This is a genomic window from Photobacterium carnosum (genome assembly GCF_002849605.1).
In the GTDB taxonomy this organism is placed as follows: domain Bacteria; phylum Pseudomonadota; class Gammaproteobacteria; order Enterobacterales; family Vibrionaceae; genus Photobacterium; species Photobacterium carnosum.
Window position 1 is genome coordinate 1 of record NZ_NPIB01000005.1, and the last position, 115,343, is coordinate 115,343.

At 41.1% G+C, this 115,343-nt stretch carries 127 protein-coding genes and 1 rRNA gene (1 of these 128 running past the window's edge); 42 read left to right on the top strand and 86 right to left on the bottom strand.

The window, feature by feature from the left end:
- The 38 genes from CIK00_RS06045 to fkpA form a co-directional block, all read right to left on the bottom strand.
- Positions 1 to 190, bottom strand: a 16S ribosomal RNA gene (locus tag CIK00_RS06045); the annotation flags it as partial.
- 593 nt (positions 191 to 783) lie between these two features.
- The gene (rplQ, locus tag CIK00_RS06050) at positions 784 to 1,167 is read right to left on the bottom strand and encodes a 50S ribosomal protein L17 (RefSeq protein ID WP_101768024.1); all 384 of its coding nucleotides are present in this window, start codon (positions 1,165 to 1,167) and stop codon (positions 784 to 786) included.
- 34 nt (positions 1,168 to 1,201) lie between these two features.
- Positions 1,202 to 2,191, bottom strand: coding sequence for a DNA-directed RNA polymerase subunit alpha (locus CIK00_RS06055; protein WP_036789646.1), 990 nt, complete (start codon positions 2,189 to 2,191; stop codon positions 1,202 to 1,204).
- 23 nt (positions 2,192 to 2,214) lie between these two features.
- Positions 2,215 to 2,835 carry a 30S ribosomal protein S4 gene (gene rpsD / locus CIK00_RS06060; protein WP_101768025.1) on the bottom strand — a complete coding sequence of 207 codons (621 nt, stop codon included), beginning with the start codon at positions 2,833 to 2,835 and terminating at the stop codon, positions 2,215 to 2,217.
- 32 nt (positions 2,836 to 2,867) lie between these two features.
- A complete protein-coding gene (gene rpsK / locus CIK00_RS06065; protein WP_005370963.1) occupies positions 2,868 to 3,257 on the bottom strand; it encodes a 30S ribosomal protein S11 in 390 nt (129 codons plus the stop codon).
- A 19-nt stretch (positions 3,258 to 3,276) separates the two neighbouring features.
- Positions 3,277 to 3,633: a 30S ribosomal protein S13 gene (gene rpsM, locus CIK00_RS06070; RefSeq protein ID WP_005370966.1), complete on the bottom strand. Its 357-nt coding sequence runs from the start codon at positions 3,631 to 3,633 to the stop codon at positions 3,277 to 3,279.
- 145 nt (positions 3,634 to 3,778) lie between these two features.
- The gene (rpmJ, locus tag CIK00_RS06075; RefSeq protein WP_101768026.1) at positions 3,779 to 3,892 is read right to left on the bottom strand and encodes a 50S ribosomal protein L36; all 114 of its coding nucleotides are present in this window, start codon (positions 3,890 to 3,892) and stop codon (positions 3,779 to 3,781) included.
- Between the two features lie 31 nt (positions 3,893 to 3,923).
- Positions 3,924 to 5,249 carry a preprotein translocase subunit SecY gene (secY, locus tag CIK00_RS06080; RefSeq protein WP_101768027.1) on the bottom strand — a complete coding sequence of 442 codons (1,326 nt, stop codon included), beginning with the start codon at positions 5,247 to 5,249 and terminating at the stop codon, positions 3,924 to 3,926.
- A gap of 22 nt (positions 5,250 to 5,271) precedes the next feature.
- Entirely contained in the window at positions 5,272 to 5,706 is a 435-nt protein-coding gene (gene rplO, locus CIK00_RS06085; protein WP_101768028.1) for a 50S ribosomal protein L15, read from the bottom strand.
- Positions 5,707 to 5,711: 5 nt separating this feature from the next.
- On the bottom strand, positions 5,712 to 5,891 hold the full coding sequence (gene rpmD, locus CIK00_RS06090) for a 50S ribosomal protein L30 (RefSeq protein ID WP_045032680.1): 180 nt from the start codon (positions 5,889 to 5,891) through the stop codon (positions 5,712 to 5,714).
- 5 nt (positions 5,892 to 5,896) lie between these two features.
- Positions 5,897 to 6,394 carry a 30S ribosomal protein S5 gene (gene rpsE, locus CIK00_RS06095; RefSeq protein ID WP_101768029.1) on the bottom strand — a complete coding sequence of 166 codons (498 nt, stop codon included), beginning with the start codon at positions 6,392 to 6,394 and terminating at the stop codon, positions 5,897 to 5,899.
- A gap of 12 nt (positions 6,395 to 6,406) precedes the next feature.
- Entirely contained in the window at positions 6,407 to 6,760 is a 354-nt protein-coding gene (rplR, locus tag CIK00_RS06100) for a 50S ribosomal protein L18 (protein WP_045038823.1), read from the bottom strand.
- 9 nt (positions 6,761 to 6,769) lie between these two features.
- Entirely contained in the window at positions 6,770 to 7,303 is a 534-nt protein-coding gene (gene rplF, locus CIK00_RS06105) for a 50S ribosomal protein L6 (RefSeq protein ID WP_101768030.1), read from the bottom strand.
- A gap of 12 nt (positions 7,304 to 7,315) precedes the next feature.
- Positions 7,316 to 7,708, bottom strand: coding sequence for a 30S ribosomal protein S8 (gene rpsH, locus CIK00_RS06110; RefSeq protein WP_101768031.1), 393 nt, complete (start codon positions 7,706 to 7,708; stop codon positions 7,316 to 7,318).
- A 37-nt stretch (positions 7,709 to 7,745) separates the two neighbouring features.
- Entirely contained in the window at positions 7,746 to 8,051 is a 306-nt protein-coding gene (gene rpsN, locus CIK00_RS06115) for a 30S ribosomal protein S14 (protein ID WP_005370985.1), read from the bottom strand.
- A 15-nt stretch (positions 8,052 to 8,066) separates the two neighbouring features.
- Positions 8,067 to 8,606, bottom strand: a complete 540-nt coding sequence (gene rplE, locus CIK00_RS06120) for a 50S ribosomal protein L5 (RefSeq protein WP_101768032.1) — start codon at positions 8,604 to 8,606, stop codon at positions 8,067 to 8,069.
- 15 nt (positions 8,607 to 8,621) lie between these two features.
- On the bottom strand, positions 8,622 to 8,933 hold the full coding sequence (gene rplX / locus CIK00_RS06125; RefSeq protein ID WP_101768033.1) for a 50S ribosomal protein L24: 312 nt from the start codon (positions 8,931 to 8,933) through the stop codon (positions 8,622 to 8,624).
- 12 nt (positions 8,934 to 8,945) lie between these two features.
- Positions 8,946 to 9,317 (bottom strand): 50S ribosomal protein L14, encoded by a 372-nt coding sequence (rplN, locus tag CIK00_RS06130; protein ID WP_045032667.1) that lies wholly within the window; start codon positions 9,315 to 9,317, stop codon positions 8,946 to 8,948.
- 164 nt (positions 9,318 to 9,481) lie between these two features.
- Positions 9,482 to 9,736 (bottom strand): 30S ribosomal protein S17, encoded by a 255-nt coding sequence (gene rpsQ / locus CIK00_RS06135; protein ID WP_101768034.1) that lies wholly within the window; start codon positions 9,734 to 9,736, stop codon positions 9,482 to 9,484.
- A complete protein-coding gene (gene rpmC / locus CIK00_RS06140; protein WP_036789604.1) occupies positions 9,736 to 9,927 on the bottom strand; it encodes a 50S ribosomal protein L29 in 192 nt (63 codons plus the stop codon). The genes rpsQ and rpmC overlap by 1 nt, the downstream gene beginning before the upstream one ends.
- Entirely contained in the window at positions 9,924 to 10,337 is a 414-nt protein-coding gene (rplP, locus tag CIK00_RS06145; RefSeq protein ID WP_101768035.1) for a 50S ribosomal protein L16, read from the bottom strand. The genes rpmC and rplP overlap by 4 nt, the downstream gene beginning before the upstream one ends.
- Before the next feature lie 11 nt (positions 10,338 to 10,348).
- Positions 10,349 to 11,038: a 30S ribosomal protein S3 gene (gene rpsC / locus CIK00_RS06150; RefSeq protein WP_101768036.1), complete on the bottom strand. Its 690-nt coding sequence runs from the start codon at positions 11,036 to 11,038 to the stop codon at positions 10,349 to 10,351.
- Between the two features lie 19 nt (positions 11,039 to 11,057).
- The gene (gene rplV, locus CIK00_RS06155) at positions 11,058 to 11,390 is read right to left on the bottom strand and encodes a 50S ribosomal protein L22 (protein WP_101768037.1); all 333 of its coding nucleotides are present in this window, start codon (positions 11,388 to 11,390) and stop codon (positions 11,058 to 11,060) included.
- Positions 11,391 to 11,400: 10 nt separating this feature from the next.
- Entirely contained in the window at positions 11,401 to 11,679 is a 279-nt protein-coding gene (rpsS, locus tag CIK00_RS06160; RefSeq protein ID WP_080176518.1) for a 30S ribosomal protein S19, read from the bottom strand.
- Positions 11,680 to 11,697: 18 nt separating this feature from the next.
- Positions 11,698 to 12,522: a 50S ribosomal protein L2 gene (gene rplB / locus CIK00_RS06165; RefSeq protein ID WP_101768038.1), complete on the bottom strand. Its 825-nt coding sequence runs from the start codon at positions 12,520 to 12,522 to the stop codon at positions 11,698 to 11,700.
- A gap of 17 nt (positions 12,523 to 12,539) precedes the next feature.
- Positions 12,540 to 12,842, bottom strand: coding sequence for a 50S ribosomal protein L23 (rplW, locus tag CIK00_RS06170; RefSeq protein ID WP_036789589.1), 303 nt, complete (start codon positions 12,840 to 12,842; stop codon positions 12,540 to 12,542).
- Entirely contained in the window at positions 12,839 to 13,441 is a 603-nt protein-coding gene (gene rplD / locus CIK00_RS06175; protein ID WP_036789587.1) for a 50S ribosomal protein L4, read from the bottom strand. Before rplD ends, rplW begins: the two co-directional genes overlap by 4 nt.
- A 16-nt stretch (positions 13,442 to 13,457) precedes the next feature.
- Complete coding sequence (gene rplC, locus CIK00_RS06180; protein ID WP_101768039.1) at positions 13,458 to 14,087, bottom strand: 50S ribosomal protein L3; 630 nt, start codon at positions 14,085 to 14,087, stop codon at positions 13,458 to 13,460.
- A gap of 14 nt (positions 14,088 to 14,101) precedes the next feature.
- A complete protein-coding gene (gene rpsJ / locus CIK00_RS06185) occupies positions 14,102 to 14,413 on the bottom strand; it encodes a 30S ribosomal protein S10 (protein ID WP_006232338.1) in 312 nt (103 codons plus the stop codon).
- A 443-nt stretch (positions 14,414 to 14,856) separates the two neighbouring features.
- Complete coding sequence (gene tuf, locus CIK00_RS06190; protein WP_101768040.1) at positions 14,857 to 16,041, bottom strand: elongation factor Tu; 1,185 nt, start codon at positions 16,039 to 16,041, stop codon at positions 14,857 to 14,859.
- A gap of 100 nt (positions 16,042 to 16,141) precedes the next feature.
- Positions 16,142 to 18,247, bottom strand: coding sequence for an elongation factor G (fusA, locus tag CIK00_RS06195; protein ID WP_101768041.1), 2,106 nt, complete (start codon positions 18,245 to 18,247; stop codon positions 16,142 to 16,144).
- A gap of 89 nt (positions 18,248 to 18,336) precedes the next feature.
- On the bottom strand, positions 18,337 to 18,807 hold the full coding sequence (gene rpsG, locus CIK00_RS06200) for a 30S ribosomal protein S7 (protein ID WP_101768042.1): 471 nt from the start codon (positions 18,805 to 18,807) through the stop codon (positions 18,337 to 18,339).
- Positions 18,808 to 18,902: 95 nt separating this feature from the next.
- Positions 18,903 to 19,277, bottom strand: coding sequence for a 30S ribosomal protein S12 (gene rpsL / locus CIK00_RS06205; protein WP_004399892.1), 375 nt, complete (start codon positions 19,275 to 19,277; stop codon positions 18,903 to 18,905).
- Positions 19,278 to 19,453: 176 nt separating this feature from the next.
- Positions 19,454 to 19,747 (bottom strand): sulfurtransferase complex subunit TusB, encoded by a 294-nt coding sequence (gene tusB / locus CIK00_RS06210; protein ID WP_101768043.1) that lies wholly within the window; start codon positions 19,745 to 19,747, stop codon positions 19,454 to 19,456.
- Between the two features lie 7 nt (positions 19,748 to 19,754).
- Positions 19,755 to 20,111 (bottom strand): sulfurtransferase complex subunit TusC, encoded by a 357-nt coding sequence (tusC, locus tag CIK00_RS06215; RefSeq protein ID WP_101768044.1) that lies wholly within the window; start codon positions 20,109 to 20,111, stop codon positions 19,755 to 19,757.
- A 9-nt stretch (positions 20,112 to 20,120) separates the two neighbouring features.
- Positions 20,121 to 20,513 carry a sulfurtransferase complex subunit TusD gene (gene tusD / locus CIK00_RS06220; protein ID WP_101768045.1) on the bottom strand — a complete coding sequence of 131 codons (393 nt, stop codon included), beginning with the start codon at positions 20,511 to 20,513 and terminating at the stop codon, positions 20,121 to 20,123.
- A complete protein-coding gene (locus tag CIK00_RS06225; RefSeq protein ID WP_101768187.1) occupies positions 20,510 to 21,232 on the bottom strand; it encodes a helix-turn-helix transcriptional regulator in 723 nt (240 codons plus the stop codon). Before CIK00_RS06225 ends, tusD begins: the two co-directional genes overlap by 4 nt.
- Positions 21,233 to 21,422: 190 nt before the next feature.
- Positions 21,423 to 22,286, bottom strand: a complete 864-nt coding sequence (fkpA, locus tag CIK00_RS06230; protein WP_101768046.1) for an FKBP-type peptidyl-prolyl cis-trans isomerase — start codon at positions 22,284 to 22,286, stop codon at positions 21,423 to 21,425.
- 192 nt (positions 22,287 to 22,478) lie between these two features.
- On the opposite strand from fkpA, the gene CIK00_RS06235 reads away from it, so the two are divergent.
- Positions 22,479 to 23,456, top strand: a complete 978-nt coding sequence (locus tag CIK00_RS06235; protein ID WP_101768047.1) for a WD40 repeat domain-containing protein — start codon at positions 22,479 to 22,481, stop codon at positions 23,454 to 23,456.
- Between the two features lie 10 nt (positions 23,457 to 23,466).
- Positions 23,467 to 23,688: a SlyX family protein gene (locus CIK00_RS06240; RefSeq protein WP_101768048.1), complete on the top strand. Its 222-nt coding sequence runs from the start codon at positions 23,467 to 23,469 to the stop codon at positions 23,686 to 23,688.
- Between the two features lie 79 nt (positions 23,689 to 23,767).
- Here CIK00_RS06240 and slyD read toward each other — a convergent pair whose 3' ends face one another.
- From slyD to kefG, 4 genes are all read right to left on the bottom strand, one after another.
- The gene (slyD, locus tag CIK00_RS06245) at positions 23,768 to 24,367 is read right to left on the bottom strand and encodes a peptidylprolyl isomerase (protein WP_101768049.1); all 600 of its coding nucleotides are present in this window, start codon (positions 24,365 to 24,367) and stop codon (positions 23,768 to 23,770) included.
- 83 nt (positions 24,368 to 24,450) lie between these two features.
- A complete protein-coding gene (locus CIK00_RS06250; protein WP_101768050.1) occupies positions 24,451 to 24,660 on the bottom strand; it encodes a YheV family putative zinc ribbon protein in 210 nt (69 codons plus the stop codon).
- Between the two features lie 16 nt (positions 24,661 to 24,676).
- Positions 24,677 to 26,482 carry a glutathione-regulated potassium-efflux system protein KefB gene (gene kefB, locus CIK00_RS06255; RefSeq protein WP_101768051.1) on the bottom strand — a complete coding sequence of 602 codons (1,806 nt, stop codon included), beginning with the start codon at positions 26,480 to 26,482 and terminating at the stop codon, positions 24,677 to 24,679.
- Complete coding sequence (gene kefG / locus CIK00_RS06260; RefSeq protein WP_101768052.1) at positions 26,475 to 27,053, bottom strand: glutathione-regulated potassium-efflux system ancillary protein KefG; 579 nt, start codon at positions 27,051 to 27,053, stop codon at positions 26,475 to 26,477. The genes kefB and kefG overlap by 8 nt, the downstream gene beginning before the upstream one ends.
- 259 nt (positions 27,054 to 27,312) lie before the next feature.
- On the opposite strand from kefG, the gene CIK00_RS06265 reads away from it, so the two are divergent.
- The 4 genes from CIK00_RS06265 (at position 27,313) to CIK00_RS06280 (ending at position 31,601) form a co-directional block, all read left to right on the top strand.
- Complete coding sequence (locus CIK00_RS06265) at positions 27,313 to 29,235, top strand: ABC transporter ATP-binding protein (RefSeq protein WP_101768053.1); 1,923 nt, start codon at positions 27,313 to 27,315, stop codon at positions 29,233 to 29,235.
- 67 nt (positions 29,236 to 29,302) lie between these two features.
- Positions 29,303 to 30,271: a hydrolase gene (locus tag CIK00_RS06270; protein WP_101768188.1), complete on the top strand. Its 969-nt coding sequence runs from the start codon at positions 29,303 to 29,305 to the stop codon at positions 30,269 to 30,271.
- A 97-nt stretch (positions 30,272 to 30,368) separates the two neighbouring features.
- On the top strand, positions 30,369 to 30,581 hold the full coding sequence (locus CIK00_RS06275; RefSeq protein WP_101768054.1) for a YheU family protein: 213 nt from the start codon (positions 30,369 to 30,371) through the stop codon (positions 30,579 to 30,581).
- Positions 30,582 to 30,731: 150 nt separating this feature from the next.
- Positions 30,732 to 31,601, top strand: a complete 870-nt coding sequence (locus CIK00_RS06280; RefSeq protein ID WP_101768055.1) for a phosphoribulokinase — start codon at positions 30,732 to 30,734, stop codon at positions 31,599 to 31,601.
- Between the two features lie 76 nt (positions 31,602 to 31,677).
- Here CIK00_RS06280 and CIK00_RS06285 read toward each other — a convergent pair whose 3' ends face one another.
- Positions 31,678 to 32,082 (bottom strand): OsmC family protein, encoded by a 405-nt coding sequence (locus CIK00_RS06285; RefSeq protein WP_101768056.1) that lies wholly within the window; start codon positions 32,080 to 32,082, stop codon positions 31,678 to 31,680.
- 391 nt (positions 32,083 to 32,473) lie between these two features.
- On the opposite strand from CIK00_RS06285, the gene crp reads away from it, so the two are divergent.
- The gene (gene crp, locus CIK00_RS06290) at positions 32,474 to 33,106 is read left to right on the top strand and encodes a cAMP-activated global transcriptional regulator CRP (RefSeq protein WP_101768057.1); all 633 of its coding nucleotides are present in this window, start codon (positions 32,474 to 32,476) and stop codon (positions 33,104 to 33,106) included.
- 186 nt (positions 33,107 to 33,292) lie between these two features.
- On the top strand, positions 33,293 to 33,484 hold the full coding sequence (locus tag CIK00_RS06295) for a hypothetical protein (protein WP_233426541.1): 192 nt from the start codon (positions 33,293 to 33,295) through the stop codon (positions 33,482 to 33,484).
- Between the two features lie 79 nt (positions 33,485 to 33,563).
- On the opposite strand, the gene CIK00_RS06300 is transcribed toward CIK00_RS06295, so the two are convergent.
- The 8 genes from CIK00_RS06300 to rpe all read right to left on the bottom strand — a co-directional run bounded on the left by CIK00_RS06300 (position 33,564) and on the right by rpe (position 41,727).
- Positions 33,564 to 34,361 carry a DUF1338 domain-containing protein gene (locus CIK00_RS06300; protein WP_101768058.1) on the bottom strand — a complete coding sequence of 266 codons (798 nt, stop codon included), beginning with the start codon at positions 34,359 to 34,361 and terminating at the stop codon, positions 33,564 to 33,566.
- Between the two features lie 40 nt (positions 34,362 to 34,401).
- The gene (astD, locus tag CIK00_RS06305) at positions 34,402 to 35,862 is read right to left on the bottom strand and encodes a succinylglutamate-semialdehyde dehydrogenase (protein ID WP_101768059.1); all 1,461 of its coding nucleotides are present in this window, start codon (positions 35,860 to 35,862) and stop codon (positions 34,402 to 34,404) included.
- Between the two features lie 13 nt (positions 35,863 to 35,875).
- The gene (astA, locus tag CIK00_RS06310; RefSeq protein WP_101768060.1) at positions 35,876 to 36,892 is read right to left on the bottom strand and encodes an arginine N-succinyltransferase; all 1,017 of its coding nucleotides are present in this window, start codon (positions 36,890 to 36,892) and stop codon (positions 35,876 to 35,878) included.
- A 104-nt stretch (positions 36,893 to 36,996) separates the two neighbouring features.
- Complete coding sequence (locus tag CIK00_RS06315; protein ID WP_101768061.1) at positions 36,997 to 38,226, bottom strand: aspartate aminotransferase family protein; 1,230 nt, start codon at positions 38,224 to 38,226, stop codon at positions 36,997 to 36,999.
- Positions 38,227 to 38,549: 323 nt separating this feature from the next.
- A complete protein-coding gene (locus CIK00_RS06320; RefSeq protein ID WP_101768062.1) occupies positions 38,550 to 39,125 on the bottom strand; it encodes an aminodeoxychorismate/anthranilate synthase component II in 576 nt (191 codons plus the stop codon).
- Positions 39,126 to 39,229: 104 nt separating this feature from the next.
- Positions 39,230 to 40,249 (bottom strand): tryptophan--tRNA ligase, encoded by a 1,020-nt coding sequence (trpS, locus tag CIK00_RS06325; protein WP_101768063.1) that lies wholly within the window; start codon positions 40,247 to 40,249, stop codon positions 39,230 to 39,232.
- Positions 40,250 to 40,354: 105 nt separating this feature from the next.
- Complete coding sequence (locus CIK00_RS06330; RefSeq protein WP_101768190.1) at positions 40,355 to 41,038, bottom strand: phosphoglycolate phosphatase; 684 nt, start codon at positions 41,036 to 41,038, stop codon at positions 40,355 to 40,357.
- Between the two features lie 14 nt (positions 41,039 to 41,052).
- On the bottom strand, positions 41,053 to 41,727 hold the full coding sequence (gene rpe / locus CIK00_RS06335; RefSeq protein ID WP_101768064.1) for a ribulose-phosphate 3-epimerase: 675 nt from the start codon (positions 41,725 to 41,727) through the stop codon (positions 41,053 to 41,055).
- 202 nt (positions 41,728 to 41,929) lie between these two features.
- On the opposite strand from rpe, the gene CIK00_RS06340 reads away from it, so the two are divergent.
- A complete protein-coding gene (locus CIK00_RS06340) occupies positions 41,930 to 42,127 on the top strand; it encodes a DUF2970 domain-containing protein (protein WP_101768065.1) in 198 nt (65 codons plus the stop codon).
- A 9-nt stretch (positions 42,128 to 42,136) separates the two neighbouring features.
- Here the strand turns inward: CIK00_RS06340 and dam are convergent, their stop codons facing one another.
- The 9 genes from dam to pilM all read right to left on the bottom strand — a co-directional run bounded on the left by dam (position 42,137) and on the right by pilM (position 50,986).
- Complete coding sequence (dam, locus tag CIK00_RS06345; RefSeq protein ID WP_101768066.1) at positions 42,137 to 42,973, bottom strand: adenine-specific DNA-methyltransferase; 837 nt, start codon at positions 42,971 to 42,973, stop codon at positions 42,137 to 42,139.
- Positions 42,974 to 43,081: 108 nt separating this feature from the next.
- Positions 43,082 to 44,527, bottom strand: coding sequence for an AAA family ATPase (locus CIK00_RS06350; RefSeq protein WP_167388527.1), 1,446 nt, complete (start codon positions 44,525 to 44,527; stop codon positions 43,082 to 43,084).
- A gap of 23 nt (positions 44,528 to 44,550) precedes the next feature.
- Positions 44,551 to 45,630, bottom strand: coding sequence for a 3-dehydroquinate synthase (gene aroB, locus CIK00_RS06355; protein ID WP_101768068.1), 1,080 nt, complete (start codon positions 45,628 to 45,630; stop codon positions 44,551 to 44,553).
- A gap of 23 nt (positions 45,631 to 45,653) precedes the next feature.
- Entirely contained in the window at positions 45,654 to 46,172 is a 519-nt protein-coding gene (aroK, locus tag CIK00_RS06360) for a shikimate kinase AroK (RefSeq protein WP_045035958.1), read from the bottom strand.
- Positions 46,173 to 46,559: 387 nt separating this feature from the next.
- A complete protein-coding gene (locus CIK00_RS06365) occupies positions 46,560 to 48,281 on the bottom strand; it encodes a type IV pilus secretin PilQ (RefSeq protein ID WP_101768069.1) in 1,722 nt (573 codons plus the stop codon).
- Positions 48,282 to 48,294: 13 nt separating this feature from the next.
- A complete protein-coding gene (locus CIK00_RS06370; RefSeq protein WP_101768070.1) occupies positions 48,295 to 48,810 on the bottom strand; it encodes a pilus assembly protein PilP in 516 nt (171 codons plus the stop codon).
- Positions 48,811 to 48,820: 10 nt separating this feature from the next.
- Positions 48,821 to 49,405 (bottom strand): type IV pilus inner membrane component PilO, encoded by a 585-nt coding sequence (locus tag CIK00_RS06375; protein WP_101768071.1) that lies wholly within the window; start codon positions 49,403 to 49,405, stop codon positions 48,821 to 48,823.
- Positions 49,398 to 50,009, bottom strand: coding sequence for a PilN domain-containing protein (locus tag CIK00_RS06380; protein ID WP_101768072.1), 612 nt, complete (start codon positions 50,007 to 50,009; stop codon positions 49,398 to 49,400). The genes CIK00_RS06375 and CIK00_RS06380 overlap by 8 nt, the downstream gene beginning before the upstream one ends.
- The gene (gene pilM / locus CIK00_RS06385; protein ID WP_101768073.1) at positions 50,006 to 50,986 is read right to left on the bottom strand and encodes a type IV pilus biogenesis protein PilM; all 981 of its coding nucleotides are present in this window, start codon (positions 50,984 to 50,986) and stop codon (positions 50,006 to 50,008) included. The genes CIK00_RS06380 and pilM overlap by 4 nt, the downstream gene beginning before the upstream one ends.
- 148 nt (positions 50,987 to 51,134) lie before the next feature.
- Between pilM and CIK00_RS06390 the strand changes: the two genes are divergently transcribed.
- Positions 51,135 to 53,735 (top strand): penicillin-binding protein 1A, encoded by a 2,601-nt coding sequence (locus CIK00_RS06390; protein ID WP_101768074.1) that lies wholly within the window; start codon positions 51,135 to 51,137, stop codon positions 53,733 to 53,735.
- Between the two features lie 83 nt (positions 53,736 to 53,818).
- Here CIK00_RS06390 and oxyR read toward each other — a convergent pair whose 3' ends face one another.
- The gene (gene oxyR, locus CIK00_RS06395) at positions 53,819 to 54,730 is read right to left on the bottom strand and encodes a DNA-binding transcriptional regulator OxyR (RefSeq protein ID WP_101768075.1); all 912 of its coding nucleotides are present in this window, start codon (positions 54,728 to 54,730) and stop codon (positions 53,819 to 53,821) included.
- A 159-nt stretch (positions 54,731 to 54,889) separates the two neighbouring features.
- Here oxyR and CIK00_RS06400 point away from each other — a divergent pair, with 159 nt between their 5' ends.
- On the top strand, positions 54,890 to 55,618 hold the full coding sequence (locus CIK00_RS06400) for a glutathione peroxidase (RefSeq protein WP_101768076.1): 729 nt from the start codon (positions 54,890 to 54,892) through the stop codon (positions 55,616 to 55,618).
- Positions 55,619 to 55,708: 90 nt separating this feature from the next.
- Here the strand turns inward: CIK00_RS06400 and argH are convergent, their stop codons facing one another.
- The 4 genes from argH to argC form a co-directional block, all read right to left on the bottom strand.
- Positions 55,709 to 57,586, bottom strand: a complete 1,878-nt coding sequence (gene argH / locus CIK00_RS06405; RefSeq protein ID WP_101768077.1) for an argininosuccinate lyase — start codon at positions 57,584 to 57,586, stop codon at positions 55,709 to 55,711.
- A 98-nt stretch (positions 57,587 to 57,684) separates the two neighbouring features.
- Positions 57,685 to 58,890, bottom strand: coding sequence for an argininosuccinate synthase (locus CIK00_RS06410; RefSeq protein WP_101768078.1), 1,206 nt, complete (start codon positions 58,888 to 58,890; stop codon positions 57,685 to 57,687).
- Between the two features lie 118 nt (positions 58,891 to 59,008).
- Positions 59,009 to 59,803 carry an acetylglutamate kinase gene (gene argB / locus CIK00_RS06415; protein WP_101768079.1) on the bottom strand — a complete coding sequence of 265 codons (795 nt, stop codon included), beginning with the start codon at positions 59,801 to 59,803 and terminating at the stop codon, positions 59,009 to 59,011.
- A gap of 10 nt (positions 59,804 to 59,813) precedes the next feature.
- Positions 59,814 to 60,827, bottom strand: coding sequence for an N-acetyl-gamma-glutamyl-phosphate reductase (gene argC / locus CIK00_RS06420; protein WP_101768080.1), 1,014 nt, complete (start codon positions 60,825 to 60,827; stop codon positions 59,814 to 59,816).
- A gap of 627 nt (positions 60,828 to 61,454) precedes the next feature.
- Between argC and ppc the strand changes: the two genes are divergently transcribed.
- Positions 61,455 to 64,085 (top strand): phosphoenolpyruvate carboxylase, encoded by a 2,631-nt coding sequence (gene ppc / locus CIK00_RS06425; protein WP_101768081.1) that lies wholly within the window; start codon positions 61,455 to 61,457, stop codon positions 64,083 to 64,085.
- A gap of 411 nt (positions 64,086 to 64,496) precedes the next feature.
- Positions 64,497 to 65,063: a PadR family transcriptional regulator gene (locus CIK00_RS06430; protein WP_101768082.1), complete on the top strand. Its 567-nt coding sequence runs from the start codon at positions 64,497 to 64,499 to the stop codon at positions 65,061 to 65,063.
- Between the two features lie 242 nt (positions 65,064 to 65,305).
- On the opposite strand, the gene CIK00_RS06435 is transcribed toward CIK00_RS06430, so the two are convergent.
- Positions 65,306 to 66,472, bottom strand: coding sequence for an O-succinylhomoserine (thiol)-lyase (locus CIK00_RS06435; protein WP_101768083.1), 1,167 nt, complete (start codon positions 66,470 to 66,472; stop codon positions 65,306 to 65,308).
- A 306-nt stretch (positions 66,473 to 66,778) separates the two neighbouring features.
- Here CIK00_RS06435 and metJ point away from each other — a divergent pair, with 306 nt between their 5' ends.
- On the top strand, positions 66,779 to 67,096 hold the full coding sequence (gene metJ, locus CIK00_RS06440) for a met regulon transcriptional regulator MetJ (RefSeq protein ID WP_101768084.1): 318 nt from the start codon (positions 66,779 to 66,781) through the stop codon (positions 67,094 to 67,096).
- Between the two features lie 120 nt (positions 67,097 to 67,216).
- On the opposite strand, the gene rpmE is transcribed toward metJ, so the two are convergent.
- A complete protein-coding gene (gene rpmE, locus CIK00_RS06445; protein ID WP_101768085.1) occupies positions 67,217 to 67,429 on the bottom strand; it encodes a 50S ribosomal protein L31 in 213 nt (70 codons plus the stop codon).
- A 268-nt stretch (positions 67,430 to 67,697) separates the two neighbouring features.
- Here rpmE and priA point away from each other — a divergent pair, with 268 nt between their 5' ends.
- From priA to CIK00_RS06475, 6 genes are all read left to right on the top strand, one after another.
- Positions 67,698 to 69,899 (top strand): primosomal protein N', encoded by a 2,202-nt coding sequence (gene priA, locus CIK00_RS06450; protein ID WP_101768086.1) that lies wholly within the window; start codon positions 67,698 to 67,700, stop codon positions 69,897 to 69,899.
- A gap of 181 nt (positions 69,900 to 70,080) precedes the next feature.
- Positions 70,081 to 71,106 (top strand): DNA-binding transcriptional regulator CytR, encoded by a 1,026-nt coding sequence (cytR, locus tag CIK00_RS06455; RefSeq protein ID WP_265576736.1) that lies wholly within the window; start codon positions 70,081 to 70,083, stop codon positions 71,104 to 71,106.
- Positions 71,107 to 71,274: 168 nt separating this feature from the next.
- Entirely contained in the window at positions 71,275 to 71,874 is a 600-nt protein-coding gene (locus CIK00_RS06460; protein ID WP_101768088.1) for an SPOR domain-containing protein, read from the top strand.
- A 183-nt stretch (positions 71,875 to 72,057) separates the two neighbouring features.
- Positions 72,058 to 72,585, top strand: a complete 528-nt coding sequence (hslV, locus tag CIK00_RS06465; RefSeq protein WP_101768089.1) for an ATP-dependent protease subunit HslV — start codon at positions 72,058 to 72,060, stop codon at positions 72,583 to 72,585.
- 10 nt (positions 72,586 to 72,595) lie between these two features.
- The gene (gene hslU, locus CIK00_RS06470) at positions 72,596 to 73,927 is read left to right on the top strand and encodes an HslU--HslV peptidase ATPase subunit (RefSeq protein ID WP_101768090.1); all 1,332 of its coding nucleotides are present in this window, start codon (positions 72,596 to 72,598) and stop codon (positions 73,925 to 73,927) included.
- A gap of 147 nt (positions 73,928 to 74,074) precedes the next feature.
- On the top strand, positions 74,075 to 74,983 hold the full coding sequence (locus tag CIK00_RS06475; RefSeq protein ID WP_101768091.1) for a 1,4-dihydroxy-2-naphthoate polyprenyltransferase: 909 nt from the start codon (positions 74,075 to 74,077) through the stop codon (positions 74,981 to 74,983).
- Between the two features lie 146 nt (positions 74,984 to 75,129).
- On the opposite strand, the gene zapB is transcribed toward CIK00_RS06475, so the two are convergent.
- Complete coding sequence (zapB, locus tag CIK00_RS06480) at positions 75,130 to 75,372, bottom strand: cell division protein ZapB (RefSeq protein WP_045028996.1); 243 nt, start codon at positions 75,370 to 75,372, stop codon at positions 75,130 to 75,132.
- A gap of 597 nt (positions 75,373 to 75,969) precedes the next feature.
- Between zapB and CIK00_RS06485 the strand changes: the two genes are divergently transcribed.
- From CIK00_RS06485 to tpiA, 6 genes are all read left to right on the top strand, one after another.
- On the top strand, positions 75,970 to 76,821 hold the full coding sequence (locus CIK00_RS06485) for an MIP/aquaporin family protein (RefSeq protein ID WP_101768092.1): 852 nt from the start codon (positions 75,970 to 75,972) through the stop codon (positions 76,819 to 76,821).
- Positions 76,822 to 76,910: 89 nt separating this feature from the next.
- The gene (glpK, locus tag CIK00_RS06490) at positions 76,911 to 78,434 is read left to right on the top strand and encodes a glycerol kinase GlpK (RefSeq protein WP_101768093.1); all 1,524 of its coding nucleotides are present in this window, start codon (positions 76,911 to 76,913) and stop codon (positions 78,432 to 78,434) included.
- 207 nt (positions 78,435 to 78,641) lie between these two features.
- The gene (glpX, locus tag CIK00_RS06495) at positions 78,642 to 79,649 is read left to right on the top strand and encodes a class II fructose-bisphosphatase (RefSeq protein ID WP_101768094.1); all 1,008 of its coding nucleotides are present in this window, start codon (positions 78,642 to 78,644) and stop codon (positions 79,647 to 79,649) included.
- Positions 79,650 to 79,853: 204 nt separating this feature from the next.
- Positions 79,854 to 80,471 (top strand): helix-turn-helix transcriptional regulator, encoded by a 618-nt coding sequence (locus CIK00_RS06500; RefSeq protein ID WP_101768095.1) that lies wholly within the window; start codon positions 79,854 to 79,856, stop codon positions 80,469 to 80,471.
- Positions 80,472 to 80,484: 13 nt separating this feature from the next.
- Positions 80,485 to 81,228 carry a ferredoxin--NADP reductase gene (locus CIK00_RS06505; protein WP_101768096.1) on the top strand — a complete coding sequence of 248 codons (744 nt, stop codon included), beginning with the start codon at positions 80,485 to 80,487 and terminating at the stop codon, positions 81,226 to 81,228.
- Positions 81,229 to 81,747: 519 nt separating this feature from the next.
- Positions 81,748 to 82,518, top strand: a complete 771-nt coding sequence (tpiA, locus tag CIK00_RS06510) for a triose-phosphate isomerase (protein WP_101768097.1) — start codon at positions 81,748 to 81,750, stop codon at positions 82,516 to 82,518.
- A gap of 147 nt (positions 82,519 to 82,665) precedes the next feature.
- On the opposite strand, the gene pfkA is transcribed toward tpiA, so the two are convergent.
- Together pfkA and CIK00_RS06520 are read right to left on the bottom strand one after the other, a co-directional pair.
- Complete coding sequence (gene pfkA / locus CIK00_RS06515) at positions 82,666 to 83,628, bottom strand: 6-phosphofructokinase (RefSeq protein WP_101768098.1); 963 nt, start codon at positions 83,626 to 83,628, stop codon at positions 82,666 to 82,668.
- A gap of 501 nt (positions 83,629 to 84,129) precedes the next feature.
- Entirely contained in the window at positions 84,130 to 84,612 is a 483-nt protein-coding gene (locus CIK00_RS06520; protein WP_101768099.1) for a Spy/CpxP family protein refolding chaperone, read from the bottom strand.
- A 201-nt stretch (positions 84,613 to 84,813) separates the two neighbouring features.
- On the opposite strand from CIK00_RS06520, the gene CIK00_RS06525 reads away from it, so the two are divergent.
- The 3 genes from CIK00_RS06525 (at position 84,814) to CIK00_RS06535 (ending at position 87,441) form a co-directional block, all read left to right on the top strand.
- Positions 84,814 to 85,506: a response regulator gene (locus CIK00_RS06525; RefSeq protein WP_101768100.1), complete on the top strand. Its 693-nt coding sequence runs from the start codon at positions 84,814 to 84,816 to the stop codon at positions 85,504 to 85,506.
- Positions 85,506 to 86,879, top strand: coding sequence for an envelope stress sensor histidine kinase CpxA (cpxA, locus tag CIK00_RS06530; RefSeq protein ID WP_101768101.1), 1,374 nt, complete (start codon positions 85,506 to 85,508; stop codon positions 86,877 to 86,879). The genes CIK00_RS06525 and cpxA overlap by 1 nt, the downstream gene beginning before the upstream one ends.
- A gap of 97 nt (positions 86,880 to 86,976) precedes the next feature.
- On the top strand, positions 86,977 to 87,441 hold the full coding sequence (locus CIK00_RS06535) for a tRNA (cytidine(34)-2'-O)-methyltransferase (protein WP_101768102.1): 465 nt from the start codon (positions 86,977 to 86,979) through the stop codon (positions 87,439 to 87,441).
- A gap of 99 nt (positions 87,442 to 87,540) precedes the next feature.
- On the opposite strand, the gene cysE is transcribed toward CIK00_RS06535, so the two are convergent.
- The 4 genes from cysE to CIK00_RS06555 form a co-directional block, all read right to left on the bottom strand.
- Positions 87,541 to 88,362: a serine O-acetyltransferase gene (gene cysE / locus CIK00_RS06540; RefSeq protein ID WP_101768103.1), complete on the bottom strand. Its 822-nt coding sequence runs from the start codon at positions 88,360 to 88,362 to the stop codon at positions 87,541 to 87,543.
- Positions 88,363 to 88,563: 201 nt separating this feature from the next.
- Positions 88,564 to 89,577 carry an NAD(P)H-dependent glycerol-3-phosphate dehydrogenase gene (gene gpsA, locus CIK00_RS06545; RefSeq protein WP_101768104.1) on the bottom strand — a complete coding sequence of 338 codons (1,014 nt, stop codon included), beginning with the start codon at positions 89,575 to 89,577 and terminating at the stop codon, positions 88,564 to 88,566.
- 18 nt (positions 89,578 to 89,595) lie between these two features.
- Positions 89,596 to 90,066 carry a protein-export chaperone SecB gene (gene secB, locus CIK00_RS06550; protein WP_101768105.1) on the bottom strand — a complete coding sequence of 157 codons (471 nt, stop codon included), beginning with the start codon at positions 90,064 to 90,066 and terminating at the stop codon, positions 89,596 to 89,598.
- 130 nt (positions 90,067 to 90,196) lie between these two features.
- A complete protein-coding gene (locus CIK00_RS06555; protein ID WP_101768106.1) occupies positions 90,197 to 90,634 on the bottom strand; it encodes a rhodanese-like domain-containing protein in 438 nt (145 codons plus the stop codon).
- Between the two features lie 373 nt (positions 90,635 to 91,007).
- On the opposite strand from CIK00_RS06555, the gene gpmM reads away from it, so the two are divergent.
- Both gpmM and envC read left to right on the top strand, forming a co-directional pair.
- The gene (gene gpmM, locus CIK00_RS06560) at positions 91,008 to 92,549 is read left to right on the top strand and encodes a 2,3-bisphosphoglycerate-independent phosphoglycerate mutase (RefSeq protein WP_101768107.1); all 1,542 of its coding nucleotides are present in this window, start codon (positions 91,008 to 91,010) and stop codon (positions 92,547 to 92,549) included.
- Positions 92,550 to 92,556: 7 nt separating this feature from the next.
- Positions 92,557 to 93,849 carry a murein hydrolase activator EnvC gene (gene envC / locus CIK00_RS06565; protein ID WP_101768108.1) on the top strand — a complete coding sequence of 431 codons (1,293 nt, stop codon included), beginning with the start codon at positions 92,557 to 92,559 and terminating at the stop codon, positions 93,847 to 93,849.
- A 62-nt stretch (positions 93,850 to 93,911) separates the two neighbouring features.
- Here envC and CIK00_RS06570 read toward each other — a convergent pair whose 3' ends face one another.
- Entirely contained in the window at positions 93,912 to 94,571 is a 660-nt protein-coding gene (locus CIK00_RS06570) for a TetR/AcrR family transcriptional regulator (protein WP_101768109.1), read from the bottom strand.
- Between the two features lie 225 nt (positions 94,572 to 94,796).
- Here CIK00_RS06570 and lpxM point away from each other — a divergent pair, with 225 nt between their 5' ends.
- Entirely contained in the window at positions 94,797 to 95,750 is a 954-nt protein-coding gene (lpxM, locus tag CIK00_RS06575) for a lauroyl-Kdo(2)-lipid IV(A) myristoyltransferase (RefSeq protein WP_101768110.1), read from the top strand.
- A complete protein-coding gene (locus CIK00_RS06580; protein ID WP_167388528.1) occupies positions 95,737 to 96,918 on the top strand; it encodes an O-antigen ligase family protein in 1,182 nt (393 codons plus the stop codon). Before lpxM ends, CIK00_RS06580 begins: the two co-directional genes overlap by 14 nt.
- Positions 96,919 to 96,963: 45 nt before the next feature.
- Here CIK00_RS06580 and CIK00_RS06585 read toward each other — a convergent pair whose 3' ends face one another.
- Together CIK00_RS06585 and CIK00_RS06590 are read right to left on the bottom strand one after the other, a co-directional pair.
- The gene (locus tag CIK00_RS06585) at positions 96,964 to 98,055 is read right to left on the bottom strand and encodes a glycosyltransferase (RefSeq protein ID WP_101768112.1); all 1,092 of its coding nucleotides are present in this window, start codon (positions 98,053 to 98,055) and stop codon (positions 96,964 to 96,966) included.
- Positions 98,052 to 99,167: a glycosyltransferase family 9 protein gene (locus CIK00_RS06590; protein WP_101768113.1), complete on the bottom strand. Its 1,116-nt coding sequence runs from the start codon at positions 99,165 to 99,167 to the stop codon at positions 98,052 to 98,054. Before CIK00_RS06590 ends, CIK00_RS06585 begins: the two co-directional genes overlap by 4 nt.
- A 659-nt stretch (positions 99,168 to 99,826) precedes the next feature.
- Between CIK00_RS06590 and CIK00_RS06595 the strand changes: the two genes are divergently transcribed.
- Entirely contained in the window at positions 99,827 to 100,918 is a 1,092-nt protein-coding gene (locus CIK00_RS06595; protein WP_101768114.1) for a glycosyltransferase family 4 protein, read from the top strand.
- 49 nt (positions 100,919 to 100,967) lie between these two features.
- Here CIK00_RS06595 and CIK00_RS06600 read toward each other — a convergent pair whose 3' ends face one another.
- Positions 100,968 to 101,987, bottom strand: coding sequence for a WavE lipopolysaccharide synthesis family protein (locus CIK00_RS06600; RefSeq protein WP_167388529.1), 1,020 nt, complete (start codon positions 101,985 to 101,987; stop codon positions 100,968 to 100,970).
- Between the two features lie 263 nt (positions 101,988 to 102,250).
- Between CIK00_RS06600 and CIK00_RS06605 the strand changes: the two genes are divergently transcribed.
- From CIK00_RS06605 to waaA, 5 genes are read left to right on the top strand one after another with little or no spacing between them, the layout of a single operon-like run.
- Positions 102,251 to 102,634, top strand: coding sequence for an HAD hydrolase family protein (locus CIK00_RS06605; RefSeq protein ID WP_101768115.1), 384 nt, complete (start codon positions 102,251 to 102,253; stop codon positions 102,632 to 102,634).
- The gene (locus CIK00_RS06610) at positions 102,625 to 104,211 is read left to right on the top strand and encodes a capsular biosynthesis protein (RefSeq protein WP_101768116.1); all 1,587 of its coding nucleotides are present in this window, start codon (positions 102,625 to 102,627) and stop codon (positions 104,209 to 104,211) included. Before CIK00_RS06605 ends, CIK00_RS06610 begins: the two co-directional genes overlap by 10 nt.
- A complete protein-coding gene (locus tag CIK00_RS06615; protein ID WP_101768117.1) occupies positions 104,208 to 104,927 on the top strand; it encodes a glycosyltransferase family 2 protein in 720 nt (239 codons plus the stop codon). The genes CIK00_RS06610 and CIK00_RS06615 overlap by 4 nt, the downstream gene beginning before the upstream one ends.
- A 51-nt stretch (positions 104,928 to 104,978) precedes the next feature.
- Positions 104,979 to 106,013 (top strand): lipopolysaccharide heptosyltransferase II, encoded by a 1,035-nt coding sequence (waaF, locus tag CIK00_RS06620; RefSeq protein ID WP_101768118.1) that lies wholly within the window; start codon positions 104,979 to 104,981, stop codon positions 106,011 to 106,013.
- Positions 106,007 to 107,287, top strand: coding sequence for a lipid IV(A) 3-deoxy-D-manno-octulosonic acid transferase (waaA, locus tag CIK00_RS06625; protein ID WP_101768119.1), 1,281 nt, complete (start codon positions 106,007 to 106,009; stop codon positions 107,285 to 107,287). Before waaF ends, waaA begins: the two co-directional genes overlap by 7 nt.
- 17 nt (positions 107,288 to 107,304) lie before the next feature.
- Here waaA and CIK00_RS06630 read toward each other — a convergent pair whose 3' ends face one another.
- On the bottom strand, positions 107,305 to 108,033 hold the full coding sequence (locus tag CIK00_RS06630; RefSeq protein ID WP_101768192.1) for a 3-deoxy-D-manno-octulosonic acid kinase: 729 nt from the start codon (positions 108,031 to 108,033) through the stop codon (positions 107,305 to 107,307).
- 89 nt (positions 108,034 to 108,122) lie between these two features.
- Here CIK00_RS06630 and CIK00_RS06635 point away from each other — a divergent pair, with 89 nt between their 5' ends.
- Genes CIK00_RS06635 through coaD form a run of 3 tightly spaced genes read left to right on the top strand, consistent with a single transcriptional unit; the run spans position 108,123 to position 110,451 of the window.
- Positions 108,123 to 109,190 carry a glycosyltransferase family 9 protein gene (locus CIK00_RS06635; protein ID WP_101768120.1) on the top strand — a complete coding sequence of 356 codons (1,068 nt, stop codon included), beginning with the start codon at positions 108,123 to 108,125 and terminating at the stop codon, positions 109,188 to 109,190.
- Positions 109,187 to 109,963 (top strand): glycosyltransferase family 2 protein, encoded by a 777-nt coding sequence (locus CIK00_RS06640; protein WP_101768121.1) that lies wholly within the window; start codon positions 109,187 to 109,189, stop codon positions 109,961 to 109,963. Before CIK00_RS06635 ends, CIK00_RS06640 begins: the two co-directional genes overlap by 4 nt.
- A 5-nt stretch (positions 109,964 to 109,968) precedes the next feature.
- Entirely contained in the window at positions 109,969 to 110,451 is a 483-nt protein-coding gene (coaD, locus tag CIK00_RS06645) for a pantetheine-phosphate adenylyltransferase (protein WP_101768122.1), read from the top strand.
- Between the two features lie 34 nt (positions 110,452 to 110,485).
- Here the strand turns inward: coaD and CIK00_RS06650 are convergent, their stop codons facing one another.
- The 7 genes from CIK00_RS06650 to radC all read right to left on the bottom strand — a co-directional run.
- The gene (locus CIK00_RS06650) at positions 110,486 to 111,424 is read right to left on the bottom strand and encodes a glycosyltransferase (protein WP_101768123.1); all 939 of its coding nucleotides are present in this window, start codon (positions 111,422 to 111,424) and stop codon (positions 110,486 to 110,488) included.
- 548 nt (positions 111,425 to 111,972) lie between these two features.
- The gene (locus CIK00_RS06655; protein WP_101768124.1) at positions 111,973 to 112,977 is read right to left on the bottom strand and encodes an NAD-dependent epimerase; all 1,005 of its coding nucleotides are present in this window, start codon (positions 112,975 to 112,977) and stop codon (positions 111,973 to 111,975) included.
- A gap of 113 nt (positions 112,978 to 113,090) precedes the next feature.
- Positions 113,091 to 113,900, bottom strand: a complete 810-nt coding sequence (mutM, locus tag CIK00_RS06660; protein WP_101768125.1) for a bifunctional DNA-formamidopyrimidine glycosylase/DNA-(apurinic or apyrimidinic site) lyase — start codon at positions 113,898 to 113,900, stop codon at positions 113,091 to 113,093.
- A gap of 22 nt (positions 113,901 to 113,922) precedes the next feature.
- Entirely contained in the window at positions 113,923 to 114,417 is a 495-nt protein-coding gene (locus CIK00_RS06665; protein ID WP_101768126.1) for a hypothetical protein, read from the bottom strand.
- 229 nt (positions 114,418 to 114,646) lie between these two features.
- Positions 114,647 to 114,814, bottom strand: a complete 168-nt coding sequence (gene rpmG / locus CIK00_RS06670; RefSeq protein ID WP_005371942.1) for a 50S ribosomal protein L33 — start codon at positions 114,812 to 114,814, stop codon at positions 114,647 to 114,649.
- 13 nt (positions 114,815 to 114,827) lie between these two features.
- Positions 114,828 to 115,064 carry a 50S ribosomal protein L28 gene (gene rpmB, locus CIK00_RS06675; protein WP_045031821.1) on the bottom strand — a complete coding sequence of 79 codons (237 nt, stop codon included), beginning with the start codon at positions 115,062 to 115,064 and terminating at the stop codon, positions 114,828 to 114,830.
- Positions 115,065 to 115,235: 171 nt separating this feature from the next.
- On the bottom strand, positions 115,236 to 115,343 hold the 3' portion of the coding sequence (gene radC / locus CIK00_RS06680) for a RadC family protein (RefSeq protein ID WP_101768127.1). Its footprint extends 567 nt past the window's final position; the window shows 108 of its 675 coding nt (coding positions 568-675); its start codon lies beyond the right edge, outside the window; its stop codon occupies positions 115,236 to 115,238.

The following is a 115,343-nucleotide window of genomic DNA, read 5'->3' on the forward strand; positions in this document are numbered from 1 at the left end:
AAGAGATTATGCGGTATTAGCTATCGTTTCCAATAGTTATCCCCCACATCAGGGTATATTCCCAAGCATTACTCACCCGTCCGCCGCTCGTCAGCAAAGAAAGCAAGCTTTCTTTCTGTTACCGCTCGACTTGCATGTGTTAGGCCTGCCGCCAGCGTTCAATCTGAGCCATGATCAAACTCTTCAATTAAAGTTTTGTTGGTCTTTCGACCGGCTCAATAAATACTGACTTTAAATACCGTAGTAAATTAAAGCTTTTTATCATTTAAAAAATGATAATTAAATAACTGTGCCAAAATAATCGCCTCTATAAATAGATTGGGTCATTTTGTATTGGTCACTCAGTTTATTGATAAATCTTTCGACTTAACTATTCAGTGAGTGCCCACACAGATTGCATGGTCAAATTGTTAAAGAACGTTACTGACTAACGGTAACCGATTGCGCCGTTGTCCGTATCAGTGAGGTCGTATTATAGGTAGTTTTCAGACACTGACAAGCACAATTTAAACAAATAAAATCGTTTGCTCATATTAAAAGCAAAATTGTTATTAATTGTTATTTTTATAACCTTACACTCATTATATATAGATTATGAGTGATGATAATGAATCAATAAAAAATGATTATTGATTTAGTGACAATAATGAACACTAACAATGGTGTTATCGATCTAATGAAAGCAGAGATAATAAATACACAACTAAAAGCAGAAGCTAAAAATAAAGCAAAAAAAAAGCCGAGTCCAAGGACTCAGCTTTCTTCTTATTTAACGGCTAGTGCTTATTCAGCAGTAGCTTCTTCCTTTGCAGGACGGTCTAATAACTCGATGTAAGCCATAGGAGCTTTATCACCAGTACGGAAACCGCACTTCATGATACGAGTATAACCACCAGGACGCGCTGCGAAGCGTGGACCTAGTTCGTTAAATAATTTCGCAACAACTTCGTTATCACGAGTACGAGCGAATGCAAGACGACGGTTAGCAACACTGTCGGTCTTAGCTAGGGTAATCAAAGGCTCAATTACGCGACGTAGCTCTTTTGCTTTAGGCAAGGTAGTCTTGATTAATTCGTGACATACCAGAGAGCTAGCCATGTTGCTGAACATCGCTTTACGATGACTGCTGTTGCGGTTGAGTTGACGACCACTCTTACGATGGCGCATGACCTAATCCTTCTAACTAGATATCAGTAAACTATTAATCTTCAGCGATTGATGCAGGTGGCCAATTTTCTAGGCGCATACCTAGAGATAGACCACGAGAAGCCAATACATCTTTGATTTCTGTCAAAGACTTTTTACCAAGGTTTGGCGTTTTAAGAAGCTCAACCTCAGTACGCTGAACAAGATCACCGATGTAATGGATCGCTTCTGCTTTCAGACAGTTAGCAGAGCGAACAGTTAGTTCAAGATCGTCTACAGGACGCAGTAGGATCGGATCGAACTCCGGCTTCTCTTCTTTCTCTTCAGGAACTCGTACATCGCGAAGATCTACAAATGCATCCAATTGTTCAGCAAGAATTGTTGCTGCACGGCGGATAGCTTCCTCAGGATCAAGTGTACCGTTAGTCTCCATATCGATTACAAGCTTGTCTAGGTCAGTACGTTGTTCTACACGTGCTGCCTCTACTGCGTAAGCGATACGGTCCACTGGGCTGTAAGTAGCATCTACTAACAAACGACCAATTGGACGCTCATCTTCTTCAGTGTGAATACGAGCTGATGCTGGTACGTAGCCACGACCACGTTCTACCTTGATGCGCATGCTTAATTCAGCATTATCATCAGTTAGATGGCAGATTACGTGTTCTGGGTTCGCAATCTCAACATCACCATCATGGGTGATGTCACCTGCAACAACAGGGCCTGCACCAGATTTGTTCAGAGTAAGAATAACTTCATCTTTACCCTCAACCTTAACGGCTAGACCTTTAAGGTTAAGAAGAATTTCAAGGATATCCTCCTGAACGCCTTCTTTGGTGCTGTACTCATGTAACACACCGTCGATTTCCACTTCAGTTACAGCACAACCTGGCATTGAAGATAGCAAAATACGACGAAGAGCGTTTCCTAGAGTGTGGCCGAAACCACGCTCCAACGGCTCTAGAGTTACTTTTGCGTGCGTAGAGCTAACTTGTTCGATGTCAACTAGACGCGGCTTAAGAAATTCTGTTACAGAACCCTGCATTGTGTCCTCTCTTAACTGTAGCTTTACTTAGAGTAAAGCTCGACGATCAGGTGTTCGTTGATGTCGGCAGACAAATCAGAACGTTCTGGAAGACGTTTAAACGTACCTTCCAACTTGCTGCTGTCTACTTCGACCCAAGTCGGTAGTTCACGCTGTGTAGCAACTTCAAGAGCTGCTTGAATGCGTGCTTGGTTCTTAGCTTTCTCACGAATGCTAACAACGTCGTTTGCCGCTACCTTGAAAGAAGGAACGTTTACGACTTGACCATTAACTAGAATCGCTTTGTGGCTTACCAATTGACGTGATTCAGCGCGAGTTGCACCAAAGCCCATACGGTAAACTACGTTATCTAAACGACCTTCAAGAAGCTGAAGCAAGTTTTCACCTGTGTTACCCTTAATACGGGCAGCTGTCTTGTAGTAGTTACGGAATTGTTTTTCTAGTACGCCATATGTACGACGAACTTTTTGCTTCTCACGAAGCTGAACGCCGTAATCAGATAGACGACCGCGACGAGCACCATGTTGGCCCGGAGCGTTATCGATCTTACACTTGGTATCAATCGCACGTACACCAGACTTAAGGAATAAGTCGGTGCCTTCGCGACGGCTAAGCTTTAGCTTAGGACCCAAATATCTTGCCATTTTTCTTTCTCCAATTTCCTAGAAACGAAACGTTATACGCGACGTTTCTTAGGTGGACGACAACCGTTATGAGGGATCGGAGTCGCATCAACAATGTTAGTGATACGGAAACCCGCTGCGTTTAGAGCGCGGATTGTAGACTCACGACCAGGACCAGGGCCCTTAACCATAACTTCTAGGTTCTTAACGCCATATTCTTTGGCCATTTCACCACAACGTTCAGCAGCAACCTGTGCAGCGAACGGAGTAGATTTACGAGAACCACGGAAACCTGAACCACCTGCAGTTGCCCATGAAAGAGCATTACCTTGACGGTCAGTAATGGTTACGATTGTGTTGTTGAAAGAAGCATGGATGTGCGCAACGCCATCGGCTACTTGCTTGCGTACGCGCTTACGAGCGCGAGTTGGTTGTTTTGCCATTGTACTCTACCTTATCCGACTATTTTTTGATCGGCTTGCGCGGACCCTTGCGGGTACGTGCGTTGGTTTTAGTACGCTGTCCACGAAGAGGTAGACTGCGACGGTGACGAAGACCACGGTAACAACCAAGGTCCATAAGACGCTTGATGTTCATGGAAATTTCACGACGAAGATCACCTTCTACAGTGTACTTAGCTACACCATCACGCAGTAGATCGATCTGTTCTTCAGTTAGTTCACTGATCTTAACATCTTCAGCAATACCCGTCTCAGCTAAGATAGCTTGAGAACGAGTCTTACCGATGCCGTAAATCGCAGTTAATGCGATTACAGCGTGTTTCTGATCAGGAATGTTAATGCCTGCAATACGGGCCACTATTCACTCCTAGTACTTTACAAGAATAACCGCTGCAGAGCCCGTTCAGGATACGCAGCGGTGGTACAATTCTTTTGCACATAACAAAAGATGGTTGACTAATTTAGCCAACCTCTCTTCAATTTGCAAGAAATATTTCTGCTAATTAACCTTGGCGTTGTTTATGCTTTGGTTCACTGCAAATTATACGCACAACACCGTTGCGCTTAACAACTTTACAGTTACGGCAGATTTTCTTAACGGAAGCACGAACTTTCATTGCTAAACTCCGTAAATATGGAAAACTAAACTTAACGGCCATAGCCTTTTAGATTAGCTTTTTTCAAAACTGACTCATACTGTTGAGACATTAAATGTGTCTGAACTTGAGCCATGAAATCCATGATAACAACAACTACGATTAGTAGGGAAGTTCCGCCAAAATAAAAACGGACGTTCCATGCAATCATCATGAACTCGGGGATCAGACAGATAAAGGTAATATACAACGCACCCACAAGGGTTAGTCGAGTCATTACTTTATCAATGTACATTGCGGTCTGTTCACCCGGGCGAATACCAGGTATGAATGCTCCAGACTTCTTCAAGTTATCAGCTGTCTCACGAGGGTTAAACACCAACGCGGTATAGAAGAAACAGAAGAATATAATTGCAGCAGCGTAAAGCATTACATAAAGTGGCTGTCCTGGACTAAGGGCAAGTGAAATATCACTTAACCAACCAAGACCTTCACTTTGTCCAAACCACTGAGCCAGTGTGCCTGGAAACAAAATAATACTCGATGCGAAAATTGCTGGGATTACACCTGCCATGTTGATTTTCAACGGAAGGTGTGTGCTCTGCGCTGCAAAGACACGACGGCCTTGTTGACGCTTGGCATAGTTAACGACAATACGACGTTGACCACGCTCCATGAACACTACAAAGTAAATCACAGCAAAAGATATAACCACAATTAATAGTAGAAGAAGTACGTGCAATTCACCTTGACGCGCTTGCTCTACGGTCTGTCCAATAGCTGGCGGTAGACCAGCAACGATACCAGTAAAAATAATTACAGATATACCGTTACCAATACCACGCTCGGTAACTTGTTCACCTAACCACATTAAAAACATGGTACCGGTAACCAAACTAACTACAGCAATAAAGTAGAAACTAGGACCTGGATTATGTACCAAGCCTGGAATCATACTCGGTAACCCCGTTGCAATACCAATTGCTTGGAAGGTTGCCAATACAAGCGTACCGTATCGGGTGTACTGACTAATCTTACGACGACCAGCTTCACCTTCTTTCTTCAACTCAGCCAAAGCTGGATGAACTACAGTTAACAACTGGACAATAATGGACGCAGAAATATACGGCATTATGCCCAGAGCTAAAATAGAAGCACGCGAGAGTGCACCACCAGAGAACATGTTAAACATCTCAATGATGGTACCCTTTTGCTGTTCGAACAGACTGGCAAGTACAGTAGCGTCAATACCAGGAATAGGCACAAAGGATCCAGCTCGGAATATTAATATCGCACCTAATACAAAGAGAAGGCGTGACTTAAGCTCTGCTAGGCCACCTTGTCCGCTACGAAAATCTTGTCCTGGTTGTTTAGCCATCTGTACCTCATCCTCGAGTTAATTATTCCTCGATTTTACCGCCAGCAGCTTCGATAGCAACTAAAGCGCCTTTAGTAATGCGTAGGCCTTTCACTGTTACTGAACGAGCGATATCACCAGAAAGTACAACTTTCACGAACTTAATGTCCTTAGTGATAACATTCGCAGCTTTTAGTGTTTCAAGGCTTACAACATCACCTTCAACTTTCGCTAGCTCAGCTAGACGAACTTCAGCAGTTACTAGGCTCTTACGAGATGTAAAACCGAACTTTGGTAGACGCTGTTTCAAAGGCATTTGACCGCCTTCAAAACCGGGGCGAACAGAACCACCTGAACGTGATTTCTGACCTTTAACACCACGGCCACAAGTTTTACCTAGACCTGAACCGATACCACGGCCTACGCGCTTCGCAGAAGGCTTAGAACCAGCAGCAGGTGATAGAGTATTCAAACGCATAGTGATTACTCCTCAACTTTAACCATATAGTGAACTTTATTGATCATGCCGCGTACGCAAGCAGTATCTTCAAGTTCCACAGTATGGTTGATGCGACGAAGGCCTAGGCCGCGCAAAGTAGCTTTATGCTTCGGTAAACGACCGATAGAGCTCTTTGTTTGGGTTACTTTAATAGTCTTAGCCATGTCGATTACTCCAGAATTTCTTTAACAGAAAGACCACGTTTTGCCGCGATCATTTCTGGAGAGTTCATTCCACTTAGACCCAAAATTGTTGCGCGAACAACGTTAATTGGATTAGTAGAACCATATGTTTTAGCTAGTACGTTACGGATACCCGCAACTTCTAGCACTGCACGCATTGCGCCGCCAGCGATGATACCAGTACCTTCTGATGCAGGCTGCATGTACACTTGAGAACCAGTGTGACGGCCTTTAACAGCGTGGTGTAGAGTACCTTTGTTGATTGCGATCGTAACCATGTTACGACGTGCTTTTTCCATCGCTTTCTGGATTGCAGCAGGCACTTCACGTGCTTTACCGTAACCAAAACCGATGCGACCGTTACCATCACCAACTACTGTTAGTGCAGTAAAGCTGAAAATACGACCACCTTTAACCGTTTTTGAAACACGGTTAACAGCGATCAGTTTTTCATTCAAATCTGATTGTGTCTTTTCGTTAGCCATCTTCCGCCTACCTTAGAATTTCAGACCAGCTTCACGAGCAGCTTCTGCTAGTGTCGCGATACGGCCGTGGTATTGGAAACCAGAGCGATCAAATGCAACGTTAGAGATGCCTTTTTCAATCGCGCGCTCAGCAATAGTTTTACCTACAACTGCAGCAGCGTCTTTGTTTCCGGTGCTCTTAACTTGCTCACGGATCGCTTTTTCTAAAGTAGAAGCGGCTGCAATAACCTCAGAGCCGTTTGGTGCAATTACCTGAGCGTACACGTGACGTGGAGTACGGTGTACAACTAGGCGAGTTGCACCCAGTTCAGAAATCTTACGACGTGCTCGGGTCGCACGACGGATACGAGATGTTTTCTTATCCATAGTGTTACCTTACTTCTTCTTAGCTTCTTTAGTACGCACAACTTCATCTGCGTAACGAACGCCTTTACCTTTATAAGGTTCAGGGCTACGGTAAGCGCGAATATCAGCGGCTACCTGACCAACTACCTGCTTATCAATACCTGTAAGTACGATTTCAGTTTGTGATGGACACTCAGCTTTGATACCAACAGGAAGTTCGTGCTCAACTGGATGAGAGAAACCTAGAGTTAAGCCTACAGCATTGCCTTTAATAGCAGCACGGTAACCTACACCCTTCAAAGTCAGCTTCTTAGTGAAGCCTTCGGTAACACCAACAACCATGTTGTTAACTAGTGCACGAGCAGTACCTGCTTGAGCCCAAGCTTTATCGAACCCTTCACGAGGACCGAAAGTAACTTTGTTTTCTTCCAAAGTTAGAACTACTGCTGGATTCATAACGCGAACTAATTCGCCTTTTGGACCTTTAACAGTAATTTCCTGACAGTTAAGATTAACTTCTACGCCGGCAGGGAAAACTACTGGTGCTTTTGCAACACGAGACATGTTCTACTCCTATTATGCTACGTAGCAGATAATCTCACCGCCAAGGCCCGCTTTGCGTGCAGCGCGGTCGGTCATAAGACCCTTGGAAGTGGAAACGATAGCAATACCAAGGCCACCCATCACTGATGGTAGCGCACCTTTTTTCTTGTAGATGCGTAGACCAGGACGTGATACACGTTGGATTTGCTCAATAACTGGGTTAGCTTCGAAGTACTTAAGTGTAACTTCTAGCTCTGGCTTAACTTCACCTGTAACAGTGTAGTCTGCCACAAAACCTTCTTCTTGTAATAAAACTGCAATTGCAACTTTAAGTTTAGAAGATGGCATTTTTACAGCAACTTTTTTCGCTGCCTGACCGTTACGAAGACGGGTCAGCATATCCGAAATCGGATCTTGCATGCTCATAAGTTAATACTCCGTGATTCTGAATTGCTTACTGGCATTACCAGCTTGCTTTACGTAGACCCGGAATCTCGCCTTTCATGCAAGCTTCACGAACCTTGATACGGCTAAGACCGAACTTACGTAGGTAGCCGTGTGGACGTCCAGTCTGGTTACAGCGATTACGCTGACGAGACTTCGCAGAATCACGTGGTAATGACTGAAGTTTAAGCACTGCATTCCAGCGATCTTCTTCAGACGCATTCACGTCGCTAATTAGAGCTTTTAGCGCAGCACGCTTTTCAGCGAACTTAGCTACTAGCTTGGCACGTTTAGCTTCACGTGCCTTCATTGATTCTTTAGCCATTAGTAACCCTTACTTTTACTTACGGAATGGGAAGTTAAAAGCAGACAGTAGAGCTAGAGCTTCTTCATCAGATTTAGCAGAAGTTGTGATTGTGATATCTAAACCACGCACACGATCCACTTTATCGAAATCGATTTCTGGGAAGATGATCTGCTCACGAACGCCCATGCTGTAGTTACCACGACCATCGAATGATTTCGGGTTTAAACCACGGAAATCTCGAATACGAGGTACAGCAATTGAAATTAGACGCTCGAAAAAGTCCCACATACGCTCGCCACGTAAGGTTACTTTACAGCCAATAGGGTAGCCCTCACGGATCTTAAAGCCTGCAACTGACTTGCGTGCTACTGTGATTAGCGGCTTCTGACCTGCAATTGCAGTCATGTCAGCAGCAGCGTTTTCTAGCAGCTTCTTGTCGTTGATAGCTTCGCCCACACCCATATTAAGTGTGATCTTTTCGATCCTTGGGACTTGCATGATACTCTTGTATTCGAACTTGCTAGCAAGGTCTTTTACAACAGTCTCTTTGTAGTAATCATGCAGTTTCGCCATAGTACTACTCCAAACTTACTTGATAGTTTCGCCAGTCGACTTGAAGAAACGAACTTTTTTCTCGTCTTCAAATCGGAAGCCTACACGGTCCGCTTTACCTTGACCGTTAACGATAGCAACATTAGACGCATCGATCGCAGCTTCCTGCTCAACAATACCGCCTTGAACACCCATTGCCGGAACCGGCTTCTGGTGTTTCTTAACCATGTTAATACCTTCAACGATAACTTTACCGGTTGCTAGAACCTTAGTTACTTTACCAGTCTTACTTTTATCTTTACCAGCAAGAATGATAACTTCGTCGTTACGACGGATTTTAGCTGCCATTATAGTCGCTCCTTAAAGTACTTCTGGCGCTAGTGATACAATCTTCATGAATTTCGTATTACGAAGTTCACGAGTCACAGGGCCGAAAATACGAGTACCGATAGGTTGCTCAGTGTTGTCGTTCAACAATACGCAAGCATTACGGTCAAAGCGAATGACAGAGCCATCTTGACGACGAACGCCTTTACGGGTGCGTACAACCACCGCTTTCAGGACATCACCTTTTTTAACTTTACCGCGTGGAATTGCTTCCTTTACAGTAATCTTGATGATGTCACCGATATGTGCATAGCGACGGTGAGAACCACCCAGAACCTTAATACACATTACGCTACGTGCGCCGGAGTTATCCGCAGCATCAAGCATACTTTGCATTTGGATCATGTTAGTGCTCCGCTAATTTAAAATATCTAGACCCAAATCGAGTCGACATACCTTTTCTTCAAAGGCGGCGAATAATAACACCATTTTCGACCGATGGGTAGATAAAAAAATGAACGGCCCTAAGTTTTTCAGGGCCGCTTACTTAAGTAGTTGTTAAGTACGTATTAAATACGAGCTTTTTCAACTACACGTACAAATGTCCAAGATTTAGTCTTTGACATTGGACGGCACTCACGAACTTCAACCATATCACCTAGGTGACATTCGTTGTTTTCGTCATGTGCATGAAGCTTAGTCGTGCGTGTGATGTACTTACCGTAAATCGGGTGCTTCACTTTACGCTCGATAGCAACAACAATAGACTTATCGCCTTTATCGCTAACTACTCGACCAAGCTGAGTACGGATTTGATCGCTCATTATGCGCCAGCCTTCTCAGTCAGTACAGTTTTAACACGTGCGATATCACGACGTACAGTTTTAAGATTATGAGTCTGCTGTAGTTGACCAGTTGCAGCTTGCATACGCAAGTTAAACTGTTCGCGAAGCAAATTCACAAGCTCTGCATTAAGCTCTTCAACGCTTTTCGCGCGTAGATCTAGTGCATTCATAACATCACCGCCTTAATTACGAATGTTGTCTTGATTGGTAGCTTACGTGCAGCAAGATTAAATGCCTCACGAGCTATTGTTTCAGGAACACCACCCATTTCGTATAGAACTTTACCTGGTTGAATCTGTGCAACCCAGTACTCCACACTACCTTTACCTTTACCTTGACGAACTTCAAGAGGCTTAGAAGTGATTGGTTTGTCTGGGAATACACGAATCCAGATTTGGCCCTGACGTTTTACATGACGAGTCATAGCACGACGTGCAGCTTCGATCTGACGAGCAGTTAGACGACCACGGCCAACTGCTTTAAGACCAAATGTACCAAAGCTTACATCAGTACCGTTCGCTAAACCGCGGTTACGGCCTTTAAAGGCCTTGCGGAATTTAGTGCGTTTAGGTTGCAGCATCAATAAACTCCTTATTTACGGCTTTTGCGCTGCTTCTTAGGCTTGTCAGCCTTTGGCTCTTCAACCGGCATGCCGCCTAGAACTTCACCTTTGAAGATCCAAACTTTAACGCCGATAACACCGTATTGGGTGTGAGCCGAAGAAGTTGCGTAGTCAATGTCAGCACGAAGAGTGTGTAGAGGCACACGGCCTTCACGGTACCACTCTGAACGTGCTATTTCAGCGCCACCTAAACGGCCACCTACTTGAACTTTGATACCCTGAGCGCCAAGACGCATGGCGTTTTGAACTGCACGCTTCATCGCGCGACGGAACATTACACGACGCTCTAGCTGAGACGAAATACTGTCTGCTACTAGTTGACCATCTAGTTCTGGTTTACGTACTTCAGCGATGTTGATCTGAGCTGGAACGCCCGCGATCTTCGCTACTGCTGCACGTAGTTTCTCTACGTCTTCGCCTTTCTTACCGATTACTACGCCTGGACGAGCAGTGTGAATAGTCACACGGATGCTCTTCGCAGGACGCTCGATAACGATGCGTGATAGAGATGCTTTTGCTAGTTCCTTAGTAAGGAACTTGCGTACCTTGAAATCGCCGTCTAGGTTGTCAGCGAATTCTTGGCTGTTAGCAAACCAAGTGGTATTCCAAGGCTTACAGATGCCTAAACGAATACCATTAGGATGTACTTTCTGACCCATTGCTTTCTCTCCTAGTCTCTTAGCGGTCTGCTACAACAACAGTGATGTGGCTAGAACGCTTCAAGATGCGATCGGCACGGCCTTTAGCACGAGGCATAATACGCTTCATGGTAGGGCCTTCGTCAACGAAGATTTTAGTGACATTAAGATCATCAATGTCTGCACCTTCGTTGTGTTCTGCGTTAGCGATAGCTGAATCTAGAACTTTCTTGATTAACTCAGCAGCTTTTTTATTACTGAAGTTAAGAATTTCTAGAGCTTGAGCAACTGGCTTACCGCGCAGTTGATCTGCAACCAAACGAGCTTTTTGCGGCGAAATGCGAGCAAAGCGATGTTTAGCGATAGCTTCCATTACCTACTCCTTAGCGCTTTTTAGCTTTCTTATCCGCAGTATGACCGCGGTAAGTACGTGTTGGTGCAAATTCGCCTAGCTTGTGACCGATCATTTCTTCAGAAACGAAAACAGGAACGTGCTGACGACCATTATGGACAGCGATGGTCAAACCAATCATCTGAGGGATGATCATTGAGCGACGGGACCAAGTCTTAACAGGCTTTTTGTCTCCGCTTTCCAACGCTTTCTCTACCTTCTTCAGCAAGTGTAGGTCAATGAATGGACCTTTCTTGAGAGAACGTGGCATGGCGTATCCTCTTTATAATTACTTATTACGACGACGTACGATGTACTTGTCGGTGCGCTTATTGCTACGAGTCTTATAACCCTTAGTTGGAACGCCCCAAGGTGTTACTGGATGACGACCGCCTGATGTACGACCTTCACCACCACCATGTGGGTGATCCACTGGGTTCATTACAACACCACGTACAGTTGGACGAACACCGCGCCAGCGTGAAGCACCTGCTTTACCAAGTTCACGTAGCATGTGTTCTGCGTTACCAACTTCACCTAGAGTCGCACGACTGTCAGCAAGAACTTTACGCATTTCACCAGAACGTAGACGTAGAGTCACATAAGTGCCTGCACGTGCAATGATCTGAGCGTATGCACCAGCTGAACGAGCCAGCTGTGCGCCTTTACCAGGCTTAATCTCAACACAGTGTACTGTTGAACCTACAGGGATGTTGCGCATTGGTAATGTATTACCAACTTTGATAGCAGCATCTTCGCCAGACTGGATCATATCACCAGCTTGCATACCTTTAGGTGCAATAATGTAGCGGCGCTCACCGTCTGCGTACAGAACTAGAGCAATGTTTGCGCTACGGTTTGGATCGTATTCTAGACGTTCAACTTTCGCTGGAATGCCATCTTTAGTACGTTTAAAGTCAATTAGGCGGTAATGTTGTTTATGACCACCACCAATGTGACGTACTGTGATACGACCGTTATTGTTACGACCACCGCTCTTAGAGTTTTTCTCTAAAAGAGGTGCGTACGGCTTACCCTTATGCAGGTCAGAGTTAACCACTTTAACTACGTGGCGACGACCTGGGGAAGTCGGCTTACATTTTACAATAGCCATTCTTCTTTGCTCCTAGCCTACTCTGCACTACCAGCGAAGTCGATGTCTTGACCTTCTTTCAAGATAACATACGCTTTCTTCACGTCTGAACGACGGCCTTGGCGCATACCTTGACGTTTGGTCTTACCCTTAGTGATAAGAGTATTTACAGACTTAACTTCAACCTCAAACAGTTTTTCAACTGCTGCTTTGATCTCTCTCTTTGTCGCAGTAATAGCAACTTTAAACACGATAGTATTCGCGTTTTCAGCAGCCATTGATGCTTTTTCAGAGATGTGCGGAGCACGTAGAACTTTTAAAATACGCTCTTCAGTGATCATGCTAACATCTCCTCGATTGCTTTAACTGCAGCTGCAGTCATTACAATTTTATCGAAAGCGATTAAGCTAACTGGATCGATTGCCGCTGCATCACGTACGTCTACTTTATATAGGTTACGTGCTGCAAGGAATAGATTCTCATCTAATTCGCCAGTTACGATAAGTGCATCAGTCAGCTCAAGCTCTTTAAGCTTAGCTACTAGTGCTTTTGTCTTTGGTGCTTCTAGAGTAAAGTTTTCAACAACGATTAAACGCTCTTGACGAACTAACTCAGAAAGAATGCTCTTCATAGCACCGCGGTACATTTTCTTGTTTACTTTTTGGCTGTGATCCTGAGGACGAGCAGCGAAAGTAACACCACCAGAACGCCATAGCGGACTGCGGATTGTACCTGCACGAGCGCGACCAGTACCTTTCTGGCGCCATGGCTTAGCGCCACCACCAGAAACGTCTGAACGAGTCTTCTGAGCACGTGTACCCTGACGAGCACCTGCTGCAAATGCAACAACTACTTGGTGTACAAGCGCTTCATTGAAATCACGCCCAAAAGTAGTTTCGGAGACAGTTAGCGCGTTAGCGCCTTTGACTACCAATTCCATTACTAACTCCTCGACGTTACGCTTTAACAGCTGGTTTAACGATCACGTTGCCGCCTGTAGCACCAGGGACTGCACCTTTAATAAGAAGCAGATTGCGCTCAGCGTCAACACGTACGATCTCTAGGTTTTGAGTCGTTACACGCTCAGAACCCATATGACCAGCCATTTTCTTGCCTTTAAATACGCGACCTGGAGTTTGACATTGGCCAATTGAACCCGGAGCGCGGTGAGACAAGGAGTTACCATGGGTCATATCTTGAGTACTGAAATTCCAGCGCTTAATAGCACCCTGGAAGCCCTTACCTTTAGAAGTACCAGTAACGTCTACTTTTTTAATTTCGTTAAAGATTTCAACACTTAGCTCAGCGCCAACTGCGAATTCTTCATTATTTTCTAGACGGAATTCCCAAAGACCGCGACCAGCTTCAACACCTGCTTTCGCAAAGTGACCAGCTTCTGGCTTAGATACGCGGCTAGCTTTCTTAATTCCAGCTGTTACTTGAATAGCGTTGTAACCGTCAGTTTCTACAGATTTAACCTGAGTAACGCGGTTGTTTTCAACTTCAACAACAGTAACTGGAATAGAAATGCCATCTTCGGTAAAGATGCGGGTCATGCCCACTTTACGACCGATTAGACCAATCATTCTCTTATCTCCCCTTAACCTAAGCTGATCTGAACGTCAACGCCAGCTGCTAGATCTAGACGCATCAGAGCATCAACAGTTTTATCTGTAGGCTCAACGATGTCGATAAGGCGCTTGTGAGTACGAATTTCGTACTGGTCACGTGCGTCCTTATTAACGTGAGGAGAAGTAAGAACAGTAAAACGTTCTTTGCGAGTAGGAAGAGGGATTGGACCCTTAACCTGTGCGCCAGTACGTTTAGCTGTTTCAACGATTTCCGCAGTTGACTGATCGATCAAACGGTGATCGAACGCCTTTAGACGGATACGAATACGTTGGTTCTGCATTAGACAGAGCTCCAAATAAAAATTACACAAACAATATCGCCACTCACGTTCGTAAAGACGAAGGAATGTCGATTGATTTATGTGAACGTAGCATCCCTATCGGATGCATTGTCAGCCAATTTAATGACTGCGAACATAAGTCAGAGTATTCATTATGAAACATACCCGGCATAGCCTGCAGTAAGTTTCTCCTCAATGCTTATTGGTTCACAACAGCACTTACAAGACTTCGTCTCAGGCAGTGTCGAGCATTATACAGATCACATTTTTGAAAGCAAGCCTTGATCGATAAATAAGCAACTTTCTAGTTATTCATTTAATTTATCAGTAGCTTACAATCTATTTATGCTGTTATTTACTCGAAATTATAACGGCTAATAATTTATAGATATAAAAAAGAGAGCCGAAGCTCTCTTTTTTTTGTACATAAGTACTAAATGTTATTAAGCAACGATAGTTGCAACAACACCAGCACCAACAGTACGACCACCTTCACGGATAGCAAAACGTAGACCTTCATCCATCGCGATAGGTGCGATTAGAGTAACAGTCATAGAGATGTTATCACCAGGCATTACCATTTCAACGCCTTCTGGTAACTCGATAGTACCAGTTACGTCAGTTGTACGGAAGTAGAACTGTGGACGGTAACCTTTGAAGAAAGGAGTATGACGACCACCTTCATCTTTAGAAAGCACATAGATTTCTGAAGTGAAAGTTGTGTGTGGAGTGATTGAACCAGGCTTAGCAAGAACTTGACCACGTTCAACTTCATCACGCTTAGTACCACGTAGAAGAACACCAACGTTCTCACCAGCACGGCCTTCGTCAAGAAGCTTACGGAACATCTCAACACCAGTACATGTAGTAGTGATAGTGTCGTGAATACCGATGATAGCTACTTCGTCACCAACTTTAACAATACCTTGCTCAATACGACCAGTTACAACAGTACCACGGCCTTGGATTGAGAAAACATCTTCGATTGGAAGGATGAATGGTAGATTGATAGCACGCTCTGGCTCTGGGATGTAAGTATCTAGAGCTTCAGCTAGTTCAACAATCTTAGCTTCCCACTCAGCTTCGCCATTTAGCGCGCCTAGTGCAGAACCCATGATTACTGGGCAATCATCACCTGGGAAATCGTACTCAGAAAGAAGTTCACGAACTTCCATCTCTACTAGTTCAAGTAGTTCTTCATCATCAACCATATCACATTTGTTCATGAATACGATGATGTAAGGAATACCAACTTGACGACCAAGTAGGATGTGCTCACGTGTTTGTGGCATAGGACCGTCAGTTGCAGCAACAACTAGGATACCACCATCCATTTGAGCAGCACCAGTGATCATGTTTTTAACATAATCGGCGTGTCCAGGACAGTCTACGTGTGCGTAGTGACGAGAAGGAGTATCGTATTCTACGTGAGAAGTAGAGATTGTGATACCGCGCTCGCGCTCTTCAGGAGCGTTATCGATAGATGCGAAGTCTTTAGCTGTACCACCGTACACTTTTGCAAGTGTAGTACAGATAGCAGCTGTTAGAGTTGTTTTACCGTGGTCAACGTGACCGATTGTACCAACGTTAACATGCGGTTTTAGACGTTCAAATTTTTCTTTAGACACAATTGTGTTCCTTCCTAGTTAAGATACGCCCCCTACTAGGTCGGGGACGGCTCTGAAGTTTGTATTTTATGCGCCAATAGCCATTGACGCAATAATGAAATTAAATACGTTCAGCAATAATTTTATCAGTAACGTTCTTTGGCATTTCAGCGTACTCGCTAAACTCCATAGAATAAGACGCGCGGCCTTGTGTTGCTGATCGTAAATCAGTTGCGTATCCAAACATTGCTGATAGTGGAACTTGGGCACGAATAATTTTAATACCCGCGTTGCCTTCTTCCATACCTTCGATCATGCCTCGGCGACGGTTAAGGTCGCCAACAACATCACCCATCCAATCTTCTGGCGTGGTAATTTCAACTTTCATCATCGGTTCAAGCAGAACTGGAGTTGCATCAAGTGCACCTTGTCGAAATGCCATTGAACCAGCGATTTTAAATGCAATTTCGCTTGAATCAGTGTCGTGGTAAGAACCATCAACTAACGTCGCTTTAACGTCAATCATTGGGTAGCCTGCTAACACGCCACTCTTCATTTGTTCTTCAATACCCGTAGCAACCGCACTAATATATTCTTTAGGTACGCTGCCACCGACAATTTCATCAACAAAGACGAAACCTTCGCCCGGCTCTGATGGTTCAAGATTCAACCATACATGACCATATTGGCCACGGCCGCCAGTTTCACCAGCTTGACGAATAAATTTACCTTCAACTTTAGTGTTACCACGAATGGTTTCACGATAAGCAACCTGAGGTTTACCCACGTTACAGTTGACGTTAAATTCACGCTTCATACGATCGACGATGATATCTAGGTGAAGCTCACCCATGCCAGAAATTAGAATCTGACCTGATTCAACGTCGGTTTCAACGCGGAAAGATGGGTCTTCTGCTGCTAGTTTATCTAGCGCGATTGTCATCTTATCTTGATCTGCTATAGAACGTGGTTCAACCACGATCTGAATAACTGGTTCAGGGAAATCCATACGCTCTAGAATCACTTTATGATTCTGATCACACAGAGTATCACCTGTTGTTGCGAATTTAAGACCAATAGCAGCGGCGATATCGCCAGCACGAATTTCTTTGACCTCTTCACGTTTATTAGCATGCATCTGAACAATGCGGCCTAAACGCTCGCGTTTTTCTTTAATGGTGTTGTAAACAGTATCACCTGAATTTACTACACCTGAGTATACACGCATGAAAGTCAATGTACCTACGAACGGGTCGGTTGCGATTTTGAACGCTAGTGCTGAGAATGGTTCGTCATCACTTGAATGACGCTCAACAGGGTTACCGTGTTCGTCTTCACCTGTAATTGCTTTTACTTCTGTTGGTGAAGGTAAATAATCAACAACAGCATCTAGTACGGCTTGAACACCTTTGTTCTTAAATGCAGAACCACAAGTTGCCAATACGATTTCGTTGTTGAGGGTACGTTGACGAAGACCTGCCTTAATTTCAACTTCAGACAGCTCAATACCTTCAAGGTATTTATCCATTAGTTCATCATTAGCTTCAGCTGCTGATTCAACTAAGTTCATACGCCACTCATCTGCTAACTCTTGCATGTCAGCAGGAATATCATAATAAGTAAAGCTAGTGCCTTGATCAACATCAGACCAGCTAATGGCCTTCATTTTAATTAGATCAATGACACCTTTAAATTCATCTTCAGTACCAATATTTAATTGCAGCGGTACTGGTGTTGCGCCAAGACGGTGTTTGATCTGCTCAATAACGCGGAAGAAATCTGCGCCAGTGCGATCCATCTTGTTAATAAAAACGATACGAGGAACTTCATATCTATCGGCCTGTCGCCATACAGTCTCAGACTGAGGCTCTACACCTGAAGCACCACAGAACACAACTACAGCACCATCTAGTACACGCAGTGAACGTTCAACTTCAATAGTGAAATCTACGTGTCCTGGAGTATCAATGATGTTGATTCGGTGCTCGTCGAACTGCTTGTCCATACCGCGCCAAAAGGTGGTCGTTGCAGCAGAGGTGATCGTGATACCACGTTCTTGCTCCTGCGCCATCCAATCCATAGTAGCAGCGCCGTCGTGTACTTCACCAATCTTGTGAGATAGGCCTGTATAAAACAGGATGCGCTCGGTAGTGGTTGTTTTACCGGCGTCAACGTGAGCACAGATACCAATATTACGGTAGCGCTCGATAGGCGTTTTGCGAGCCACGGTTGTATCCTCTTACTAAGGTGAACCTTAGAAAATGGTTTAGGCACAGCAGGAAAACCTGCTGTGCCCAAGCGGTATTACCAGCTATATTACCAGCGGTAATGTGCGAACGCTTTGTTCGCATCTGCCATACGGTGAACGTCTTCACGTTTCTTAACAGCAGAACCTTTGTTGTCAGCCGCATCAAGCATTTCGCCTGCAAGACGCTGAGCCATAGATTTTTCACCACGCTTACGCGCAGCTTCAACTAACCAACGCATAGCTAGTGCATTACGACGTACTGGACGTACTTCTACAGGCACCTGGTAAGTTGAACCACCCACACGGCGAGATTTAACTTCTACCGCTGGACGAATGTTTTCAAGAGCTTTTTCAAATACAGATAAAGGTTCTTCACCAGAACGCTCTACTGTAGTGTCTAGTGCAGCATAAATAATTTTTTCTGCAGTAGATTTCTTTCCGTCAACCATTAGGATGTTAACGAATTTTGCCAGCAATTCTGATTTGAATTTAGGATCTGGTAGGATCTTACGCTGACCGATTACGCGACGACGTGGCATGGATTATCTCCGTTGTCTTCTTCAGGTTATCCAAAACTTTTCAGTTTCTTCAAAATTAAATAATTTTAGTGTTTGGCCTTACTTAACGGAATCCATTAAGACTTAGGACGCTTCACACCGTACTTAGAACGACCTTGTTTACGGTCATTAACGCCTGCACAGTCAAGTGCACCACGAACAGTGTGGTAACGAACACCCGGAAGGTCTTTAACACGACCACCGCGGATAAGAACAACTGAGTGCTCCTGAAGGTTGTGACCTTCACCGCCGATGTATGATGTTACTTCAAAACCGTTTGTTAGACGAACACGACAAACTTTACGTAATGCTGAGTTCGGTTTTTTAGGTGTAGTAGTGTAAACACGAGTACATACACCACGTTTCTGTGGGCACGCTTCTAGTGCAGGCACGTTGCTTTTTACAACTTGCTTAGCACGTGGCTTACGTACCAACTGGTTAATAGTTGCCATTAAATAGCTCCTGATTGTTACTTTCGTAAGGTGAAAAATCTGCCTCCCAACAACAGGAGGACGCGAAATTTTAGGCATCGCACCCAAAGGTGTCAAGATCTAACCAACGATCAATTAAGTGATCATTTCTTAAACAATCACTTTTTTGTCCATATATCGTTACTAATAATGGCTTATTATGCCCATTTCATGTGTTGAGCGTGTTGTTCCGTTAACAAAACAAAACCCTTATAATCAACAACATGAAAATATTTATTACATTTATCCTGCAAACCGCGCGCAATAATGTCAGCTTCCAGTAAATAAATTTTTACGCCAATATTTTTTATTAAATCAAAGTAAATATTTTCACTCAAGGCGACAATTACAGCATCTTCGAGCAATAAGATCTCATCACCGGGGCAAATAAACTGTAAACATTGCGCCAAAGATTGGCTTTGAAATGGTGAGCGGGTCACAGAATGTAACATCGGCACCTCAAAAAGTGAGAATTTGACGACAACAATGTAATGCTGTCACCAACTCGGAATGGGAGCAGATAATTACGTCAATTAATAAATCATCGACGCTTAATCCACGTTCAGTTAATGACTGCTGACAAACATAAATATTTTCGATGTCATATAGCGGTAACATTTTAAATGTCGCAATATAATTACGACTTAAAATAGCCTCTGGTTGCTGATGCTTAACCAGTTGCAATACGCCATCACCAATAAAAAATACGCTTAATGCTTCAGAATAAGCAGAAGCTGCTAATAATGCGTCAAGCCCTTCACGACCACTACTGGTGCCATGAGGTGGCTGACGAAAAACAAACCCAGTGTTATTCATTTGCTAACCTCAAAATTGAATGACACGATCTGCACTAAGTAAGACTTCAGCAAGACCACCAAGTCCTGCTTGCTCAAAACCAACGGCTAAATTATGGTTGGGCAATTGATGCTGTTGTGCTTCTTGTTCACCAATAACGCCACGTCGTAATGCCGCAGCAACGCAAGTCTGTAATTCAACCTGATGTGTTTTTGCTAACTGCTGCCATGCGGCAACAAGATCAAACTCATCAGATGCAGGTGCCGTTAGTATATTGCCGTTGAGAACACCATCTTGATAAAAGAAAACACGGGTTAATGTATGTCCTAGTTCCAAAAGTGCACATGAAAATTGATAAGCAGAACGCGCAGCTTGAGTACCATAAGCCGGACCATTAACCACAATGGCGTAAGTTAAACTCACTTGTCACCGTCCTCTGTTTTACGCTGACGAATATAAAGATACACAGTGTGCTTAGATATATTCAATCGATCAGCAACGCGGTTAATCGCATCTTTAATATCAAAAATACCTTTATCAAATAGCGCCATTACTATCTGACGGTTTTTAGCATTATTGGATACATTTTTATCTGCGTTAATTTCTTCAATAGTCCGCTCAACAGTTTGATCGACCAATTCATCAACATCACTAGCAAAGTTTACTTTTGATGCCGCTTGCTTAGCTTCATCCGTTGGCATAAACGATTGCAGGATTTGCGTAAAAGGCACATCAAGATTGACGTTAATACACAACAAACCAATCACTTTATTATCACCATTACGAATCGCGATAGTGATCGATTTCATTAAATCACCGCCTTTAGCGCGAGTGAAATAAGCTCGAGAAAAATTATGTTCTGACTTTTGAATATCACGTAATGAGCGTAATGCAAGATCGGTAATCGGTGATCCCACTTTACGTCCCGTGTTTTGACCGTTAGCTATTTTGATTGCCGAGGTATTTAAATCGGCTAAAGAGTGCAGAACAATTTCACAAAATGGCCCAATCAATGCGGCTAAGCCGTCAACAACAGCTTCATATGCACGCAGAATATTATCATCGTGTTCAGAAAAAATTCGTCTGTCAACGATGTCACTATCAACAATTATCTCTGTTCCAAGATTATCTACTGAAATCACGATACCACCTTCCATTTTGCTGCTTATCTACAATGCGATCTCGCCCAGATCTATCACCACAAGCATTCAATATAATTGATAAAATTTAAAATCTTCTCAGTAAGTTTATCAGATAATAGAACAAAAAAGACCCGACATATGTCGGGTCTGGATCAATGGTTGCGCTTTTTTATCACTAAAAAGTGATCAATTATTGTATTTTTGTCGCTGTAGTTGTTGTTTTTACAGCTTCAACAGCAGGCTGTTGAGTTTGCTTACCATCTTTAATGCTCAATAATTCCACTTGGAAAACTAAGGTAGAATTAGCAGGAATGCTTGGGTTCGCTTGCGCGCCGTAAGCAAGTTGTGGCGGAATAACAAATTCAAATTTAGAACCAACAGGCATCAATTGTACGCCTTCAGTCCAACCTGGGATCACTTGGTTTAATGGGAAAGTGGCAGGTTGATTACGTTGGTATGAGCTATCAAATACAGTACCGTTAGTTAGCATGCCTTTGTACTGCACTTCAACAGTATCAGTTGCTGCTGGTTTTGCACCTGTACCTTCTTTTTCAACTTTGTACATCAAACCAGATTTAGTTGTTACCACACCGGCTTCTTTAGCGAATGTCGCGCGGAAATCTTCACCAGCTTTAATGTTCTTTTCAGCCTCAGCTTTTGCTTTCTGCTCAACAATCTTAGCAACACGTTGATCTAGAGATTGTAGTGCTTGTTGAGTTTGCTCTTGTGTCATGCGGCTCTTACCAGCAAACACATCTTCAACACCTGCAAGTACATCTTGACGATTAAGGTTAAGACCTAGCTCTTTTTGTTGATCAAGGTTAGCTGATAGGTATTGTGCTAGTGATGCACCAATAGCATATGCTGCTTTTTGATCTTCAGTTTTAAACTGAACCTTAGCAGCATCTGTTGTTGCAACAGCTGCTGAAGTGGTTGTTTGTTCAACTTTTGCAGGCTCAACCGGCTTATTGGTGTCTGCTTTATTATCGTCCTGACAACCCACAGCAAGGAAGATTGTTGCTGCTAATACAGACATCTTTAAAATAGGCTTCATGTATTTCTCCATCAGTCATTGAGGTCATGCCTCACTTTTACACTGTGTTTATTAGTATGAGTATGAAAACAAAATTATATCAATATACTACTACCACTCTGATTAAGTAACTGTAAATACTTAGTGCTACAGTTATTTAAGCAGATTCATTTCTTCTATCTAGTTACCCTAATAAAGCGGAACCAGAGCTTAATGTACAAGAAATTTTTGTCAGTTAGTCTACTTTTCTCTGCTTTTGCCTTAAGCGGTTGTTTTCCCTTTGATTCAGAAGTTCAACGCTGGCATCTTGCTCAACAAGGTAGCACGAGTTTAAGCCTTAGCCGTGATGGCCGTTTTGCACTTATTAGCACAAACATACAAGGTATCGCGCTATGGGATTTACAGCAAAACAAAAAGTTAGCTGATTTTGGTTCTCAAGATCAATATCACAATAGCGTGATAACAAGTTATATATCTGATAACAATCGTTATGCCATAACCGCAACAACTCAAAATTTTGCAGTATGGGATTTAGGATGGTCACAATCCCATGGTTTATGGTCGATTGATTACGCAACAATTAAAGATGTCGCTATCGCCAATAATGGTACTGACGTGCTATTAGCATTAAGTAATGGTAAAGCACTATTTATTAATCTCACCAGTGGACGCCGATTAGAATTTTTAGCCCATCGCGACAAAGTTAATAGTGTTGCCCTTGCGGCTAATGGCCGTTATGCGCTTTCTGGCGGTAATGATCACCATGCCTATTTATGGGATACCCGCAGTGGGCAGATTATTTATTCATTTAAGCATAGCAGTCGTGTCAACCAAGTCGCACTGCAACGGGATGGAAAATTCGCTTTTTCTGCTACCGACAATAATGACAATATTATTTGGGACTTAACTACGGGGAAGAAAATCACCCAATTAGCAATGAAAGTACGTTATCAAACACTTTCTAGTGCGCGTTTTTCTGATGATGGACAATTTTTGGTAACGGGATCACCGTCACGCCGAGTCGAATTATGGCGCACAGATAATGGTGAAAATATTAAAGATTGGCGAGCGGAAGTACAGCCAAAGACTCGACCCACCACAGCAGTGGTGTATGATGTCGCTATTAGCCCTACAGGTAATGTTGTCGCTGGCTCTTCTGCCGGTTACGCTCAAGCCTGGTCAACCGACTGAAAAATATCCCATGAATGAGATACAACAACTACAAAGCCGTCTTGATGAACTCGAGATGAAACTCGCCTTCCAAGAACAGACCATGGATGAATTAAATGATGCGCTCACTAAGCAGCAATTTATGATTGATCGAATGGAAATACAACTTAAGTTTATGGTCGGTAAAGTTAAAGGTATGCAAACCTCTAATATGGCAGATGAATCAGAAGAAACACCGCCACCACATTATTAAATAGAGATTCGAGGTTCGACAAGATAAAAACAAAAAAGGAAGCCGAGGCTTCCTTTTTTTATGATCACAATAAATGTGATTAGTGAGAACAGCCGCAGCCGCCCTTACCTTCGCCACCGCAACAACCTTCGTCGTTACCGTGATCATGGTCGCCGCCACAGCAATCATCATCGCCATGATCACCACAACCGCCTTCACCACCACAGCAACCGCCTTCTTGGTGTAGGTGACCGTGTTCGACTTCTTCTTCAGTTGCAGCACGTACAGCAACAACTTCAACGTCAAAACCTAATGTTTGACCAGCAAGCATATGGTTACCATCAACAACAACTTCGTCGCCGTCAACTTCAGTTACTTCTACAGGGATTGGACCTTGATCTGTATCAGCAAGGAAACGCATACCAACAGTAATTTCATCAACACCTTGGAATACATTTGCAGGAACACGCTGAACCATTTCGTCCATGTGCTCACCGTAAGCATCTTCAGGAGCAACAGTGATTTCAAACTTATCGCCTGCCACGTGGCCTTCAAGCGCTTTTTCCAGACCAGGAATAAGGTTGTTATGACCGTGTAGGTAATCAAGAGGAACTTCAACTGTTGATTGATCGACAACGATACCTTCTTCAGTTTTCACTTGGTAAGCTAGGCTTACTACTGTGTCTTTAGCGACTTTCATGTTAACTCCAAAATTTAAGCTTGGGGTGATAGTTTTTGTTTTCACATCATACAGGATAATACCATTGAGATGCCATTATCACATTACTCTGGTTTGAAAATCCCTATCACTTGTTGTTTGGTTATTGAAGAAAGTTGTTCACTTTCTTTTACTGCCTGCGGCAAACGTGTATCAATATGCTGACATTGAACACATTCGATATGCTCAACATCATGCTGTTGCCACCAGCGTAATGTATCTAATGCTTGGCAGTTAGGACAAATCGCTCCTGCAATAAATCGTTTTTTGACCATGTTAATCACTCCCTGATTAATCCCAACCTTGGTAGCGTTGTTGCTCACCACGCATCTCACGATCAAAAATATCTTCTAGCTCTTTACGGGCCTCTTTTTGACGTGAAGCCAAATTGACATCTTCACTATGTTGAGGCAATAAATCACGTAACGCTTGGCTATCGATTTTACGAAAATGTGCCTGAGCACGATTCGCTTTATAGGGATGCATACCTAAAGATATGAGGGCTTGACGACCTAAATCAAGGGCGCCTTCAAATGTTTCACGTGAAAAACATTCCACCCCATAACTCAATAATTGATGCGCTTCAACTCGACTACGCGCACGTGCCATTAACTTCAATCGTGGAAAATGTTGTTGGCAAAGTGTCACTACCTCTATCACTTCACTGGGGTCATCAGTACAGATAATTAAAGCTTCAGCATTATCCGCACCTGCTGAGCGTAATAAATCCAGCTGGGTTGCATCGCCGTAATACACTTTATAACCGAATTTACGCAAGAACTGAATTTGACTTGGATCGCGCTCTAATACGGTAACGCGAATTTTATTAGCAAACAGTAAACGTCCCACTACCTGCCCAAATCGTCCAAATCCTGTAATAATTACACGCGGTTGACGATCAATAACATTTGCAGGTGGTGGTTGTTTATCTTCAGTTTTAAAACTATGGACATACCAACGCTTTTGTATTTGTAAAATCAGCGGGGTGGTCATCATTGATAAACTCACAACCACTAATAACAACGGGGTCAAATCACCTTGTAATAATCCACCCGCGTTTGCTGCAGTAAACAATACAAACGCAAATTCACCCCCTTGACTTAAAATAGCGGCCATTTGGCTGCGCGCTTTCATTTCAACACCAAATAGATGCGCTAATACATATAATATGCCCGCTTTAATCATCACTAATACAATAACTGTCGCTAATATCTGTAGTGGGTATTGCAACAATAATCCCAGATTAACCGCCATTCCAACCGAGATAAAAAATAACCCCAGTAATAATCCTTTAAAAGGTTCAATGGCAATTTCAAGCTCATGTCGATATTCACTTTCCGCCAGTAATACGCCAGCAAGAAAAGCGCCGAGAGCCATTGATAAACCGATCATCTGCATAATCAGTGCAATACCCACCACCAATAATAAAGCGGCGACATTAAACAGCTCACGTACACCACTCATAACGACATAACGAAATAGGGGCCGTAATAAAAAATGTCCTGCAACTAAGAAAATAATAATACTGCTTAGCATCCATACGCCATCAAGCCAGCTGCCACCAGCATTACCTGCCAGCAATGGTAATAATGCTAACATTGGAATAACCGCGATATCTTGAAACAACAGCACAGCAAATCCTGATTGACCCGTTTCACTACCACTTAATTGTTGTTCATCTATCACCCGTAATGCTATCGCGGTTGACGACAATGCCAACCCCATGCCGATAACAATCGCATCACGCCAACCAAGAGCAGGAAACAAACGATTACAGCCAAAAGCAATAGCGGCTATTATGATGCTAGTGATCACCACTTGGCTGCCACCCAACCCTAATATAGGTTTACGCATTTGCCACAATTTTTTAGGGTTAAGTTCTAGGCCAATTAAAAATAGTAGTAGCACCACCCCAAATTCAGAGAAGTGCAACATAGCGTCCACATCAGATATCAGTCCTAAACCCCATGGGCCAATGCCGATCCCCGCAATGAGATACCCCAGCACCGATCCCAAACCTAACCGTTGTGCTAATGGCACCGCAATAATGGCAGCGCCTAAAAAAATCACCATCACCAGTAAGAAGTCATTATTCATGGCTTACATCTCCTACGGTTAAAGGTAATAAAGGTTCATATTGATGGGGGCTGACTAACCACTGATGATAGGTTTGCGCATAATATTGCCGCTCAATGGTCGGAATACGCCGCGCCCAATGCATGACTAATGGGGGTAACCATTGCATACGACAAAGATCGGCACACAGTTCAAACGGTTTTAAAATGTCATCAATGCTGCAACGGTTATAACCATCAGCACTGTAAGCCTCAGCTGCACCGCCGGTAGTGATCACTGATCGCCAATATTTACCGTTGGTTGCCGTACCTTCTCCATGAGCAAAACCTTTACTCAATACCCGATCAAGCCACTCTTTAAGTAATGCAGGGCAAGAATACATATATAAGGGATGTTGGAAAATAATCACATCATGGGTTATCACTAATGCTTGCTCAGCCACTTCATCAATAAAAAAATCAGGATAGGTAGCATACAGATCATGCACAGTGACATGAGACAAGTGTTTTACTTCATTAAGTAACGCGTGGTTAGCCACTGACTCTTGTGGATCAGGATGCGCAAAGATAATTAATATTTTCAAATCGGTCATACTGTCCTTCTGCACGTCATTTGATGAATGAAGTAACGCCGTTATAAAACATTGCACGCCTAATTGTTAACTATCATACCTAATTGTTACTTAATATGATTGTTTAGTTGATATTCCTATTTTAATCAGCCTTACATCTGCACATTGCCAGTATGGTGCTAACTCAGTGTCAGGTTAGCCACTGGTTCAAGTTTGGGTTAGACTCCTGAGCATGATTTCCGTTTAATTTTGTGGAGCGGGCACGTCCCCGGCGCTATCGATGATTATCTTTTCAGATATCCAACTTCTACGTGGTGGTAAAGTTCTGCTTGAAAATGCCACTGCGACCATTAACCCAGGCGACAAAGTTGGCCTTGTGGGTAAAAATGGTTGTGGTAAATCAACCTTATTTGCATTACTTAAAAATGAACTCAGCTTAGATGGCGGTAATTGTCAGTTTCCAAGTAATTGGGAATTAGCGTGGGTAGCACAAGAAACACCAGCCCTAGAGCGAGCGGCGATTGAATATGTCATTGATGGCGATCGCGAATATCGCGAACTTGAGCGTCAATTAATCGCAGCTGAACTGGCTGACAACGGCAATAAAGTCGCTGAATTACACGGTAAAATTGACATTATTGGTGGCTATACTATTAATGCCCGTGCAGCTGAATTATTGAATGGTTTAGGCTTTTCACAACACCAAATGCAATGGAACTTAACCCAGTTCTCTGGTGGTTGGCGAATGCGTTTAAACCTTGCTCAAGCATTGTTATGTCGCTCAGATCTACTCTTACTCGATGAACCAACCAACCACTTAGATCTCGATGCGGTAATGTGGCTTGAGAAATGGCTGCAAAGCTACCGTGGTACGCTAGTGCTAATTTCCCATGACCGCGATTTCTTAGATCCTGTTATCAACCGTATTATTCACGTTGAAAACCAAACCATGAACAGTTACAGCGGTAACTACTCATCGTTTGAAGTCCAACGTTCAGAAAAGCTAATCCTGCAACAGGCAATGTTTCAAAAGCAACAGAAGCAAATGACGCACATGCAGTCATATATCGAACGCTTCCGCTACAAAGCCAGTAAAGCACGCCAAGCGCAAAGCCGAATTAAAGCTCTAGAACGGATGGAAAAAGTACTGCCCGCGCAGCTTGATAATCCGTTTATGTTTGAGTTTAGAGAGCCTACCGCACTGCCAAATCCGATTCTAATGATGGATCATGTTGCCGCTGGTTATGATGATTTACTGATTCTAGAAAAGATCCGCTTGAACCTTGTTCCAGGAAGTCGAATTGGCCTTCTGGGTCGTAATGGTGCCGGTAAATCAACCTTAATTAAGATGCTTGCTGGTGAATTGCCAGCCAAAGCCGGTGATATGGCCTTTTCGCAAGGGGTTAAAATTGGTTACTTTGCTCAGCACCAATTAGAAACCTTATACCTTGATGATACGCCAATACAACATATGGCACGTATTGCGCCTAACTCAACTGAACAACAACTGCGTGATTACTTAGGTAGTTTTGGATTTCTTGGTGATAAAGCATTAGAAAAAGTCGGTCCGTTTTCTGGTGGTGAAAAAGCACGATTAGTATTAGCGCTAATTGTATGGCAACGTCCAAACCTATTGTTACTCGATGAACCGACTAACCACCTCGATTTAGATATGCGCCAAGCACTGACCTTTGCGTTGCAATCTTATGAAGGCGCAATGGTTATTGTTAGTCACGATCGTTATTTACTACGTGCAACCACCGATGATCTATACCTGGTTCATGATCGCCAAGTAATGCCATTTGATGGTGACTTAAGTGATTATCACAAGTGGCTAACTGAGCAACATCGCAATGAGCGTCGTGAACAACAAGCGGCAAAACCCGAAACCAATAAAGACAATAGTGCCGCATCACGTAAAGAACAAAAGCGTTTAGATGCCGAGTTCCGCAAGCAAACAGCACCAATTCGTAAAGAAGTGACTAAGCTTGAAAAACAAATGGATAAGCTTAATGAGATTATTACCGCAGCTGAAACGGCATTAAGTGACAGCACCATTTATGATCCGGAAAATAAAGCACAAATGAATCAACAGTTAAAACTTCAAGGGGATGCTAAATCTGATCTTGAAGACATTGAAGTGGCATGGATGGAACTGCAAGAACAATTAGAAGAAATGGAAAGCCAGCTTAACGCTGAGTAATCATTTAACGCCGTAGCGATTTTCATTGTTACGGCGTTTTTATTTAAGTATGAGTAAAGGCCATCATATGCAGCCATTCACTGCCCCGATAGGATTACGCAATCCACACCTACAAACCTTATTACCTCGCTTAATTCGTCACCAGCCCCTCTTTACACCCATCACCCAGCGTCTTGAAATGCCTGATGGCGATTTTGTTGATTTGGCATGGACAGAGCAGCCCGACCTAATTAACCACCACCAGCCATTGATGATTTTATTACATGGCTTAGAAGGTAGCTTTAATAGCCCTTACGCTAATGGCTTATTGATGGCAGCTAAACAACAAGGTTGGCTTGGGGTAATGATGCATTTTCGAGGTTGCAGTGGTGAACTAAATCGTCATCCACAAAGCTATCATTCTGGTGACATTAAAGATGTACGCTTCTTCATTCAATGGCTACGTCAGCAATTTCCACAGCGTCCGTTAATGGCAGTGGGTGTATCACTTGGCGGTAATGTGCTGATTAATTACTTAGCTCACTACCTTGATAATAGCGAACTCATCGCAGCCCAAGCTATCTCACCACCGCTCAACCTAGCCTCATGTTCCCATCGTATTCAGCAAGGGTTCTCGCGCGTTTATCAACACTACTTACTAACATCACTTAAACGCACCGTTGCCCAAAAAATTGAGCGTCACCCTCATACCATGCCGATTAATCAGCAACAACTGGCATCAATTAACAGTGTATGGCAATTTGACCAAGCAGTAACGGCACCACTGCATGGCTTTAAGAATGCCGATGATTACTATCAACGTTGTAGTGGTTTACTACAACTGGCTAAGATCACACTCCCCTTACGGATTATTCACGCTAAAGATGATCCCTTTATGTGTCGTGATGTCATTCCTCAGCACCCCTTACCCACCAACATTCACTATGATCTATCAGCGACAGGGGGTCATGTTGGCTTTATCAATGGCAGCTTACTCAAACCACAATTTTGGTTAGAACACACTGTGCCGACGTGGTTTCAGCAACAATTAACTTAGTATCAAGCAATATCACCACATAATGACTAAGTTTCTTTTCAGTCAAGTTTAAGAATATACTGCGGCTATTATTTTATTAATCATTTAAGAAGTTGTAATGATTATTCCTTGGCAAGACATCGATCCAGAAACATTAACAAACCTGATTGAACAATTTATTTTGCGTGAAGGTACCGATTATGGCGAAGTAGAAATCAGCCTCAGTGATAAAGTCGCTTATGTTCGACGCCAACTAGAATCAGGTGATGCGGTGATTGTTTTCTCTGAATTACATGAATCGGTAGATATTAAGCTGAGAAATCAAATGTAATCCAATTAGTCACTGTATTATCACTCACCAAAACTTGTCTTCATCTGCATTTTTATCACTTAATACCGACATTTAAGCAAACTTGTAGTAACATTTATCACTGTCTATTTTTGTTATTCATCACGTAATAATCACAACAACAGGTGAGTTATGTCGGTAAAACACCCTATTATTGCTGTCACAGGTTCATCAGGCGCGGGCACAACCACCACCTCTGAAGCCTTTCGCAAGATGTTTAATATGATGGACATCAACGCGGCATGGTTAGAAGGTGATAGTTTTCATCGATTTACTCGCCCAGAAATGGATTGTGAAATCCGTAAAGCTAAAGATCAAGGTCGCCACATCAGTTATTTCGGTGCTGAAGCCAATGATTTCGAGCAATTAGCCCACTTTTTCGAACAATATGCTCAAGACGGTAGTGGCAAGTTTCGGCGTTACCTACATACCTTTGATGAAGCCGTACCTTATAATCAAATGCCAGGAACATTCACCCCTTGGCAACAGCTTGCTGAAAATACCGATGTATTATTTTATGAAGGGTTACATGGTGGTGTGGTTGATGGGGAAACCAATGCAGCCCAACATGTTGATTTACTGATTGGTATGGTGCCGATTGTTAACTTAGAGTGGATTCAAAAGATCATTCGAGACACCCGTGATCGCGGCCATTCAAGAGAAGCGGTGATGGAATCGATAGTGCGCTCAATGGATGACTACTTAAATTACATCACCCCGCAATTTTCTCGCACCCATATTAACTTTCAACGAGTCCCTACGGTGGATACCTCAAACCCTGTTAGTGCCAAAGGTATTCCAAGTTTAGATGAAAGCTTTGTGGTGATCCGTTTTCGTGGCTTAAAGAATGTCGACTTTCCGCATTTATTAGCGATGATTCAAGGTTCATTTATGTCACGTCACAACACTCTCGTTGTCCCCGGTGGTAAAATGAGTTTTGCGATGGAATTAATTATGCGCCCGCTGCTCGAACAATTAATTGAAAACGGCAAAATAGCGTAATCATTACCGATATTAATTAACCATTACTTTGTTAAATTAACGGTCACTGGTATCAGCAACCGCAATCATCATCGTGTTACGCCACAACAATCTCATAACTGTGGCTCATTTCGACACCTTGACCCAGCATTAAACACACTGAGCAGTATTTTTCGAGAGAGTCTGCCACCACTTTACTCACTAGCTGATCATTTAAATCATGACCCGTAACAACAAAGTGTAAATTTGCATGAGTGAAAATTCGAGGGGCTTGTTCACGACGTTCAGCTGAGATTTCAACTTCACAACCAGTGATCTGCTGCTGTAATTCTTGTAAACCACTAACAACATCAACTGAACTACACCCTCCCGCAGCCATTAATACTAATTCCATTGGACTTGGGGCTTTTTCACCGCCATTACCATCTAACACAACACTATGACCCGATGCAGATTGACCTACAAACGTCATATTTTCTAACCACTTCACACGTGATTGCATATTTATATCCTTGAGCTATATTCTTCAGAAATTCAGTTCATTTTCATTGACAATTTCATCAATTTCATCAATGTAAACAGTGTTTATTTTGTTTTATGTTAATAATGTTGCATATTTATATTTGTAAAATTAGAGAGTAAAACCACTTTAAAACGGCACGTTAGGCAACTAAGTCACAACGATGTGATCACGTGCACACTTATCTCTCATAAATGAGCAAGTCTGCTCGATCAATATCAAGAAAAAGCTGCAGAAAAAGGATACACTCTAAGCCAGTTCAAGTTAACTCACAGCCTAACCGCTGAGTGAGTAACCCTGCCAACACACCATTTTGTTGAGTTATATCTACAGAACATATTGTTGGGCAACATATGCAGAGGAAGTTAGTAATATGGTTCCAGGTAAACCGCAAACAGATCCAACTTTAGAGTGGTTTCTTTCCCATTGTCACATTCACAAATATCCATCAAAGAGTACGTTAATTCACGCAGGTGAAAAAGCAGAAACTTTGTACTACATCGTGAAGGGTTCTGTTGCTGTATTAATCAAGGATGAAGAAGGTAAGGAGATGATCCTTTCTTACCTAAACCAGGGCGACTTTATTGGTGAACTCGGCTTGTTCGAAGATGACCAAGAACGTACAGCTTGGGTTCGTGCAAAAAGCCCTTGTGAAGTTGCAGAAATTTCATTCAAGAAATTCCGTCAGTTAATTCAAGTTAATCCAGATATTTTAATGCGTCTATCTGCTCAAATGGCATGTCGTTTACAAGTGACAAGTCAAAAGGTAGGAGATCTTGCATTCCTTGATGTAACTGGTCGTATTGCACAGACACTACTTAACCTTGCAAAACAACCCGATGCAATGACACACCCTGATGGCATGCAAATTAAGATCACTCGTCAAGAAATTGGCCAGATCGTAGGTTGTTCTCGCGAAACAGTGGGTCGTATTTTAAAAATGCTGGAAGAGCAAAATCTTATTTCTGCTCACGGCAAGACTATTGTGGTTTACGGTACACGCTAATTATTTTAGTAATACCGAGATCACCGATGAAACCGCAGCTTATGCCTGCGGTTTTTTTTGATCATTTCCCCCTTATGGTCACACCCAAAAGCAATCATTGAGCACATCTGCATTACTGTTAAATTTTAACTTGTAATAGCATCTATTTATGCTACATTTCGCTCACAAATGGATTTTAAATCAATAATGGTCAATATGGATATTGAACGCTTTTCTGCTAATAGTTACACCACAGTACCTGGGGTATTAACCAGTCAACCAACAACCATTGAAATGACAGGGTTTAGTGATAGTCGTTGCTACCTTGAACAACAAACAGAATTACGCCGCTGCCCTGCTGATGAATCAGGAGTTTGGGGTTCGCCGCTAGATAATTAATTTTATTCTAAACAGCACTTATATGACGCAGTGCTGTTTTTTATTACGCGATAGTTCACTTTGTACCGATGAATGCTTTCTATTCACGATCCGTACTTTCAAATATCTTATTTGCTGAAGCAGTCACAAACCCTGAATATAATTCACCATTGGTTTGCGGGTAACGTTTAGCAAATTCATAAAATCCACCCGATATTTTATGAATACCATCTCTAAAACTCACTCCTACTACATCAGCCATAGTTGCTGATTGCTCTAACATTACTTCAGCATTACCTTTAATTTCGCCCCCAGCCTGATTAATCACAAACTGGTTATGACGTAATAAATGATTCACCGCCTCAAGATCAGAGAACTGCTCTAATTGATTAATATTGACCGTAAAATGATTAGCCCCAAAACCATGCGCCGCAACCCATGCCGCATATTCACTTTCAGCGGCTAAAAATTGATAGGTTGCAAAATCAAGTTGCCACGGACGACCACTATAAACAAAATCAGGTTGACGAAAATAAGCATCATCAACCTGATCGAGCAATGTCCGTATCATTTGTTGTAATTCTGCAGAACACCCCGCTAATTGTAATTCACTGATAAAGACTTTTGGCAGTAACGGATTGGAATGAATAAAGGATTCTGCATACAACTTTTTAGCTCTAAAATGATATTTCGCTTGTGGCTGGTACCCCAAGGCAATAAATGGCGCGGCAATTACCGCTAAGCCACATTTGGGTAATCCAAAACTACGCAATGCTATATGATCATTGAGTAACGCCACGTCCTCAGTTAACAACTGCTGTATTTGCACCGCAGAGGGGCATAACCGTTGACTATAATCGCGCCATAAACTATCAAAAAGTTGGGTAATAGATTCCATAATCAGCCTGCCTATTGAAAGTATTATCACTCATTAAACCTTAGCTCAAGCTTACTCCCGGCGCTAATTGAGACGGTAATTGCACATCATCCCCTTCAACAGATGCCATCGGATAAGCACAGTAATCAGCCGCATAGTAGGCACTCGGGCGAAGATTACCTGATGCGCCAGGGCCACCAAAAGGCGCGTCACCACTCGCTCCCGTTAACGGTCGATTACGATTCACAATTCCAGCGCGAATATGTTCAATAAAATACTGCCATTGCTGGCTATCAGTGGAAATTAACCCCGCGGCTAATCCATAACGGGTTTGATTAGCACTCGCGACCGCTTGAGTAAAATCGACATAACGACTAACGTGTAATAACGGTCCAAAATATTCTTCATCCGCGAGTTCACTAATAGCACTAACATCGATAATCGCAGGTGTAACAATTGCGCCTTGTCCTCGAGTTGCCATTAATAAAGCAACGCCATCAGCATCCAAGAGTTGTTGTTGATGCAATATGATGTGATCCGCCGCCACAGCAGAAATTAATGGTCCCATAAACGGTGCAGGGGTTGCTAATGGATCCCCCACCAGCAATTGCGAGGCGACCGCGACTAAACGGGCTAACAGAGCATCGCCAGCTTTTCCGGTGGCAATATATAATCGCCGCGCGCACGTACAACGCTGCCCTGCACTTAAAAAAGCCGATTGAATAATAGTATATGCTGCCGCCTCAATCTCACCATACTCTTGACCGACAACCAATGGGTTATTGCCTCCCATCTCTAAAGCCAGCATGGTTTGAGGTTGCCCTGCAAATTGCTGATGCAATAAATGTCCTGTTTGTGCACTCCCGGTAAACAATACCCCAGCGACCCCAGTTGCCATGGCTAATGCTGCTCCCGTTGCTCGTCCACCTTGCACCAAATTAAGCACCCCATCAGCAATACCCGCTTGCTGCCACAACTCACACATCCGTTGGGCAGTATTAGGCGTTAGCTCTGAGGGTTTAAAGACCACGGTGTTACCGGCTAACAATGCAGGAATAATATGACCATTAGGTAAATGAGCGGGGAAGTTATACGGTCCAAATACCGCCATTACCCCTAACGGACGATGGCGAACAATCATGGTGGTATTGTCCTGTTGACGCTGACGGGTGCCGGTTCGCTCATGATAAGCCTGCGTTGATAGCCCTACTTTGGCAATCATAGCCGCAACTTCAGTGGTACTTTCCCATAATGGCTTACCTGTTTCAGTTGCAATAATGTGTGCCAGTTGCGATTGATGTTGTTGCAGTAATTGAGCAAAGCGTTCAATGATGGCTAAGCGTTCACTAAACGTCGTATTACGCCAGCTTAAAAACGCTGTATTTGCAGCGGCAACAGCACGCTCAACTTGATCAACACTCGCGGCATGACCTTGCCAAACTACATCATCATTATAAGGATTGAGTGATTGAAATTGCTCACCATCGCCCACTAGCCATTGATTATTAATCCATAAGCTCATTCGATTCTCCTTATTATGATTGCGCAACTAATCGTACTTCATCACCCATTTTCACATTAAGCGCGACTGCAACATCCGCGGTCATCATGGCTTGTCCTTGCGCCGTAATCGCAATAGGAGCCGCAACCGCTCGAAACCCAGCTAACTGGCAATTTGAAATAAGGTAATGTTGTTGGCTGCTATGTTCACCAATATCGACCGAATAGCGCTGCGAATGACGCACAGTTTCAATATTTCGAACGTCACATTCAACACTTGGACCCGCATCAAAAATATCAACATAACCGCGGCAACAAAATCCTTCTTGTTCTAACAGCTGTAATGCTGGGCGAGTATTGGTATGTACTTTCCCAATCACCGCTTGTGCTTCTTTGCTGAGTAAATTGACGTAAATCGGTAATTTCGGCATTAAATCAGCAATAAAGCCTTTGCGACCAATGCCCGTTAAATAATCTGCATAAGTAAAATCAATCGAAAAGAAATGCTCTTTCAACCATTGCCAAAAAGGAGAATTACCCTGCTCATCAGACACACCACGCATTTCAGCAAAGGCAACGTCAGCAAATCGCTGCCGATGATCCGCCATCAACAAAAAGCGCGACTTAGACAATAAGCGTCCGTTGACACCTTGCCGCCATTTGGGCAATAGAAACAAGCTACACAGCTCCGTCTCACCCGTATATTGGCTCCCCAATGTCAGCACTTTTACGGTGTTATGCACCCCTAACTGACGCGAGGCATGAGTAACAGTACTTAAATGATAATTATAAAAAGGAACATCAAGCCCAACGGTTGCCTCAATCGCAGTGGTACCAACCACTTGGCCACTGTCACTATCAACGGCGACCAACAGATAACTTTCTTGTCCTGGTGAAGTAACGTTGGCATTAAAACTGGCTTGAGAATGTTGAATACGACGACGAAGTAAATCTTCATTGATAGGCAGTGACGTAAAACCATGGCCCGATGCTTCAGCACATTGCATCAGCGCAGGATAATCAGTGGTAGTAATAGGACGAATAATGAGCATGACATTCCCTCCTAAAGTAGGCAATGACTCCAGCCATTGCCCCGCTCTAAATCAGCGTTAGAATGGGGTTATTAGTATTAACTAACCCCGCAATTACCATTCAATCACAGCTCAGAATGCGCGTTATATAACGTCGAAATTGCCGCTTCTAAGCGTTGCATCCCTTCATCGATGTCTTTTTTATCAATCACTAGTGAAGGTGTAAAGCGCACCACATCTGTCCCGGCAACTAATACCATCACCCCTTCTTTACCTGCTGCAACCAATATATCTCGTGCTCGACCTTGCCATTGTGGGCATAACACCGCCCCAAGTAATAACCCTTTACCGCGAATTTCACTAAAAATAGGATAACGGCGGTTAATTTGCATTAATCCCTCACGAAACCATTGCTCGCGCTGTTTCACTCCGGCTAATACTGCTGGCTGACTAATGGTATTGATCACCGCTTCAGCAACTGCACATGCGAGAGGATTACCACCATAGGTTGAACCATGGGTACCCACTTTGAGGTGAGCGGCAAGTGCCGTCGTTGTCAGCATGGCAGCAACAGGAAAACCACCACCTAATGATTTTGCAGTGGTGAGAATATCTGGAGTAACACCTAAACCTTGGTAAGCAAACAAGTCTCCTGTCCGTCCATTACCCGTTTGAACTTCATCAAAGATCAACAGGGCATGGTGTTTATCACACAGTTCACGCACCCCTTGCACAAACTCAATGGTTGGGCTAATTATACCGCCCTCACCTTGTAGAGGTTCCATCATCACGGCGCAGGTTTTATCAGACATTAATTCAGCAATAGCTGCTAGATCATTATAAGGCAGGTGAGTAACAGCTTGGGGCTTAGGCCCGAAACCATCGGAATAAGTACTTTGACCACCGACTGTCACGGTAAAAAAGGTTCGACCATGAAAACCATGATGAAAGGCGATAATTTGATCTTTATCGGCACTAAAGTTATCAACGGCATAACGACGCGCCAATTTTAATGCAGCTTCATTGGCTTCTGCGCCAGAGTTAGCAAAAAAGACTTTGTCGGCAAAGGTAAGTTGAGTCAGTTTATCTGCTAAGCGCAAAGCAGGCTCATTGGTCATCACATTACTTAAATGCCATAACTTTTGCGCTTGCTCGGTTAATGCCGTCACCATTACCGGATGACAATGGCCCAAACAGCTAACCGCTATCCCGCCAGCAAAATCAATGTATTCCCGTTGCTGTTGATCCCATAAGCGTGAGCCTTGTCCACGAACAGGAATAATATCCATCGGCGCATAGCAAGGCACCATAACCTCATTAAATAACGAACGTTGCAGTTTCTCTTCTGTTGCCATCACACTGTCCTTCTGTGCTGTATGCCTTATCACTAGTATTTACATTTTATTAACCTTTGCCAACAATAACAGCTATTTTTATTAAAACTAAGGTGTTAAGTAATAAATACACTCGCGATAGTTATGCATTATTTACAGAAGATGATTAACCACTCTTATGACCAATATTCTTTCCGCTAAGGAAACTATTTCCATCAAATGCATAACATTGCATTTTAGCGAAAAAAAAGCGGCTCAAATAACGAAGATAATGAATGATAACAACAGAGAAGCGTACTTACTCGCGCAGCAATAAGTACGTTAGAAAAGTAGTAGCAGAAGGATTAACGCTGAAGGAAATTAGCCAATAATTGATGACCTTGTTCGGTCAAAATACTTTCTGGGTGAAATTGTACCCCTTCTAAATCCAATGTCTTATGTCGAATTCCCATAATTTCATCGAATTGACCATTTAATTCAGTCCACGCCGTGATCTCAAAACAATCAGGTAATGTCACCGCTTTAACTACCAAAGAATGGTAACGGGTAACGGTTAACGGGTTATTCAGTCCTTCAAACACACCGCGATCAGTATGGTAAATGGGGGATGTTTTGCCATGCATCACTTGTCGAGCGCGTACTACATCACCACCAAACACTTGTGCTAGCGATTGATGCCCAAGACAAACTCCAAGAATAGGTAATTTACCCGCGAAATATTCAATCGCTTGCAAAGAAATACCCGCGTCATTAGGGGTACAAGGACCAGGGGAAATGACTAAATGCGTCGGTGCTAATGCTTCGATGGCTGCAATATCAATTGCATCATTGCGCACAACAACCACTTCAGCGCCTAACTCACAAAAGTATTGATAGAGGTTGTAAGTAAATGAATCGTAGTTATCAATAATTAACAACATACTACAACTAAGCTCTTATTCTTAACTGCCAACGACAGTGACTAACTCGCGATAAAAAAGCAGAGCCGAAGCCCTGCTTTTTTTATAATAATTACTGTCAGCGCTTATGGGCGAGCAACAAAACCGACTGCATGGTAAGCTTTTTTCAACACTTCAGCAGCACGTGCTGATGCTTTATCCGCACCCGCTTTCATCACACTATCAAGATAAGCACGATCATGACGAATACGTTGGTATTCAGCCTGTACAGGCTCTAGCATTGCAACCAATGCCTCACCCACGTCTTTCTTAAATGGGCCATACATTTCAACACCAGCATACTGCGCTTCAATCTCAGCAAATGTTTTGCCTGTCACGCCAGAATACAAACCCATTAGATTTGAAATACCCGCTTTTTGCTCACTATCATGGGCGATACGGGGTGGCATTTCTGCGTCTGTTTGTGCTTTATTGATTTTCTTTAGAATTGACTTAGGATCTTCAAGCAGCGTAATAACGTTCTTACGGTTATCATCTGACTTAGACATTTTCTTAGTCGCATCTTGTAAGCTCATTACGCGCGCGCCAATCGCTGGAATATACGGTTCAGGCACTTGGAAAATTGGGCTTTCAACGCTGCCATAGAGATTATTAAAACGGTTGGCGATATCACGTGCTAACTCTAGATGTTGCTTTTGATCGCTACCTACTGGCACTTGGTGCGCACCGTATAATAAAATATCGGCAGCCATCAGTACTGGGTAACCAAATAAGCCCGCATTAACGTCATTAGCGTGACGTGCTGATTTATCTTTAAACTGAGTCATGCGGCTTAGCTCACCCATTTGAGTATAGCAATTTAATAACCAACCCAACTGAGCATGCTCTGGTACATGAGACTGCACGAACAAGGTGCTTTTCTTTGGATCAACACCAACAGCCAAACAAATAGCTAATGCATCGAGGGTTGCTTCATGAAGTGCTTTGGGATCTTGACGCACAGTAATGGCATGTAAATCAACCACGCAATACTGGCAATCATAATCATCTTGCATCTGTTCCCACTGACGCAGCGCACCAAGGTAGTTGCCGATACTCAATTCACCAGAAGGCTGTACGCCACTTAATACAATGGGTTTACTCATGATCAGGCTGTCCTGTTAATATTTGTAATTGTATTGACGAAAGGCACTAATAACATCGTTATCAGCACCTCACATTATTGTTTTTTTAGTGTACACCGTAATGTACTAGCAGCCTAGTTTAACCACATCAAGTAATTGCTTGAAGTGATCACAGACAACATCGGGCTCACTATCGCTGATTGGCTGACCATAGTTATAGCCATAAGTCAGTCCTAATGAACGACAACTTGCTGCTTGAGCTGCAAGAATATCATTGCGCGAATCGCCCACCATTAGCATTTCAGAAGCAATAAGCTGATGTTTCTCCATTAGCCAATGTAACGCGAACGGATCTGGCTTTTTCAATGGGAACGTATCACCACCAATCACATCAACAAAGTAAGCACTCAAACCATGTTCTTCAAGCAGATGAGGCACAAATTGTGATGGTTTATTAGTAACAATCGCCATTGGTACACCCGCTTGGTGTAAATGAGCGAGCGTTGTTTTCACATCGGCGTAAAGCGCACTTTTTTGATGACCGCCAGCCGCATAATAATGATCAAATAACTCACGAGCTTGACGTTGTAAAGCAGGATCTAATTGTGGATCAATATCAAAACTACGACTTAATGCACGACTAATTAAAATATCAGCACCATTACCAATCCAAGTAGTAACCTGTTCTACAGTTACCCCTTCACGGCCAAGATGACGCATAGTCAAATCAGCAGCATCAGCTAAATCCGGGACGCTATCAAGCAAAGTACCATCTAAATCAAACGCAATAAATTTAATATTTTCAATCATGTTTTCAGAGATCATTAACGCTTAGCCTCAGCTAACTGTGCACGCATCTTATCAATCGCGACTTTATAATCAGGTTCATTAAAAATAGCAGAGCCAGCAACAAACATATCTGCGCCCGCCGCTGCAATTTCAGCAATATTATTAACGTTAACACCACCATCCACTTCTAGACGAATATCACGCCCTGAAGCTTCAATGCGCTGACGCACTTGGCGCAATTTATCTAACGTACTAGGAATAAAAGATTGGCCACCAAAACCTGGATTAACTGACATGATCAAAATCATATCTACTTTATCCATGATGTAATCAAGGTGATGTAATGGCGTCGCTGGATTAAACACTACCCCGGCTTGACAGCCATGTTCTTTAATTAGCTGTAAAGTACGATCAATGTGGTCAGTCGCTTCAACATGAAATGTAATCATGCTAGCGCCAGCTTTGGCAAAATCAGGAATAATACGATCGACAGGTTTTACCATTAAATGTACATCAATCGGTGCGGTAATACCGTAGTTACGTAAGGCTTGACAGATAGGCGCACCAAACGTCAGGTTAGGGACAAAATGATTATCCATAACATCAAAATGGACCACATCAGCACCCGCGGCCAATACGTTTGCTACATCTTCACCTAAGCGGGCAAAATCAGCAGACAAAATAGATGGAGCGATCAAAAAGTCCTTCATGTTTAGCCTCTCTACACTAGCGATAAAAAACAACAGGCTCGGCGTACCAAGCATTTAAATTGCAGTCAGTCTACCCGATCCCCTAAGTGTTGTCTTACTGGATTTATAGATTGCTGTAGTTAGCTATAATTATCAGTACGGCTATCAACATAGCCACTACAATCAACAATAATATTCGTAAAAAACAAGGAATAAAAAACTAATGGATGAAAGGAAAGTCACTGTCTGGGGAATAATAAAGAGTGTATTAGCGGCGTTATTTGGGGTGCAATCACAACAACAGCACCAGCAAGACTTCAAGCATTCAAGTCCATGGCCGTTTATCATCATTGGGGGAATTATTATCGGGGTATTGGTTATTACATTGATTGCTATCGCCCAGCAGGCAACAGCAATCTAGATATCGTAATTATTCGTTATCAGTTGCACCTGGCGTTTTAAATAGTGCTAATAATTCATCGACTTTATTTCGACCACTACCATTACGACTGATGGTACGTTTAACTCTAACGACGGCCAAATCAGCCCCCGTATATAAACGACGCGTCAATGGCGTATCATGATTAGAAATCAATACCGCAATATCACGCTCAGTCGCCGCTTTTTCTGCCACATTAGCTAGTGTTGCTTGATCATCTAAACTAAAACCATTACCAGAATAAGAAGTAAAGTTAGCCGTAGTTGATAATGGCGCATACGGTGGATCGCAATAAATCACACTGCCTTTACGAGCGCGTGAAAATGTCTGGCTGTAACCTTCACACACAAAAGTGGCACGTTTGGATTTTTCAGAAAAGTAATACATTTCCGCTTCAGGGAAATACGGTTTTTTGTACGATCCAAAAGGCACGTTAAAACCGCCTTTTTTATTGTAACGGCATAAACCATTAAAACCATGTCGATTTAGATATAGAAAATAAATCGAACGCTGGTAAGGATCAGTACTGTGATTAAACTCTTCTCTGATACTTAAATACGCAGCTCTATTATTATATTCAGGCGTAAATAATCGGCGTACATCTTCAATGTAACGCTCAGGTTCTTGTTTAATAATATTATATAAATTAATCAGATCTGGATTGATATCTGCCAACAAGTAATGCTCATAATCCGTATTTAAAAATACCGATCCAGCACCCACAAAAGGTTCAACCAATTTACGCGCAGGCGGTAGGTGTCGTTTGATTTCCTCGACCAGAGAATACTTACCTCCAGCCCATTTCAGGAATGCACGATGCTTTTTCATTAAGCTAACCCACCACCACTTACAAGAATCTCACGAAAGGTCGCGGATTGTACCTCATTTACACCCTATGCTGATACCAGTTCACATAAATAACTCACATTAATGACCTTATTTTAAGCGATTTATTTCTTGCGTAATCTTACGATAAGATTTTAACCATGGTTTTAGCTGTTGTAACGATGGTGCTAATTGACGCTTCGCCGTACGGGCTTGAGTAACTGTTGCGTAATTACCAGTAACCACAATAAACCATGACTGCTGATTACGTTCTGTTTGGAAAAACATCGCATCCGTTACATTATGGGTCGTCATAAATTCTACAGCCGCAGCAAGACTCTGAGTTGCAGCCAATTGTAATGCATAATGCGTCGGCTTCACTGCGATTAATAGTTTTTTATCAGCCGCTAATTTAAGCGACCAATCTAACTTAGAGACGGGTGCGGATATAACATTAACAACCGCAGAAGATGGCGTTTTAATAATTTTAGCCGCAACGATAGATGGGGTTTTAACTACTTCTGTTGCTTCTGTTGCTTCTGTTGCTTCTGTTGCTTCTGTTGCTTCTGTTGCGGCAGGATATCCTTTCAGCGCATGGTCATCAATAATGGCATCAATTTGCTGGTCCGAGATAACAACTCGCTCTTGACCCACAGCATCATCTTGACGCCCTACAGTTAACTCCTGAGGATTAACTTGTGGTGGTAATGGCTCTTTATCAATCGTTACCACTGCGGCTACAGGGAGCTGAAGTATAGTTATAGTTGAAGATGCAGACTCACCACTAGAGCGTGTTGTCATAAAGAAATAACCACTAACAATTAAAACACTGATCACGCCACCAATCACAATGGGTAATAATGGTTTGTTGCTAATATTTGAATCCATGGTTATCCCTTCTTCTTGCGGAAGATTGTGCAATACGCCAGGGCGAGGAAGCGCCATCAATAAACGTTGCTTTAGCGTTCGACGACAAGACATATCGAGTCCATCGGTAGCGATTAACATATCACTAAATAAAACCACTTCTTGCTGACTAAAATCATCAATATCAAGTTCAACAGGGGTAATACCTGAACCGTGAGCAACATGGGCTAAAGTTTGATTTAATTCACCACTATTTGCAAATAACACAATATTAAGTTGTAACTCAGCATGTTGATTTGCATATTGTGCCAACGCCCATAATTCAGCAATTAGAATTGGACTCAAAAGATGGGCGTCATCAATCACCACCATTAATTTATAATGTTGGTTCGCCAATAAATGCTCAACGCTTTGACATAAGGAATCATGTTCGTTAAACATAGCGTGACTAACAAATTGCTGCAGCAGTAACGTACGATGTTGAACGTCCGTTTGTCCACGCTGACACATCAATAATATTTGATGGCAATCGGAGGCATAATCTTCAAGAAAAGCGTGTGCGAGCCAAGTTTTACCTGAGCCTTGAGCACCAGAGAGGTGAATAAGATGGGAACTAAACCGAGTAATAAATTGTACTCGAGTCAGCAACTGGATCTGGCTTTCCAGATCCAGACTTTTTCGTTTTGTCATGCTAGTCATCATTTAGCGACAGTTTAGTGACCAATAACGTCCTGAAGCACATCAAAAGGAACATCAGCCACAACTTCAGCACTACCAATCGACGTCGGTAATACTAAGCGTAGCTGACCTGACAATACTTTTTTATCTCGCATCATATGCTTAATAAAATCGTCAAAAAACATCGTTTCAGGGGCAACAACGGGCAAATTTGCTCGTTGATGTAATGCAATAATACGCGTTACATCAGCATTACTGATTAATCCCTGCTTTGCGGCAGTTTGTGCTGCGAGAATTGTACCTGCTGACACCGCTTCGCCATGCAGCCAATTACCGTAACCCATTTCTGCTTCAATAGCATGGCCAAAAGTATGACCAAGATTAAGTAACACCCTTACTCCTGATTCTTTTTCATCGGCAGCAACAACATCGGCTTTAATTTGACAGCAACGGCTAATGGCGTAACACAACGCCTCGTTATCCAATGCCTGTAACCGCTCAATGTTATTTTCTAACCAAACAAAAAAATCATGATCGGCAATAATGCCGTATTTGATGACTTCCGCCAATCCTGCTGCTAACTCTCGTTGCGGCAAGGTCTGTAAACAATGATTATCAATAATCACTGCTTTAGGTTGGTAGAAAGCACCAATCATGTTTTTACCCAGACGGTGATTAACCGCAGTTTTTCCACCCACAGATGAATCAACTTGTGCTAACAACGTGGTTGGCACCTGAATAAAATCAACCCCTCGTTGGTAACTCGCAGCAGCAAAGCCAACGATGTCACCAACAACGCCGCCGCCTAAAGCAACTAAAATCACATCACGGCCATAATTACCTTCCAATAAAAATGTCATGATGTAATTAAACGTATCAAGGGTTTTGTATTGTTCACCATCAGGTAGAGAAAGTAGTGCCACTTGGCACGATAATGAACTGATGGTTGCCATTACCTGATCCGCATATAACGGGGCAACAGTATCATTACTGACCACAACTACTCGTTTGCCTGCAGATATCACAGATGCAAACAACGCCGAGTTGTCGAACAACTCGGCGCCAATTGAAATAGGGTAGCTTCTGTCATCTAAATTGACATTGATCCGTTCCATGGTCAGCTTCTCTTTTTAATTAATTAACGCTCTTCCAACATCTTGATGATTTGGTTAGCAACTACTTTCGCACTTTGATCATCAGTACGAACTACGTAGTCAGCAACCTCTTCATACAATGGATTACGCTCAGCTGCTAGTTCTTCAAGTACTTCACGAGGTGTGTCAGTTTGAAGTAACGGGCGTTTTTTATCACGTTGAGTACGAGCTAATTGCTTTTCAATAGTCGTCTCTAGATAAACAACAATACCACGAGCAGAAAGGCGATTACGGTTCTCTTTATTAATAACAGAGCCGCCACCTGTTGCAAGAACAATACCTTGCTCTTGTGTTAGGTCATCAATTACAGCTTCTTCGCGAACACGGAAACCGTCTTCACCTTCCACATCAAACACCCAACTAATATCAGCGCCAGTACGTTCTTCGATCACAGTATCTGAATCAAAGAATTCCATATGCAGCTGTTGTGCAAGGTGTCTACCAATAGTGCTTTTGCCGGCTCCCATAGGGCCAACCAAGAAAATATTTCGTTTTTCAGCCATTTTTAGCAATTTACGCGCGGTTAATAAAACGACACCACCCGCAGGCTCTATTTAAAATAAGCCCGAGGCGCCAAGTTCCTCACATATAATTCGTGATAAGACATAAAATTATCTCAGGACTGACTACTATTTTGCAATAGCTAGTCGACATCAATCGATATTTTATTAAGCCTGTCTTACCCACAGAGGTTGCCATAATGGCTTACCCGAGGTCAGAGGTCAATCGTATTAAGCTCGTAAATATCCTAATAATTGCCGAATAACATTCTCAACGCCCACCCAAAGGGTTAAGGTAACCACCAGAAATAAAACAATTTTTACCCATACTAACCCTACTGAAGCATTGTTTTGAAGTGCTATCAGTAAGGTACTTCACTAAGTGAAAAATTATTGCGTCACAATCTTTGGAGTGACAAAAATTAATAATTCACGTTTTCCAAGTTCTTCCATTTTATGCCTAAATAATACACCAAGCACTGGAATGTCACCCAAAATAGGTACTTTACGAACCGTATTATTTACTTGGTTTTGATAAATACCACCCAATACTACCGTTTCGCCATTATTGACTAACACTTGCGTACCGATACGCTGAGTTTTAATTGCCACTGCTGTACCGACTCCTGTAGGCACTTCCTCACCCTTACTGTCTTGAGTGACTTCTAGATCAAGTACCAGCTTATTATCAGGTGTAATTTGAGGCGTTACCATCAAGCTTAATACTGCCTTTTTAAAATCAACCGACACCGCACCACTTGATGATGCTTCGAGGTACGGTATTTCAGTACCTTGTTCAATATAAGCTGTTTTTTTATTGGTGGTCATTAAACGTGGACTTGAAATAATTTCCGCTTTACGTTCTGACTGTAACGCTGATAATTCTAAATCGAGTAGCACATTGCCTAACTTTGCTACTTGAAAAGCAATACTCGAGGCTCCCGCTTGAGTGGCACCTAAGTTAACATTAAGAAAGTCATCAACGGTGGTGTCATCTAATAATCCTGAGCTACCAAGATTACCTTCAATCGAGCCACCGATCGTTGTGTCACCATCAATACTTGAGACCCCCCAACGTACCCCTAATTCATCGATATTACCTTCATCAATAGTAACAATTCTAGCCTCTATTTGTACTTGCTTAATAGGAATATCTAGCGCTAATACAATCTCTTTGATACTGGCGATAATTTCTGGTGTATCTTTAATTATCAATGCATTAGTTCGATCATCAACATGCAGAGAACCCCGTTCAGACAGCATTCCAACACCATCACTTGAACCACTCAACAATGCTGAAATATCTGTTGCTTTAGCATAATTAATTTGAATAAGTTCAGAACGCAAACTCGCTAATTCTTGCTGTTTGCGTGCAGTTTCCATTACTTGATGTTCATTCGCTGCTAGCTCAGCCTTAGGGGCTACTAATAACACCGAACCACGAACACGCTTATCTAACCCTTTTGCTTGTAAAATAATATCCAGCACTTGTGGCCATGGCACATTATCTAAACGAAGAGTGACGTTACCACTGACAGTATCAGCAACAACCAAGTTAAAATCGTTATAATCTGCGATTAACTGTAAGACATTACGCACGGGAATATCTTGAAAGTTAATTGAAATAGGTTTGCCTTTGTAAGACACATTACCTTTGCTCGTCGTCGCGGCTGCTTTCGGTTGTGCACGTTTAATTAACGTAACTTCAAGATTGTTTCCTCGAATACGGTAATCATAGTCATAGTTACCTGTCATATTAAACACAAACCGCGCGCCACGAGGCACGTTGCTGGTATCAATACTATTGACGACAGTGGCGAAATCAATCACATCTAAAGTATGTATTTGTTCATTAGTTAATTGAGTATCAAAGATATCCAACTGTAATTGTTTACCTTGGCGACGAATATCAACCAATGATTGCGGTTGTTTCAACTTTACCGTTAACACACCTCGGTTTTTGCCATCACGATGAAATTTAATATCTTGTACTTGATTAGTGATACCACTTGCTGGCGCAGCTGTTGCGCTAGTTACAGTAAATACCCCCCAGCACATTAACCATACACTGACGAAAATCTGGCGGCTAAGCCACCATGTATTCCCTTTCATAACTCATCCTTGATTAATGCTGAACTAAAGCCAGCTTTGCAGACCGTGTTAGCCAACAACCTTTGCCATCGGGTAATGTTTCTTCTATTTCAATGAGCTTATCGCTCACCTTTATGACTTTGCCACGATTAAGCCCAACAAATTGCCCGGGCTTAATTTTAATTAACTCACCTTTTGGGGTGTAAACTAATCCCCACAATTGACGCTGATGCCCAATCGCCCCTTTCATTGAAAGCTGCTCTAATGGAAATGTTTCTAATTGGGTTGGTTTGTGATCAGTTAATGGTTGCCAACAACTACTATCCGCTTGTTTAGCTAATAACATCTCGGGTCTAGGTCTTAAAAAAGGTACCCGTTTACTGGTCATCACAAACGATTCAGCAACAAAAATATAAGGATCTGCTAATGGCTTTACTTTTGCTTTCGCATTGGTGTACGTTTTTGCAATAAACTGCTCTACCGAATCAGTATTAGCCTGACACCCCATTAATCCGAGCCCTAACGGTAACAGCCATAATAGTGTTCTCATAAGATCCTCATTATTGCGGTGCTTTAAAACGATAAGTAGTTGCAGATACTGTTAGCGACAACAACTCATCAAAACCTTGATTGTCCACTCGAGCTAACTCAACATTGCGTAAATTAACAATCCGTGGAAGTTGTGCTATCGCTTCAGCAAATTGACCAATTTGTTGGTAAGATCCTGTGAGTTGCATATTAAGTGGTAGCTCATAATAAAGATCATGCTCTATACGTAAAGCCCACTTAATCGACTGAAAAATCAATCCATTTTTAACCCCAATGTCGTTAATGCTTGCCAATAAACTTGCTAACTCTTGCTCTTCAGGTAACTGCTCAATCACTTCTTGATAACGACGATTAAGCTCTGCAACTTGTTCTTTAACTCGAGGCAAGGCCGCCACTTGAGCAGCACGACTCACTAACTGACCTCGTAACGTTATTTCCTGTTGTTTTTGTTGCTCTAAGGCCTCAGTCAATGGTGTTAACCAATACCAATAACCAAATACTGATAACAATAATGTCAGCACCAAAGCAATCAAACACTGTGGTAACAATGGCCACTCAGTAACTTCATCTAATTCTAATTCACGCCAATCAATCATCGGTTTTCTCCACTATTGCAGTAGTAAAGGTTGCCTTCATTGGCTGCTTAGTAATAACTGGCACAGTTAAATCAAAAGATGCATTAAATTGTGATTTTTGCTGTTTATCTGCACCTTTGGTGGTGACTAAAGAATGCATTTCAATATTTTTAAACCACAGTGATTGCTCGGCCTTACCTAGCAAAGCCGCTAAATGACCGTTAGTATCGCCAAAACCATCAACATTAACCCGTTGAATCGCTAAATTGACGCCGTCAAGATAGACCCCAGCTGGCACAACTTCAGGTAATTGATTAAGCAGTTGGGTAACTCGATTACGTGATAATTGAATATCTGCAATAACTTTCAAGCGCAATTCAATTGCATGTCGCTGTTTATCTAATTTAGGCAAAAAGGCCAACCGTTGCTCTAAATTGGTTAGCTCTTGTTGTAGTTGGTTATTTCGACTCTGCTGTTGCGATTGCTGATTTTCAATGTATTCACCAATCGCACCGTTACCCATCATTGCCACAACAACACTTGCCATCAGTAAGCCAACAAAGCGCTGTTTATGTTGTTTACGCCGCAACTCTCGCCACGGTAATAAATTGAGTTTATCGATCATGCAAGCCCCCGCAATGCTAAGCCTGTAGCGACGGCATACTGACTTGACATCATATGCGGTAATTCAACTTTCTTTGCGCAGCTAAAATGCTGAAACGGACTCACCCACACCACATCAAGACCAATTAATCGTTGCAACAATGATTCAGAGACCAAGCTTTGCCCGCCACCACATAACCACAACCCTTTAATACCACTACGAGGGTGAGTCGAGTTATACAATTGAATTTGGCGCTTTAACTGTTCAGCCAATTGTTTAGTAAATTGTTCAGCATGATTACTACCAAGAGCAATTGACTCATCTTGAGCTTCAAACAACCCCGTACCAAATCGAATTTCACGATGGTAAGCCGCACTACCTTGGGGTTTCATACAAAATTCAGTGTGTCGTTTACCGACATCAACCACACCCCATTGATTATAATGACTGCCCATATCAGCAAGATATTCCGCCAACCATAATAAAGCGTGAGTTTGTAGCTCCATTATTTTTGGTTTAAAGCCTAATTTCAGCAATGAATTAATACGGTTATCAATCGTTTCTCGACGTGAAGCAAATACTTGGAACGGTGTTGTGGACGCTGAATCACTAAAACGATCACTAATTAAAGGAAAATAATCGAACCATAGCTCTTCAACCGGAAACGGCGAAGCCGCGCCCAATGCTTGCACAATAGCGAACTCCGCCTCTTCTTCACTAAGGCTTGTACCTAATTGAACAACTTTGCTGATCACAGCACTGTCAGGTAAGGCTAAGGTAACGGCTTTAGCTTGCCATGGTAATTGCTTTTTAATTTGACGCATTGCTGACAACAGCTCAGCACTATTCACGCTATGCTGATCGTTTATAACGGATTTAGTCAGCTCAACTTCAACAAACGCAGTTAACTCAAACTGCTCTTTTTTTTGTTGCAGTACCACAGCTTTTATACTGTGATTACCAATATCTACCCCAACACTTAATGGGTTCCGAAACATCCGTGTTATGCTCCCATGTGGCGAAAAAACAAACTATTTCGAATAAACATCATCAACGGCATTAATTAATTTTTTGTTATCTTTATACTTGAAGGTAAAAGATAATAGATAATGACCGCCAGAACGATGGCGTAACGGGAAATCTCAAGTGAAGTTCATAAAGCGATTACTAATACTTGCAATAATTTGCATCACTCTTGGAGTGGGTACAATTTTTGGTTTTTATTTATATCTAAAACCAGGCCTTCCAGATGTTGCTAAATTAAAAAACATAGAACTACAAACACCATTAAAAGTGTACAGTGCCGATGGTGAACTGATCTCACAGTTTGGTGAGAAACGTCGTATACCATTAACACTAAAACAAATGCCACCACTACTAGTCGATGGTTTTATTGCGACCGAAGACAGTCGTTTTTATGAACACCACGGTGTCGATCCGATTGGTATCGCACGTGCTGCTTTTGTAATGTTAATCTCTGGTCATGCTCGTCAAGGTGCCAGTACGATCACTCAACAACTTGCGCGTAACTTTTTCTTATCCAATAAAAAGACCTTCTCTCGTAAAATTCGTGAAGCATTTATTGCGATTCATATCGAGCAAATTTTAACGAAAGATCAAATTCTTGATCTTTATCTCAATAAAATTTATCTCGGTTACCGTTCTTATGGTGTTGGAGCAGCAGCACAAGTTTACTTTGGTAAAGATGTTAATCAGCTAACCTTAAGTGAAATGGCCGTGATTGCAGGCTTACCTAAAGCACCGTCAACCATGAACCCTATTTACTCTATCGATCGCGCGACAACTCGTCGTAATGTGGTACTTGATCGCATGTTTAAAGAAGGTTACATCACCCAAGCACAAATGGATCAAGCACGTTCAGAGCCGATTGTTTCCCGTTACCACCGTACTGAAATCCAATTATATGCACCCTATGTGGCAGAACGTGCACGTGCATGGATGGTTCACCGTTATGGTGAAGATGCTTACACCAAAGGCATGGATGTTTACACGACTGTTAACGCTAAATTACAGCACGCGGCTCAACAATCTGCGGTTGATAATCTGCTAAGTTACGATGAACGTCATGGTTATCGTGGTGCAACAGCAGTGATATGGAAACCAGGTCAAACACCACTTAATGCGAACCAGATCGTTGAGAAGCTAAGTAACCAACCGACTTATGGTGAATTAGTGCCAGCCGTCGTCACTCAAGTTCAGCATCAATCAGTGACCGTCGTTACCAAGACTGGAGAAACCGTTGCCTTAAACTGGAATGGTATGAAATGGGCGCGTAAGTTCCAGACTAATAGTTCTCAAGGACCAGCACCAACGACAGCGGCTCAAATCTTAACTGCGGGTCAGCAAATCTGGGTCCAAAATAAAGCTACAACAGTTGCCGCTACTGCTGACACAGCAGCAATAACAACTAGCCATTGGGTATTAAGCCAAGTTCCAGGAGCCAATACCTCGTTTGTCGCAATGTCACCCGATAACGGCGCGATATTGGCAATGATTGGTGGTTTTAACTACACCCAAAGTAAATTTAACCGTGCCACTCAATCTATTCGTCAGGTAGGTTCAGGGATTAAACCGTTTATTTACTCAGCGGCAATTCAAAAAGGAATGACATTAGCAACCCTCATCAATGATGCGCCGATCACTAAATGGGATAAGTGGCAAGGCACAGCGTGGCGACCAAAAAATGCTGATGGTCGTTATGGTGGTCCGACACGTGCTCGTATTGGTTTAGCACGTTCAATTAACGTGATGGCTATTCGTGTATTACGTCTAGCCGGTTTAGATTACACCATTAACTATCTAACCCGATTTGGCTTTAAACGCTCAGATCTTCCTCATGCAGAGCCATTAGCTTTAGGTGCGGGTAGTTTAACCCCACTAGAGTTAGCGCAAGGCTATTCTGTGTTTGCTAACGGTGGTTATGCAGTCAAACCCTTCTTAATCAATAAAGTTGATAATAGTAATGGTGAATTGATCTACAGTGCTAATCCTAAAATTGTTTGTAATGATGTTTGCCAAAGCCAAAATCCACAAGCGAAAATGCAAGTAGCACTCGCAACGGCAGCAGCAACGGCCACTGAAAATGCACCTGCAAATAAACCATTACCACCTATCGTTGAAAAACCAACATTAGAACAACTAGAGCAAGTGATCACCCCACCAGCAGTACGTTATGCACCTGAAGTGATCAGTGAACAAAATGCGTTCCTTGTCCGTCAAATGTTAATCAGTAATATTTGGGGGGAACCCGGCCATCCTTACGGCACAGGTTTTAGAGCTCGCGTGCTGGGTCGCCATGATATTGGTGGCAAAACAGGTACCACTAACGACTCGAAAGATGCTTGGTATACCGGTTTTGGCCCTAATATTGTCGCTACAACATGGGTAGGTTTTGATAACCACCGTCATACATTAGGCCGCACTAGCTTTAATAAAAATCTCGGCAAAAACCAAGTTGCAGGTGGTGAGTACGGCGGTAATGCAGCACAACCAACATGGATCAATTTCATGCGTGTAGCACTGAAAAACACCCCAGAGCAGCCATTACAGATCCCAGCTGATATCGTTAAAGTACGTATTGATCGCGCAACAGGTAAACTGTCAGATCATGATGGTTCAAGCTCAATGTATGAGTACTTCATCAAGGGGACTGAGCCAACACAATCAGCTCGCCAAGTTACCTCTGAGCAGAAGTTTGATACTGAAACGGCAGAAGAGTTATTCTAATTACGGTTTATAACCGCAATCAAAAAGAGCGCCAATAGGCGCTCTTTTTTTATCTAAAATATTAATTAGCAATCATGAATATTTTATTTTTGAACGTGTTTCTCGAAAATATCAGGCATTTTAGATTTGATGGTCTCAGCTAATTTTTCATAGCGTGATTTAAGCGGTGAGCCAGGACGGTAGGCTAACGTAATCAACCGAGTTGGTTGCGGATGCTCTGCAGCAATATAACAAACGCCATCACGACAATGTTCTTTAGGTGTTGCTAACTGCGGTAGCAAAGTAATACCGCTTCCTGCAGCAACCATGTTACGTAACGTTTCAAGACTGGTGGCTTTAAAACGACCATCATCACGCGCCCCTGCGGCAAAACAGAAACCCAATGCTTGATTACGCAAACAGTGCCCATCTTCTAACATCAGCAAGGTTTCACCATGTAAACGTGACATATCAATTTCTTTCTCTTGTGCCCATTGGTGAGTTTCAGGCACAGCAAGCATCATTGGCTCATCATACAATGGCAACTCAATAAAAGGTTCGCTCTCTTTGACTGATGCTAAAATCATGCAGTCGAGCTTACCTTCTTCAAGTTGCTGTACCAACTGATGAGTTTGAGCTTCATGTAAAAAGAGTTCTAGCTCAGGGAACGCTTCTTTAAGCGTTGGAATGATTTGCGGTAATAAATATGGACCGACGGTTGGAATAAAGCCAATATGTAACGGACCGGCCATGCTTTCTCCTTGTAAACTAGCAAGTTCGGTCAATATTTTGACCTCAAGCAACACTTTTTGAGCTTGAGCGACTAGACTCAATCCCGCATCGGTAAAAAGTACGCGACGACTGGTTCGTTCTAACAACGATACCCCTAGTTCATCTTCTAATTTACGAATTTGACCACTTAGGGTTGGCTGACTGACGTAACATGCTTCAGCGGCTTTACGGAAATGCTTATGTTCAGATAGGGCGACAAGGTACTCAAGATCTCGAATATTCATTAGCTAGGGCTACCGATAGGAATTAACTATTAAAACCATAGCAGTAAACGATTAGAACTATCAAGAGTAAAATCGCATAATTACTTCATCAATATGGAGACCATATTAACGAAGCTCCGATTGCATTAAATTAATTTATATTTTTTAAGGAATCACATTATGTTCGCATCTAAAGAAGGTCAGCCAGTACCTCAAGTTACTTTCCACACTCGTAAGGGTGATCAATGGATTGACGTAACAACTAATGAGTTATTTGCTAATAAAACTGTGGTTGTATTTAGCCTACCCGGCGCATTTACACCAACATGTTCTTCTAGCCACCTACCTCGCTACAACGAGTTAGCTTCAGTGTTTACTGATAATGGCGTTGACGACATTCTATGTGTATCGGTTAACGATACGTTCGTAATGAATGCATGGAAAGCAGATCAAGAAGCAACAAACATCACCTTTATTCCTGATGGTAACGGTGAGTTCACTAACGGCATGGGCATGTTAGTTGAAAAAGATGACCTAGGTTTTGGTGCACGTTCATGGCGTTACAGCATGCTAGTTAAAAATGGCATCGTTGAGAAAATGTTTGTTGAAAATGAAGAACCAGGCGACCCGTTCAAAGTTTCTGACGCAGACACTATGCTGAGCTACATTGCACCAAAACAAAAACTACAAGAATCAATCACTGTATTCTCTAAGCCCGGTTGTCCTTTCTGTGTTAAAGCAAAACAGAATCTGATCGACAAAGGTCTACAGTATGAAGAAATCATTCTAGGTAAAGATGCGACAACCGTTTCTTTACGTGCAATTACTGGCCGTAGTACTGTTCCTCAAGTATTCATTGGTGGTAAGCACATTGGCGGTAGCGAAGAGTTAGAAATCTTCTTAGGCTAATACCACCGTTAAACCGTTAGCAAGAAGCCCTCCTTTCACATTGAAATGAGGGCTTCCTCATGTTAATAAGCGAATTTTTATTATAATGAATTAAGCAACATTCACCGTTTGAATGTGTTGAGCTTTATCGAGCAAAACGTCTAAAGCCACTTCATCACACGCATGCTGACGAAGACAACGCTCGCAATCTTTCATTACCTTCTCAGGCAACAATGTTTTTGACGTCGGCGTAAAACCACGTTTCATAAAAAACTCAGGCACTCGGGTTAACACAAATACTTTTTTAATCGCCATTTGTGTCGCTTTATCCAGCAAATGTTCAACAATGGCTTTACCCTGCCCTTGTTGTTGCCAACCCGCTTCAACCCCTAAAGATCGTATTTCAGCCAGCCCTGAATCATAAACATACAGAGATGCACATCCTGTAACCACCCCGTGATTTTCAGCCACAGCAAATGAACCAATATCACGCACTAACTCATTACGATTACGTGGTAAGTTCTCACCCAACCCCGCCCAATACACCACCATGCCTTCGATAGCATCAAGATCAGTGAGTCGTGCGCCTCGTACTTTAACATTAGGCGAATAACGTTTATCAAGCCGCCTTTCCGCTTGACCAATGGCATAATCAACTTGATTTGGCGCAACACCACCTAAAGCACACCGTTTATCTAAACATGATTCAATGGTCAGAATCGAATAAACATCATTTTCAATTACTGTTGAAAATTGTTTCATCTCCTCAAGAGAGAGTTCTTCTAACGCGCACCCTTTCGCAATTGCAGCGACAACTGCAACCCCAACAATATGGTGAGCTTCACGAAAAGGAATGCCTTTTGCCACTAAATAATCGGCTAACTCGGTCGCATTTGAATAACCTTGCATCGCCGCTTCTAAAGTACGATCTTGATTAATCTTGATCCCTTCAAAACATAATGCAGCCATTTCCATACAATCATGCCAGCTATCTAACGCATCAAATAGCCCTTCTTTGTCTTCTTGCATGTCTTTGTTATAAGCCAGCGGTAATGCCTTAACCGTCATCATCATCGCCGCCATCGCACCATACACACGGCCACATTTACCACGAATCAATTCGAGGGCATCCGGATTTTTCTTTTGCGGCATCAATGATGAGCCAGACGTCACCGCATCATCAAGTTCAATGAAATTGGATTCGCCAGAGTTATAAAAAATTAAATCTTCTGCCATTCGAGATAAATGCAGCATTGAAATCGATGCGGTAGACAATAATTCCATCACATGATCACGATCAGACACCGAATCAAGACTATTACGGGTTGCTCGCTGAAAGCCAAGGTTATGCGCTAACACTTCACGATCTATCGGATAAGCGGTTCCTGCCAGCGCCCCAGAACCTAATGGACAGGTATCAAGTCGCGTCATGGCATCGTCCAATCGTGAATGATCACGCTCTAGCATTTCCACATAGGCTAAACACCAATGGGCAAAGGTGACAGGTTGCGCCCGTTGCAAATGAGTATATCCAGGTAGCACGGTTGCTTGATGCTGGCGCGCGACAGTAACTAACTGTTGCTGTAATTTATCCAGCATCAACAATAATTGTTGCCCTTGCTGACGGCACCACAGTTTAAGATCTGTTGCCACCTGATCATTACGCGAACGACCCGTGTGCAATTTTTTACCCAAATCCCCGACCTTAGCAATCAACTGATGTTCCACCCAGCTGTGAATATCTTCAGCATCAGAAGCAAGGATTTGCTCAGGATCTTCCATTACCGCTAATTTGAGTTCATTAAGTGCCAATTCAAGCTGTTGTTGCTCTGTTTCCGTTAACACATTCACTTGGCGTAGGGCTTTTGACCAAGCTATTGAACCGACAATATCTTGCTCTGCGAGTCGATAGTCAAAACGCAACGAATCATTAAATTGTTTAAATCTGATGTCAGCTGCCTGACTAAACCGCCCTCCCCATAATGCCATGGTGAATCTCCTTATTCTGTCCAACGAAATAATATTGAGAAGCTTACGCTGCAACGAATATCATCGTCGCTCTAGCGTAAGCTACAATCTTGAATTAATTATTTTTGACTGTTAAGCGCACGAATGCGGCTTGCCAAAGAATACAAACGAATAAAACCACCAGCATGGCTATGATCATAAACATCATCTTCACCAAACGTTGCAAACTCTTCAGAGTACAAACTATTGAGTGAACGCTTTTGAGTAACGGTCGCTTGCCCCTTATAAAGTTGAATCACCACTTCACCCGTCACATCTTGTGCCAGCGTATTCGCCGCGGCTAACAACGATTGACACAATGGTGTAAACCAACGGCCATCATAAATAAGGTGTGATGCTTTAAGCCCAATGGTTTGACGGAACTCAAACGATTCTTTATCAAGCACTAATTGCTCAACCGCACGCAGTGCTTCCATCATGATGGTGCCACCCGGAGTTTCATAGCAACCACGCGATTTAATTCCTACGAGACGGTTCTCAACAATATCAATCCGTCCAATACCGTGTTCTATGCCTTTACCATTCAGATAATGAAGCGCGTTATACGGTGTCATCGGCTTACCATCTACGGCGACCACTTCACCTTTTTCAACGAGCACCGATACCGTTTCAGCTACATCAGGCGCTTGCTGTGGATCTTTAGTCCACACCCAACATAATTCATTAGGTGCATTCCACGTATTTTCAAGCACGCCACCTTCAGTGGAAACATGCCATGCATTAGCATCACGTGAATAAATTTTTTCTAACGATGCGGTACAAGGAATATTACGTTCAGCCAAATAATCAAGCAGTGCTTCACGACTACGTAAATTCCACTCACGCCATGGCGCAATCACGGTCAGTTGTGGTGCAAGAGCAGCAAACGCTCCTTCAAAACGGACCTGATCATTACCTTTCCCCGTACAGCCATGACACAACGCATCAGCACCAATTTCTAATGCACACTCTACTTGCGCCTTAGCAATAATCGGACGCGCCATTGAGGTGCCTAGTAAATATTTACCTTCGTAAATTGCCCCAGTTTTAAGGGATGGATAAATATAATCTTTTACCATCTCTTCTTTTAAATCAGCGATGTAACATGCAGAGGCACCAGAGGCGATGGCTTTTTCTTCAATACCAACCAACTCTTCTTCACCTTGACCAACATCTGCCACAAATGCGACCACTTCACAATCATAGTTTTCTTTTAACCATGGAATAATGGCTGAAGTATCTAAACCACCTGAATAGGCCAATACCACTTTATTAATTTTACTCATCTGCTGCTCTCCTTTTCAGCCTTGTCGCGGTCATCCCGTTCAGGCACTATTTTCAAAAAATATTAATTCGTCGTCATAAATCAAGTCATCTAAATCAAGTCATCTAAATCAATGCTGTTTAATCACCCGCTGATGACAACGTAAATCGAGTCCCAATACTGTCGCCCGCTAATAAATCATTGAGCTTGTCGGGATAACGCCAACTGGCGACTTCAATCGAACGCCCTAGTGCTTTAGCCGCTGTAAATGCCGCGCGCACTTTCACAATCATGCCATCGGTGATCACCGCTTGAGCAATTAACGCTTCCGCCTCAGATTCCGTTAGCTGCTTAATTAAATTACCTTTACCGTCAAGCACTCCCGTCACATCGGACAATAATACCAATTCACCACCAACAGCCGCAGCGACCGCGACCGCCGCTTGATCGGCATTAACATTCATCATTTCACCCCTATCATTAAGCCCAATAGAACTAATGATTGGCACAAAACCTAACTGCATAATTTGACCCACTAAAGCACCGTTATTAGGCTCAGCATGACCGACAGCACCAAGTTCTGGATCTAATTGACTAACCGTACATAAACCGCCATCAGCTAAACTTAGTCCTACCGCAGCCACTCCCGCTTTAACGGCTTGCCCTTGCAGCATTTTATTAGCCGTGCCCGCTAGCGCGCCAGTAATCAAACCAATTTGATCGCTTGGCGTAACCCGTAATCCTTGTTTTTTAACAGTTGGTAACTGCAATTTTTTCATAAGTTCATCAACGAGATAGCCACCACCATGAACAAATAAGATTGGACGCTGTGAACGGGATTGGTAAGCATTGATGGTTGAAAATAATCGTTCTAAGGTGAGATTACATTCCAGTGCAGCACCACCCAATTTAATCACTAAAGGGACTTGATTCATTGTGTTACTCCTACACCAATGCGGTTAACTGAGGAAAGCCATTGCGAATATTTATGCATTGAACTGCTTGTGATGACGCCCCTTTCAATAAATTATCAATCGCGGCGGTTAAAATAATATGCTCACCTTGCACCTGCCAGCCGATATCACAAAAACAACTACCAACAACATCATCAAGTTTGGCGGTCTTATTTTTAAGCAAACGTACCGCATGCTGATCTGCTGCATTTAAATACGCAGATTCCATTGCGGCAGTCACCTCATCAGCGGTTACACCAATGGCTAATTTAGCGGTAATGGTAGCTAAAATACCGCGTTTAAAATTCCCGAGATGAGGCGTAAAAATAATATCGCAATTAAGATGATGGGCAATTTCAGGCTGGTGTCGATGCGTAAATAAGCCATAAGCCTGTAAGCTCACTTCACAAAAACTATTGGTCATTCTCGCTTTACGACCTGCACCCGACACACCACTAACCGCATTAATCACCGGCCATTGATCGCAATCAAGTAGACCTGCAACGAGCAATGGTTTTAACGCTAATTGAGCGGCGGTGGGATAACACCCAGGAACGGCAACTAACTGAGCTTGACGAATTTGATCATGATTCCATTCAGCTAAACCATAAACAGCATTCTCTAACCACTCATCATATTTGTGTTCAAAGTTATAATATTGACGATAAAAATCATCAGCTTTAACTCTAAACGCCCCTGATAAGTCAAACACCTGACACCCCAAATTAAGAAATTCAGCCGCAATATCATGGCTCACTTCATGGGCGGTTGCTAACAACACAATATCAATGTTTGCCGCAGCTGTTTTAATATCCGTTAGCGGCTGCAACGGTAAATCAACCACATCTCTTAACTGACCATGCAACGCACTCAATGGCTTTCCTGCATCAAGACTGGTGGCTGAAACGTACAAACCGCAAAGCGTTAACTGCGGATGACGATTCACTATTTTTGCCAGTTCTGCGCCGGTATAGCCACTGGCGCCAATAATAATCGTGTTTAACATCGCTAATTCCATATCGTAGTCGTGTTATCGAACCGTAATCAAATAATTGGATCTATGGCATAGGTAAATATAATTGTCATAACGGCTAACGGAGGTGTGCTGTAAACAGCAAATAAAGGGCACGTAAAAGCGCCTAAGGCAAAAGACTTAGCGTCGTCGAAGGGAGATAAAGAGAGATGTGTAGATTGAGTCCATGATAATAACTTCCTGCATAAACAATTAACCCTGAGCGTTCCATTGCTCAAAGACAAATAAATAGTCGTAACCATTTATTCATAAATTTGAATTAATATGTTTACTGGTTAAATTACATACTGTCAATAGTATAACGATAAAAAAATATATTTTATTAGCTTTTGATTAACCTTTACGACATTAAATAATAACAGAGATAATTATTCATATGGCCGTTTTTTGCTCTATCTCATTAATAATGAACAGAAATGTGGGCTATCACAGGCTAGAATGAAACAAAATTACAAAATTCAATCAAGATTATGACCAAAATCAATATCAATAGTTTTTATTAGCTATAAATACAATCTCTGTTGACCTGTCACTAACTTCACGGCTAGATTGTGGGTAAAGGTTAAATTGGATGTAATAAAATTACGGAATGGATACTATATGAACGAGAAATACAGTGCGTTAACAAGTAATGTCAGTATGCTTGGCCATTTACTGGGCAATACGATCAAAACAGCCTGCGGTGATGAACTTTTAGAAAAAGTGGAAACTATCCGCAAACTTTCGAAATCGGCTGGTACTGGTAATCAAGATGATCGTGAAAAACTGATTGCTGAATTACAAAACCTACCCGATAACCAATTACTTCCTGTAGCTCGAGCTTTTAGTCAATTCCTTAATCTCACCAATATTGCAGAGCAATACCATACTATTTCACGTCAACGTGAAACGACATTATGTAGCCCAGATGCTCTCGATGAATTATTTACTAAATTAGTGCAGCATGATGTTAACCCTGCAGATTCTTTAGTGGCGATTAATGAATTAAATATCGATTTAGTGCTAACCGCTCACCCAACTGAAATTGCACGTCGTACCATGATCCATAAATTGGTACAGATTAATAAATGTTTATCACAATTAGAGCTAAGTGAATTATCAACCGCTGAACGTGCACGTGTTGAACAACGATTAGAACAACTGATTGCTCAAGCATGGTACTCCGATGTTATTCGCCAGCAACGCCCAACCCCACTTGATGAAGCAAAATGGGGCTATGCGGTTGTTGAAAATTCATTGTGGCAAGCGGTACCAGAATTTGTACGTCTGTTTGATGAGAAACTACAACAACATTTAGATAAAAAATTACCATTAGATGCCGCGCCAGTAACCTTCTCATCATGGATGGGCGGAGATCGCGACGGTAATCCATTTGTAACGTCTGATGTTACCCATGAAGTTTTACGTCTTTCACGCTGGAAAGCTGCAGAGCTTTACCTTGGTGACGTGCAAGAATTGATCAATGAATTATCAATGATTCAGTGTAATGATGAAGTGCGTGAACTTGCAGGTGAAGAACACGAACCTTACCGTGCAATTCTAAAACAACTACGTACCAAACTGATTATTACTCGCGATAGTTTAGAAGCACAAATCAACGGTAGCGCTCCCCTTTCTAAGCACATTATTAATGATGTTGCTGAGCTATGGGATCCACTGTTTGCGTGTTACCAGTCATTACATCAATGTGGTATGGCGATCATTGCTGATGGCTTACTACTTGATTCACTACGCCGTATAAAATGTTTTGGTGTTCATCTGGTTAAACTGGATATTCGTCAAGAAAGTACTCGCCATGAAAATGTTATTTCAGAGCTAACGCGTCATATTGGTCTAGGTGATTACAGTCAGTGGTGTGAACAAGATAAGATCGCATTCTTAGTTCGTGAATTATCGTCTAAACGACCATTAATACCACGAAAGTGGGAACCATCAGCTGACGTTCAAGAAGTGCTAGAAACCTGTAAAGCGATTGCAGAACAACCGCGTGAAGCGTTAGGTGCTTATGTGATTTCAATGGCACGTACAGCCTCTGATGTACTAGCCGTGCACCTATTATTACAAGAAGCAGGTTGCCCGTTCCGCATGGATGTGTGTCCATTATTTGAAACACTTGAAGACTTAAATAATGGTGCTGATATTATTGAGCAACTGCTTAATATTGACTGGTACCGTGGCTTTATTCAAAACCATCAAATGGTAATGATTGGCTATTCTGATTCAGCCAAAGATGCCGGTGTCATGTCAGCGGGCTGGGCACAATACAGTGCGATGGAAAAACTGGTTGATGTCTGTGAAAAAGCAGAAGTTGAAATTACCTTATTCCATGGTCGTGGCGGTAGTATTGGTCGTGGCGGTGCACCAGCACATGCGGCGTTGTTATCTCAACCACCACGCAGCCTAAAAGGCGGCTTACGCGTAACAGAACAAGGTGAGATGATTCGCTTTAAGCTTGGGCTACCTGAAGTAGCGATTAACAGCCTCAGCCTTTACGCGAGCGCAACGTTAGAAGCTAACTTACTGCCGCCGCCAGCACCGAAACAAGAATGGCGTCAGATTATGGACCAACTTTCTAATGTTTCATGTGACGCGTACCGTAATATAGTCCGTAACACACCTGAGTTTATTCCTTATTTCCGCGCCGCAACGCCAGAATCTGAACTGGGTAAATTACCGCTAGGCTCTCGTCCTGCAAAACGTAATCCTAATGGTGGCGTTGAAAGCCTACGTGCTATTCCATGGATTTTTGCTTGGAGTCAAAACCGCCTCTTATTACCAGCATGGTTAGGCGCGGGTGAAGCGATTCAACATTCAATTGATAATGGTGATACCGCACAACTAGAAGAAATGTGTCGCGAATGGCCGTTTTTCTCAACCCGATTAGGTATGCTGGAAATGGTATACAGTAAAACTAATCTTGGCATTACTGAATACTATGACCAACGCTTAACTGATGAAGCCTTATGGCCTTTAGGTAAGCAATTACGCTCACAATTACAGCAAGACATTAAAACAGTCTTAACCGTTGAAAATAATGATCACTTAATGCAACAAGATCCGTGGGGTGCTGAATCTATTCGCTTACGGAATATTTATGTTGAGCCACTTAATATGCTGCAGGCAGAATTACTTTACCGTACTCGCCAACAGAAAGAGTTACCAACAGAGCTCGAAGAAGCATTAATGATTACTATTGCCGGCATTGCAACCGGCATGCGAAACACAGGTTAATCGACTAATCACACGAAAAAGGCTATCTTCGGATAGCCTTTTTTTTTGACTATTATTTATAATTTTGTTAAATAATATAGCTAAGTCTCAATTTTGATACAGCACTACATTGCTTATAAAGACTAAGATATAAAAGTATCAATATGATTAAAGATGAATATATTTCAATCAAATTATTATTTTTTTAGTACTAAATCAACTTGGCTATTGTTTACAAGATAATAAATTGAAACGCCTCAGTAACAGATAATTGAACTAGAAGTATCGATATTGAGCCAATTAATGATATTCTATGCGACCGCAATTAGGCAGTGCAATAGCACGATTATAAATTAAAAACGTCATTTGAAGCGTTATGTAATCTAAGCCCTATTGTGTTTTTTTATTTTATATATTTAACGGATAGAAGAGATGTCACTACCACATGTAATTTTAACAGTGCTTAGCACTCGAGAAGCAACTGGTTACGATATAACCAAAGAATTTTCACACAGTATCGGTTATTTTTGGAAAGCGAGCCACCAGCAGGTGTATCGTGAACTCAATAAAATGGCAATGAACGATCAAGTAACTTGTCGTCTTGAACCTCAAGATGGCAAACCTGATCGTAAAGTGTATTCAATTACCGATCTTGGTCATCAGGCGTTATTTGAGTGGTTCCAAGAGCCAGCTCGTAATCCCACTACTCGCGATGAGTTTTCTGCAAAGCTACTGATTTGTGGTGTCCACAATTCATTGCCAATGCAGCAGCAACTTGAAGCTTTAATTGATGAATCACACATTTTGATAAGTCATTATCAAGAGCTAGAGAACATTCATTTTGGTGATTACAAAAACATGGATCGTCAGCAACGTCTCGACCGTTTAACCTTGCGCCGTGGTCTTCATAACCGCCAAGCTTGGATATTATGGGCTGAAGAAGTATTAACTGAACTTAAAGATATGGACAGTGAAGGTAGTGCAGTCGCTATCAACTAAGTTTATATCCAACAAAAAAGCCGCAGTTCAAACTGCGGCTTTTTTATTACAAACATTTCATGCCAACGCTATCAACTACAGCATTGTCACTCACCTGCTAATATCAGATATTAACCCCCCTACCATCACATCCTATTTAGCGCCTGAATCACTAATGGATTCTCGCGATACCACGAGCTTTCAATCGCAAAAACACGCAAATCAACTACTACCAAATTTATGTCACTGGCGGTGTTTTTTTATCAACAGATCGCCTCGGCAGCAGCAAATGCTTGCATAAGATCGGCCATTAAATCACGAGGATCTTCTAAGCCAACTGATAACCGCAATAAAGAAGTTGAAATCCCTGCCGCTCGCTGTTCGTCATCAGTCATTGCGCGATGGGTCATCGATGCAGGATGAGCAATTAAACTCTCAGTTCCCCCTAATGATTCGGCTAACGAAAACAATTGTAGCGTTTTAACAAACAATTCCAGTTGTTGATAACTTCCTGCGAATTCAAAACTCATCATCGAACCAAAACCACGTTGCTGACGCTTAGCAATTTCATGCCCGGCATGAGTCGGTAAACTTGGATGATAAATGGTGCCAACCAAAGGTTGTTGCTGTAAATAAACCAATACTGCCGCACCATTTTCTTCATGCATCCGCATTCTTGGTGCTAATGTGCGTAATCCACGTAACGTCAAATACGCATCAAAGGGTGCCCCCGTTGCACCAATACAATTGGCCCACCAACTTAGATTTTCAGCCGCAGCTTGGTCTTTAGCAATGAGAACACCCCCGACAACATCAGAGTGGCCATTAATATATTTAGTGGTTGAATGCACCACAAAATCAGCGCCAAGCGATAATGGCTGTTGTAATAATGGTGATAGGAAGGTGTTATCAACCGCAACTTGGCAACCAACCGTCTGTGCTTGTTGGCAGATCGCTTTAATATCGATGACACGCACTAAAGGGTTAGAGGGGGTTTCAAGCCATAACAAGGTTGGTTTTTGTGCGAACGCCGCCGCTAAGGCCTCTGGATCAGACTGATCAATAAACAGCACCTTAAAATCGCCTTTCTGCGCGCGAGTATTAAATAAACGGTAACTGCCACCATAACAATCATGGGGAGCAATTAATAAATCATCATGCCCCAAAAGCGCTGAGACCAATAAATTCATCGCAGCAGTACCGCAACTAGTCACTACCCCACCCGCACCGCCTTCCATGTCACTCAAGGCATCAGCCAATGTATTTCGGGTCGGATTACCTGAACGGGAATAATCATATTGAGGTAACTCACCTAAAGCGGGAAAACTATAGGTTGAAGTTAAATAAATGGGCGGAACAATTGCATTGTATTGTGAATCAACATCAATACCAGTGCGAACCGCAATGGTCGCAAGCTGCTTATCACTCATAATAACGTTCCTTGTTATAAGGGGGTGAACCCTGTAAATAAATAATGATGGCTGTTAACAACCTTAACCACATCAAAATAAGACGTCAACACATCTGGACGCCTATATGTCTTTGCTTATAGCAGTAAATCCCGCTAAAATTCAATAATTGAAAAAATAGTCGTGATCTAGTAACTGTTATATACCACGGTAGAGGACAAACTAGCGATGTTCACGTAATATCGCCGCCTATCATGACTATGTACTAACAACCGTCATCGCGACATTGTTATCATCATTAATTAAACATCGCTGAGAAGGTAAAACATGGCAAAGTGGAATGGCGAATATATTAGCCCTTATGCAGAACACGGTAAGAAAAATGAACAAGTAAAAAAAATTACAGTGTCTATTCCATTAAAGGTTCTCAAAATTCTTACTGATGAACGTACTCGCCGTCAGGTCAATAACCTGCGCCACGCTACCAACAGTGAACTACTCTGTGAAGCTTTCTTACATGCCTATACAGGCCAACCGTTACCTACAGATGATGATATCCGTAAAGATCACCCTGACGATATTCCCGCAGAAGCAAAGTTATTGATGGATGCGATGGGTATCACTTACGAAGACATTAATGAATAACATGTACATGAGATAGCAAAAAACCAGCATGACTGCTGGTTTTTTTACATCTGACAAATTTAAGCGATAAAAAAAGGGATGCTTGCGCATCCCTTTTTTGTAAATTCAGCTGGCAAATAATTACTTGCTAGCAAGCGCGCCAAAACGCTTGTTGAATTTGTCCACACGACCGCCAGAGCTAACTTGACGTTGCTTACCAGTGTAGAATGGGTGACACTTATCGCATACATCAAGGCTGATGTCTTTACTCATAGTAGAGTTAAATTCGAAAGTGTTACCGCAAGAACAACGTGCGTTTACTGTTTTGTATTCTGGGTGGATACCTTGTTTCATGGGGAAACCTCAAGTTAAGGCCGTGTCGCTCTCCCGATCCAAAGCCGGGCACCACACGTGATTAATAAAATAGTCTGCCGTAAATTTACGACAAATCAAGCGGCGTATAGTAATCAATCGTTATCAATAGATCAACTCAGACGCTGTTTTTTTATCACTCTTTGTAGCAATCACTAAAACAGTAATTAATGATTGCTACATAGCAGCACTTATTCCATATCACGCGATCTGTTATTATTTAGTACAAGTTCAATCAAAGCGATAAAATATGAACCCCCTAATAGCGCGCGTTGCTTTACCTATCCCACTCGACAAAGTTTTTGATTATTTAATCAAACCTAACACCACCCCAGTTATCGGTGGACGCGTGCTAGTGCCTTTTGGTCGCCAACGATTAGTCGGGATTGTAATTGCTATCGGTAATGATTCTGATTTTCCTGTTCAACAGTTAAAACCGATTCAACAAGTCTTAGATAGCCAACCTTTATGGCAACCCGCTCTCTTTGAGTTATTAAAATGGGCCAGTCGTTATTATCAATATCCATTAGGGGATACTCTAGCCAATGCGATGCCCGCTTTATTACGTAAAGGTCGAGAGGCGTCAACCGCACCGCTAAAATACTGGCAGCTTACCGAAGCGGGTCGTGATCAGCCGCTAAATGGTTTAAAGCGCGCCCCTAAGCAAGCTCAAATTCTAAATCTATTACGTCATGGTCCACTCAGTCACGAAAGCTTACTCACTCATGACGTTAATAGTGCGACCTTAAAAGCTGTCGTACAAAAAGGCTGGATAATCGAACAACAGCAGCAACCAAAACAACATCAATGGCAGCCGAAGTTTGCGATCACAGAACAAAAACCACGTTTAAACGAAGAGCAAGCGTTAGCCATTGCCACCGTTAACAGTAATCCAGATTTTGGATGTTATCTATTAGATGGCGTCACGGGATCAGGAAAAACTGAAGTGTATCTTAATCTACTTGAACCCATTTTAACTGCGGGTAAACAAGCGCTTATTTTAGTCCCAGAGATAGGCTTAACCCCACAAACTATTAACCGCTTTAAGCGCCGTTTTAATGTGCCATTAGAAACCGTACACTCAGGTCTAAATGATAGTGAACGCATGACGGCATGGCTTGCTGGGCGAGATAATCAAGCAGGGATCATTATTGGTACCCGTTCAGCACTATTTACCCCGTTTGCGAACCTCGGGATTATTATTGTTGATGAAGAACATGATGCGTCATATAAACAACAAGATAGCTTACGTTACCATGCCCGTGATCTGGCGGTAATGCGTGCCAATAAAGAAAACATTCCAATCATCTTAGGCTCCGCAACCCCTGCACTTGAAACCTTACATAACGCTCAAACAGGTAAATATCATTATCTAACCCTTTCAAAACGTGCCGGAAATGCTAGCGCTGCTCGTCATGGCGTTATTGATGTCAAAGGTTTATATCTAAATGCAGGATTATCAGCGCCGCTGATCGCAGAAATGCGTAAAAACCTCAATGCGGGTAACCAAGTGATGTTGTTTCTTAATCGACGTGGTTTTTCACCTGCAATGATGTGCCATGAATGTGGTTGGATCGCAGAATGTGATCGTTGTGATGCGTACTATACCCTTCACCAACAATCGGGGGAATTACGCTGCCATCATTGTGCGACTCAAAGACCAATAATGCACCAATGCCTACAATGTGGATCAACGCAATTATCACCAGTGGGTGTCGGTACCGAGCAACTTGAAGCACAACTAGCAGAGCTATTTCCTGAATTTAAAACTGTACGTATTGATAGAGATAGTACCCGTCGTAAAGGGTCACTCGAAAACTATTTAGAAGCGATTAAAAACAACGAATATCAAATTTTAATCGGCACCCAAATGTTAGCAAAAGGACACCATTTTCCTGATGTTACTTTAGTCGCATTAATTGATGTTGATAGCGCATTATTCAGTAATGATTTTCGAGCCTCTGAGCGACTAGCACAACTGTTTATTCAGGTTGCAGGTCGAGCTGGACGTGCCAGTAAACCAGGTTCAGTATTATTACAAACCCATCATCCTGAGCATCAATTGCTACAATCATTACTGCATAAAGGTTATGGCGTTTTTTCTCAAACAGCATTAACTGAACGCCGCCAAGCATTACTGCCACCCTTTACTCATTTAGTGCTACTTCGCGCTGAAGCTAATGACAGTGATTTAGTGTGTCAATTCTTACAACAAATTCGCGCAATTTTTGAAGCGAGCCCAGTTTATGATCAAGATTGTTGTGTCTTAGGCCCTAATCCCGCCCCGCTTGCTCGACGTGCAGGACGATTCCGATGGCAATTAATTTTACAAACGCCTAATCGAAATAAACTTCAACAAATGCTCAGTATTGCCAAGCCAGCGATCCAATTATTACCGCTTGCTAAAAAAATTCGATGGTCAATTGATGTCGAACCACAAGATTTAACTTAAACTAGACAATGCGATGCAGTTCACATAGCGAATGTAATTTATGCTATTGAAAGCAAGTTTCAACTTATGCATCCATTCTACAATATGCTCATGAATTGACTTTTTTCAGTCAGTTACAATTAGTTGACAAATATATTTGAATATTTTCAGTATCAACCCGTCAACTGTAAACTAGAAAAATATAGCAAAAGAGGAAAGCACTATGGCGACAATGAAGGACGTTGCCCAGCTAGCCGGGGTATCAACCGCGACGGTTTCGCGCGCACTAATGAACCCGGAAAAAGTATCGGCATCAACAAGGAAAAAAGTTGAGCAAGCCGTAATGGAAGCTGGATATTCACCAAACTCACTGGCACGTAACCTACGCCGCAATGAATCGAAAACCATTGTGACCATTGTTCCGGATATCTGTGATCCTTATTTCACTGAGATTATTCGTGGCATTGAAGAAGCAGCGATGGAAAATGGTTATTTAGTGTTACTCGGTGACAGCGGCCAACAACAACGTCGGGAAAACTCATTTGCGAATTTAGTGTTTACTAAGCAAGCTGATGGTATGTTGTTATTAGGTAATAATTTACCCTTTGACGTCAGTAAACCTGAACAAAAAAATCTACCACCATTAGTCATGGCGTGTGAATATGCGCCAGAGCTTGAATTACCTACGGTGCACATTGATAACTTAACCGCAGCCTTTGATGCGGTGAATTACCTCACCCAAATGGGCCATAAACGCATCGCCCAAATTACTGGCCCTGATAAAGCAGCCCTGTCGCAGTTCCGCCAGCAAGGTTATCAGCAAGCTCTCCGTCGTGCCGGCATTACCTTAAACCCTGCCTACACCATTAAAGGTGACTTCAGCTTTGCCGCAGGAGCACGGGCGATTACTGCGCTACTAGCTTTACCTGAACCGCCAACCGCATTATTTTGTCATTCTGATGTAATGGCTATCGGCGCAATGCAACAAGCCAAACGTCTTGGTTTACGTGTACCGCATGATATGTCTATTGTCGGTTTTGATGATATTCAATTTGCAGAATATTGCGATCCACCTTTAACGACGGTTTCACAGCCTCGTTATGAGATCGGCCGTCAAGCCATGATAATGCTACTTGAATTGCTCAAAGGTAAAGATGTTCAGGCAGGTTCACGTTTATTGGATGCAAAACTGGTTATTCGTGAAAGTGCTGCGCCACCAAGTCGCTAATTGATTTCCCCCATATTCGGCGCGTTACCGTACCAAGATCATAAAACCGATCATCTTTGTCGTAATATGGGGTTAATTATCAGTGAAACCGCGATAATAACTGGTCAGGATCAATCCAACTTTGTAACATAGCGTTCTGTCTATCTTCCCAACTAATTTGTCGATATTGTGGCCACTAAAGATTATGTAAAACGCGGGCGCTCACCGAAACCAGCGCCAATAAAGGCAAAAGCCAGCCATAAAGGCAAAAAAATACCGTCAACAGGTTTTCCAACAAAATGGGCGGCATTGGCTGTTATATTAGTGTGTGGACTGATTGTAGGTTTATTTTTCCTTTCAGGGACTGATGTGCCTGAAACTGCACCTGTCACACCAGCTGCGATTATTATCAAACCGCAACCAGTAAAAACCGATACCAACGCCCTACCTCCGAAACCTGAAGAAAAATGGCGTTATATTCAAGAATTAGAAAATAAAAAAGTCATTGTGCCCATCTTAACGCCTAAACAAGTCGTTGCAAAAGATAAGCCCAGTAAGCCTTATTTATTACAATGTGGTGCTTACCATAGCCAAGCTCAAGCTGATGAGCGCAAAGCAACGATTGCATTTCAAGGATTAAACAGCCAAATAAAAGTATCAACTAACGATAGAGGCACTTGGTACCGCGTCGTACTTGGCCCTTATAAAGATAAGCGCTTGGCCATGAATGATCAGAACAAATTACAAAAAAATGGCATTAGCCCTTGTGCAATTTGGTTCTGGCAATAATCATCATTAAGCGTAATAACACTAAAGGATGCCTATGTGGCATCCTTTTTTATAAGTGCAATAATGATGACAACCACAATCAGCAATTGTCACCGACACCTTGAAAACCGCCGTCTCTATCCCCAGATCTAATAGCATTAAAGATCCCGGCTAACGTCGGAGCTGAATCAAAGAGAGTTTAACATGACAACTATTGTATCTGTTCGTCGTAACGGCAATGTCGTAATTGCTGGTGATGGTCAAGTCTCACTTGGCAATACAGTAATGAAAGGCAATGCACGCAAAGTTCGTCGTCTCTATAACAATAAAGTACTCGCTGGTTTTGCTGGCGGCACGGCTGATGCTTTTACTTTATTTGAACGTTTCGAACGTAAATTAGAAATGCACCAAGGCCATCTATTGAAATCAGCGGTTGAGTTAGCCAAAGATTGGCGTACTGATCGTGCACTACGAAAGCTAGAAGCTTTATTAGTCGTTGCTGATGAAACTGGCTCATTAATCATTACTGGTAACGGTGATGTAGTGCAACCAGAACATGATTTAGTTGCTATTGGTTCTGGCGGTAACTTCGCCCAAGCCGCAGCGATTGCATTATTAGAAAATACCGATCTTAGCGCACGTGAAATTGCTGAAAAAGCGTTAAATATTGCGGGTGATATTTGTGTGTTTACCAACCACAATCATACTATTGAAGAACTAGAAACTAAGTAAGGAAGTTGCAATGTCTGAGATGACTCCTCGCGAAATCGTTCACGAACTTGACCGCCATATTATCGGTCAAGACAAAGCCAAGCGAGCGGTTGCGATTGCACTGCGTAACCGCTGGCGTCGCATGCAGCTTCCTGAAGAGCTGCGCGTAGAAGTAACCCCTAAAAATATTCTAATGATTGGTCCAACAGGCGTAGGTAAAACTGAAATCGCCCGTCGTTTAGCTAAACTGGCTAATGCTCCGTTCATTAAAGTTGAAGCGACGAAATTTACTGAAGTAGGTTATGTCGGTAAAGAAGTCGAAACCATTATTCGCGACCTTACTGATGTCGCAGTCAAAATGGTTCATCAACAAGCAACAGAAAAAGTACGTGTCCATGCTGAAGAACTAGCAGAAGAACGTATTCTTGATGTGTTATTGCCACCCGCACGTGATGCATGGGGACAAAACGAAGAAGCGCCAACAGAGTCAACCACTCGTCAATCTTTCCGTAAGAAATTACGTGAAGGTAAGCTTGATGATAAAGAAATCGAGATTGATGTTGCAGCGCCACAAATGGGCGTTGAAATCATGGCGCCTCCTGGTATGGAAGAAATGACCAACCAGTTACAAGGCATGTTCCAAAATCTTGCTGGTAACACTAGCAAAAAACGTAAGATGAAAATCAAAGACGCGCTAAAAGCTGCAACTGAAGAAGAAGCCGCTAAACTCGTTAATCAAGAAGAATTAAAAGAACAAGCTATTTTTGCTGCAGAAAATAACGGTATTGTCTTTATTGATGAAATCGATAAAATTTGTAAGCGTGGTGAATCATCAGGTCCTGACGTTTCTCGTGAAGGCGTACAACGTGATTTATTACCATTGGTCGAAGGCAGTACAGTGTCGACTAAACACGGTATGGTTAAAACAGATCATATTTTATTTATCGCATCAGGCGCATTCCAAGTCGCTAAACCGTCAGATTTAATTCCTGAGCTACAAGGTCGTTTACCGATTCGAGTGGAACTAGAAGCACTGACTAGCCATGACTTTAAACGTATTCTTACTGAGCCAAAAGCATCATTAACTCAGCAATATGTTGCGTTAATGGCAACTGAGTCAGTAAATATCGAATTTACCGCAGAAGGTGTTAATAGCTTGGCTGAAGCTGCATGGCAGGTAAATGAGCGCACTGAAAATATTGGTGCCCGCCGTTTATACACTGTTATGGAACGCTTAATGGAAGAGATTTCTTATGATGCTAGCGAAAAAGCAGGCGAAAAATTCCTAATCGATGATGCTTATGTACAAGCACGTTTAGGTGAATTTGTTGCAGATGAAGATTTAAGCCGCTTCATTTTATAATCAAATTTAAACCAGTTATTATCATTATAAACGGTGCGTTTTTTCGCGCCGTTTTTTTGTTTTTTACAAACATTAATGGGATAAATTTGCGCATGACCAAATTTACGCCATAATACCTTTTCAGTATTCACTTTAAGTATCTAATTTATGAACTCACCCTCTTCACTGACAATTTGGTTAGATGCCGCCAGACCAAAAACCTTACCTCTTGCCATCGCCTCAATCGTATGTGGTAGCGCCGTTGCAAAATGGCATGGTAGTTTTTCTGCAAGTATTGCAGCGCTCGCGTTATTAACCGCCCTTTTATTACAAATCCTTTCTAACCTTGCTAACGACTACGGTGATGCCGTTAAAGGTACCGATAACAATGATCGTTTAGGTCCACAACGTGCCATGCAATCAGGTTTAGTTACGGCAGCAACAATGCGTAAAGCAATGATTATTAATATTATTCTTACCGCTATTAGTGGCTTAACCTTAATTTTAATCGCGTGTAAAAACCCGCATGATATTATTGGCTTTTTAGTACTTGGATTACTGGCAATTGCCGCTTCCATTGCCTATACCGTCGGTAATAAACCTTATGGCTACCGTGGTCTTGGGGATCTATCAGTACTGATCTTTTTTGGATGGCTTGGTGTCGCGGGTACTTATTATCTACAAACTGGGCAAATTGATTCATTAATCATGTTACCCGCAACAGCGTGTGGTTTATTGGCTGTTGGTGTACTCAATATCAATAATTTACGTGATATTGATAATGATAAAGCCTGTGGTAAACAAACCTTAGTGGTACGCATGGGCCCGCAATGGGGGCGTAAATACCATCTAATACTACTTTCGACTAGTGTGGTATTGTTTAGCTTGTTTGCCCTATTAGAAGTAAAATCACTCTTTGGCTGGTTATTTATTCTCAGCCTACCACTTCTAATTAATCATGGTCGTCAAGTGTATGATTCAACTGATGGCGCAGCCCTAAGACCCATGATGGCAACCATGGTTAAATGTGCCTTAATCACCAATTTATTGTTTGCTATCGGTATGGTATTAGCCTAATAAATTGCACGGTGGCATTAACTACCATTCGATATAAACTCATTCGTTGTTGTAAACATAATCTCAACACATAAAATATCGGCTCGGCATATCACCTTTTTCAGGTGTTATACCGAGCCGATAATCGTATTAAAATAAATACGCGATTATTCTACGCTATCCATCTTACCTAGTAGTGTACGTACGCGATCTTGCCATACGTTATGCTCACCACGTAGTGCTTCGTTATCTTGAACAAGACTCTCACGACCAGAACGTAGTTCTTGTGCTTCCATAGCTAGGCTATCATTTTTTTCTTTTAGTTCATCAATTTCCATTTGTAACAAAGAAATTGAATCCACAGCCATTTGAACTTTGGCTTCCAATTTTTCCAACATTTCTAGAGACATATTGTTCACCTGATCTATGCCCATATATTTACCTTAACAATTGAAGGTAATCTCTACGGACAGGGTTATATATATTTAGCTACTATTCTAACGAGGCAATGGCTTGCTGACATCTACATTTCCATTGCATTCGTGCAATTGACGGAAAATCATACAAGTCTGATGTAATTTTTGCAAAGGCAGCTAATATCTACTTAATTTAGCAGTTAAAAACAGCTAAATTCAACAACTTTAAGCATATTTAACCCACGTTAATACCATCAAAATCATTTTTTCACAGTCAACCGTCAATAATGTAATAACTGCGAACCTTCTCAAATTATGTCTGACATTACCATGATAATTTAGCGCCGCTATTTTATATTTCATGGTTCTAATCCATACCCTCGCGACAATATAACCTAAATATCACAATCGATGATCTGTCCCTAACTAACTCGACAATAAAAACCCACCAAACGCTCACTTTAGAAAATAATTCATGCTCGAACGCACATTAATGAGTCGTTATTATTTTAAAAAAAAGTAACTATTGTAAATTACAGCGCATAAAGGATAACGAGATACCCTACATTACTTATCAAAAGGACTGACAATATGGCAAGTTCCAAACCTAATGCGCTAGTCGGAGAATGTTTTGCAGAATTTATCGGTACTGGACTACTGATATTTTTTGGTGTTGGCTGTGTCGCGGCGATGAAATTAACCGGTGCTGACTTTGGTCAATGGGAAATAAGTATAATGTGGGGTCTTGGCGTCGCCATTGCTATTTATGTCACAGCAGGGGTTTCTGGCGCCCATTTAAACCCAGCAGTAACCATCGCCTTAGCCAGTTTCCATGGTTTCAATAAACGCAAAGTTTTGCCTTATATCATGGCGCAAGTATTAGGTGCTTTTGCAGCGGCAGCGTTAATTTATGCTTTATACAGCAACCTTTTTACTGATTATGAAGCCAGCCATAACATTGTTCGTGGCACGGTTGCTAGCCTTGATACCGCCTCTATCTTTTCAACATTCCCTCACCCATCATTAAGCTTTGGTGGTGCATTTGCGGTTGAATTTACCATTACAGCAATTTTAATGTTTGCCATTTTAGCAATTGGCGATGATAAAAATGGTGCCCCTCGTGGTGCTATGGGTCCTTTGCTCATCGGCTTAGTGATTGCCGTTATCGGTGGCTCATTAGGTCCACTAACTGGCTTTGCCATGAATCCTGCGCGTGATTTTGGACCAAAGTTACTCACTTTCTTTGCGGGTTGGGACACAGTAGCACTCACTGGTGCTAAAGATATTCCTTACTTTATCGTACCAATACTGGCACCAATTTGTGGCGCACTTTTTGGTGGCTGGGCATACCCTAAATTTATGGGTGTTTACCTTCCAGGTAACAAATGTACGCTACCGAACAAATGTGAAGGCAATACAGAGACCCCTGCGGTTGAAGCATAATATTTGAACCATAAATACAATCAAAGGGGTCTTAATGCCCCCTCAATTGACACTGACTCTAATATAATAAAGATAACGAGGAACCCATCATGACTACTGATCGAAAATATATTGTGGCGCTAGATCAAGGAACAACCAGCTCTCGCGCGGTGGTGCTCGATCACAATGCCAATATCGTTTGTTCATCACAACGCGAATTTACTCAAATCTATCCTAAAGCTGGCTGGGTTGAGCATGATCCTCTTGAAATTTATGCGACCCAAAGTTCAACCATGGTTGAAGCATTAGCCAAAGCAGGTATTCGCAGCGATCAAGTGGCGGCGATTGGTATTACTAACCAACGTGAAACCACCATCGTTTGGAATAAAAAAACCGGTAAACCTGTTTATAACGCTATCGTATGGCAATGTCGTCGTACTGCTGATATGTGTGAAGAATTGAAACAACAAGGGTTAACTGATTATATTCGAGAAGCGACAGGTTTAGTGGTTGATCCGTATTTCTCCGCTACCAAAGTTAAATGGATCCTTGATAACGTTGAAGGCGCACGAGAGCAAGCTGAAGCGGGTGAATTATTATTTGGTACCGTCGATACTTGGCTGATTTGGAAAATGACTCAAGGCCGTGTTTTCGTTACTGATTACACTAACGCCTCTCGCACCATGCTGTTTAATATCAACACCTTGCAATGGGATGAAAAATTATTATCGGTATTGAATATTCCACTATCGATGATGCCAGAAGTGAAAGCCTCATCTGAAGTCTACGGTCAAACCAATATTGGTGGTAAAGGCGGTACTCGTATTCCTATCGCGGGTATTGCGGGCGATCAACAAGCCGCTTTATTTGGTCAAATGTGTGTCTCTGCAGGACAGGCTAAAAACACGTATGGTACGGGCTGTTTCTTGCTAATGAATACTGGCAAAGAAAAAGTCACTTCTCATAATGGTCTGCTAACAACCCTTGCTTGTGGTCCTAAAGGTGAAGTTGCTTACGCCCTTGAAGGCGCTGTTTTTATGGGGGGAGCCTCAGTCCAATGGTTGCGTGATGAAGTAAAACTACTAAGTGATGCTAACGATTCAGAATACTTTGCTGAAAAAGTCGGCAGTGCTAACGGTGTTTATGTGGTGCCCGCCTTTACTGGTTTAGGCGCACCTTATTGGGACCCGTATGCGCGTGGTGCGATTGTTGGCTTAACTCGCGGCGTGAATTCTAATCATATTATTCGTGCCACCCTTGAAAGTGTTGCTTACCAAACCCGTGATGTACTTGATGCGATGCAAGCTGATTCAGGCATTAAGCTCGATATATTACGAGTTGATGGTGGCGCTGTTGCCAATAACTTCTTGATGCAATTCCAAGCAGATATTTTAGCAACGGAAGTCCATCGCCCTGTCGTTACCGAAGTTACCGCTCTTGGCGCGGCTTATTTAGCAGGTTTAGCCATTGGTTTTTGGGACAGCATTGATGAACTTAAACATAAATCACAATTAGATCGTAGCTTTACACCATGCGAAGACGATAAAAAACGTAATCGTCGCTACCGTGGTTGGCAACGTGCAGTTGAATGTGCCAAAGGCTGGGCATTTGATGAAGAAGATGACGACGAGTAATCGTATTTAATAACACTTAGGGCCTGCTCGTAATAGCAGGCCTTTTTTATTTCGCCGTCACCACATAATGCTGATTCTGTTGCGTTAGATCATCAACCTATAACGTTGGCAATCTAATTTCCCACCGTGTTGATAAGCCAATTATGCTAGAATTTACGCTGAATTTTTAAACCCTTTAACCTACCGATTTATATATCTGGAGTTATCATGAAAGGCGATTTAGCAATAGCATTTGCTCGTGTTACCGAAGGCGCAGCCCTTGCTGGCCATAAATGGTTAGGCCGTGGCGATAAAATTGCAGCAGACAATGCCGCAGTTGAAGTTATGCGTACCCTGCTTAACCACACCAACATTAATGGCGAAATTGTGATTGGTGAAGGTGAAATCGACGAAGCGCCGATGCTTTATATTGGTGAACATGTTGGCTGTGGCGGTTGTGCTGTTGATATTGCAGTAGATCCTATCGAAGGCACTCGCATGACGGCTATGGGACAAAACAATGCCCTTGCTGTACTGGCTGCTGGCGATAAAGGTTGTCTGTTAAAAGCACCCGATATGTACATGGAAAAATTGGTTGTAGGACCACAAGCAAAAGGGGTTATCGATCTTGATAAGCCATTAGCGGATAACTTTGCCGCTATTGCAAAAGCACTGAACAAGCCATTAAGCGAGCTAGTCGTCACTATTCTTGCCAAGCCTCGTCATGATCAACTTATCACTGAAATGCACGCAATGGGTGTACGAGTATTCGCATTCCCTGATGGTGATGTCGCAGCGGCTATCTTAACCTGTATACCAGAAAGTGATGTTGATGTGATGTATTGCATTGGTGGTGCCCCTGAAGGTGTTGTTTCTGCTGCTGCTATTCGCGCATTAGGTGGCGACATGCAAGGCCGTTTACTACCTCGTCACCACGTAAAAGGTGACACAGAAGAAAACCGTCGTTTAGGTGAAATGGAAATTCGTCGTTGTGCTGAAATGGGTATTGAACCCAACAAATTACTGCGCCTTGAAGATATGGCACGCAGCGATGATGTGATCTTTGCGGGTACAGGGATCACTAAAGGCGATTTAGTTGAAGGCATTCAACGCCGAGGTAATATCGCGACTACTGAAACCCTATTAATCAGTGGTAAATGTGGCACTATGCGTCGTATACAATCAAGTTATGACTTAAATCGTCAAGATGAAGCGGTTAAGCAACATACGCTATAATCTGCAAAATTTTCCAATAAAAAATGCACTACGGTGCATTTTTTATATCTATTATTACTCACGCTATTTCACCTTCATTACTGTGCTTATTTCATTCCTAAATCTAAGAAGTCCTACTTTTAACTCATTATTATATTGTAAAGATATTGCTTTATTTAATTGGCTGATCCCATAATATAATAAGAGCAACAACAATGATTGATTATGAAAACTATTGAAAAAATCCTCTACCACATCAAATATGATGGCCCTGTTACTGCCAAAGTGTTAGCTGAAAAGTTTCAGTTAACCACCATGGGAATTCGTCAACATTTACAGACGATGGAAGAACAAGGTTTAGTCGATGCCTATGATGTAAAAGTCAAAGTCGGACGTCCAACACGCCATTGGCAACTCACCACTCAAGGCCACCAACATTTTAGTGATCACCATGGTGAACTTGCCGTACAAACTTTAGAGGCGGTGAGTGATTTATTTGGTCAGCAAGGGCTACAAGCCATCATTGAAAAACGAGAACAACACACATTAAGTCATTACCAAGCAGCCATTATTGATTGTCCTGATTTAAAAAGTAAGCTCATCACACTCACCGAATTACGCCAACATGATGGCTATATGGCAGAGCTTACCAGTGATGATAACGGCTTTTTATTAGTTGAAAATCATTGCCCTATTTGTCTTGCTGCAACTCGCTGCCCATCACTTTGCCACTCTGAGTTGGCTATTTTCCAACAACTATTAGGCGAGCAGACACATATTCAACGTCAAGAACACATTATTACAGGCCAAAGGCGCTGTGCTTATCGAATAACATCCAAATAACGAGGAGGCCATTATGGCTGATTGGATCCCTGCACAAGTTATTGAAAACCGTCACTGGAACCAAGATTTATTCAGTTTATCGCTACGCGCGAACATTGAACCATTTAAAGCGGGACAATTTACTAAGCTGGGAATAGTGATCGGTGATAATTTGATCCAACGTGCCTACTCGTTTGTTAATTCGCCTCAACAAGCAGATATCGAGATTTATGCTACTCGCGTTACCGATGGTTTATTATCACCACGCTTACATGCTTTACAAGCAGGTGACACGGTCCAAATATCAGCCCGAGCAAGCGGATTTTTTACTCTTGATGAAGTTGCTAGTAGCCAGCATTTATGGCTATTTGCGACAGGTACTGCAGTTGGCCCTTATCTGTCTATTTTAGGGCAAAAAGAGGTCTGGCATAAATACCGCAAAATCATTCTTATTCATGCTGTGCGTTACGCCGCCGATCTAAGTTACCAAGCTGAAATCAGCGCCCTCAAGCGACAATATGGTGACCAATTCATTGTGCAACCTTTTGTGAGTCGTGAACCTGCACCGCTGTGTTTAACAGGTCGAATACCACAAGCTATTGCTGATGGTTTATTAGAGCGCCATGTGGGTTTATATTTAACGCCTGAAAACAGCCAAGTGATGTTATGTGGTAATCCACAGATGGTCCGTGATACTAAAACGGTACTTGAAGCTAAAGGACTGATTAAAAATCTCCGCCGTAAACCGGGGCAAATTACCATGGAACATTATTGGTAATCACAAACAACGATTAATAAACCACATAACAGAGTCTGAACTATCAGACCCAGTCTTAATCGTAATACTGCCGCTAACTACCGTCATCAACTATAGTTATAAATAGCGATGACGGAAGGAATAGCGAATGCACTCACTGCCTAATTTTGACCAACTGCTGCAACTCGCCGCCACTTCACCAACATTCTGTTACAACAAAAATTACAGCGCCAATTGCAACGATTCAACCAAGCACTCCAATCACTCCAATCACAATCACAATCACCGCAACATCAAGCTAAAATCCTACCATTAAAATAAACAAATACTTACGCATTCAAAATAGAATATCTTGCCTAAATATAATACAAAAACGACAAAAACTGCATATATTGAAATAATTCTCTATTTGTAGTTCACTTTTTGTCTTGAAAAGGGTACAACCAAACACATTAATGATTTTGAACAGTAAAAATTCAGTTACGACTGGTATATTTTTACGCAGTTAATAATTACATTATTTTAATTTGGAGAAAAACTATGCGCTATCCTGTAGTTATGGGTAACTGGAAACTAAACGGCAGCAAAGAAATGGTTGCTAATCTACTTAACGGTCTTAACGCTGAACTTGAAGGCGTTACTGGCGTAGACGTTGCAGTTGCTCCACCAGCACTTTACATTGACCTTGCTGAGCGTACGCTTACAGATGCAGGCAGCGCGATCATCCTAGGTGCTCAAAACTCTGACCTACACAACAGCGGTGCATTCACTGGCGACATGTCTCCAGCTATGCTTAAAGAATTCGGTGCTACTCATATTATCATCGGTCACTCTGAGCGTCGTGAATACCACCACGAATCAGACGAGTTCGTTGCTGAGAAATTTGCATTCCTAAAAGAAAACGGCCTAACACCAGTTCTTTGTATCGGTGAAACTGATGCACAAAACGAAGCTGGCGAAACAATGACTGTTTGTGCACGTCAACTTGACGCTGTAATCAACACTCAAGGCGTTGAAGCTCTTGAAGGCGCTATCATCGCTTATGAACCAATCTGGGCTATCGGTACTGGTAAAGCGGCTACAGCTGAAGATGCACAACGCATTCACGCTCAAATCCGTGCTCACATTGCAGCGAAATCAGAAGCTGTTGCTAAAAACGTTATTATCCAATACGGCGGTTCTGTTAAACCTGAAAACGCTGCAGCATACTTCGCACAACCAGACATCGATGGTGCTCTAGTTGGCGGCGCAGCACTTGACGCGAAAAGCTTTGCAGCTATCGCAAAAGCGGCAGCTGAAGCAAAAAAATAATCTTTCTTCATGATTGATTAAATCAAGGTCACCTACGGGTGGCCTTTTTATTGTCACAAATAAAGCACGGTATCAAAATATTAATCAATAAAAAAAGGCCGATATAAATATCGACCTTAATGATTTCAGTATTTTTATAACGTAATTTTAAAACAGCTTTTCAGCCAATTCATATAAATCGTTACGTACTGGACGACGCATATTTTCAATCGCATCGATAATGTCGTGATGAACCAGTTTTTCACACTGGATACCAATACAACGACCGCCTTCACCTTGTAGTAAAAGCTCAACGGCATAAGCACCCATACGAGATGCTAATACACGGTCAAATGCATCAGGCTGACCACCACGTTGAATATGGCCTAATACTGTTGCGCGAGTTTCACGACCAGTTTCAGCTTCAATGTATTTAGCCAATGCGTTAACATCAGTCATTAATTCAGTAATAGCGATAATCGCGTGTTTCTTACCTTTCGCGATACCTCTATTAATGTGAGAGATCAACTGCTCTTTATCAAGGCCAGTTTCAGGGGTAATGATATATTCACAACCACCAGCAATCGCAGACATTAACGTTAGATCACCACAATGGCGACCCATTACTTCAACAATTGAAATACGCTGATGAGAAGATGACGTATCACGTAAACGGTCAATCGCATCGATAACAGTGTTCATTGCTGTCATGTAACCGATAGTGTAATCAGTACCAGCAACATCATTATCAATCGTACCTGGGATACCAATACAAGGGTAACCCATTTCAGTTAGCTTTTTCGCACCCATATATGAGCCGTCGCCACCGATAACAACCAATGCATCAATACCGTGCAACTTTAGATTCTCAATCGCTTTTTCACGAACTTCCACTTCACGGAATTCAGGAAAACGTGCTGAACCTAAAAATGTGCCACCTTTATTGATAACATCAGATACACTTTGACGATCAAGCGGTTTAATGTGGTTATTATATAGGCCTTGGTAGCCATCATAAATACCACAAACTTCTAGACCTTCTGTCAACGCTACACGAACTACACCGCGAACCGCTGCATTCATACCAGGTGCGTCACCACCACTGGTCAAAACACCAATCTTCTTAATCATGGTTACCCTCTGACTTTGGGAATTTAAAAATCAAATCCAACACGATATACCAAGGTTCCCCCACTCGGTATCACAATCGATCACTATCGAATTATGTTCGTGAAAACTGAAACTTTCTTACTTATGTAGAAGTATTACAATTTTAATGAAATATTTTGTTGATTCATATCACGCTAACTCGGCACTTCTTCATCAGCCAATGTTTATTATCTGTCATTATTATTATAATTTTTCAAATAAACCTATCGTTACTCATTATAAGTAATGGCATTAATCATTAAGGAAGTGCTGGCAATAATTAATATTACGCAGTATAGCTGTTTTATAATAAAAATTAATAACAAAACCTACCATAAAAATACAATTTCCGCCTTGTTCTCATACTACTTCGAAGTAAAAATCCCCAAAAATCATCAAATAATAAACTTAATATCAAAAACAAAAAAAGCCATAGTAAAGACTATGGCTAATGAACGCGGCATAACACTTAATTCATCACAATTAATGGTATTTTTTAGCTTCTAAACGCATAAGATGTTTTTCTGATTGCTGTTGCTTAAGCTCAGCATATTTTTGCTTTTGCTCTGGCGTTAAAATATTCAACATTTCATGACGCTGCTCTAACATCTTAACTCGACGTTCAACTTGCTGCTGTGACATTTTTTCCGCCACCGCACGTACTGCTGACTCATCAAAATTACTGGCTAATACTAGTTTTTCAAGTTGCTGACGCTCAACTTGCATTACTTTATAATTATCAACACGCTGTGCTTTATGTTCACTGCGATTCGCTTGACGTAACGTTTTTATTTCTTGTTTTTGGGTCGCAGTAAGATCTAGCTGACTAAAAATCTTACCACCATGATGGCCTTTATTCATACCACCATTGTGCTGTTGATTATCTTGACCAGCAAATGCTGACATAGAACCTAGAACCAATGGCAATGCCATCGCTATAACAAGTGTTTTATTAAATATTTTCATAGTTATTTCTCCAGCACTATCATGTAATAAGTCACCATCTTATATGGCTTGATGGTTATCATAACCTGTAGAAAGTAAAACGCTGTCTAGCAAATGTAAACTAGCGTAAAGCTAATGCTGCTTAACTTGGCGTACCAACCAAGATTAGCGATACTAGGTCAACTTTATTAAGTAACCATCATTGTATTGTAGGACTTTATCATGGCAAAAATTCTCTTAGTTGATGACGATATAGAACTAACCGCACTTCTAAAAGATATTCTCGAATTAGAAGGATTTGATGTTGAAGAAGCTAACAATGGCATTGATGGCTTAGCTAAAATCGATAGTAGTATTGATTTAATCCTACTTGATGTAATGATGCCAAAAATGAATGGCACTGAAATGTTACGACGCTTACGCGAAAAACACACGACCCCAGTAATGATGCTAACCGCTAAAGGCGATGAAATAGATCGCGTGCTTGGACTTGAACTGGGTGCTGATGATTATTTACCAAAACCGTTTAGCGATCGTGAATTGTTAGCGCGTATGCGAGCGGTTCTTAGACGTACCCAAACAAACACCGATACTAAAACCAGTCGTAGTGAATGTCTTGTATATCAAGATCTGACCATTTACCCAGGTCGACAAGAAGTACTTTGCAATCAGACGCTTATTGAAATGACAGGAACTGAGTTAGCATTATTAAGCTATTTTGTGCAACATCCGGGTAAAATTATTGCTAAAGAAGAACTCAGCCTTGAAGTATTAGGAAAACGCTTAGCTCAATTTGATCGCGCGATTGATATGCATGTTTCAAACTTACGCAAAAAGCTACCAATACGCAGTGATGGTAAGCCATTAATAAAAACCTTACGTGGTAAAGGTTATTTATTGGTTGAGGCGATGTAATGAGAATCCCTGGCTTCACTCACCTTTATGGGCGTATTTTTGCCATCTTCTGGACCACACTGCTCGTAGTGGTGGTGATGCTTGTGCTGATGTTTCAATATGATCCACGCTCAGTGCAAGCTATTCCTGACCATCAATTAAAGCGACTACAATCACAAGCAATACAAGTTAATCAACGCTTAAGCAACCATAATATATCCAATTATGACAAACTCATCACTCGCATAAAAGCACTGACAAAACGCCGAGAAAATCATAATAGTCAGCTCTATTTTACGACGATTAATGGCGATATTATTGCGCCACAAAAACACACTAAAGCACTGCGTAATTTTATTACCATTGCAGATAACCCTGACAAGCCTCAGCAACGTCTTTATGGGCGCTGGTTAATAGCTGGACCCTTTATCATTACCACTAAACAACACCCCCTTTTTATGTACAGCGGTCAAATATGGCGTGGCGGCCCCCCATTTTTCGTCCAAATAATGGATAAGCCATTTAAATTATTACTGGTTACCATGCTCGTTAGTACCCCATTTTTATTATGGTTAGCCTGGGCAGTAACGCGTCCTGCACGACGATTACAACAAGCAGCAGAGCGAGTAGCGCGAGGCGAATTTGAAGTGGATCCGACCTTAGAACAAGGCCCACAAGAATTTAAACAAGCAGGGGCTAGCTTTAATCAAATGGTGGGTGCCTTAAATAACATTATTAGTGGTCAGCAACGGTTGTTATCGGATATTTCCCATGAATTACGCTCACCATTAACACGACTGCGCATGGCAACCGCATTAGCACAACGTAAACAAGGCCAAAGCAGTGAGTTATCACGCATTGATACCGAAGCTGAGCGGCTTGAAAAAATGATCAGTGAATTATTAGAATTATCTCGAATGCAGGTCAATAGTCACCAACAACAACAAATCGTTGATAGCCATAGTTTATGGTATGAAATGCTAGAAGATGCCTGTTTTGAAGCCGAGCAGTATCATAAAACATTAACCTATCATCACCTCCAAGATTGGCCAATAAAAGGTAATCCAAATTTATTAATCAGTGCATTAGAAAATGTGATCCGTAATGCAATTAAATACGGTAATGATGTGATTGAGATTACTTTTACTCAGCAACAACAACAGTTACTGATCACCATTGATGATAATGGCGAAGGGGTACCCAATGATGAACTTGACGATATTTTTCGGCCATTTTATCGCGTTTCAACCGCACGCGATCGCAGCAGTGGCGGCACTGGATTAGGCCTTGCAATAACAGAAAGTGCCCTTCGCCAGCATAGCGGTACTATCAAAGCAACCTCAAGCCCACTTGGTGGTTTACGGATCAGTATGACATTACCGCTAACCCGTTAAGCATTAAGGTTAGCTCTGTATATTAAAGATGATTGCTTGTTGCCGTTACGCTTGTCACAATATGGCTTCTTTTTGCACCAAATAAAGCTGAATGACTATGTTTGATATTGCGTTATATGAACCTGAAATCGCCCCTAACACTGGCAATATTATTCGCCTTAGTGCTAATTGTGGTGCTAATTTACATTTAATTGAACCACTAGGATTTGATTTAGAAGAGAAGAAATTACGTCGAGCAGGCTTAGATTATCATGACTTAACGCATGTTTATCGCTATAAAAACTTTGAAGCTTTTCTAGAAGCAATGGCAGACCGTCGTATTTTTGCTTGTACCACTAAAACGACTAATTACCACGTTAATGCTAAATTTGGTGAAGGTGATGTGCTGTTATTTGGCCCCGAAACACGCGGCTTACCCGCAGAATTCATTGCCAGTTTACCGTTAGAGCAACGGTTGCGCATTCCAATGCAACCCGACAGCCGCAGTTTAAATCTCTCTAATGCCGTCGCTATTATTGCTTTTGAAGCATGGCGTCAGTTAGATTTTAATGGCTCAATCTAAAATTTACGCCTTAAAAATCTGAACCTAAAAATAAAAAGGCGATCATTCGATCGCCTTTTTAACAATAGTATTAATGCGTTATAAATTCATCACTCTTACTTAATCGATATGATTAAACGTGTCATCACCATCACTACCATGAAACTGTTGATCCATTTCAGTAGCAGGTTTAGCCGTTTTTGGCCGACCAATAATAACGGCAGGTACACCAGCCACCGTTGTATGCGGCGGCACTGGATCTAAGACTACCGAACAAGCACCAATTTTCGCACCAATACCGACTTCAATATTACCCAGTACCTTCGCACCTGCCCCAATCATCACACCTTGACGAATTTTAGGATGGCGATCACCACTTTCTTTACCAGTACCACCTAACGTAACATCTTGTAGAATCGAGACTTCATCTTCAATCACAGCGGTTTCACCAATCACGATCCCCGTTGCATGGTCAAACATAATGCCACAGCCAATCTGTGCTGCTGGGTGTACATCGACCTGACACGTTACTGATATTTGGTTCTGTAAATACACCGCCAGTGCTTTTCGATTTTGCTTCCACAGCCAATTAGCAACCCGATACCCTTGTAGAGCATGACAACCTTTAAGGTAAAGTAATGGAATAGAATAAGCATCAATAGCGGGATCGCGTTCAACAACCGCACGAATATCATGAGCCGCAGCTTCAACAATATTACAATCACTAGCAAACGCTTCTTCTATTACTTCACGTACTGCCATCGCAGGCATCGATGGTGTTGCCAGTTTATTGGCTAAAATATAACTCAATGCTGACGCTAAATTTTCATGCTTAATAATAGTCGCATGATAAAAACTGGCGAGCATAGGTTCTTGTTCGGCTTGCTGTCGTGCTTCCTGCTCTATCGCTAACCATAATTGATATTGTTGACATTTTTCCACAAGTCCCTCGGCTTCACTTATTATGTTAATCTTGTTAACGCTACCATTAATTATTCGTAGACAGGTAGAATTAATAGAATAACGTTGCCCAATAAAACACTAAACTAAATATTATTGTATTTTAGTACAGTTATAAAAAATAACGCGAGCCTAAGCTCGCGTTATTTAATAGATACCAGTTATCACCCTCAGCAAGCAACGTTATTCGTACTTTTTCTCACGTGCGAGTAAATCTTTCGCTGCTTCGTGAGCATCTTTACCAAGATAAAGTACTTGATAGATTTGCTCAGTAATTGGCATTTCGACTTGGTGTCGTTGTGCCAATAACCACACTTCTTTGGTATTACGATAACCTTCTACTATTTGACCAATATCCTGTTGTGCTTGCTCGACACTGCACCCATTACCGAGCGCCAAACCAAAGCGACGGTTACGTGATTGGTTATCGGTACATGTCAGTACTAAATCGCCTAAACCTGCCATGCCCATAAAGGTTTCAGGTTGCGCACCAAGTGCAGCACCCAGACGACACATTTCAGCTAAACCACGGGTAATTAACGCGGTACGTGCATTAGCACCAAAGCCAATACCATCAGACATACCCGCACCAATGGCAATCACGTTTTTAACTGCACCACCCAGCTGCATCCCAATAAAATCATTATTGCTATAAACACGAAATGTCTTATCGCAATGGATTTTTTGTTGCAAATCAACCACAAACTCAGTGTCAGGAGAAGAAACGGCAATCGCTGTTGGCATTCCTGCCGCTAATTCTTTAGCAAATGTGGGACCCGATAACACAGCTAACGGTATTTGTTCACCCAAAACCTCAACCGCAACATCTTTAAGTAAACGTCCAGTTTCAGGTTCAAGCCCTTTCGTTGCCCAGCAAACACGAGAGTCTGGACGTAAAAAAGGTTTCATTTGTGCTAGTACCCCACCAAAGACATGGCTTGGTACCACCACTAACACATCACGACTACCTTCAACAGCAGCCTGTAAATCAGCGGTTAGAATTAACGATTCAGGAAAACTAACACCAGGAAGAAACGCTTCATTGGCACGATCGATTTCCAATTGCGCCATATGGTGTGGCTCATGGCCCCACAAAATGACATTGGCACCATTTCTGGCTAATGCAATTGCTAATGCTGTCCCATAAGATCCAGCGCCTAACACTGCCATCGAAATCGTATTATTAACGTTCATCATATTGGTCACTTTTACAAATTAAGCTTCTGAATTAGCAGTATTTGCTTCAGCTTGGTTTTCTAAGTAGCTCATGAATAATGCATCAAAATTTACTGGTGCAAGGTTCAATTGTGGGAACGTACCTTTAACAACTAAGCTAGAAATTGTTTCACGAGCATATGGGAACAAAATGTTCGGGCAGAATGCGCCTAGGCAATGTGCTAGTTGTGGTGCTTCCATACCAGCAATAGTGAAAATACCCGCTTGCTGCACTTCACATAAGAACGCATTCTCTTCTTCGTTCTTAACCGTTACAGTTAAACGAAGCACCACTTCATATACACCTTCAGCTAATTCACGGCTTTGAGTATCAAGATCCAATTTTACATCAGGATTCCATTCTTTTTGGAATACGTCAGGTGAATTTGGCGCTTCAAAAGACACATCTTTTAGGAATACGCGTTGAATTTGGAAGTTTTGTTGCGCTTCGGTATTTGCTGCTTCAGCCATTTTTGGAGTCCTTTAAAAATACTCGCTACCACGAGTTATTAATTATACTTGCAACTGTGAACACCACAGACTACATCAATTTGAATCGTCACTTCACACTCAATAAGCTGCAAAATAACTTCGAATATATTTATTTTTTCTTACTTGCAACAAGCGGTAAGTTTGCTTCATTCCAAGCAATAAGACCGTCTTTTAAAACATTAACGTTAGTAAAACCATCTTTACTTAACTGATTTGCAGTCTCTTGTGACGTTTGACCCGTCTTACATACAACAATAATTGGGGCTGCTTTGTGTTTTTCAAGCTCTGGCGTGTTTTGACGTTGAATTTGGCTTGGTAAAATGTGAACTGAGCCTACAATATGACCTTTACGGAATTCATCACGATTACGGATATCAAGAAAAACACCCTCTTCGTTATTCACTAATGCTGTCGCTTCATTAATGCCAATTGTTGTATATTTAGCATTTTTCTCTTTTACCATCATGCTAATTAGTGCAATAACGATACCAATCCAAGCCAATGATAAAACAGGGTTACTAGTTAAAAATTCAATATATTGATGCATTTACTTTACTCTGTTGTCATGATTCACTACAGCAAGCCATGAAATTACGGTTTAAAAAAATGAGTGTGAGTATACCTAGGTTGCTAATCTTGTAACAGCGACCTTGAGTATAAAAGCTTATTGGCTGATGACCTATCAATGAAATAGGAAAAAACTGTGATCCAGAGCTTACACTTTGATGAATAAATGCTTATATTCGATAGAAAGCACAAACAGGTAAGCGATGATTTAGTTACATCTACTGCTACTGCTTTGATGTGCTTTTGTAGTAAAATCGTGATAATTATTATATCAATTACCTTAAGCGGTGTTTAAGACACTAAGCCCATTAAGGTAATTCATATATTTTTATTAATTCGAAGAGGGACAGAATATGTCTGCGAAGAAACCACTTGCACTTGTAATTTTAGATGGCTGGGGCTACCGCGAAGATAACTCAGATAATGCGATTGCGAACGCTAATACACCCGTAATGGATGCATTAATGGCGAACAATCCTAATACGCTTATCGCTGCGTCGGGCTTAGAAGTCGGTCTACCTGAAGGCCAAATGGGTAACTCTGAAGTAGGTCATACCAATATCGGTGCAGGCCGCGTGGTATATCAAGATCTTACTCGTATCACTAAAGCGATTGGCGATGGTGAGTTTTTTGAAAATGAAGCGCTAGTTAATGCGATTGATAAGGCAGTAACTACAGGTAAAGCGGTTCATATCCTAGGTCTTGTTTCTCCTGGTGGCGTACACAGCCACGAAGACCATATTGCAGCAGCAATTGAAATGGCCGCTAACCGTGGCGCAGAAAAAATCTACCTGCACGCATTCCTTGATGGCCGTGATACACCGCCACGTAGCGCACAGCACTCTCTTGAGCGTTTCGATGCCCTATTTGCAAAACTAGGTAAAGGCCGTACTGCATCTCTAGTAGGTCGCTACTACGCAATGGATCGTGATAACAACTGGGATCGCGTTGAAGTTGCTTACAACCTACTAACAGCAGCTAAAGGTGAATTTACCTTTGCTAACGCAACTGAAGGTCTAGCTGCCGCTTATGAGCGTGGCGAGAATGATGAGTTCGTTAAAGCAACAGAGCTACGCACTGCAGACCAAGAAACAGCATTCATTGCTGATGGCGATAGCGTTATCTTCATGAACTACCGTGCTGACCGTGCGCGTGAGATTACTCGTACATTTGAGCCTAGCTTTACTAGCTTTGAGCGTGCACAGTTCCCACAACTAGCTGACTTCGTAATGCTAACCCAATATGCGGCAAACATTGAGTTAACAACCGCTTTTGCTCCTGCAAGCTTAGAAAATACACTAGGTGAGTGGCTATCGAAGAAAGGCAAAAAACAGCTTCGTATTTCTGAAACAGAAAAATACGCACACGTTACTTTCTTCTTTAATGGCGGCAAAGAAGACGAATTTGAAGGTGAATCACGCTCACTAGTGGCATCTCCAAAAGTAGCTACTTACGATCTTCAACCTGAAATGAGTTCACCTGAACTAACTGAAAAATTAGTTGCTGCAATTAAGAGCGGCGAGTTTGACGTAATTATTTGTAACTACCCTAACGGTGACATGGTCGGCCACACCGGTATTTACGATGCTGCCGTTAAAGCGTGTGAAGCTCTCGATAGCTGTGTAGGTCAAGTTGTTGCTGCAATTAAAGAAATGGATGGTCAGCTATTAATTACTGCTGACCACGGTAACGCAGAAATGATGGTTAACCCAGAAACGGGTGGTATTCATACTGCACACACTAATTTACCAGTGCCTTTAATTTATGTCGGTAATAAAGACCTCGATCTTAAGCCAAACGGTAAGCTATCTGATCTAGCACCAACTATGCTATCGCTAACAGATATCGAAATCCCTGCAGAGATGTCTGGTCAGGTGCTATACAATCTGAAATAATTATCCCATGCGGGATATTATCAATAGACACCTCAACCTAAAAATCCGCGCCAGTGCTTTATGCACTGGCGCTTTTCTATGCGTGGTATTTGCAGTCCCATGTGCAGCATCCAGTCAAAAACAGCTTGATGGCGTAAAACAGGAAATATCACGCCAAAAAAATCAGCTCGACAATAAACAGCAAAACTATGCTGCCTTACAAAAAAAACTAAAACAACACGAACTGGACATTGCTCAAACTGCTAATAAAATCCACCAAACCAATGATTTGCTGGTAAGAACAACCCAGTCAATTACCAAGCTTGAACAGCACCAACAGCATCTACAACAACAACAACAGCAACAAATTGGCGTACTAAAAAACTTAATAGATGCACAATATCGCCAAGGTAATAATAGTGACATCGCGAATCTTCTTAGTGGCGAAAATTCAGCAAAATTAGATCGTATGACAACCTATGCTGAATATGTCAGCAAAGCACGTGCGATAGCTATTGATGCGTTAGATGCAACCAAAACAGAATTACAACTTAAAATTCATGCCCTTGCTGAACAAAAAAATGAACACCAGCAAGCACTCACAGAGCTTAACCAGCAAAAGCAGCAGCTTGATGATCAACAGCAATCACGTCAACTAACGCTTAATAAAATAAAATCACAAATCCACTCCAGCACCGAAGCATTAGCTGACTTACGCTCTGATGAACAAAATATGTTAAAGGCGATAGCAAAAGCGAAAGCCGAAGCCATTGCACGCGCCAAAGCTGAAGCCGCTGCACGCGCTAAAGCTGAAGCTCAAGCTCAAGCCCGAATTGCGGCCGCCAAAGAAGCAAAAGCCAAAGCGATTGCAGAAGCTCAAGCTAAACAGCTCAATGCGCGCTATGCGAAAATGCAAGTCCCAATGGACGGACTCGCGAGCCACAAAGGTAAGCTAATATGGCCATTGCGAGGTCCTATCATTCACAACTATGGTGCGCCATTACAACGTGAACTGCATTGGAAAGGTATGGTAATCAGTCAACCGATTGGTAGCCAAGTAAAAGCGACTTACTCAGGTAAAGTGGTCTTTGCCGATTGGTTGCGTGGTTATGGTCTAATGATTGCAATTGATCATGGTAAAGGGGATATGAGCTTCTATGGTTATAACCAAACGTTATTGAAGAAAATTGGCGATACCGTTCAAGCGGGTGAGCCAATAGCTTTAGTCGGTGACAGTGGTGGCCAAGAACAGCCCGGATTGTATTTCCAGATCCGCCGTAAAGGTACCCCAGTAGATCCACGTCCATGGTTACGACGCTAATTTAACAGCCAAAACGAAAAAGGTTGGTCATCAGACCAACCTTTTTTAATTACAATTCACTCTTAGTGATGTTCTTGTTCTAAATACTGTTGTTCTTGTTCTAAATAATAGTGCTGCAAGGTTGTTACCCGCTGCTGACCAAGCTCTGTTGCCAATGGTCGCACGATATTCAGCATCTGCTGTACACCATGATAAATCACGGTTTGAGTAATTTTAGCACCCGCTACTTGAGTGGTTTGATAACTGATCCACGATGAAGCCACCAGTTTTAACGTATCAGCTAATACTTTAAGATCAACATCCGCCAATGCCAGCAAACCTGCGTCACGAAAATTGATCATGATTTGACTAATGTTAACCTGCAACTGGGTTTGTACCGTTAAATATTTATTTTGTAAATCAGCATCTCGACGTAAAATATCAGGCAAATTAGCGTAAAAAAATCGATAACGCCACATCAACAAAAATACCGCATCCAAGTAACGTAACAAACTCTCTTCGATTGCCTCAACTACATCAATAGGTTCAAAACTTATTTTCAAATCAATGGCATATTGGTCAAATATACAATGGATAATCTGCTCTTTATTCCGAAAATGATAATACAAATTACCAGGACTGATCCCTAAATCGGCAGCAATATGATTGGTGGTTACATTGGGTTCACCATGTTCATTAAATAATGCCAATGCTGCATGAATAATTCGATCGCGGGTTTTCATTTTATTATCATCCTTCGCCCTTGCAGTGGATATAATGTTATCATAAATTAATGTTTTTCCGTTTAGTTAGGCAATAAAAACCATGCCTTTATCTAACTTGATAAATAATAATTAATCGTTATCGAATTAATTATGACTTAATATTGATAACTAAAATAAACAATCAAATACACTATGGCACCACAAGCGCCAACACTATAACTTCGTGAGATAGACGTAATTTATATGACTAAAAACCATTACGATAAGCAAGCCTATAACCCTCAATTTGAGTGGTCTTTTGTGCACCCGCGTTATTGGGGAACATGGATCGCAGTGATCATTGCTTCACTATTAAGTTTGCTACCTCATGGAGCTCGCCGCTCACTGGCTACAGTTTTTGCTAAACAAGCAATTAAGCTTAAAAGTGGTGCTAATCATCGCGCACGCGTTAACCTAAAAATGTGTTTTCCTGAGAAATCAGACGCAGAGCGAGAATCCATTTTATTACAAAACTTGATCACCGCAGGTAGTTTCCTCTCAGGTTTCGCCTCGTTATCTGTACGCAATAAAGCATGGCTTGAGCAGCATACCGTTATTCGCGGCATGGACAACCTCACCAACCTTACCGATCAACAACAAAGCGTTATTCTATTAGTACCGCATACATGGGCGATTGATATTCCAGCAGTCCTGCTTGCTTCGCGCGGATTACCCGTTTCTGCGATGGCAAAAAAACAAAAAAACCCAGTTTCAGATTGGCTAATGCATCGTCAACGCGTGCAATATGGCGGCCGTGTTTATGAACGCAGTGGTGGTATTAAACCTTTTATTAAATCAGTTCGTGAAGGTTATTTAGGTTATTACCTACCGGATGAAGATTTAGGCCCTGAGCATAGCGTGTTCGTGGATTTCTTTGGCACCACCAAAGCAACAATGGCAGGATTAGGTCGACTATCAAAATTAAGCCGCGCTAAAATTGTACCGCTCTTTGCAATGTACAACAGTGAAACGGGTATGTATGAATTGGATTTTTATCCTGCCCTCCCCTTTCCAGCAGAAACCGAAGAACAAGATGCACGGATGATGAATCAATGTATTGAACAGTATGTTAACCAACGCCCAGAACAATACATGTGGATTCTACGTTTATTGAAGACACGTCCGAATAATGATGAGAAGCCTTATGATAAAAGATAAGTTCGCATTTCTATTAATCATCCTTCCTTTCACGTGGATGGTAAGTGGTCAATTTGTATTTGAAAATGGTGATAAGATTCTTGTCATTATTACGCTTATAGCTCTTGTGACGATATTACTTAGATATGGTTTGGCACCATTTAGAAGTAACATTAAAAATAATTATTATATATACCTAATAATTACTCTATCATTTATATCTATTGTTTATAACTATTACTATCATTCATATATTATTAATATTCGCTCCGCACTATGCTTCATCCTTTATTTTTCTTTTATTCCACTAAATGTAATTTATAATAAAGTAATAACATACAGTATTTTTATTGGTAGTATCAGTGCTGCAATTTTCGCATTCTGGCAAAAAAATATATTACATTTAGACCGAGCAGCATGGCAATTAAATGCGATCCCTTATGCGACATGCTGTTTAATGTTAATGATCGCAGCTATCATGCTTACTATCATATATAAAGAAAAGAAAGAAATATTATTAATCTCAGCATTATCAATAGCAATCTCTTTTTATGCTATTATTTTAACTGAAACACGCGGGGTTTTAATTGCTGCATTCTCCATTTTCTTATGTTTACTTCTATACATTTTTACCACAAAAATACCTATTAAAATAAAAATAACTGTTATTACTCTTTTAATTACTATAACAGCAATTGGTATATATTCGACCAAAGATCGACTGATTAATGCAACGGTTCAGGGTTTATCTCAATATGAACAAGGTAATGACTCATCAAGTTCTGGTGGAAGGTTAGCAATGTGGAAAGCAGCATTGTTGCTTATCCCTCAAAAACCCATTGAAGGGTTTGGTGATAATTTTGAACCGGCTATAACAAAATTACACCAAGAAAATAAAATTAGCTCACAACTTTATAACTTAAAACTACAGCATTTTCATAATCAGTTTATTGATACTACTGTAAAACATGGAATAATAGGTTTAGTATTGTTATTGTTATTGTTATTGTTTCCTTTTTATATATTACGAAAAAAACAATACTCTAAAGAAAATATATTAGCTATATTTCTATTAACTATTGGTATAGTTGTAAGTGGATTAACTGATGTGCCACTTGAACACAAACAAGTGTTTGTTCTATATATAGTTTTTATTTATATGTTTCTAAAAAGGTCATATCAAGCATAAAATAAATAATAAAGACACCATTTATATAATTATGGTGCCTTTAAATTATTTACTAATATTAATAAATAATTTAATATACTTTCTGGCAATATTAGTTGCCGCATATTTAGGGTATGTTTTTTCAAAATCTATTTTAGCATCACCTAATAATAAATCATTAATTTTATGTGCTATATTTTCAGGGGTCGCTTCTTTTACTAAATAGTGTTTCAGTTCGCCTGACATAATTTCAGCAGGACCTGAATGACAATCAACACTTATGATTGGTGTATGACAAATTAAAGCTTCTACTAATACATTTCCAAACCCCTCAGTTTCAGAGGTTAAAATCAACGCTTGAGCTTTGTTTATTATAGGAAATGGATTATCATAAAAAGGTAATATAAATACTCTATCATTAAGTTCTAATTTATCGATTAAATTAAGTAAACGTTTTTTATATTCTTCACAACCGTCACCAACAATAAATAATTTTATATTTTTATCTATTAAAGTATAAGCATTAATTAATAACTCCAGTCTTTTTTCTTTGGCTAAGCGTCCAATATAACAAATATACTCATTATCATAAAAAAATGTATCTAATGGTTGTTTCGCTAATTTTTTTATTTCTTGAATATCAAATGGATTATAAATAGTAGAAATACTATGATAACAACTTGTAATTGATGAAATAAATTCAGCCATACCTTTAGAAACACAAATGATATGCTTTTTATTGACCTTTTTTGATAGCTTTAAACGATATTTTATTTTTTTAAGATAATTTTTACTTTCATAACTTGTTTTATCACAACTATGCTGCTGAATAATAATACGAGGATCATCAAGTACAGAAACTATATTAATAGTATCACCATGAGTACATAAAATAACATCAAACCTATGCTTCAAATCCTCTTTATACAACCACTTTGAAAAAATTGGCGCATATTTTATTATTTTCTTATATTTAATTTCTTTAGGGATATTAAGTACATGAACATTTATATCAGTTCCTATTTCCAACTCTTTTTCTGCATCTAAACAAATAAAGTCACACTGATGCCCTAAGGTAATAAATTCTTTAGCTAATCGTAAGGCGACAACTTGCACGCCTTCAATTTTCAAATCTCGTAAAAAAAAACCGATTCTCATGCTAATGCCTTTAAAATAGTTGAACGAGCCAAAACTAAATCTTGCCAATCAAACTCATGAACATGAACACTATCATCACTACAAAATGGCTGTCGATTTAATAAACATTGTGAATGATTTCCTAATGGTTTCCATTCTTCATAATTTTGCATATTCTGTCGATATACACCAATAACAGGTTTATTAATTGCTGAAGCCATATGTACGACAGCAGTATCTGGCGTAAAAGTAAAATCCGCAATATTAATAATGGCTAATGACATTTCAAAACAAGCTAACTGCTGAGGTAATATAATTGCAGGATCATTTAAAATAGTAACTAATGATCCAGTGAATTTTTCCTCATTCGGGGTCGGTATAATAATCAACAAATCCTGTGGAAATTGCTGCCGCCATCGTATAAGTAACATCTTCGCTTGCTCAAATGAAAATCGTCGATATTTACCCGAGCCAAAGAAATTAATGGCAACAACATTATTGTAGGTGAGTTTTGTTCGACTTACTAACTGTTGTAGTTCAACTTTTTTCACCAAAAAATCAGGCGTTGGTAAACCATTTATCTTACCTATGGCTTGATCTACCAATAATTGGGCTGCCGCAATATATCTTTCTTTAAAATGATGGTATTTATTATCAATATTAACATCAAATAATGCATATTTTTGGCGGTTAAAACCTAAATAATGTTTTGCTTTAAATTTTGATAATAAGTAAATATCTTTATAGCTACAATGTGTACCAAGATCGATAAAAAGATCAAATTTACCCATATTATTCTGAATAATCTGATCTCTTTTTTCTTTACTATAAATGATGTAATTATCTGCAGGAGCTGCTTTATTTAACCATGATTTTGTGGTTAAACCAGTTAATACCGTAATGTGAATATCAGGGCGATACTGGCGTAAAATTTTAATAAAATTACCACACATCATCGCATCACCTAACTTATCATCCCACCGTAAGATAACAATATTCTTAATATTTGATTTATCAAAAATTAGGTTATGAGTGCGTTTATCATATTTTTTAATATACAAATTAAGCTTTAATACTTTTATTTGATTACGAATACAACGCCATTTCGCTTTGACTCTTTTTACTATTTGCATATAAACCTAACTCTAGCCCGCCAAATAACACTAATTTTGATAAAATAGCAGTGTTCTCAATCACAGATACAATTTTATTATCGAGATCTTATGTTTATTCTTGAACAAAGTATTGCTGTATATAATCGCATAAATGTTATACATCACTCAACAATGTAAATAAATATTATGAATAAACACATCAACAGATACCATAAATTCATCACTTCTTTGCAAAAAAATACGTGTCTATTATGGTGCTTTGAAAATTTAACCAACGTTACACCAGATTTATGTTCCACAGCATAAAACAATTTCACCCGCTAATGCTTTTCGACCTCGATGTAAAATAAAGGCAGCTTCATTAGGTTAGTCCATCAACAACATCGATTACCTCACACCCAAATCATTAAGCATTATTATGATATCAGACCTTCTTTCAATTACTGATTCAAAACTAACAAGCAAAACTTGAATCTTAATTTTATGATTAAATATCACATATAAAACAAATAGTTACAACAACTGCCAAAATTAAACATTAATACTACTTTAATTCATTTCAAAGAAAATATTAAGCCTTAATTCCATAATCTTCATAGCTATTGTAACCTATAAATATGCATATAAACATTTATAGGCATTAATGCAATTTAGATTATTTAATATTGGGATATGTGATGAAAATTATGGTAATTAGTTCCTATATCGATGCATGGAACAGCGTTAGACCTGAAGCTGAGATGATTATTTCAATGGCAGAACAAGGACATCATATTACTATCGTTACTCAAGGTAATGCGCCGTACGTATCTCGTTTTCGAGATAAAGGATTAACAGTGATTGATGCTTATCCGCATAAAAAAATATGCTGTAAAACCATAACAATAATTCGTAATGAGCTAAAGAAATATCAATACGATATCGTTTATGCAACCAACTCACGTACCATTCCAAATGCAGCTTTTGCTTGTATCGGTTTTCCTGCCACAAAACTCGTTACTTACCGAGGCACGGTCGGAGGATTATATCGTCATGATCCCAGTGCGTATTTAACCCACCTTCATCCTCGCGTAAACGGTATTTCATGTGTGGCCGATAAAGTGCGTGAAGATGTAGCCAAGCAAGTATGGTCAAACAAAAATAACGTGGTTGCTATCCACAAAGGGCATGATTTAGCTTGGTACCAAACTCAAGCAGCCAATTTAAGCTTTCTTAATATTACCGCAAACGACTTTGTTATTATTTGTGTTGCAAATGCACGCCCAAGTAAAGGGGTACATATACTATTAGAAGCAATGCAGTACTTAGAGAAAGAACCTAATATTCATTTATTACTGGCAGGCCGTGGTATTGATACTGCCGCTAATCAACAATTAGCCCAACAAGCGCCTTACCCTAATAATATTCACTTTCTAGGCTACCGAACTGATGTGCCTGAACTCATGGCAGCAGCAAATGTACAGATTCAACCCTCAGTCAGTGGTGAAGGTCTACCAAAAACTGTTATTGAAGCAATGGCAATGGCTATACCTTCAATTGTTACAACTACGGGGGGTAATGCTGAAATAGTAAAGGATGGTGTCAGTGGATTTGTGGTTGAAACTAATAATGCTCACGTGATTGCCGATAAGATTAACTATATTTATCACCATGCTACTGAAGCAAAGATCATGGGATTAAAAGCGCAACACTATATCGCGACTACGCTTTCCGTTGAAAATACAGCACAGCAACACCTAGCTTTTTTTGAGCGTTTATTAAAGCAATAAGTTATTACTCGACAACAAAGCATAATCCTGTTGCTTATTGCTGGCAGGATTATTTATTAACTGATACTTTTTTCTGACGTTGTTGTAAGCGACGTTTATTTTCTAAACGTGCTGGAAAAACATATAAACAGCGCTGCAAAAATAACTTATATTGAGCAAAGATAGGATATTGAAGATCAAAATTAGGATCACAATATTTTTTATAAAGTTGCTGCCACTCTTTAAATTGCCAATGAGCAACTTTACCTTTAGTTCGAGAAACACGTGCTTTTACTACAAATTTACGGCATAAACCAACACCGACTTGTTGTGGATCGGCAATCACAAAGTTATTCGCAAAGCAACGATCAGAAAAAATTTGTTTTTCTGGGTTATTATCAAGCAATCCATTTAAAGCAAAACTCTGATCAAATTGCTGCATTGCTCGAATAAATAGCATCTGAGTACAATCGATCGAATAATCAGGAAAGCCAATATTATAAGGTGTGTCTTTCGTCGCGATAAAATCTTCGATTAATGGCATCTTCCAACAAGCAATCACATCCTCGGTTCGACCAAAATAAAAGAAATCGCTCATATGAAATACAACAGGTAAACCTTTGGCATAACGACGAGTAAAGGTATTAATCACAACAACTCTTTCATTAAAAAAACGATCTTCATTGCACCGCTTTGGAAAGGCTTGTTGCAAATGCAAAAATGCATCAGAGATTAAATAATTGTCGCTACGTAACTTCATCGTATAAGGCGTTGTAACATGATGTAACCCATCCAGTGTCGAAACAATCTGACGATTATTATTAAACATCTGTGGTGTTCCATCTACATTATAAGCACGTATATTGGTTCCAGGATCATCACATAATACTAACTGATCATAATCTAAATCGGTAAGATCTTGATTGTGCCAAGTTGATAGAATTATCTTTGCTCCTGGTAAAAATTGACGTACAGAATTCAAGCACTTTTGAGTGATCCCTAACTCTTGCTCTCTATCACTAAAAGTTTGAACTGGCCCTTGAACCACAACAGTTATATCTTTAGGGCTTATCTCTTGTTTATTATTCATTACCGATCCACTGTTTAATACTCTTTAATTAATCACCACATATCACTACGTATTAAATACCTCGTTCAAGAGTGAATTATATTTTAACTGATAACAGCTATGTATCCTAGTTAACATTGGTTTCTTTAGTTATTATAATTAGCTCTTATCTCAATGATAATGATAATAAAACTAAAAATCTACAATGCTTATTCTTGATAAACTTTAGTACTGTTATTAACAATAAATAAAAGAACGCTTCTTAAAAAGGACATTAACATCTCATGAAAAAATTGGTTATCGATCTAGATGGAACACTAACAACCGCAAACACTACTGATTACCGACTTGTTGCACCTAATTGTGACGTTATAAACAAACTAATAGAATACCGACAGCAAGGATTTAGTATCACTATTTTTACTGCTCGTAATATGCGCACCTATGAAGGCAATATTGGAAAAATAAACATTCATACTCTACCAATTATTGTAGAATGGCTTGATAAATATAATGTACCTTATGATGAAATCATCGTTGGTAAACCATGGTGCGGTCATGACGGGTTCTATATTGACGATCGTGCGATTCGCCCTTCTGAATTCACATCACTTTCAGTTGATAAAATCAATAGCTTACTTGATAAGGAAAAAATAAAGTGTTCTTAATTATGTCAGCAGCATATGTTGATCAGGATTTAAAATCTGAATTTGGAAATATACCACCAAGTTTATTACCACTTGGAAACCGCCGTTTATTTCAACATCAAATCGCGGCGGCCCCCAAAGAAAAAACACTTTATTTAAGCCTACCTGAATCTTATGACTTACCTGATATTGATGCCCAATGGCTTCAACTGCATAATGTTACTGTGCTTGAAATTCCAGAGAATATATCACTCGGGGCCTCACTCGTTGTTGCATTAAACCTCATTGATAAACCTATATGCAATAACCTTGAGGTCTTATTTGGTGATACCTTAATTTCACCTCTACCTACGATTGAAGATTCAATTACTATTTCTCAAGTAGAAAATAGTTACAATTGGGCAGCGATAACAAAGAACAAACACCATTGGATTCAGAATGTTGATAACGATCTTGACCATACTGAAAATAATATTGTCAGTGGCTATTTTAACTTCAGCCAACCTCGCCAACTTATTCGTTGCATTACCCAAAGCCGTTGGGACTTTCTTGAAGGCTTAAATCGCTACAATCAATTAATTGGTTTAACGACTGTCCGTACGACTAACTGGCTCGATTTTGGCCATGTAAACACTTATTATCGCTCAAAAGCAAAATTTACCACTCAACGAGCCTTTAACCAATTAAAGATATCACCAGAATGGTGTGAAAAAAGTAGTATTAATGGATTAAAAATTCAAGCCGAGGCTAATTGGTTCGAACACCTACCGCCAATGATGCGTAATTATATTCCGCAATATATGGGCCACTATGAGGAGCAAGGCATTTTCAGTTACCGTCTTGAGTACCTCCACCATACCGCCTTAAATGAATTATTCGTTTTTGCTAATTTGCCTTCTATCATATGGCGCCAGATCATCAATAGTAGTTTGTCTTTTTTAACTACGTGCCAACAGCACTTACAACCAAATGATCAACCAGCAGCTTCATTGGAACAATTATTTGGTGAAAAAACATCACAACGCCTTAATGATTTTTGCCAAGACCGTGATTTGTCTTTAACCACAACTTGGTGCTATAACAACCAACCCCCTATTTCATTGCAACAATTAGTCACTGATAGCCATCAACATCTGCCAAAACCAGCAGCGATTGCCACTATCATGCATGGTGATTTTTGTTTTAGTAATATTTTATATGACTTTAGAACCAATCGTATAAAAACCATCGATCCTCGAGGAATGACACCTGATGGCACCATGACTTTATTTGGGGATATTCGTTATGATTTAGCTAAATTAAGTCACTCAATTCTTGGTTTATATGACTGGATTATTGCGGGGTATTATCATGTAGATATTACTAATAATACCATATTTTTTAATGTCGCAGGCTTTGAACAACATCAAGAAAATCAGCTGCTTTTCATTGAACTAGTGCGTGATAAATTTAACTTATCAGCAGTAAATCTATACGCAATGCAAATTCAATTATTTCTGTCAATGCTGCCACTCCATGCTGATGACCCTCGCCGTCAGGATGCTTTAATGGCAAATGCCTTCCGCCTTCATCAACTAATGGTAGAACATACTTTATGATCGTTATTCCAATGGCAGGATTAAGCTCTCGTTTTTTCAATGCTGGCTATACTCAACCTAAATATATACTAGAAGCACATAATGAAAGTTTATTTGATCATGCAGTAAACAGCTTCGCTGCTTTATTTGAAACGGAGTTGTTTGTCTTTATTATTCGAGATGTTTACCAAACTCGCCAGTTTGTTGAAACACGCATTAATGCCCTTGGTATCAAGCAATTCCATATCACGGTTCTTAATCAAGAAACACGAGGACAGGCAGAAACTGTCGCGTTAGGGCTTACCGAGATTAACTATCAAGGTCCGATTACTATTTTTAATATTGATACCTTCCGCCCACACTTTAATTATCCCGATCTCACGATGTTAGGGGATGGCTACTTGGAAGTATTTGAAGGCAGTGGTGATAACTGGTCATTTGCCAAACCAGAAAAAATCGGTTCTACACAAGTTATCGAAACCGCAGAAAAAAGGCCAATATCAAACCTTTGCTGTACAGGTCTTTATTATTTTGCGGATATAAATGACTTTCATTATGCCTATAATAATTATATTTCTCAGCCAATATCTGAATGGGAAAAAGGCGAACTATATGTCGCCCCGCTTTACAATGCTCTAATTAGTAAAGGTAAAAAAATCCATTATCATCAGATAGATCGCGAGCAAGTTATTTTTTGTGGTGTTCCCCAAGAGTATCTCGATTTCTTAAATCAGTAATTAGTTCACAACAACTACACAGCCTGAGAACCTTAACCTGGTAAATTATTTATGACTAAAATTTTAATCATCGGTCCATCCTGGATTGGCGACATGGTAATGTCGCAATGCCTCTATATTGAATTAAAAAAACAACATCCAGATTGTATCATTGATGTAATGGCACCAGGTTGGTGTAAAACCGTATTGGCACGCATGCCAGAAATAAATCAGACCATTGAAATGCCACTTAATCATGGTGACTTCAATTTCTTTGCTCGCTACCAATTAGGCAAGATATTACGTGATAACCATTATGATCACGCTTATATTCTACCAAATTCGGCAAAATCAGCCTTGATCCCATTCTTCGCAAATATACAAACTCGTACTGGCTGGAAAGGTGAAATGCGTTATGGCCTACTTAATGATTTACGTAACAACAAAAAATCATTTAATTTAATGATTGAACGTTACATTTCATTAGCACATCCCGCATCGGCAATGACGGGTTCAGGTTGCCTAACAGATATGCCATTTCCTACTCTAACTGTTGACACTAATAATCAACAACAAGTAATTGAAAAATTTAATATTAACCAAAATCGCACTTCAATTGCATTATGCCCAGGTGCAGCTTATGGCTCAGCTAAATGCTGGCCTATAGATCACTACACTTCAGTCGCTAAAAGTCTTATCGAAGCGGGCTGTAATATTTTATTATTTGGCTCCGATAATGAAAAAAAATTAACCGATCAAATTGAAAAGTCTTTATCTAATGATGCCCAACATTACTGTCATAACTTAGCAGGTAAAACATCACTCACAGACGTTATCGATCTGCTTGCATCATGCTCAACGGTTATCGGCAATGACTCAGGCTTAATGCATGTTGCAGCAGCGGTGCAGTGTAATGTGGTTGCTCTTTATGGGCCAACAACACCAAATTACACTCCGCCATTGACTGATAAAAAAGTTATTTTACACACTGATATTAGTTGTCGACCTTGCTTTAAACGAGAATGTCCTTTGAAGCATAATAAATGCATGACAGAAATATCACCACAACAAGTCATCGCTGCAATTAATAATCTAAAAGCATTATGATTCGAACGCTATATACCCTATTGCTCTCATTAGCTGCTCCTATATTATTATGGGGGCTTTATCGAACCAAACCGGGAAAACCTGCTTTTGGTGCGCGTTGGAAAGAGCATTTTGGTTTTACTCCTCGCCTCGCCACGACAACTGCACCTATTTGGATCCATGCGGCTTCTGTTGGTGAAGCTATCGCGATTGTGCCTGTCATCAAAGCACTCAAACAAGCCTATCCAGAGCAAGCTATTGTCGTAACCACAACCACCAGCACTGGCGCTGAACAAGTGGCTAAATTAGGCGAATTAGTTGAACATCGTTACATGCCAATTGATTTTGCTTGGTGTGTTCGCGGGTTTTTAAACGCGATCAAACCCAAATTATTTCTTATCGTTGAAAAAGAATTATGGCTCAATACCTTAACTTGTGTTCATCAACAAAAAATTCCGACGATTATTGTTAATGCGCGCTTATCAGAGCGCTCTGCCAAACGCTATCAATCGTTTAGTTTTTTTACTCATCAATTGCTCAATAAAATAGATAAAATCTTATGCTTGCATGATGATGACGCCCAGCGCTTTATCGCCATTGGCGCACAACAACATCAAATCGCGGTTACTGGCTCAATCAAATACGACATCACCATTGCAAAGACCGTTTTTGAGCACGCTCAGAATCTGCGCCAGCAACTGGGTGCTCAACGACCAATTTTCGTGGCGGCGAGTACCCATCAAGGGGAAGATGAGCAAGTACTCGATGCTTATCAAGCCGTGCTACAACAGTATCCAGATGCGATGGTCATTATTGTGCCTCGCCATCCGCAACGATTTGATAGTGTTGCCAAACTGGCAATAGAACGAGGATTAACGGTTCACCGCCGTACAGACACCACCCCAATTAAAGCGAACACTCAGTTATATCTCGCAGATACAATGGGGGAAATGTTAGTCATGCTAGCGACAGCTGATGTGACGTTTATGGGGGGAAGTTTAGTCGGAGAAAAGGTCGGTGGGCATAACTTATTAGAGCCAGCCGCGGTTGCAAAACCCGCAATTACAGGCCCTAGTTTTTATAATTTTGAAGATATCACTCAACAACTATTAGCCGCAGGAGCGATTGAAATCTGTCAAAATAGCCACCAGCTCGCACAGCAACTGGTGACATTATTTAATGATCCCGAGCGTCAACAACACATGGGCGCACAAGGACAAAAGATAGTGATTGAAAACCAAGGCGCAGTGAATAAAACCATCGCCAATATTCATTTTTACTTAGATAATGATTAATTAATCACTACTTATCATTAACCAATAGTAATGCGAAGCTGACTTTTGGACGCATAACCATCACACAAAGCGTTCCAATCATCTTCGCACCACTTAATCGCACGTTTATCGACCTCTTTGAGGAAAGAACGCTTTAAACGTGCCAAATTATCCACTTTCCAATCATCGCCCTCACGGCAATCACACTTATCAAAATCAATCAGCCACGGCTGCTGACCATCATCTAATAAAATATTATGGGCATTTAAATCCGTGTGACACACTTGCAAATCATGCATCTTACCGATCATTTCACCAATATCACGCCACACTGTCGCGGCTAATGTCTGGCTTTGTAGCTGTGCGACTAAATCATGGCTATTGGCAATTTTCTCAACCAAAATATCCGCTTTATAGGCCATGCCTTTTTTAACGGCACGCGCGGCAATAGGTCGAGGTACATTTACCCCACCGTCACGTAATAATTTTAACAATGCTAATTCAGCACCGCTGCGGGTTGTATTCCAATCGGTAAACCAATAACGATCATTGTTCACTTTAGCAAACAGCCCACCACGATGATAATGACGCAATGCCATTTCCAATTTTTCATCGGCAACAAACCATGTTGTACCACGCCCTTTGGCAGAGCCAATAACTGCATCACGCTGACGCCAATACTCAATATCAAAGCAACCATGCGGATCTGCACTTAGATAATCGCTATCAAACCAAATGGCCTGGTTGTTACTGATAATTTCCTGCACTACAGCCTCTCTCGCATTTATTGTTGAATATTTTACAATTTCAATGGCTAGCGGCATAATTCACTAACCACTTTTAATAAGGTAACCCCATGGCTCTGTTCTCAACGCCACCACGTTCAATTTGTATCTTACGCTTGTCTGCTATTGGTGACGTTTGCCATGCGATTGCTGTCGTCCAAGCGATCCAACGCCAGTGGCCAACCACTGAAATCACGTGGGTTGTCGGTAAAGTTGAAGCACAATTAGTCAATGCATTACCCAATATTACGGTGATCAGTTTTGATAAAAAAGCCGGCTGGCATGGCATTAAACAGGTTTGGCAACAACTCAAATCACAACGTTTTGATGCGCTATTGGATATGCAAGTCGCCTTACGTGCAAGTGTACTATCTTTAGGGATTAAAGCTAAGTATCGCGTTGGGTTTAGTAAAAACCGCACCAAAGAAGGTCAATGGCTGTTTACTAATAAACACTTACCTAATACTAATAGTGTCCATGTGCTCGATAACATGGCGGATTTTGCGCGTTACATTGGGGTTCCTTTTACCACCCCAGAATGGAATATTCCGCTGACAACTGAAGATAACAGTGTTGCTGAACAATATATCCACCAGCCTACATTAGTGATCTCACCCGCCGCCAGTAAAGATGAACGAAATTGGCTTCCTGATCGTTATGCGGCCATCGCTGATTATGCGGCAACTAAGGGTTTAGCTGTGATTTTATGTGGCTCACCCAGTGACCGTGAGCAACAATTAGGCCAACACATTATTAGCCTCAGTAATGCACCAATTATCAATTTAATTGGCAAAACAACATTATTACAACTTACGGCATTATTGCGAGCAGCAACCGTGGTGTTAGCACCAGATTCAGGTCCAGCCCATTTAGCAACCACCCAAAACACCCCCGTCATTGGCCTCTATGGTCATAGTAATCCAGCCCGTACTGGGCCGTATTTATCATTGCCATATACGGTCAGTGTTTACCAGCAAGTCGCTGAACAACATTACGGCAAACCATTAGGCGAGTTACCATGGGGAGCACGCGTCAAAGGTAGCGATATCATGCCGCAAATTAGTGTTGCGATGGTAAAAGAAAAACTTGATCTCATCCTATCGTCAGCAATGTCATTAGCTTCCAAGGAAAATATATGAATATATCAACCGACAAACCAACACTGAGTGTTGCACTAATTGTTAAAAATGAAGCTAAGCATCTTGCTGCGTGTCTAGATACGATTAAAGACTGGGTCGACGAAATTATCATTCTCGACTCTGGTAGTACTGATGAAACAGAAACCATCGCTCGTCGTTATACGGATAAATTTTATGTCAATTTTCAGTGGCCTGGATTTGGACAACAACGTCAACTTGCTCAACAATATATCACTAGCGATTATGTTTTATGGCTCGATGCTGATGAACGAGTCACACCTGAACTAAGACAATCTATTCTAAATGTATTGCAAGATAATCAACATAATGTGGTTTATAGCATTAATCGTCTAAGTACCGCCTTTGGTAAATTTATTCGTCACTCAGGCTGGCATCCTGATTGGATTGTACGTTTATACCGCCCCCAAGAAACACACTATAATAATGCTCAAGTACATGAATCTGTTATCATTCCCCCTGAAATTCAAGTTATAAAAATAGCGGGTAATTTAGAACATTATACCTTTGAAAATTTCTTTGAGTTTCAAAAAAAACAATCTCAATATGCTGAATTATGGGCACAAGAAAAACACCTACAAGGGAAAAAAGCCTCTGTAGCTTCAGCAATTGGACATGCACTTTTTAGCTTTATACGTACCTATTTTATTAAATGTGGCTTTCTTGATGGTAAACATGGATTTATTATTGCTTGTATTAATACGCAATATGTACTCAATAAGTATCTTGGTCTTTACCTTAAACAAAATAAGTAACTATTATGACAACACGTGTTATCTATCCCGGCACTTTTGATCCAATCACTAACGGTCATATTGATCTCATCGAGCGCGCAACTGCAATGTTTGATCACGTAATTGTTGGTGTGGCATTTAATCCCAGCAAAAAACCGTTATTCACTTTAGAAGAGCGGGTTGGGCTAGCTCAGAAAATTACAGCACATTTATCTAATGTTGAGATTGTTGGCTTTTCAGGATTATTAGTTAATTTTGCCAAAGAGCATCATGCTAATATTTTAGTGCGAGGATTGCGGGCAGTGTCTGATTTTGAATATGAATTTCAATTAGCCAATATGAATCGCCGCTTAATGCCTGAGCTTGAAACGGTATTTTTAACGCCAGCAGAAAAAAATTCATTTATTTCTTCAACCATAGTTAAAGAAGTCGCGCTCCATAAAGGGGATGTGAGTCAATTTGTTGACCCTCTAGTCACACAAGCCCTTCTTGCTAAATTCGTTAAATAATAATTAAAAAAGGCGCAAAAGGCGCCTTTTACAATCACCATGAGCATTCTTCTGCTTGTGCTAACAATTCAAGATGTCTTTTACACATTTTAGCGACAGTAAAATACTGTATGGCGTGATCTCTGCACCTTTTAGGAGAGATCTGATCTAATTTTTTTATTGCTTCAATCATATCGTTCTCATTATCACAAAGAAAACCGGTCTCCCCATCAATAATAAGCTCTGACATTGCACCACGATTAAAAGCAATAACAGGCGTACCAGATAACATAGATTCAACAATTGTCAATCCAAAAGGCTCCTCCCAGCGAATAGGGACAAGTAACGCCTTAGCCTTACTGATTAAATCAAATTTATCCGCACCATTAATATAACCTACAGGCTTAATTAATGGATGCCAATTAAACCATGTTTCAGGATTAGCAAATCTACGTCCACCAGCAACAATTAACGGCAAATTAACCTTTTTAGCTACTTTTATTGCTGTATCTACACCTTTTTTACTACGTTTAACTTTAGCTAAAAATAATAGATAATTATCTTTATTTTCACGAAAAATATAATCTTCTACAGGGATTCCGTTAAACGCAATAACTTTACCACCTTGTATTTTCGCATGACTCTTCGAAATGAAAACATTATTTTTCCCCTCATGTTTACCAGCATGGCAGACTTGAATACTTCCAGGATAGCGCGCTAATACATCCTCAAAAACAGCACCGTCAACCCCACCATGATGCTCGATATATTCAACGTCATGAGGAATAAGTGCAAGTAATCCCTCAAAAGTACATGGTAATGACAACGTAATATGCTGATAAAACTCTGTATCCGAGCCTATCGGAGTCATAACGTACACTTTATGCCCTTTCTTCGCTTGCTCTACTGCTAACCAATCAATTAATCGATTTGAACCACCACTAGAGCTTACAGGAGGGAGAGATTGATCATGAATATGTAAAATAACACTCATTTTTAGCTACATTTCGATTAATTAGTGAAGGCAGAATAATACACTTAAATATCCGTTTTAAGTAACCCCATTAAATAAATACAAAATGACGTTAAATTCTATGTACGCACAAATTAGTTGGTTATAATTTCACACACTACTAAATAAAAGCACCGCTAACACTTACTTGGTCCCTGATATAATATATGAAAATAGATATCATTATGATTAAGTCCTCTAGAACTCGTTTTAGATGATTATTTAAATCAGTTCGATCATAATTTTTCATTATGTATAGCTGATAATGGTTCTAATTATAAAGTTAATAACTGAATAAAACGTACTCATCAAAGCGTTAATTATTCGCTATCTTTGATACCAAGATACAGATCTTTTATCTCGTCTAGATAAATTAAGCTTAGTTTTTATAGGTACTGTAGGTTAATACCGTCAATTTTACCTAGAGCATAAAATAAACACGCAAAACCCTAAGGGTGAAAAAACTGTTCAAGAAAAATTCTCTGTGATAACAAAATAAATAAAAAGGCCTAATTTAAGGCCTTTAAAACTTACTTATTGTAATACTCACGATACCACTCAACAAAAGCCTGTACGCCTTGTTTAACTTCAACCTCAGGCTTATAACCCGTTATAGCAAACAAGTCGTCAGTATCTGCATATGTCATGTAAACATCGCCAGCTTGCATTGGCATAAAGTTTTTCTTAGCTTCTACACCTAATGATGCTTCTAGTGCTTCAACATAGTCCATTAATTTAACGGGACTACCATGACCAATGTTATAAATACAGTATGGTGCAGAACTGGTCGCCGATGAATTAGCTTCAACCGTCCACTCAGGATTAGGCTGTGGAATCACATCCTGAATACGCATAACACCTTCAACAATATCATCGATATAAGTAAAATCACGGCTCATATCACCATTGTTATAGATATCAATTTCTTTACCTTCCATGATGGCATTAGTAAATTTAAACAATGCCATATCTGGGCGTCCCCACGGACCATAAACCGTAAAGAAACGTAGACCTGTAGTTGGAACACCGTAGAGATGAGAGTAACTGTGCGCCATCAGTTCATTGGCTTTTTTAGTTGCCGCATATAAAGACACTGGATGATCAACACTATCATCCGTATCAAAAGGCATTTTTTGGTTTAAGCCATACACAGAACTAGATGATGCATAAACCAAGTGTTCGACTTTATGATGGCGACAGCCTTCAAGGATAGTCAAATAGCCAATTAAGTTACTATCACCATAAGCCATTGGATTATCTATTGAATAACGTACACCCGCTTGACCAGCGAAATGGATCACACGATTAAACTGCTGTTCCGAAAATAAGCCAGCCATCCCTTCTCGATCAGCAATATCCATTTCAATAAATGTAAAATTTGGATGCTCAATACGGGTTAAACGTGCGTGTTTAAGTGTCACATCATAATAATCATTAAGATTATCAATACCAATCACTTGATGGCCTTGTGCACATAAGCGCTCAGTAACCGCACTACCAATAAAACCAGCAACGCCGGTCACTAAATATTTCATTTTTCAGTCCTTAATATATCTATAAATTTAGATGGCAATAATAACAATATTTATACTTACTTTTGATCAAAAAAAGTGAACCCATCGTTAACTAAAAATGAATAAACACTCATTTAACACTGACACTTACCACAAAAAACAGTGGCTCGCTGACCCAGCTTAATATCCGTTAAAGGTTCACCACAACGCGGACATGGTTGCCCACCTTTACCATAGACCTGTAGCTCTTGAGCAAAATACCCAGGCTTACCATCGGCATTTTTAAAATCTTTTAAAGTCGTACCACCTTGAGCGATTGCTTTTTGTAATACGATTTTTATTTCAGACACCAATAGTTGTAATTGTACAATTGAGACTTTTCCTGCGGGACATTGTGGGTCAATCCTCGCTGCAAATAACGATTCATTGGCATAAATATTACCGACCCCCACCACAACATGATTATCCATAATCAACAATTTAATTGCTTTACGCTTTCCTTTCGCCTTTGCAACTAAGTAATCACCATTAAAATCATCACTGAGCGGCTCTGGGCCCATTTTCTCTAGTACCGCGTGGCTTTCACCTGCCTGTTGCCATAACCACGCTCCAAAGCGACGAGGGTCGTTATAACGCAGTATTTCACCACTGGCTAATACCACATCAACGTGATCATGTTTTTCTACAGCTGAACCTGCGGGCAAAATACGTAAATTACCCGACATACCAAGATGGACAATCGCATATCCAATATCGGTTTCTAATAATAAATATTTTGCTCGGCGCGTAACCTTGCGGATCACTTGGCCTTCAATATTTTTAATCGCGTCAGGGATTGGCCATCGCAATCTCGAATTACGAATAATAATTTCAGTAACCACTTGTCCAACAACATGCGGCGTGATCCCCATTCGAGTCACTTCAACTTCCGGTAATTCAGGCATCTTTATCTTGCTCCAATAATAATTATAATTTTGAAGATAATCGCGGAAATAAAAAATCAGCATCAACGGTTACAGCAAGCCATTGCCCAGTGCCATTATTAAATAGCCAAAAATGGGGTAATTGATAGGCAGTGATCCGTTGCGGTTGAGAATAACCAACCAACCATGCTTCAACTGTACGAGGGGTTTTCAACTGACTTTTTAATGAAACTAACTGTTGTTCGCTCACCTCTGTCCCCGCTAACGTTTGCCAACGCGCGATAAAAGTAGCGATATCCAATGTTATCGAAGGATTACTTTCCCAACCCGCCACTGAATGTTGAAAAGCCATTTTAGGTAACAACAATCGTTGAATAATTCGATCCTGAGCAAATAATGGAATCACCGCTGGCGATGGGACTGACGCTACAGGCGTTGTTAGGCGGGCACGAATAAGCCCTGGAAGCTGTATGACGGCAATAAAAGCCAAAACACCGATAATGATAACGTTATTCCATCCGCGTCGCGTTAACCGCATGCTCAGACGCTCCTATGCGTGTTTACTGATAGTGATTAAGATAACATTGCCATCATCAATAACAACAGCCAATTATGTTCTTGTTGAATGTCGGTAATTAAAAATAGAAAAAAGCAGGAAAGCAGGAAAGCAGGAAAGCAGGAAAGCAGGAAAGCAGGAAGAGTATGTGGAATTTTAAATATAAAAAAACCCAGCTAGGCTGGGTTTTTATCAAAAAATTTAAAATCAATTACTTGATTTTAGCTTCTTTGTAAAGCACGTGCTGGCGAACTACTGGATCAAATTTCTTGATCTCAAATTTGCCTGGCATGTTGCGCTTGTTTTTGTCGGTAGTGTAGAAGTGGCCTGTACCAGCTGATGATACTAGACGGATCTTCTCACGAATGCCTTTTGCCATTGTTCAAATTCCTCTAAACGTTCTCGCCGCGAACACGCATCTCTGCAAGAACGATATCAATACCTTTCTTATCAATGATACGCATACCTTTAGCGGTAAGACGTAGTTTAACGAAGCGTTTTTCGCTTTCTACCCAGAAACGATGAGTTTGCAGGTTCGGCAGAAAACGACGCTTGGTGGCATTACGTGCGTGTGAACGGTTGTTACCCGTTACAGGACGCTTACCAGTTACTTGGCATACTCGGGACATTACTGTCTTCTCCAAATCGTTTCGCTCGATATCTACCATGGAAATTTAATGTAAAATTCAATTTTACATATAACCACAGCTATCAAAGGTCGCGCATTATACTAAGTCAAAACCAGTTGCTCAAGTCCCGAGCAGATCCTTTCTCACTTTTTTTACCGAAAATTGTCTATTTTATAGCCAACCGCGCTCGGCAAAGGAAATAACATCCCCCTCACCGACAACAAAATGATCCAGAACACGAATATCGACTAAAGCCAGCGAATCGCTGATCTTGCGGGT

Bases quoted from the DNA above. Each gene is read 5' to 3' on its own strand.
- rplQ (WP_101768024.1), bottom strand. From the start codon at position 1,167: ATGCGCCATCGTAAGAGTGGTCGTCAACTCAACCGCAACAGCAGTCAT.
- CIK00_RS06055 (WP_036789646.1), bottom strand. From the start codon at position 2,191: ATGCAGGGTTCTGTAACAGAATTTCTTAAGCCGCGTCTAGTTGACATC.
- rpsD (WP_101768025.1), bottom strand. From the start codon at position 2,835: ATGGCAAGATATTTGGGTCCTAAGCTAAAGCTTAGCCGTCGCGAAGGC.
- rpsK (WP_005370963.1), bottom strand. From the start codon at position 3,257: ATGGCAAAACAACCAACTCGCGCTCGTAAGCGCGTACGCAAGCAAGTA.
- rpmJ (WP_101768026.1), bottom strand. From the start codon at position 3,892: ATGAAAGTTCGTGCTTCCGTTAAGAAAATCTGCCGTAACTGTAAAGTT.
- secY (WP_101768027.1), bottom strand. From the start codon at position 5,249: ATGGCTAAACAACCAGGACAAGATTTTCGTAGCGGACAAGGTGGCCTA.
- rplO (WP_101768028.1), bottom strand. From the start codon at position 5,706: ATGCGTTTGAATACTCTATCACCTGCTGCTGGTTCTAAGCCTTCTGCG.
- rpmD (WP_045032680.1), bottom strand. From the start codon at position 5,891: ATGGCTAAGACTATTAAAGTAACCCAAACAAAGAGCTCTATCGGTCGT.
- rpsE (WP_101768029.1), bottom strand. From the start codon at position 6,394: ATGGCTAACGAAAAGACACAATCAGATTTGAATGAAAAACTGATCGCT.
- rplR (WP_045038823.1), bottom strand. From the start codon at position 6,760: ATGGATAAGAAAACATCTCGTATCCGTCGTGCGACCCGAGCACGTCGT.
- rplF (WP_101768030.1), bottom strand. From the start codon at position 7,303: ATGTCTCGTGTTGCAAAAGCACCAGTAGTTTTCCCTGCCGGCGTAGAA.
- rpsH (WP_101768031.1), bottom strand. From the start codon at position 7,708: ATGAGCATGCAAGATCCGATTTCGGATATGCTGACCCGTCTTCGTAAC.
- rpsN (WP_005370985.1), bottom strand. From the start codon at position 8,051: ATGGCTAAAGAATCAATGAAGGCACGTGAAGCTAAACGTGCCAAGCTA.
- rplE (WP_101768032.1), bottom strand. From the start codon at position 8,606: ATGGCGAAACTGCATGATTACTACAAAGAGACTGTTGTAAAAGACCTT.
- rplX (WP_101768033.1), bottom strand. From the start codon at position 8,933: ATGGCAGCTAAAATCCGTCGTAACGACGAAGTTATCATTCTTGCTGGT.
- rplN (WP_045032667.1), bottom strand. From the start codon at position 9,317: ATGATCCAAATGCAAAGTATGCTTGATGCTGCGGATAACTCCGGCGCA.
- rpsQ (WP_101768034.1), bottom strand. From the start codon at position 9,736: ATGAGCGATCAAATCCGTACTCAGCTTGGTCGAGTAGTTAGCGATAAA.
- rpmC (WP_036789604.1), bottom strand. From the start codon at position 9,927: ATGAATGCACTAGATCTACGCGCGAAAAGCGTTGAAGAGCTTAATGCA.
- rplP (WP_101768035.1), bottom strand. From the start codon at position 10,337: ATGCTGCAACCTAAACGCACTAAATTCCGCAAGGCCTTTAAAGGCCGT.
- rpsC (WP_101768036.1), bottom strand. From the start codon at position 11,038: ATGGGTCAGAAAGTACATCCTAATGGTATTCGTTTAGGCATCTGTAAG.
- rplV (WP_101768037.1), bottom strand. From the start codon at position 11,390: ATGGAAGCTATCGCTAAACATCGCTTTGCTCGCATTTCGCCGCAAAAA.
- rpsS (WP_080176518.1), bottom strand. From the start codon at position 11,679: ATGCCACGTTCTCTCAAGAAAGGTCCATTCATTGACCTACACTTGCTG.
- rplB (WP_101768038.1), bottom strand. From the start codon at position 12,522: ATGGCTATTGTAAAATGTAAGCCGACTTCCCCAGGTCGTCGCCACGTA.
- rplW (WP_036789589.1), bottom strand. From the start codon at position 12,842: ATGATCACTGAAGAGCGTATTTTAAAAGTTCTACGTGCTCCGCACATC.
- rplD (WP_036789587.1), bottom strand. From the start codon at position 13,441: ATGGAATTGGTAGTCAAAGGCGCTAACGCGCTAACTGTCTCCGAAACT.
- rplC (WP_101768039.1), bottom strand. From the start codon at position 14,087: ATGATTGGTCTAATCGGTCGTAAAGTGGGCATGACCCGCATCTTTACC.
- rpsJ (WP_006232338.1), bottom strand. From the start codon at position 14,413: ATGCAGAACCAACGTATTCGTATCCGTCTAAAGGCGTTCGATCACCGT.
- rpsG (WP_101768042.1), bottom strand. From the start codon at position 18,807: ATGCCACGTCGTCGCGTAATCGGTCAGCGTAAGATCCTACCAGATCCT.
- rpsL (WP_004399892.1), bottom strand. From the start codon at position 19,277: ATGGCAACTATTAACCAGTTGGTACGTAAGCCACGTGCTAAGCAAGTT.
- tusB (WP_101768043.1), bottom strand. From the start codon at position 19,747: ATGTTACATTCTGTGACCCGCTCACCATTTCAAAGCCAATCTTTGGCG.
- tusC (WP_101768044.1), bottom strand. From the start codon at position 20,111: ATGAATAACACTGGGTTTGTTTTTCGTCAGCCACCTCATGGCACCAGT.
- fkpA (WP_101768046.1), bottom strand. From the start codon at position 22,286: ATGAAGCCTATTTTAAAGATGTCTGTATTAGCAGCAACAATCTTCCTT.
- CIK00_RS06235 (WP_101768047.1), top strand. From the start codon at position 22,479: ATGTACAAGAAATTTTTGTCAGTTAGTCTACTTTTCTCTGCTTTTGCC.
- CIK00_RS06240 (WP_101768048.1), top strand. From the start codon at position 23,467: ATGAATGAGATACAACAACTACAAAGCCGTCTTGATGAACTCGAGATG.
- slyD (WP_101768049.1), bottom strand. From the start codon at position 24,367: ATGAAAGTCGCTAAAGACACAGTAGTAAGCCTAGCTTACCAAGTGAAA.
- CIK00_RS06250 (WP_101768050.1), bottom strand. From the start codon at position 24,660: ATGGTCAAAAAACGATTTATTGCAGGAGCGATTTGTCCTAACTGCCAA.
- kefB (WP_101768051.1), bottom strand. From the start codon at position 26,482: ATGAATAATGACTTCTTACTGGTGATGGTGATTTTTTTAGGCGCTGCC.
- kefG (WP_101768052.1), bottom strand. From the start codon at position 27,053: ATGACCGATTTGAAAATATTAATTATCTTTGCGCATCCTGATCCACAA.
- CIK00_RS06265 (WP_101768053.1), top strand. From the start codon at position 27,313: ATGATTATCTTTTCAGATATCCAACTTCTACGTGGTGGTAAAGTTCTG.
- CIK00_RS06270 (WP_101768188.1), top strand. From the start codon at position 29,303: ATGCAGCCATTCACTGCCCCGATAGGATTACGCAATCCACACCTACAA.
- CIK00_RS06275 (WP_101768054.1), top strand. From the start codon at position 30,369: ATGATTATTCCTTGGCAAGACATCGATCCAGAAACATTAACAAACCTG.
- CIK00_RS06280 (WP_101768055.1), top strand. From the start codon at position 30,732: ATGTCGGTAAAACACCCTATTATTGCTGTCACAGGTTCATCAGGCGCG.
- CIK00_RS06285 (WP_101768056.1), bottom strand. From the start codon at position 32,082: ATGCAATCACGTGTGAAGTGGTTAGAAAATATGACGTTTGTAGGTCAA.
- crp (WP_101768057.1), top strand. From the start codon at position 32,474: ATGGTTCCAGGTAAACCGCAAACAGATCCAACTTTAGAGTGGTTTCTT.
- CIK00_RS06295 (WP_233426541.1), top strand. From the start codon at position 33,293: ATGGTCAATATGGATATTGAACGCTTTTCTGCTAATAGTTACACCACA.
- CIK00_RS06300 (WP_101768058.1), bottom strand. From the start codon at position 34,361: ATGGAATCTATTACCCAACTTTTTGATAGTTTATGGCGCGATTATAGT.
- astD (WP_101768059.1), bottom strand. From the start codon at position 35,862: ATGAGCTTATGGATTAATAATCAATGGCTAGTGGGCGATGGTGAGCAA.
- astA (WP_101768060.1), bottom strand. From the start codon at position 36,892: ATGCTCATTATTCGTCCTATTACTACCACTGATTATCCTGCGCTGATG.
- CIK00_RS06315 (WP_101768061.1), bottom strand. From the start codon at position 38,226: ATGGCAACAGAAGAGAAACTGCAACGTTCGTTATTTAATGAGGTTATG.
- CIK00_RS06320 (WP_101768062.1), bottom strand. From the start codon at position 39,125: ATGTTGTTAATTATTGATAACTACGATTCATTTACTTACAACCTCTAT.
- trpS (WP_101768063.1), bottom strand. From the start codon at position 40,249: ATGAGTAAACCCATTGTATTAAGTGGCGTACAGCCTTCTGGTGAATTG.
- CIK00_RS06330 (WP_101768190.1), bottom strand. From the start codon at position 41,038: ATGATTGAAAATATTAAATTTATTGCGTTTGATTTAGATGGTACTTTG.
- rpe (WP_101768064.1), bottom strand. From the start codon at position 41,727: ATGAAGGACTTTTTGATCGCTCCATCTATTTTGTCTGCTGATTTTGCC.
- CIK00_RS06340 (WP_101768065.1), top strand. From the start codon at position 41,930: ATGGATGAAAGGAAAGTCACTGTCTGGGGAATAATAAAGAGTGTATTA.
- dam (WP_101768066.1), bottom strand. From the start codon at position 42,973: ATGAAAAAGCATCGTGCATTCCTGAAATGGGCTGGAGGTAAGTATTCT.
- CIK00_RS06350 (WP_167388527.1), bottom strand. From the start codon at position 44,527: ATGACAAAACGAAAAAGTCTGGATCTGGAAAGCCAGATCCAGTTGCTG.
- aroB (WP_101768068.1), bottom strand. From the start codon at position 45,630: ATGGAACGGATCAATGTCAATTTAGATGACAGAAGCTACCCTATTTCA.
- aroK (WP_045035958.1), bottom strand. From the start codon at position 46,172: ATGGCTGAAAAACGAAATATTTTCTTGGTTGGCCCTATGGGAGCCGGC.
- CIK00_RS06365 (WP_101768069.1), bottom strand. From the start codon at position 48,281: ATGAAAGGGAATACATGGTGGCTTAGCCGCCAGATTTTCGTCAGTGTA.
- CIK00_RS06370 (WP_101768070.1), bottom strand. From the start codon at position 48,810: ATGAGAACACTATTATGGCTGTTACCGTTAGGGCTCGGATTAATGGGG.
- CIK00_RS06375 (WP_101768071.1), bottom strand. From the start codon at position 49,405: ATGATTGATTGGCGTGAATTAGAATTAGATGAAGTTACTGAGTGGCCA.
- CIK00_RS06380 (WP_101768072.1), bottom strand. From the start codon at position 50,009: ATGATCGATAAACTCAATTTATTACCGTGGCGAGAGTTGCGGCGTAAA.
- pilM (WP_101768073.1), bottom strand. From the start codon at position 50,986: ATGTTTCGGAACCCATTAAGTGTTGGGGTAGATATTGGTAATCACAGT.
- oxyR (WP_101768075.1), bottom strand. From the start codon at position 54,730: ATGAATATTCGAGATCTTGAGTACCTTGTCGCCCTATCTGAACATAAG.
- CIK00_RS06400 (WP_101768076.1), top strand. From the start codon at position 54,890: ATGTTCGCATCTAAAGAAGGTCAGCCAGTACCTCAAGTTACTTTCCAC.
- argH (WP_101768077.1), bottom strand. From the start codon at position 57,586: ATGGCATTATGGGGAGGGCGGTTTAGTCAGGCAGCTGACATCAGATTT.
- CIK00_RS06410 (WP_101768078.1), bottom strand. From the start codon at position 58,890: ATGAGTAAAATTAATAAAGTGGTATTGGCCTATTCAGGTGGTTTAGAT.
- argB (WP_101768079.1), bottom strand. From the start codon at position 59,803: ATGAATCAAGTCCCTTTAGTGATTAAATTGGGTGGTGCTGCACTGGAA.
- argC (WP_101768080.1), bottom strand. From the start codon at position 60,827: ATGTTAAACACGATTATTATTGGCGCCAGTGGCTATACCGGCGCAGAA.
- ppc (WP_101768081.1), top strand. From the start codon at position 61,455: ATGAACGAGAAATACAGTGCGTTAACAAGTAATGTCAGTATGCTTGGC.
- CIK00_RS06430 (WP_101768082.1), top strand. From the start codon at position 64,497: ATGTCACTACCACATGTAATTTTAACAGTGCTTAGCACTCGAGAAGCA.
- CIK00_RS06435 (WP_101768083.1), bottom strand. From the start codon at position 66,472: ATGAGTGATAAGCAGCTTGCGACCATTGCGGTTCGCACTGGTATTGAT.
- metJ (WP_101768084.1), top strand. From the start codon at position 66,779: ATGGCAAAGTGGAATGGCGAATATATTAGCCCTTATGCAGAACACGGT.
- rpmE (WP_101768085.1), bottom strand. From the start codon at position 67,429: ATGAAACAAGGTATCCACCCAGAATACAAAACAGTAAACGCACGTTGT.
- priA (WP_101768086.1), top strand. From the start codon at position 67,698: ATGAACCCCCTAATAGCGCGCGTTGCTTTACCTATCCCACTCGACAAA.
- hslV (WP_101768089.1), top strand. From the start codon at position 72,058: ATGACAACTATTGTATCTGTTCGTCGTAACGGCAATGTCGTAATTGCT.
- hslU (WP_101768090.1), top strand. From the start codon at position 72,596: ATGTCTGAGATGACTCCTCGCGAAATCGTTCACGAACTTGACCGCCAT.
- CIK00_RS06475 (WP_101768091.1), top strand. From the start codon at position 74,075: ATGAACTCACCCTCTTCACTGACAATTTGGTTAGATGCCGCCAGACCA.
- zapB (WP_045028996.1), bottom strand. From the start codon at position 75,372: ATGTCTCTAGAAATGTTGGAAAAATTGGAAGCCAAAGTTCAAATGGCT.
- CIK00_RS06485 (WP_101768092.1), top strand. From the start codon at position 75,970: ATGGCAAGTTCCAAACCTAATGCGCTAGTCGGAGAATGTTTTGCAGAA.
- glpK (WP_101768093.1), top strand. From the start codon at position 76,911: ATGACTACTGATCGAAAATATATTGTGGCGCTAGATCAAGGAACAACC.
- glpX (WP_101768094.1), top strand. From the start codon at position 78,642: ATGAAAGGCGATTTAGCAATAGCATTTGCTCGTGTTACCGAAGGCGCA.
- CIK00_RS06500 (WP_101768095.1), top strand. From the start codon at position 79,854: ATGAAAACTATTGAAAAAATCCTCTACCACATCAAATATGATGGCCCT.
- CIK00_RS06505 (WP_101768096.1), top strand. From the start codon at position 80,485: ATGGCTGATTGGATCCCTGCACAAGTTATTGAAAACCGTCACTGGAAC.
- tpiA (WP_101768097.1), top strand. From the start codon at position 81,748: ATGCGCTATCCTGTAGTTATGGGTAACTGGAAACTAAACGGCAGCAAA.
- pfkA (WP_101768098.1), bottom strand. From the start codon at position 83,628: ATGATTAAGAAGATTGGTGTTTTGACCAGTGGTGGTGACGCACCTGGT.
- CIK00_RS06520 (WP_101768099.1), bottom strand. From the start codon at position 84,612: ATGAAAATATTTAATAAAACACTTGTTATAGCGATGGCATTGCCATTG.
- CIK00_RS06525 (WP_101768100.1), top strand. From the start codon at position 84,814: ATGGCAAAAATTCTCTTAGTTGATGACGATATAGAACTAACCGCACTT.
- cpxA (WP_101768101.1), top strand. From the start codon at position 85,506: ATGAGAATCCCTGGCTTCACTCACCTTTATGGGCGTATTTTTGCCATC.
- CIK00_RS06535 (WP_101768102.1), top strand. From the start codon at position 86,977: ATGTTTGATATTGCGTTATATGAACCTGAAATCGCCCCTAACACTGGC.
- gpsA (WP_101768104.1), bottom strand. From the start codon at position 89,577: ATGATGAACGTTAATAATACGATTTCGATGGCAGTGTTAGGCGCTGGA.
- secB (WP_101768105.1), bottom strand. From the start codon at position 90,066: ATGGCTGAAGCAGCAAATACCGAAGCGCAACAAAACTTCCAAATTCAA.
- CIK00_RS06555 (WP_101768106.1), bottom strand. From the start codon at position 90,634: ATGCATCAATATATTGAATTTTTAACTAGTAACCCTGTTTTATCATTG.
- gpmM (WP_101768107.1), top strand. From the start codon at position 91,008: ATGTCTGCGAAGAAACCACTTGCACTTGTAATTTTAGATGGCTGGGGC.
- envC (WP_101768108.1), top strand. From the start codon at position 92,557: ATGCGGGATATTATCAATAGACACCTCAACCTAAAAATCCGCGCCAGT.
- CIK00_RS06570 (WP_101768109.1), bottom strand. From the start codon at position 94,571: ATGAAAACCCGCGATCGAATTATTCATGCAGCATTGGCATTATTTAAT.
- lpxM (WP_101768110.1), top strand. From the start codon at position 94,797: ATGACTAAAAACCATTACGATAAGCAAGCCTATAACCCTCAATTTGAG.
- CIK00_RS06580 (WP_167388528.1), top strand. From the start codon at position 95,737: ATGATAAAAGATAAGTTCGCATTTCTATTAATCATCCTTCCTTTCACG.
- CIK00_RS06585 (WP_101768112.1), bottom strand. From the start codon at position 98,055: ATGAGAATCGGTTTTTTTTTACGAGATTTGAAAATTGAAGGCGTGCAA.
- CIK00_RS06590 (WP_101768113.1), bottom strand. From the start codon at position 99,167: ATGCAAATAGTAAAAAGAGTCAAAGCGAAATGGCGTTGTATTCGTAAT.
- CIK00_RS06595 (WP_101768114.1), top strand. From the start codon at position 99,827: ATGAAAATTATGGTAATTAGTTCCTATATCGATGCATGGAACAGCGTT.
- CIK00_RS06600 (WP_167388529.1), bottom strand. From the start codon at position 101,987: ATGAATAATAAACAAGAGATAAGCCCTAAAGATATAACTGTTGTGGTT.
- CIK00_RS06605 (WP_101768115.1), top strand. From the start codon at position 102,251: ATGAAAAAATTGGTTATCGATCTAGATGGAACACTAACAACCGCAAAC.
- CIK00_RS06615 (WP_101768117.1), top strand. From the start codon at position 104,208: ATGATCGTTATTCCAATGGCAGGATTAAGCTCTCGTTTTTTCAATGCT.
- waaF (WP_101768118.1), top strand. From the start codon at position 104,979: ATGACTAAAATTTTAATCATCGGTCCATCCTGGATTGGCGACATGGTA.
- CIK00_RS06635 (WP_101768120.1), top strand. From the start codon at position 108,123: ATGGCTCTGTTCTCAACGCCACCACGTTCAATTTGTATCTTACGCTTG.
- CIK00_RS06640 (WP_101768121.1), top strand. From the start codon at position 109,187: ATGAATATATCAACCGACAAACCAACACTGAGTGTTGCACTAATTGTT.
- coaD (WP_101768122.1), top strand. From the start codon at position 109,969: ATGACAACACGTGTTATCTATCCCGGCACTTTTGATCCAATCACTAAC.
- CIK00_RS06650 (WP_101768123.1), bottom strand. From the start codon at position 111,424: ATGAGTGTTATTTTACATATTCATGATCAATCTCTCCCTCCTGTAAGC.
- CIK00_RS06655 (WP_101768124.1), bottom strand. From the start codon at position 112,977: ATGAAATATTTAGTGACCGGCGTTGCTGGTTTTATTGGTAGTGCGGTT.
- mutM (WP_101768125.1), bottom strand. From the start codon at position 113,900: ATGCCTGAATTACCGGAAGTTGAAGTGACTCGAATGGGGATCACGCCG.
- CIK00_RS06665 (WP_101768126.1), bottom strand. From the start codon at position 114,417: ATGCGGTTAACGCGACGCGGATGGAATAACGTTATCATTATCGGTGTT.
- rpmG (WP_005371942.1), bottom strand. From the start codon at position 114,814: ATGGCAAAAGGCATTCGTGAGAAGATCCGTCTAGTATCATCAGCTGGT.
- rpmB (WP_045031821.1), bottom strand. From the start codon at position 115,064: ATGTCCCGAGTATGCCAAGTAACTGGTAAGCGTCCTGTAACGGGTAAC.